Origin of the sequence: Spiroplasma endosymbiont of Polydrusus pterygomalis (assembly GCF_964030825.1) — a bacterium.
GTDB lineage: Bacteria > Bacillota_I > Bacilli_A > Mycoplasmatales > VBWQ01 > Spiroplasma_E.
Genome location: NZ_OZ034964.1, coordinates 634,385 through 749,727, shown reverse-complemented (window position 1 = coordinate 749,727; position 115,343 = coordinate 634,385). Strand labels below are relative to the sequence as shown.

Sequence of the window (115,343 nt, the reverse complement as noted above, 5' to 3'; positions counted from 1 at the left end):
ATTGCCTGGTGATTTAGTTTATTTATCAGCTGGTGATTTAATTCCTGCTGATTTAAAAATTTTATTAAGTAACGATTTATTTATTAATCAATCATCATTAACAGGTGAATCATTACCTGCTGAAAAACATGCTATTAATGATCCTAAATATCAAAACTTATTTGATTTACAAAATATTTGTTTTATGGGAACAAGTGTTGTTGCTGGCAGTGCCATTGCTATTGTTTTAGCAACAGCTACTAATACCTACTTTGCTACTATTGCCGAAACAATAGCTAAACAACGACCATTAAGTAGTTTTTCCAAAGGAATCAAACGTGTTACTTTAATGTTAATTTGTTTTATGTTAGTAATGGTACCAATTGTGTTACTTATTAATGGCCTTTTAAAAAGTGATTGACCAGCAGCATTTATTTTTTCAATCTCGGTTGCTGTTGGTTTAACTCCTGAAATGTTACCAATGATTGTTACTTCTAATCTAGCACGAGGTGCTAGTAAAATGAGTAAACAAAAAGTAGTTGTTAAGCAATTAGCTGCTATTCAAAATTTAGGAGCAATTGATGTTTTGTGTAACGATAAAACTGGTACTTTAACTAATGATAATATTGAAGTAGTAAATTATATAACATTAGATAATAAAACAAATAATGATTTAATTAAATTTATCTATTTAAATAGTTATTTTCAAACAGGAATTAAAAATCCAATCGATAATGCCATTATCAAATTTGGTCAACAAAATCAATTCAAAAATACAAGTAATTATTATCATAAAATTGATGAAATTCCTTTTGACTTTAATCGTCGTAAATTAACAATTGTTTTACAAGACAAATCAAATAATAAAAAATTAATTTGCAAAGGTGCTGTTGAAGAAGTTATTAAGACATGCAATCGCATCCTTTATCAAAATAAAGTAATACCATTAAATCCTGATTTAATAAAAATGATTAATACAAAAATAGCAAAATTAAATGAACAAGGATTACGTGTCTTAGCTGTCTCATATGAAAACACAAATCTTACTAATAAAAAATATAATGAAACAAATGAAACAAATTTAATTTTTCTTGGTTTTGTCACTTTTCTTGATACACCAAAACCAACAGCCACAAAAATGATAAAATTATTAAAAAAACAAGGTGTTGATTTAAAAATATTAACTGGTGACAACGAATTAGTAACAAGAGCAATTTGCAATCGTATTAATTTAAAAATTAATGGTTTAATTTCTGGTGAACAATTAACGGGACTAACTAAATACGAATTAAAAAGAATTGTTGAAAATAATAATATTTTTGTTAAATTAAACCCACTGCAAAAAGCAAAAATTATTAACACCCTAAAAAGTAATGATCATGTTGTTGGTTTTATTGGTGATGGTATTAATGATGCTTTAGTGTTAAGAAATGCTGATGTTGGCATTTCTGTTAATAATGCAACTGATATTGCCAAAGAAGCATCTGATATTATTTTATTAGAAAAATCATTATTAGTTTTAGAAAAAGGAATTACTGAAGGCCGACGTATTTTTGGTAATATTTTAAAATATATTAAAATCACAATTGCTTCTAATTTTGGTAATGTTCTTAGTGTCTTAGTAGCATCAGCTTGATTTACTTTTGCACCAATGTCACCAGTTCAGTTATTATTTCAAAATTTATTATATGATATTTCACAATTTACAATTGCCTTTGATCGGGTTGATAAATCATTTTTATTAAAACCACAACGTTGAAATCCAAAAGGAATGTTACCGTTTGCTTTTATTAATGGACCTGTAAGTAGTATCTTTGATATTTCCACCTTTGCTATCTTAGGATTTGGCTTTGGCATTTTTGCTAATCCATCTGTTGCAAATATTAATATGTTCAACTCCGGATGATTTATTGAAGGTTTATTAACACAAACACTAGTAGTATAAATGTTTAGAACCGAAAAAATTCCTTTTATCCAAAGTCATAGTACTTGACCAGTAAATGTTATGGTAATCGCTATTTGTGCAATTGGTTTAAGTTTACCTTATACTCATCTTGGTCAACAAATGAATATGGTTGGACCACCACCAATTTATATTCCTATTGTCTTTGCCATTATTATTAGTTATTGTATATTAAGTCAGATCTTGAAAATGGGATACATTAAAATATTTAAAAAGTGATTATAAATATTAATAATTTGACAAACTTAAACGTTAATTATCGATATTAAATATCGAAATAAATACTATGATATAATTCTTTTAAACTTAAAATAAGTTTTTAACCTATTTATTTAAAAAATAAATAAATGGGTTTTTCACTTTAAATTTAGAAATAAAGAACAGTTTATTAAAATGCTACTATTAATAATTATTTTTGTAATTTGATATCTATCAGTTTCTCTAATAATTACTGTCATAAAATTTTACCTAACTAGCAACACAAAATATCAAACAAAAATTTATTATCTTAAATTTTTTTATTATTAAAATCATCAATTCCTTTTTTAATAATGTTAAATACTTGTTTTGATAAAATATCAGTTGATAGTTTAATAAATTCACTTGGTTCTATTGGCTGATGGAAAATAAGATGAATATCTTTTTTACCTTTATATTTTTGATCAAAAATTTGATAAGAATTAATAATAGTAACAGGAATAATTGGTACATAAGCTTGATATGCCATTTTTAAAGCCCCTGGTTTAAATTCTTGCATTTGCTGGTGATGACTTCTTGTTCCTTCAGGAAAAATCATCATTGTACGAGGCACTCTAATTAATTCCTTTGCTTCTTGAAAAGCAGTAACAGCTGTTCGTGGATTATTACGATCAATAAATAAAACATCAATTAAAAAAATAAATCTTCGTGCTAAATGATTTTTTTTTAATTCTGCTTTAGCAATAAAACCTAAAGGTGCATGTAAACTATAATCATTTACTGATAATACTAATAACGGATCAAAATTTGACTGATGATTAGCAACCATGACACAACCTTTTCTTTTTGGTCAATTTTCAAGATTATGAACAGTTAACTTCACATTATATAATCATTTAATATAACGGACACGTTTTTTTAATCAAACATATCGCTTTGCTTCAGGAACTAAACTTGGATCTCTTAATACCTTTCTTGTCATAGCACCCGATTTACTATAGGTTTGCAATAAATAAGGTCACGTTAAAATTGCTTTTCAAATATTCACTATTATTTTTCCTTTCTTTGATAGACATTAGCGACAAATTCTGTAAATTCTGTTGTTTTAATTAATTTAAAATCAGAAAAATTACTAATAGGAAACAAAAGATCACCATCATACGATTTCTTAATAACTGACACGTACAAATAATCAGCATAATCTCATGCTTGTTGATAAATGGTAGCACCACCAATAACACAAATATCTGCTTTTTTATTACCTTGATATTGTTTTAAATATGAAATAACATCATTTGTAAAAGTGATATTATTATCATTTTGAAAATGTTGATAACGTTCTTGATGATTAGTAATAACTATATTGTAACGTTTTTTTAATGGTTTGCCAATACTTTCAAATGTTTTTGCCCCCATTAATACATTTTTATTTAAAGTAATACTTTGAAAATATTGCATTTCTGCTTTAATTTTTCAGGGTAATTTATTATTAATACCAATTACTCTCGCTGCAGTCATTGCTCAAACTAAAACCACCATTATACTGCAACTTGACCTTTAATTAATGGATAGGAATCATACTGTTCTAACTTAAAATCTTCAAATTTAAAAGCAAATAAATTAGTAATGTTTGGATTAATAACTAATCTTGGTAGTAACTTTGGTTTTCTAGTTAATTGCTCATTAATTTGTAATAAATGATTACTATAAATATGAGCATCACCTAAAGTATGAACAAACTCTCCTAATTGATAACCACATACCTGAGCTAACATGATTGTTAATAAAGCATAAGAAGCAATATTAAAAGGAACACCTAAAAAAATGTCAGCACTACGTTGATATAATTGACAAGATAATTTTTTATCCTCAGAAACATAAAATTGAATTAAAGTATGACAAGGTGGTAATGCCATATCTTTAATTTCTGCCGGATTTCATGCTGATAAAATATGTCTTCGTGAAAAAGGATTATTTTTTAAATTTATTACTAATTCTTGCAATTGATCAATACCGTTAAAATTACGCCATTGTCTGCCATAAACAGGGCCTAAATCACCAAATTCAAGAGCAAAATGATGATCATTTTTGATCTTGGTAACAAACTCTTCTAAAGTTTCATTTTGATATTTTTTGCTTGCTACAAATTTTTTATAAGGTCATTCATTTCAAATACGAACATTATTTTTAACTAAATATTCAATATTAGTATTACCAGCAATAAATCATAATAATTCATGAACAATTGAAGCAAAATGAACTTTTTTAGTAGTTAATATTGGAAAACCTGCTTGTAAATCAAAACGCATTTGATAACCAAAAGTGGAAATCGTTCCTGTCCCTGTTCGATCAGTTTTTTGATATCCTTTTTTTAAAACATATTGACATAATTCTAAGTATTGTTTCATCTTCATTACCTCTTTCCTAAATTAAAACAATTATATTTTAACAAAAAACATTTTTTATCTTAATTTTAATTTTATTATTTAATATATATTGTAAAATATATTTTACATTTTTTTATTTTTATCATATCAATAATAATCACAGCAATAACATATACTGCTTATATAAGTAAGCATTTTTTATCTTACTTTTTTAATAAAATTTTATTAAAATAAAGTTAAAAAATTAAAAATATTACGAAAAATGCATTAATTATGTTTTATAATTAAATTTATAAATTGTAAAACATAATTTTTAAAATATTTAGAAAAAAAAGGAGTTATTATAATGAGAAAAATTTTCATTTCATACCATCACAAGAGAGAGCAAGAAGAGAAAAATAAGTTAGCACAATTAATTAATAATTATGCTACATTTTTAGATATAAAAGACATGTCGGTAAAAATGGGAGATATTGAACCTAGTTGACCAGATAATGAAATTGCTAAAATTATTAGAGAACAACATTTAAAAGATACTAGTATTACAATTCTTATTTTAGGAACACATACTAAATGTAGAAAACATATTGATTGAGAAATTGAATCCTCATTAAGTAAATATGGTAGTTTAAGCAGAAGAATTAAAATAAATTGCTTAATCATACTTGAAACTAGTGAATTTATTAAAAAAAATAAAAAAGAATTTATTTCTGATAATGATGAAGTTATTAATTATCGTTCTTTAATTACTAAAGCAAATTCTGGAAAAAGAATATATGAAGTTGTAAAAAGTGATTATCCAATTGTTAGTAGTTTTGATGAAGTTTTTTCAAATATAATAAAACTAAAAAAGTTACTTGATGAAAGTGAAATTAAAACTAATAATGAAATTATATTATTTCAATCACTTATTAAAGCTAATGAAATTAATAAACAACAAACATTAGAACATCTAACTATAGTAAAAAATAAATTAAAAAATAAAAATTTATTTGATAAATTTTTAACTACCCTTAATTTAACATTTTTACTTAATTTAACATTTTTACGTAAAAAAGATAATTCAGAAGATTGTCCAAACAAAAATAATGAAAATAAAAATCAATTTTATTATAAAAAAAATAAAAATAATCAACTATTATTTGCAGAAACAAAAATTGAAAAAGCAAATCTAGCAGCAATAGAATCAGAACTGCAAAATCAAAAAATAAAAAAAAGCAAATCAATTCTTAGTCTTTAATTTTAAAAGAAATAAATTAAAAATGAGAACTTTGTTCTCATTTTCATTATAATTTAGTATTCTTCATTAAGGGCATCATTACCCATCTCTATTAATTTTTCAGTTGCCATTAAACCAGTACCAGCTGGAATTAAGTTCCCTAAAATAACATTTTCTTTTAAACCACGCAAATTATCTTGTTTTGATTTAATAACAGCATTCGTTAATACTCTAGTTGTATCTTGGAAAGAAGCAGCTGCCAAAAATGATTCTGATTCCAATGGTGCTTTTTTAATTCCTAAAATAATAGGATGACCAAAAGCAGGTTTTTTACCAGCAACAATAATTTTGGCATTAACATTTTTAAATTCTTTAATATCAACAATGGCACCAGGTAATAATGGTGAATCATTACCCTCAACAACAAAAATACGATTCAACATTTGTTTTATAATAATTTCAATATACTTATCTGAAATTTCAATTCCCTGTAAACGATAAACACGTTGTACTTCTTTTAAAATATATTGTTGAACTTCAATAATTCCTGCTACTTCTAGTAATTGAGTAATATTAATAGCACCTTCAGTTAATTTTTGACCAATTTTAACATTATCACCAACTTTAATTCTGACTTGGGCATTATATTGAGTTTTATATTCTTTATAATCAAGTTTTGATTTTACTGTAATGGTATAAATTCCTTGTTCTTCACGAATATCTGTTACTTTACCATCAAATTCACTAATAATGGCAACAGCACCTTTTGGATTAGTTATATCTAATAGTTCCTTAATTCTTGGTAATCCTTGGGTAATATCACTACCACCAGCAACTCCTCCCGTATGGAAAGTTCTCATCGTTAGTTGCGTTCCTGGTTCACCAATTGATTGTGCAGCAATAATGCCAACTGCTTCACCAATAGCAACAACAGTTCCCGTTGTTAAATTAATACCATAACATTTTTGACAAACACCATAACTTGCTTCACAAGTTAAAACAGAGCGAATATTTATTTTTGAAACTTTTGCTGCTAATATTTCTTCTACTAATTTTTCAGTAATTAATTCATTATTAGCAACAATTATGTTATTATTGCTATCAACAACTTCACCTTGGACAAAACGTCCAAATAAACGATCACGTAATGGTACAATAATATTATTACGTTTTTGATCAACAACATCACTAATCATAAAGCCATTACCAGTATTACAATCTTCTTCAGTAACAATAATATCTTGTGATACATCAACTAATCTTCTCGTTAAATAACCTGAATCAGAAGTTTTCAACGCCATATCAGCCATTCCCTTACGGGCACCATGAGTAGAAATAAAAAATTCTGAAACATTTAATCCTTCACGGAATGAAGATTTAATTGGTAATTCAATAACCTCACCCTTCGGATTATTCATTAATCCACGCATTCCTACTAATTGCGTAAAGTTACTAATATTTGTTCTTGCTCCTGAATCTCACATCATAAAGATCGGATTTTCAATATCTTTTCTTAACAATGTTTCTAATTCAACTTGAATATTATTTTTAATCGCACTTCATTTATTAATAATATGATAATGACGTTCACGATTAGTTAACATTCCCTGCTTATAGAACTTATTAATTGTTTTAACATATTGATCTGCTTCTTTAAATAATTTTGTTTTACCTGAATAAGAAACAACATCACCAGCAGAAATTGTTGTTCCTGAAATTGTTGAAAATTTAAAGCCAAGATTTTTCATTTTATCTAACATTTGTGCTGTTAATTGGGTACCAAAAGTTTTAAAATACTTGTGAATAATATCTGCTAAAGCTTTCTTCTTAAATGGTTCAACAAGAACTCGCTTTTTAATAAATTCACGAAAGTCAACAGCAGAAGTCACCAAATCCTCATTATGAGTCTCAGTTAAATTAATAATATTAGGACGATTAATAAAGGGCATTTTTGGTGAAAATATTTGATTAAAAATAATTTTACCAATCGTAGTAATTAAAAATTTATTTTGATCAGTGGCAGCAAATTTATTTTCACCTAAACTAGCAACCCGAATCCCAATAATAGCATGTAATGAAACTTGTTTTGTATCATAAGCTTTAATTGCCTCATTGACATCTTTAAAAATTGAACCTTGACCTAATTCATCTAACTTTTCAATAGTTAAATAATAATTACCAAGCACCATATCTTGCGTTGGTGTGACAATTGGCTTACCATCTTTTGGACTTAAAATATTTTTTGAACCCAACATTAAACTTCTTGCTTCAGCTACTGCCTCTTGGGTAATTGGTACGTGAACAGCCATTTGGTCACCATCAAAGTCAGCATTAAAAGCAGGAGTTACTAAAGGATGTAAACGAATAGCTTTTCCTTTAACTAGAATTGGTTCAAACGCTTGAATTCCTAAACGGTGCAAAGTTGGCGCACGGTTTAATAAAACAGGACGATCTTTAATTACTTCTTCTAAAATATCTCAAATTCGTTCGTCTTGAATTTCAATTAGTTTTTCAGCAATTTTAATATTTAACGCTAATTCGTGATGAACTAATCTTTGCACAACAAAAGGCTTAAACAAAATAATTGCCATATCACGAGGAATACCACATTGATACATTTTTAATTCGGGACCAACAGCAATAACACTTCGTCCTGAATAATCAACACGTTTACCTAATAAATTTTGACGAAAACGTCCTTGTTTTCCTTTTAATGTTGAAGTTAAAGATTTTAATGGACGTTTATCTCTACCAGTTACTGGACGTGCTTTCCGTTCATTATCAAATAAAGCATCAACTGATTCTTGCAACATTCTTTTTTCATTGTTAATAATTAAGATTGGTGCGCCCATTTGTTTTACTTTTTTTAAACGTTCATTACGAATAATAATTCGACGATATAAATCATTAATTTCTGATGTTGTAAAACGACCACCATCTAATTGAATAATTGGACGAATATCAGGAGGAATGACCGGAATAGCATGTAATACCATCCATTCTGGCTTATTTCCTGATTTTGCAAAAGAATCAATAACATCTAAACGACGTTCTAATTTTCGACGATCAGTTTGTGATTTCTTGTTTGACAATTGTTTTTTAATTGTCAGAAATTCTTTTTCTAAATTAATATTTTTTAATAAATACTCAATAGCAGCAGCACCAATACCAAACTTTGTTCCGGTATGTTTAGTAATAAACTGGGCACATTCATCCATTGAAAATGGACGTGAAGTATCTGATAAGGTATCAGTTAACATTTGAGCACGAGTATAAGCAAAAGAAGAAGGCTCCAATTGTTCCAAAATTTGGGCAAATACTTTACGTAAACGATTACGAGTATCAGCAGAAGATTTAGCATTACCTAAATCCATAATCATTTTTTGTTTTAAACCTTTAGCGGTTCCTGGATCTAAAATAATATAAGAAACAAAATATACCACTTCTTCTAGATCTTTAGCTTTCATATCTAGTGCTAAAGCAATTCGGGAAGGCGAAGCTTTTAACATTCAAATATGAGTAACGGGTTCTTCTAATTCAATATGTCCCAAACGTTCGCGTCGCACAATTGCTTCGGTAATCTCTACTAAACAGCGTTCACAAACTTTACCTTTATTTTTTATTTTTTTATATTTACCACAGGTACATTCATAATTTTTAGTTGGTCCAAAAATTCGCGCATCAAATAATCCATCTTTTTCAGGTTTTAATGACTTATAATTGATTGTTTCTGGCTTGGTAATTTCCCCATGTGATCATGAACGAATTTGATCAGGAGAAGCAAGAGAAATTTTAAGAGCAGTATAATGTTTTGAATTTTTTTGCATTGGCATAATTGGTTACTCCTTTTCTAATCCTCAAGATAACTTTCGACTTCTTCATCGTAAGTTACCACTTTTTGTTCTTGACCTTTTTCGTCAATTAACATAATATTTATTCCTAAACCTTGTAACTCTTTCGTTAACACATTAAATGATTCGGGAATACCAGGCGTTGGAATTTGTTTATTACGGAGGATTGCTTCATAAGTTTTAATTCTACCTTTAATATCATCCGATTTAATAGTTAGAATTTCTTGTAAAGTATGAGCAGCACCATAAGCTTCTAAAGCTCAAACTTCCATTTCTCCAAATCTTTGTCCACCATTTTGCGCTTTACCACCTAATGGTTGTTGTGTGATTAATGAATATGGTCCAACATTACGAGCATGTAATTTATCATCAACCATGTGTGATAGTTTTAGCATATACATAACACCAACTGAAATTTTCTTGGCAAATCTCTCACCACTTAAACCATCATATAATGTTAACTTATCAAAATCATTATATTTTGCTTCTTTCATGATAGCTAATAAGTCTTCGTTTTTGACTCCATCAAAAACAGGGGTTGCTACTTTAATGCCTAAAGTTTTAGCAGCCATCCCTAAATGTAATTCAAGAATTTGACCAATATTCATCCGTGATGGTACCCCTAATGGATTTAACATAATATCAACTGGTGTTCCAACTTCTAAAAATGGCATATCTTCAATTGGTAAAACCTTAGAAATAACACCTTTATTTCCATGTCTTCCCGCCATTTTATCTCCTTCTCGAATTTTACGTTTTTGAACAATAAATACTTTAACTACTTCTTCTACTTCGGAAGGTAAATCAAAACCATCTTCACGTTTATAACGTTTAATACCTTGGACAATACCAGCACCACCATTAGGTACTCGTAACGAATTATCTTTAACATTACGTGATTTTTCACCAAAAATAGCTGCTAATAATTTTTCTTCTGCTGTTGACTGTGTTTGCCCTTTTGGTGTAACTTTACCAACAAGAATATCTCCTTCTTTAACTTCAGTTCCAATTAAAACAATTCCCTCATCATCAAGATAACGTCTTGATTGCTCAGAAGTATTAGGGATTTCACGAGTGATTTCTTCTTTACCTTGCTTTGTTTTACGACATTCTAAATTATACTCTTCAATATGCATTGAAGTATAAACATCATCTTTTACTAAACGTTCACTAATAATAATAGCATCTTCATAGTTATAACCGTGTCAAGTCATAAAAGCAATAATTACATTTTGTCCTAATGCCAGCTCACCATCTTTCATTGATGGTCCATCAGCTAAAATTTGATTAGTTTCAACTATATCACCAACTTTAACTAACGGCACATGAGTTATTGCCGTTCCTTGATTACTACGTTCAAAACGACTTAATTCATAAGTTGTAATTTCATCTTGTGACTTAATAATAATTTCATTAGAATCGACATATTTTACTACTCCTGGTAAATTAGCAACAATAGCTAATCCTGAGTCACGAGCAACTGCATATTCAACACCAGTACCAACAATTGGTGTTTCTGGTTTTAATAAGGGAATTGCTTGACGTTGCATATTAGCACCCATTAACGCACGGTTAGCATCATCATTTTCTAAAAATGGAATACAACTTGTGGCAATTGAAACAATTTGCTTTGGTGAAACATCAATATATTCAACTTCATTTGGTCCAACAATAATATTTTGGCCATTACTACGAGCAATAACATTATTATTTTTAATAATATTATTAGCATCTAATTCAATATTAGCTTGCGCAATAATATAATTTTTTTCTTCACCTGCTGTTAAATATTTAATTTCATTAGTAATTTTACCGGCAACTACTTGACGGTAAGGGGTTTGAATAAAACCATACTCATTAATACGAGCATAAGTAGCTAAATTATTAATTAAACCAATATTAGGTCCTTCTGGAGTTTCAATTGGACAAATTCTTCCATAGTGTGAGTAGTGAACATCACGAACTTCTAAACTAGCACGATCACGTGATAATCCACCAGGACCTAATGCTGTTAGACGTCTTTTATTAGCTAATTCTGCTAATGGATTAGTTTGATCCATAAATTGTGATAATTGTGATAAATTAAAAAACTCACCAATAACAGCTGTTAATGGTTTATTATTAGTAATGTTTGCTGGTTTCATTTTGTCACTATCAGTAGTGGACATTTTTTCTTTAACATTCTTTTCAATCCGTCCCATCCCAATACGGAATTGATTTTGTAATAATTCACCAATGGTACGAATACGACGATTTGCTAAGTGATCAATATCATCACCATTACCAATACCATGAACAAAGTTTAAAATATAAGATAGTGTTGCTAAAATATCGGCAATAGTAATTATTACTTCCTTACATTTAGGATTAATTCCAACAATATTAATAGGTTCATTCAATCTTTCTTTATTATTATAAACTTTAATTAATTGAACATAATGTTTTGGTTGACTATCACTGATTGATGTTTTTATTGGTACTAAGCAAGCACCTGCTTCTAATACTGTTTTTAAAACCGCTAATTTTGATTTATCAATCACTGTTTTTTTTGTTAACACAAGATTGCCAGCAATATCTTTAATATCTTCAGCCAAAGTATAATTTAAAACACGATCAGCAATAGCTAATTTTTGGATTAATTTATATCTTCCTGCTTTTGTTAAATCATATTTTTTTGAATCAAATAATAGTCCAGTTAAAAATTTAGCTGCACCATCAACACTGGCAGTTTCTCCTGCTTTAATTTTTTTATAAATTTCTTGAACTGCTGCTGATCAATTTTGATGTTTATCATATTCATAAGTATTTAATAAAACATCATCTTTACCAATAATAGTAATAACATCTTCTTTAGTTAATCCTAAGGCAGTAAGCAAAGTAGTTACTGCAATCTTACGTGATTTTTCAATTTTAACTTGAATAATATCTTTAATTGCATTTTTATTACGAACTAATTTATTACGTTTAGAATCGGTTTCAAATTCTAATCAAGTTCCACGTGATGGAATTAAATCACCTAAAAATTTATATAATCCAGTTTTTGGATCAATTTCAATTTTAAAGTATGTACCTGGTGAACGAACTAATTGCGAAACAACAACTTTTTCACTTCCATTAATAATAAATGTTCCTTTTTGTGTCATTAATGGAAAATCACCTAAAAATACATCTCCTTCACGAGTTAATGTATAATCAACAATTAAAACATCTTCTTCTCTACTTTTAATAGTAATTTCAATAGTTGAAAATTCACTATTAGCATGAACACTTTTTTCTTCAAAATAATAGATATTATCACTAACTTTTGGTTCACTAATATTTTTAATGCTAAATTGTTCTTTAATTCATCGCATTAAATAATCTAAAATATTATCTTTAGTAGCAATTGTTAAATGACGATTAGTTTCATGAATTGACAAAGATAATTTTGTATAGATTGGTGCCTCATAAGTTTTTGATTCATCTTTTGCTTCTTTTAATGTTCGTCTTGGTTTTCGAAATTCTCAATCAATCAATGATAAAATAATCCGATTATCATTATCAGTTACGGGAAATATTTCACTAAATACTTCTTGGATTCCTGTATCAAGAAATCACTTATAAGTATCACGTTGAATTGAAATCAAATCAGGAAGATCTAAATTTCCTGATACTTTAGTATAGTCACGTCTTTTAGCATAATGACCAAATTGTTTTGTAGTATATGACATTGGTTCATCTCCAATTTTTAAAATTTATTACAATCAAATAGTTTGACTTTTGGTAATTAGTATTAAGTTACTAATTCATTTAATTAAGATTAAGTTTTAAGTTGATAAATTTTATTTAAATAACAAACAGAAAACCAGTATTAATTAAAACTGGTTTTCATATAAATTTTTAATGTTTAAACTACTTAACTTCAACAATGGCACCAGCAGCTTTTAATGTTGCTTCACATTTGGCTGCTTTTGCGGTATCAACATTTTCTAAAACTTTTTGTGGTGATTTTGCTACTGCATCAACTATTTTTTTAGCATCGATTAAAGACATGGTACCACCAACAACTGCTTTAACTGCTTTAATAACCTCAAGTCTTTCTTTTTCTCCTACTTTTTTTAGAATTACTGATACTGTTGATGGTTTTGCTGTTTCTTCTTTAATTGCTACTGGTGCAGAAGCAACGGCGGCAGTTACTCCAAAAGTTGTTTCAATTAATTCAACTAATTCTTTTAATTGAACTGCTGTCATTGTTTTAACATGTTCAATAATTTGTTTATTTGTAATGTTTTCCATTATTTTTTCCTCCATATAGTATTTTTATTTAATAAGTGTTAATTATGCGTTTTCTTTTTGTTGAGCAACTGCTTTAAATGCTAAAGCTAAGTTGCGAACTGGTGCTTGTAAACAAGAAGCTAACATTGAAATTAATTCTAACTTTGATGGTAAAGATGCTATTTTTTGTAACTCAGTTTGATTAATAACTTTTCCTTCAAAAATGCCACCTCTTAATACTAATAATTTATTAATTTTAGCATAATTAGAAAGTATTTTAGTTGTTTCTAAGTCATTTTCAAATCCAAAAATAAAAGCATTTGGACCAACTAAACTATCTTTGAGTAATGAGTATTCTTTTTTTAAAGCACGAGCAACTAAATTATTTTTATAAATAGTAAATGTTGCTCCTTTAAATCTTAGCTCTTTACGTAAAAAACTTATTTCTTCAACATTCATACCTTGATATTGGACAACAATTGTTGTTTTTGCATCATTAATTTGCTTAGCAATTAAATCAATAGTTTTTTGTTTTTCAACCATTGCTGGGCGCATAAGTACACCTCCTTAATTATCTGAAATAACTAGCAATAAGTAGTAAATAAACTCGGAACAAAACCGAGCAAATCACATGCATATCTATTATGATGGAAATTACCTGGGCAACATAATTAAGACAAAAAGTCCGTTGCTGTCTTTGGCTTATTCTAGCTTGTATATTATATGATAAATATATATTAAAATCAAGGAAAATTTAGAAAAAATTAAATAAATAACATTATTTATCAATATCATATTTGTATCAAAAATAATTAATAAATTTAATAATACTTTACATATCTAAAATTTAATAGTAAGTTATTAATTACATAATATTAATATTAAGCAAAGTGACATCATCACACAAAAATAATGACTTCATAATAAAATAAACTTCATTATGAAGCTTATTTATTCAAATTTATAATTGTTATATTTTATTAATATTGTTACTAGTGACACTTTCGCTAGTGCTAGTATTTTTTGAAGAAGAGGCACTATTTATTTCGCTTTTATCTAATTCAAGTTGAGAAAGTTTATTTTTTAATGCTGTTTCAGTTGATTTAAAACCAAGAGCTTTAGCAGTTTTACTTCTTCTTTCCTTTTCATATTTTTTACTTGCTTTATTTCTTATTTCAGCGTTTTTATTATGCAGTTCTATTTCTTCTGCTGTCAATTCTCGACCACTTTTTTCCATAGTATTATTAATAATTCCTTTCTTATTTCTGAATATTTTCTCTATTTTCAAATACTCAATAAAATTATATATTTTTTTATAAAAAAAATATATAAGAATACAGTAAAAAACAAAAAAAATTTTCTTAAAAGAATAACTAAAATTATTTTTAATTATCTATATTGAAAAATATCTTTTTTTTGTATATGCATTTGTTGCAGGCTGTCTATCAAAATCATTAACTTTACTTGCATTAAAACTTTTATCATTAACAGTAGTTATATCATTTTTAATTTTTGAGTTCTTTTCTTCAGTAATTAATTTATTTGCTTTTATATCTTTTCTAACATTTAATAGACTTTTTAAAATAGAAAATTGTGTTGATAATCAAGTTTCAAATTTTTCACTTTTTAAATTTTCTGTTATTTTATCTATATTATTTTTAATATCTAATTCTTCTTTTGTTTTACCAATACTTCTTTTATTAAATATTTTACGTATTCATGAAAAAAGCTTTATTTTCATTAACGCTTCAACTTTTTTAGTTTTGTCAGCTACCAGCGCATTTATTCCTTTATTAACAATTCAACCGAAGATAACACCACAGACAGAAACTAGAGCCTTTTCTCATGCAATTGCTAATAAAAACGGAGCAATCACTGGTGCAACAAGTAAAAACGCAATGCTCAAGAATGTAACTGAAATAAATATTCCTCATTCTGATTTTGAAATTTTACTTTTTTCTGCTTCTAAATTTAAAAGAAATTTTTTAATGGGGATATAAGAAAAATTATCTTTATTATCTTTGATAATTGGCTCAATTATTAAATTATCTTTTTCATAAATATTAATATCTTGATATTTTTTTATTTGTGTTCAAACGTTAGGTTCACCATTTTTATCATTTTCAATATATACTACCTCTTCGGTAATTGATTTATTATTATGAACTAAAGTTGTTATAAAATATAAAAAGTTTTCTTGTAACACAATCTCTTCATATATTTTTGTTACTACTTGATCATTTTTTTGCTTTAATGTTGCTATTTCTTTATCTAATTTTAGTTTCTTTCACATTAATTTTTCTTGTTGGTTTTCACTTAAAGTGTTGTTAATCTTAGTTTCTAAATTTTTACTTGCTATATTTTTTTAATTATCAATAAATGCATATAAAACACTAATAAAAAATTTTAAAGCAATTTTATAATTTTCTTCTTTACTAATATTAATTAGTTATCAATGTTCGTTAGTAAATTAACATTTTTATTCAACTAATTAGTTTGCTAATTTATATTTCATACAAAGTAAAATATGAATAGATTATTTGTAATGATGTAAAATTACATTAAGAAAATTTAGAAGGGGTTATTTATGTGCAAAATTATTGAAAAAGAAAGCTATTGAACAACCGAAAAAATAATAATGGAGTTAAATTATGATGATGTTAATTAATTGATCAGATTTTTCACTAAAAGATTGAATGATAATCGGATTAGTTATTACACTTATCATTTTAATTTTATTGTTTATGTTATTTATTTTTATTTTTAAAAGAAGAAGATTTAAGTTTAAAATAAAAAATATTATAAATGATAATTTAATAAAAATTGGTAAAAATAATTATAAGTTTTCAAGTAGAAATTCCTTTGTTCTTTTTAATGAGATTAAATCATTAATTTTAGATAAGCGCTATAAATATTTTTATAAATTTAAAAAAAGATATAAAGATGGTAATTTAAATAATGAAATTTTTGATGTCGTTAAAAAATATTACTTAAAAAATGAAAAAGAATTAACAAAAAAGCCAAAAATATCCTTTGATTCAAAAAAACATGATAAACCAACTATGACAAATGCTAAGGAAAAAAAAGTTAAATTTGTTTTCAATGATCAAGAAATGACAGTAAAAATTGAAGAAGAAAAATAAAACTACGCAACTGTGTATTTTATTTATTCAGTAAAAAATACTTTAATTAAAAATTAGATTATTAAATTTGTTAAACTATAATTGCAATCTAAAAATTTTTTAGATACTGTTAGTTTGTTAAAGGAAATAAAGTTATAAATAAAAAAATGATAGCAAATGAGAAATAATAAATTTAATATACAATTTAGCAAATAATAATTCTGAAAAATTTAAAAAATTATTGGCTTTTGGATTTGATATTAATATTAGCAAATGATCACATGACAGTTTAACAATCCAATTAACAGACATCTTAGATCAATTTCCAACATTTATTAATTGTCTAAATTGTGAATCAAAAATTTCTGTTATTATAAATGAGAATAAATGATTAGTAATTAAAAATGCAAGTAAATTAACTTTACTAATATAAAATAAATTCACTGATAATGATTTAAAAAAATAAAAATAAAATTCCACAAAAAATAAATTATCCTATTTGTTTTTATCTTTTTACAATAAGCATATAAAGAAGGACATTGTAAAAATATTATAAAATTATAGTAAGAAATTTAGGGGGGGGATAAAATAGGATATGAAAAAATAGTTTTCGAGATAACTAAATTCATTCAAATTAGGCTTGTTTATTTTTTGAATACAAGAGATTTAAAAGAGAGGTTAATATTATGTCTAAAGTTGGAAAGAAAAATAAGATAAGAAAAAAAGAGAAGATTATTGTTGGCTTAATGAGTTCTACAATTTTGGGTGTTGGAGTTACTATGAGCAATGCTAAAACAGAAGAAAAAGTTGAAGAAAATGAGAAAGCGAAGAAAAAGAAAAAACCAACTAAATTAATTGTTAAAGAATGACCAACTATTGATATGAAACGTGATTTAACAACAATCCCTATTACCAAGATTACTAATATTTTGCAAAACATTGAATTTTATGCAATACCAAATGAGCCAGTAAAAAAAGTTTTACAATTTTTGTTATCAACTGAATTACAAAATTTATCATTTGATTTTAATCAAATGTACATAACTGATTTAAATAAAAAAGAGAAGACATTTTATTTAGTCGCTAAAGATGATAGTAAAGACTATATCGGTAAAATACAACTCAGTTACACATAATTCAATAAAATTATATTTAGTCATTGATTTAAATATATAAAAATTTTCTATCTTAAGAATTAGGAACTAAAATTTTTATTTGTAAACTTTTTTCTTTTTTCTTAAAATTTTGTATAATTAATTTATACAAGATTAATATAAGTTTTTAACTCATTGCTTCATTTTAAAGGAAATGAGTTTTTATTTTGAAAGGAATAAAAAATGAAAAAAGAATTAGAAAATTTTAAGTGAGATAATATAAATTGATTTGTTGATAAAGAATTACTTGAGACATCTTGAAGAAAACCTTACTATGAATATGAGAAACATTTTTTATATCATGAGGATGTAAACAAAAATGATTTATTTTGATTTAATAGCAAATTAGTTAATGTGGATGAAAAAGATAAAAAATATGCAACCATCTATAAAGAATGATTACTAAAAAAAGAGCAGAAATTTAGTTTTACTCATGCTGAACAACTTAAACAATTAGAGGATTGCTTTACCTATTTTAAAAATCTATCAATAAAAAGCATTAATTTTAGTTTAAAATGAAAAAGACAAGAAGTTGAGAAATTTGATAACAACATAGATACTATTAGTGCTGATAATGATGATATTAAAGTTAAAACAGAAAAGTTAAATAAAGCAATAACAAATTTGAATGAAGAAATAACAAATTTAGAACAAAAAAAATATGGCAAATTTAAGAATATTTTTTTTAAAATTATAACTTTTGGTTTTTATAATAACAATAAGAAAATAAAAAGAAAAATAAATCAAATTCAAAATTTAAAAGAAAAAAAAGAGAAAGCAAAAGAAAATATTGAAATAGATTTAAATAAATATTCTACAAATCTTGCTAACAATTGCATAAACATTTCTAAACTTAAAAAATCAAAAAAAGAATTTCTTAACGAATATGATAAAAAAATACAATTAAAAAATAATGTTTTGTTTGATTTAGAAAAAATTTTGACATTTATTATAACAGAAAAAGAAAATATAGTTGCAAATAAAATTAATAGAAAAAAATCTAAAGATTCTGGCATTAGTGATTCTTTTAAAGAAGATATTGATGCGTTTGCTTATTTTATTGAAGGAAATTCTATAAATTTACAAAATCAATCTTTAACAAGTAGCATTAAATCAAGTTCGCCAAAAATATAAAAATCAGAAATTATATAGTAATAATCTTTTACTTAATCTTGAAATCAATTTTAAGCCATCAAATTTGCTCATAGACAAACGATTTAAAAGTTTATATGGTTGCTTGTACAGCACAGTTGTATAATATGATGTAGTGAGAATATTAAAGATTAATAGTGTAACACAGCGAAAATGTTTGTTATTAATTACTGAAATTGATATATTAGTAAATAATTACATGATACAAAATTTAGTTAGTACCAATAATAATTTTAAAAAATATTAATAAAGATATAAGTTGTAACACATTAAAATTTTTATTAAAAAACCAAAATTTTAATAAGTTATAATTCACTAATTGAATTATTTATTGTACAATTATCTAGTTACTGGTGTGGCTTTAGTCGGTTGGCATCAGTAACCATTTGTATTTAATTAAAGAATTAAAGTTGTAATTTTAATTAGATATGATAAAATTAAACTATAAAAATTGAATAATAACCATAGGTACAACCGACTAAAATAAGCCTATCTATAAAATATTTTTTTTATTTTTCTTTTAATTTAAGAAAGTTTAAAAGTAAATAAGTTGTAACCTATGCTGGTTACAATTTTTATTTTTAAAACTACTTTGAAAGGAGGATATTTTTATGAAATGTAGTGATTGTTGACGAAAAGCAAGTTGAAATATAAAAATTATGATTTATGGCAATACTTTTTATAAACATATTTGTAATTATCATTTTCTTAAAGATGAAATTTCATCATGGGATATCAACCAAACTGAAAATAAAAAACTAGGTGGTAAAAACAATGCAGTTATCAAATAAAGAACAAAAACTTTTATTAGAATATAAAAATTGATTAAAAGAAAATAACCTAAGTAATAAATGCAATGTTTATTTTAGTGAACAAAATTCAATTTTAGTTTTTCAAGTTTGAAATTTAGAACAACAAATTAGTGAAAGTGTATGATTGAAAGTTGATAATGAAAAATGAAAATATTATATTAAAACTTTAGGTGAAAAATCTCATACTTCTTTTTCATTTAGTAAAATTTTAGCCATTGAAAAGAAATTTGTTTTAAAGCAAAGCGAGTTGGTAATAATTTAATAAAATGTATCATAATTATGTTGATGTATAGTGTTTAAACAAAAATAAAGCATTGAATTTAAGAATATGAATAAAAAATACATTTTATATCCTTAAATATCGCTAAAACAGCATATTTAAGCGTTTTAGCATCATAAATAAGTATGGAGAGAGTAATTATGAAAAAGTTAATAGATCTGTTTGCAATTGCTACAATAGTGGAAACAAGTGCCAGTAGTTTAAAACCGTTATTTACAGATAATGTTGCAAGTCATGGTTTTAAACTAAATAAATTAAAAGCTAGTACAAATCCGTTTTTTAATCAAGTTAATGGTTTAGCTGGACCTAATACTTTTGCATCAAACAGAACACTATGAGCAGTAAAAAATAGGAGTTGAAAGTGGTATTTATAAATTTGATTTAATTGATAACGTATTAGTAATCAGGTTTATTTATAAAGTTGAACAAAACATTGATATTAAATTAGAATATTTAAAAAATATTAATTAGTGTAACCTTTATAGGGTTACAATACGATAGTAATTTTAGTTTATTTTGAGTTTGATATTTCATAGAGTATAACTTCAGTAAAAAATAGTATTTTAAACAATAATTGATTTCTTTGCTTAATTTCATAAATTTTTTGATATGTTTGTATTATTAATAATGATTAGTTCTCTTTTATTTATCATATCAAAAAATTTTCTTAAAGATTTTGAAATTTGAATGTTCTGCATCTTTTTAATTAATTTTTTATTTTTTAAAAATCTTAAATATGATTTTATTACTTCTATTCATAAAAAAATAAATTAACATCAATGTTATGTGTAATTTGATATTCAATATATTTTTTAATATTATTTACACTAATTTTTTTATTATTTAACTTAAGAAGTGTTTTCTGTTATAAATATAAGTTTTAACTGTACAGTCTGAATAATTGTACTCATTTAACCATAATTGATAATTATCAGTATTTCTCATAATTTATTATCCCTTACAAAATTTTATTATTAATTGTAATAACTAATAATAATGTATTATAATTAATTACGACATTAAAATGTCAATTATATGTTGCTGATCTATTACATTTTTAGAAATAAGTTTAAAATTTTCTATAATATTTATTGTTAAATATTTTGTGCTTGTTTCTTTGGAGTTTTTAGTAAAATATTGTTTAGTTTTATAAAACTGATAATAAAGATATTTGTTTAAATATAAGGAACTTTTACTTTGAAGTTCTTTGATATGGCTCAATTTTTCCATTAGAAAAATTAATATGAAAATTGCCAACAGCATTATTCCCTGCTAGGATAATATATTCTCCATCAAAATTTCATGTATTACATTTAGTAGCAACAGGATTGCATGTTCAAAATATATATTTGCCTTTTTTATTTTCGTGGTTTGAATTTTTATTTCCAACATATATAGAAAAGTAATTTTTTAGTAACATAATAGACTCACTTTTGTATCTTAATTAATTAAGATACAAAATTAATTAAAAAATAATTTTAAATTTTAAAAAGAACGTTGGTTTTACTTATGGAATATAAAATTTTAAAAATTGCTAAAATTTATGGAGGTTCTACCCCATCAACTAAATCTTCTATTTTTTGAAAACAAGAAATTCCATTTATTACTCCTAATTTTTTAACAAAAAATTATAATAATTTTATTTATTATTCAGATAGATATATAACTGATTTAAATTATAATTATGCTTATAAAAATGATATCTTTATAACTTGTAGAGCCCCTGTTGGAATTGTTAAAATAAATAAATTAGATAAATGTTATTTTAGTCAAGGAATAAAAAGAATTGTTCCTAATAAGAAAATAGTTAAACATAAATTCCTTTTTTATTGATTTATTAAAAATAAAAAAGTTTTACTAAAATATTCAAATGGTTCTACATATTTAGAAATTTCTAAATATAACTTAGAACAAATCAAAATAAATTTACCTGAATTAATTGTTCAACAGCGCATAATTGACATTATAGAACCTTTTGAAAAGTTAGCAGAAATATATGAAAAATTAATAAAATTAATAAATAACTTATTTTCTTTAATTACAAAACTCTATTCTTTACAGACAAAAGAAAAATTATTATCATATTTTAACTGGGAGCTTAGCGAAGATGTCTATAACTAATATTTTTGTGTAAATATCTCCTTTCCTTTTTAAATCCTTAAATTAAAATAAATGACAAAAGACGAGAATAAAAATCTTGTCTTTTTTTGTAATTGTAAAATTTTAAAATTTTTATTATTAACACGCTTTAAATATCTACTACATGCAGTGACCAAGTAGGAGAAAGTTAATAATTAATAACCTTCTTTAACACTATTATCAACACGTGTTAGGGAACTAAAACAGTGAACTACACCACAGTTGTTAAAAATAGTAGCTAAAACATGTGGACTTGCATGGATAAATAAAAAGTGGAGTGATACCTAATAAATTATACTAACCATTAAATGGTAATTCTTGGGGTGGGAGCGAATTAGTAATTAGTATATATAGACCTGTTGTAGGGACCTATTATATTAATTCTATTTTTTATTTAACCAACCTTGCCACTCCCCTAGTGAGCGAGTGTTGGTTTTATTTTTTATTTTTTTTAAAATTTTTTGGGCGAGAAAATAAATTTAAAACTTGTAAAAAAAATTAAGCGGTGCCGGTTCAATTAAAATATTAATTTGTTAAACGCAAATTAAATAAATATTGAATCGAATGCCTTAATGTTTTTTAAAATTTTACAATTTATTTTTGAGCCCATTTTTCTAAGAAAAATAATATTAATAGTATTAATAAATAAAAAAAACAAAAATATATGCCATTTATGCTAAAAGCAAACAGGGCATATTTAAAGGATAAAATTAATTATGAAAACAAAAAATATTAAAACTCATGAAATAAAGAAAGAAAAATTTATTGATAAAATTTATAATAATAAATTTGCTTTAACTACTATTGTTGTAATATCTACAATAGTTTTAATGATAACTGTTGCTCTTTTAATTGCTGCATTTACTGTATGAAAATAATATTACTAAGAATATTTTAATTCATAATGAAAAAATATTTTTGTTGAACATGTAAACAATATAAATTAGATTATCTATTTTTTAATACTAATGATATTAAAACAAGAAAATATTTTTTAAGAGATAAAAACGGTAAAGCAATTTGTTATGACTGTATTTTAAATATTAGATTAAGTAGGGGATATAAAAAATAATGCAATATGAATTAATTATTGGTATTGACCCAGCAGGAATAGGTAGTAATGGAATTATTATATATTCAAATGAAACTAATAATATTATTTTTAATGAAACATTTAAAGCAGAAACTGTTTTAGAAAGTAAAAATTTGTTTAAAGAATACTTTTTAACGATTAAACAAGAGTTTAATAATAAAAAAATATTAGTTATTGTAGAAAATTTCTTTTTAAGTGCAAAACAATTATTAACTAATCCATTAGCAACTCCTAAAATTATTGGTGCATTAATGGTGTTAGTACAAGATGTTATGAATTGAGATTATTTAGAAAACCATCCAAAAAATAAAAACAAAATAGAAAATTATAAAGGAAATATAAAATTAACAAAACATGAAGAAGATGCATATAAACATATTCAATATTGTTTAAGGAATTTTAAAAATGAAAGATAAATCAAATTATGTGAAATTAACAGTAAAACTGAGTAACACTATTGAAGCAAAACATTATGAAAAAGGTAATAAAGAATTATATTATAGTGTTCGTGGACAATGAAATGGATTAAACTATGTTACTTTAATTTTTAATAACCCAAAATTTTATAAACGATGTATTTTATTAAACAAAAATGATGAAATTATAGTAAGTGGTCAAATCTTTAATACTTTAAATATTCCTAAAAATCGTGCATTTTGTTCAATTAATGTTAAATGATTTAAAAAATGAAAAGAGTAAAAATGAAGAAATGTAAATATTGTAATAAAAGAATTTGATTAAGTAAAAATTGATGTTTGAAATGTTTAGAAAAAATAGTTAATAATTTAACTAAAAATAAGGAGAATAATAATGAATAAAGAAAAATTAATTAACTATATTAAAAAATCACAAAAAGAATATGAGAATACATAAATAGACTTATTATTAGATATTTTAGTTCAAAAAATAAGAAGTGGTGAGTTTGATAATGAATAAAGACCAAAAAATTATTAATGAATATAATAAAAAACGTAATAAAGAGATAACAGAAGAACATTTGAATAATATAAAAAAAATAAGAGAAGAGTTTAAACAAAAAGTAATCAATAAATATAATGAAAAATTAATTATTTGGTTAAATAAACAAATTAGTATTTGTTTATGTGATTCATTAAAAGAAGCAGGTAAACTTACTGCTTATTATAAAGTAATTGAGTTTATAGAAAATGGAGAATTTCATTAATGATTATATTACCTACTTTATTTGGTGATAAAGATGAAATTGAAATATTATCACCATTTCCCAAAGCAATTCATACAAGTAATGATATTAGAGCAATTATTTTAAGACAATATCCTAATGTTAAATCAAAACACATCATTGTTTCTGACCCTGAAAGTGATGTTGCATTAATAGTTGGTGATAATGATGTTTATCAAGGTTGAATTAAAGTAACAATTAAAAAATTAGAAAATTAAAGGAGATTAAAATGCCAAATATAGAAAATCATTCAAATTATACTTTAACTAAATTAATAAGAACGGGAATTAGTCCTATTTGTGCAATGATTGGTACAAGTGCATATTATGGGCAAGTAATAGCAAATCCAATATTAGGAAGTATTAATTCTTTATTATTTGGTAAAAAATTAGGTTTAGATATCTGAAACTTGAACCAAAAACCAACTACTAAAACTAAATTAATTAATAGTAGTAAAAAAATATTATTAGGATTAGGAACAATGGGTTTAGCAAATTATAGTAAATGAACTGAAAATAATATTAATCCTATTATTCCAACAACACCAATTCCAACTACTACAACTACTACGGAAGGACCGCCATGATTATTATTAGATAAACAAGAAAATCAGTCATTAATGGATTGAGATACTTACATTTCATTAAATGCTTATGGTATCACCAATGTTATTAATGGTTTAACTGAATTAATACCTAATAAATTTGCAACGATACGAAAAATAGCAAATATGGCAACTGGTGGTTGTTTAATTAGTAGTGGTGTTGCGATGGGGATTAATAACGATTTTAATAATGCTTATGCAATACCTACTATTATTGCAGGAATAAGTGAAATTATTCATAATTTATTACCTATGGAAACAGTACATAATAATACTGAAATGCAAGAAACTAGTTTTACAAATGAAACAACAAGATTAATTAATGATGATAGATTTACTATTAATAGTGAAACAAGTAGTCAATATGGCAGTCATAATTCTAATGTTTCATTAGATTGAGATGATACAGCTAATAATGCTTTACAACGTAGTAATAGTAATCTTACTTTATAAAAAAATGAAAGGAAAATATGGAAATGCAAGAATTTTTAAAAGCACTTGAAACAATTGGAATAAGTACAGGTATATTAATTTGTCGAGAAATTATTGTTTTATTAAAAAGATTTATTACAACTCCAAAACATGTTAGAGCAAATAATAAAATTATAAAACATCAAAAAAAATTAGCAAAACTTAATGAAAAAATTAATAAAGAAATTAAATAATGGGGTGCTGTAAATGTTAGAAAATGAAAATAATGTTCAACAAGCAACTGAACCTTTAATTAAAAATAATGATTCTTCACAAGAAATAGAAAATAAAGTTAATGAAGCAGAAAATAAGTTAAATAAATTAAATAACGAAATTAAGGAAAAAGAAATAATTAATATATTTAAAAAATATCAAGTTAAAAGTGAATTTTATGATTATTTAAAATTTAAAACTAATAATATAGAAAATTCAAAAATAGAAGAAGCTATTAAAAAAATGATTAAAGAACAACCAGTATTTAAAGAAATAATCAATACAGGTGGTAAACAACAAACAATAATAACAAATCAACCAAGTTCAATAAAAAGTACTTTATTAGATTATAAAAAGAAAAATAATTTATAACAGAAAGGAAATGAAAAAATGTCAGTACCATTTAATCAAAATTTAGATAATACCGAAAAATTAGTAGAAGCACCAGAGTTTATAGAATTTTATAAACAATCAAATTCACCATGAGCAAGTTTTTTTCCTATTGAAATGGTTAATTCTACAAAAATTGAATTTATAGTTAAAAAACCAAAAAATTCAGAAATTAAAGTATTAAAATGAAATGATAAAAGTAAAGGATTAGATGTTAGTTATGCTGAAACTATTAAAATTTTAAAAGAAATTAAACAAGAAGCAGTTGCAGGTGAAATAATTGCTAATGTTGATTTAAACGCTGAAAATGGACAAAATTTATTAAATACAATGCAATATGAAGTTGCTAATGATTTAGCAGATTATTTAGCAAATAATGATACAACTGTAATTGCAAAATATGCAACTAGATTAGATATTACTGATACAACACCAGTAGGCTATTTAAAATCAATGTTATCTGCTTGAAATACTTTATTTCAATTAAGAAATAGTAATAATTGTCAATTTTTTATTACTAATAATTTATATGATAGTTTAGTTTATTTAGCTGATAATAAAGGTTTAATTACTGATAATCAAATAGCACAACAATTAAGATTAAATGGAACAAATTTATATATCAAAGGTGTATTATGTCAAATTGTAATGGATGACTATATGACTTTTACTGATAATAATGAAAATAAAATTATGTCTTTTGTCTTAGCGACCCCAAGAGCAATGAAAAGATATATGTTACAAAATACAGTTGTATATGTGCAAGATATTAATGATGGTAAAGTTGGAAGAAGATATTTAGTTGGTGGAGAAGTAACTGGTGAAGCAATACCTTATATAACAGATGAAGAAAAAACTTCACGTTGAATGTTATGTGGAATTATTAATACTGATAAAATTGATTTAAAAACTAAAATTACAAGTTTAACAACAAATATTACTGCAAATGTTAATAAAAATAATAATGAATTAGATACAGAAATAAAAAGTACTAATGAACTTAAATCATTAAATCCAAATTTAATAAATCCAAATATTAAATATTTTAGTGATGTCCAAGGAAAAACTAATGTAAGTAATCAAAAACAAAAAGTAGGTGATTTGTATATAACTATTACTGCCAATGTTAATGATATAAATTATAAAGGGTCAACAAATCTAATTAAAATAACTCTTAAATAAAGGAAATTAATATCATGCCAATTGGTACAACTAGTACAGCAATACTTTTAAATATCAATAAACCAAAACATACTAGAATAAGTAAACAACAAGAAAATAAAAGTTTTTGATGAGAAATTTTAGAAATGATTGGTGTACAAGTAATAGCAGTAGCACTTGCTCCTTTTACTGGTGGATTAAGTGAAAGTATAGCACTTGGATTAGGTGCAAGTGATTTACTTGCTAGTATTAGTGCTGTTGGTGTAGAGTTTTTAACTGATTTTACTATTAATCAAGTTTATGATTATTTAAAAGGAAATGTAACACCATTAAATACTTTTTTTAATATCTTACCTGCATTTGCTGGACTTAATAAAATTAGTCGTGGTTATCGTACAACTAAATTTATTAAATTAGCACAAAAAACTAAAACATTAGAACAAATTGGTATTAAAGAAGCAAAAAACTTACAAGAAATTATTAGTCAAGTAAGTGGTAAAGAAATTTTAACAGATAAAATTATTGGTAATAAACGTTATTTATTTAATTATAGTTTTGCTCCTAATCGTGAGACAATAATCCAAAATTTAGGTTATGTTGCTGAAAGACAATATAAAAATAATTTTCAAAAATTAGAAGTACAAGAGTTAAAAGATTATTTATTATTACAAAATACATTAATAAAATTAAGTCCACAATTAACTCCAAAGTTTAAGATTAAAGATATTGAAAAAGCAAATAATTTTTTTAAAAAATATAATACTGATTTAAAAGAAGTATTAAAAATGAATCAACATGATTGATTAAATTTAGTTCATACAATACATACAGATAATAGATACGGTAAATCTTTAATTTTAGATTTACAAAAAATTCGTGCTAATGCTATTAAATTTAATTTTAAAAAGAGTTCAATTCATAAGGTTGTTTTAAAAGCAAATAAAATTTTTAAGTATTTTGATATTAGATTTTATTTAAAAAAAGGTTTAAATAAATTTTGAAAAGATACTCCATATTTTGAAAAATTACGAGAAAGTATATATAAATTACAAGAAAAATTTGAAAAGTTAGAAAAACAAGTATTTGAAAAAATTAATAAATTAAAAGAAAAAGCAACAGATTTATTTACTAGTGCAGAAAAGAAAGCAATTAAACATGCACAATTAATCCCATTAAATTCACCTGTATTTATGGGTTGCAAAATTCAACCTTTATCATTAAGTAAATGTGCAATTACTATTTATCATCGTAATCCTAAATATAAACCAATTGTAGTTGTTGATAGTATTCTTAAAGCAGAAACTTTTGTTACCCAAATACATCCATTTCATTGATATAGATGATATAGTGGTTGATACATTGGTTATGGAATTAGTCGTAATAAATGATTAAAAGCAATTGCATTTGCTCCACCAGTTGTTCAACAAGTAATTAGAGATAGTTTTAAAGTTTATAGAGAAATATTTAGAATAGTAAGAACTTACCATAAAGTAGTGAATGTTATTAATAATCCTATTGAAAATATTAATAAATCATTTAAAAGTGTTAGTTTAAAATTTTCAGTTAATACATTATTTGGTACAGGATTATTACATCATTTAGAAAAATTTGTATATAGTCAAGTTGTAGCAAAAGGTAAAAAGAAATTACAAAAAGAAGTTATTCATATAGTGCATAGGAAAACTAAAACAAAAACTAAGCATTATAAAAAAGCATTTTTTAAGGAATGATAAAATATGATTAATAAACTTTGAACTGATGTCAGTTTAGAAAACTATAATAACTGATATCCCTTAACTGGAAAAATTATCGAAACTCCACAACAATATATAAATACATGACCTAATGTTAAGGATTGATTTACAACTTTTGCTATTCGCGCTGAAAATGATATTAATGCTTATCTTGATTTTATTTTATCCAAATTTCCTTTTGATAGTTTTAAAGATGAATTAATTAAAGAAACATTAAGAGATATGGTGTATGTTTGTGTTGAACATTGAGTATTTAATCGTACACCAATTGAGTTTAATGTTGATGCTACTATTCAATTCAATAATGGTACATCATTTAGTGCAAATAGTATTCCTAGTATTAATGTTTGAGATTTAGCCCCAAGTAGAATGAAAATATGAGCAAGATTAACAGAATTAAAACAAATATTTTCAAGTTATAATAATGATAAAATAGATGTTGAAAAAATTGATTTAAAAGCATTTTATACTAGAAATCAAGTTGATGAATTAATTAAAGAACAAAAAGAATTTACATTATCAAAGCAAATGAAATTATATGATGATTTAGTTGATGATAATGAAAATGAAATATATAGGGGTCCTGTTAGTAAGTTTGTTAATAAAGGTTATGTAGCAACTGAATATGATAAAGAAACTGAAACAATGATTTTAGATTGACCTGATGAAATTGGTACATTACCACCAGAAGCATTACAAAATAATCCACAAGTTGGTGATTTTACTCATGCTGCAACTGCTGACTTTTCTGCTAAACAACAAAAAAGAATTACTACCAATGAAAATAATATTAAATTATTAGAAAATAAAGTTGATATTAATAAACAAAATATTGATGATATTAAAAATAATTGATTTAATATTGCAACTAGTCCTTTATGAAAAAAAATGTCTTCTATTATTCCTAGTAATGAATTTGGAAAAATATATTTAGCAATATGGGGTTATAGTTACCAATCCACTACTAATCCAACTGATAATTATATATATAGTAATAAAAAAACTATATTTAGTTTAGGTGGAGAAGTTCAAAGAACAACACAAAAAAGTATTAAATTAGATGAATTAATTGTAAATGATAATGTTAAAATACAATTATTATTTACTCAGGAATGAAATGATATTACTGTAACTTCTAATGATGCTAATTATCAACCTATTTCTGTTGAATTATACCAATATATAGGAAAAGGGACACCAACTGAATTTATAGCAGAACCTAATAATGATAATGATTATTATACAAAACAAGAAACAGATAATTTATTAATTAAAAAACAAAATATCAATGATGATACTTTACAAACGGTTGCTAAACAAATTGTTCCTGCAATTAATGAAAATAAAGTAAATATAGATAAAAAAATGGATGTAGAACAATTTCCATATGCTTTTGCTGTAAATGCTCTTGGTACTAAAAATCCTAATTTAGAAACTACTGATAAAACTATTGTTGGTGCTATTAATGAAATTAAAGCAAATGGTGGGAATATTGATGAAAATAAAATCTTCAATAATAAAGATGATAAAGATAGTACTACAAGATTAGTGAATGAAATTATTAAAACTAATGTTGGTGGAAAAACATTAATTTATAGAAATAATCCTAATGTAACAGATGATAAAGATATACCTGATAAAAAATATGTAGATAATGAAATTATAAAAGTAAAAGATTTAATTAAAAAACTTGTTGTATGAAAAACAATAGGTGAGCGAATTGATGATAGAACTTGAAGTAATTTTTCACCTAGTTTAAATGCTCTTTATCGTGTATTTTTAATTACTGAAACAAGTATACCTTTACAAAATGGTTATAAAGAAGTTATCTTTTTTACATCAGCAAGTGCTATTGGTACAGGTACTTATTGTATTACTTCTAGAAAAATAGGTAATAGTGATGCTACTTTAAATATGATTTATGATAATACAAAATGAACTTTAAAATTAGATGGTGGTGATACTGGGGGAGCAATATATAGATTAGAAGAATTAAAAGCAGAAGATTTATATGAAATTAAAAGTAATACATTAGAAATAAAATCACCAGAAGTAATAGATATTGAAAAACCTATAAAAATTGATTCAAAGACTTTATTAACAAATGAAATTAGAGAAAATGAATGAGAAATAAATTTAAAAGAAAGTCCAACACCAACACCTTATCCAAAATGAAAAGATGTAGCAATATCATTAAGTGGTAATTCTATTTCTTCTTATCAATTAAAATCAAATACATTTTATAAAATATTTTATGATTTGAATCCTTTTAGTACGAGTACATTTGGAAAAACTCCAACACAAACAATAGAAATATTTTGACAACCACAAACATCATCAAATTGAGTATGTTTTCTTCCAAGTTTAAAAAGAATTTCATATATTAATATTGTAAATAATAAATTAATAAGATTAATAACAGATCAAGGTTATTTATGAAAATTACAAGAATTACAGGAATAAGATTATGTTTTTTAAAATTTTCAAAATTATATTAGGTTTAATTGGTTTATTATTATCTTCTGCAACAGCAATTTTAGTTATATTTATTATTGTTAAAATTATATTAAAAATTAATCAAATATTTTAGAAAGGTGGTGAATATTATGATAAGTTTATTTAAAAGAAAAGATAAAAGTAATATTAATGATAATCAAAATGAAAAATTAAAATTTTTAACTAATAAAAATAAAAGTACTCATGCTTCTATTTTAAGTTATTTTGGTTTTAATAATTTTAACCATGAAACTTATTTTACTGATTTTGTAGCAGAAAATAACGCTAATTTATATAATGCTCCATTAGATATTAATAATGAAACTATTAAACAATATTTAATTCAACAAGAATTTTATAGAAAAAATTGAAATTCTATTTTTAAATTAAGTAAATTAGGAATTAGTGGTTATTTAATTTATATTGCGAATGATAATTTATATTTTCAAGTAGTAGACATCCAACAAAGAGTTTATGATATTACTGGTAAATTAATTGAATGTACTATTTTTTATGATAATTATGAACAAAATTCACAAATGGTAAGATTATTTGAAGTTTATACATTAAATAATGAACAAGTAACAATTAATCGTGCAATTTATAGTATTAGTGATAATAAAAAACAATTTCCATTAGATTTTAAAACATATATTAATAATCCTAATTTATTACAAGAACAAACCTTAAATATTAACTATATACCAATAGCAATTATGCGAAATAAAGCAAATGAGTTAGCAGATTGTAATAAAGTAATGGATAAAATTAAAGCATTAGATGTTATTTTTGAACAAATTGTTTTAGACACTATTTTAAACTCACCTAAATTTATTTTTAGTCAAACTTATGGTAATGTTCAATCTTTAATGGAAGAAGCAGTAAAAACATTAGTTACTAAAAACTATATATTTAAAAGTGCTGGTGATAATAATGAACAAAACGAAAGTGTCAATATGACTAGTAGTAATTTTAAAGGCAAGAATTTAACTGATATATACGATTGATTAATAAATGAAATATCTAAACGTTGTGGTTTACATATTCCAAGTCAAAAGAAATCAGCACAACAATCAGTACCTGAAAGTACAGCTGTAAATATTTCAACTATTAATTATATTGAACAAAAATTATGACAATTTAATATTGATATTCTTAAATTTATTAAATTGTTAGTAAATTTAGATAAAGATTTATTAAATAGTCAAACATTTAATATTGATGATGAACAAGAAATTAATAGTTTAACTGTTAAATTAAAATTATTTAATCCCGAAAATAACCAATTAATAGGAGAAAACAATGGAAAACAACAACAACAAACCACAAACGAAGTTTCCACAGAAACAAAAGCAAACTAAACTTAATCAAGCAGATGTAGAAAATGATTATTTAATTGATAATATTCCTTATGACTTTACTAATATGATGCGTGCTACTAATGATCCAGATATTAATAGAGCATATGATGAATTTAAAAAAAGAACAATTTATATCTATGAAATTGAACGTTTATTTAAAAATAATGAAAATAATAGTTTAAAATTTTCAGCAAATACTATTAAAATTGGTTTTATTGATATTGAAAAAGTGTTAAAAACTACTGCTGTTGAAACATCTGATTTTACTATGCAATTAAATCAAAGAGCAAGTACTAATATTAATGATAATACAATTGAATATAGTATGACCGACATTAAAAATTTAATTTTTCAAGAAATAGAATTATTAAACCAATTTAAGTTATATGCTGTATCTATTAATGAACCGTTAACAGAAAATAATATTAATAATTTATATATTATTAATAATTATTCTCAACCTTATCAAAATCCAAAAACTAGAAGTACTAAAAGTATTACTATTATTAAAATTAAAGATTTTAAAACAAGGGATGGTTATCCAATAATTATTAAATTACAAAAACCATTAGATAAAGATACAAAAGTTATTGGTTTAAAAATTAAAGCCCCTAGAAGTATGATTTTTGGCAATATAAAGGTACTTGGTGAAGTTGACAATATGGAAGTATACCCTAAATTATTTGTTAAAGATAAGATAGCATTTCCCTTATTATCAATGCCAATTGAAACTCAACCAAAAGTTAGAATATTACAACAATGATTTAGTGAACAAATATTACCTTGAAATTTAGCAAAACAATTTATAGGACAAGAAAAATCAGTTTTAGATTTAATTGCTATTGGTGGTGGTAAAGAAACAAGAAAAGAAATTTTTAATAATGCAAGAGTTACATATACTAAATTAGGTTATAAAGTTACTCATAGTCCACAATTATGACCATTAAATGAAGAAAAAGAATTAAAAGATAATAAAGTATGGCATTTGCCTTGACTAACTGCTGATTGAGTTTTAAATATTGCTACAACAAATAAATTTGATGATATTGAAATAGAAATAAATGATAAACCCCCAATTGATAGTTTACAAAAAGTATTATTAGATATGCTAACTTATACATATACCTATAATAGAAACTTTGATGGTGCTTCATTAAGTAACATTTTAAAAGAAATGAATGATTTAGATAAAATGCGTGGTAAATTTGAAGGACAAAAACCAGAAGATGTTATTACAAATTTGTTTAAACAATGAGAATTAGATTATCCCAATTACATTAATTTACCACAAGTTAAAATACTTAAACAAATACTTATGATGATATCAAAAAACATTTATTCAACAATGTCAATTAATAATGGTTTTAATGATGATTATAAATTATTGTTGCCTTACTATTTTGAAATAAAATCAAATCCTATACATTCTACACCTGATAAAATTTGAGAATTTAAAGATGCAAAAGTAATATTAAAATCTGAGTATTTTGACTTTACAGATATTAATAATGTTAAATTAAAAAATAATGATATTAGTCAAAATGAATTATTTAAACTAGATGATAATCAATTTAACTGATTATCTATTACAAATGAATTAGAAAGTAATAATATTCCATCACTAATTCCTGTTGATTGAACATTAGCAAATGGTGAATATGGAAAATACTTTACAAGAGCAATTATTGATAAAAATAAAATTGAAAATATTTTAAATTTGTATGGTTCAAATAAATCTCAATTATTTTCTAAATTGGAATTTTATAAAGAAATTTCACAAATTGATAATAATAGTGAATTTGAATTACAAATTGAAAACCCGATTAGTAACTTAAATCGAGTAGAAATTAGTGGCATATTTGGTTCTGGAAATTATGATTTGATTTTAATAACAGATAAACAAGAAATAAAATTAACCAATATTAATTTATTTGATAAATATGATGAAAATATTTCTTATATCAATTTAGAAATTTAATTATCAAAGTATCCATCTGGATAAATACCATCTCATTTTACTGCATCATCAGTTAATTTATTTGATGCTCAGTAAAGAGTAATTTTATGCTTATTACTTACTGGTCTTGCTCAAATAGATGCCCCCCCCCAGTGCGCTTCATAATCATAATCTAAATAATAATTTAGTTCATTTGTTTTATGATGTGCTACTGAACCAACTATTAAGCCAGTTGTTGCTAAAAATAATGCCAAAATTGATATTATTTTATAAAAATTTGTTTTTATTCATGTTTTCATATTAAATTTCTCCTTTCATAATTTGTTTTATTTACATTTTTGGTGAATGTGGTTTATATTCGTTTGCTGTAGATTTTAGATTTTGTAAATTTAGTAAATCACTTTCTATATGTTGAAAACTAGGACTTGAAGTCATATTTTTATCTTTTTCATGTAACTTTCTTTTTAATTCTTCATTTTCATTTTCCAAATCTGTAATTCTTGGTTCTTGAACAACATGTTCAATACTTTTTCATTCCTCTATTTGTTTTTTTAATTCTTTATTTTCGTTATTAACTTCTTCTAATTGTTTTTTCATTTTTTTTGTATCTTTTCAAACATTATCACTTTCTAATAAATTTTTTAAAGTAAAATCACTTTTGTTGGTATTTGAATGTTGATTTTTTTTTAATTGATTTTGTTGTTCATTTAAATATTGTTGAATTACTTCATCTCGTGAATTAATTTTTTCATTTAATTCTTGATTTTTTTTAAATTGATTTTGTTGTTCATTTAAATATTGTTGAATTACTTCATCTCGTGAATTAATTTTTTCATTTAATTCTTCATTTTCTTTTAATAAAAGATTAAATTCTAGATCAAGTCTGCGATTAGCAAAATATTGTTGCTCTTTTAAATCATCAATTTCATATTTTAATTTTTTATTATATTTTTTTGCTGATATTAATTCTTCATTTTCTTTTAATAAAAGATTAAATTCTAGATCAAGTCTGCGATTAGCAAAATATTGTTGCTCTTTTAAATCATCAATTTCATATTTTAATTTTATATTATCTTTTTTTAGTAATTCTAAATTTTTATCATCATTTTCACTATTAATGCTAAGTGGAGAAATTGCATTGATAATTGTTATTGGTTGATTATTAATTGAGTTTTGAGACTGACTAAAATTAATTTCAACACTATTATTTGTTAAATAATATTGATAATGATTATTTTTATAATATAATTTTATTATATCATTTGTATTTTGATTATCAGGTTCAAACTTTTCATTATTTCTAATAATATTACAATTTAAAATGTTACAGATTGCTTCAATTTCAATAGAGCCACATCAATTAGCATCCTTTCTCATTTGTTCTAAAGTTTTTTTTATTTGTGTTTCTTCACTATTGTTAGGATATAATTCTTTATTTTTTTTATTGATATCACTATCTAATAAACTGCTTTTAAATATAGCTTTATTTTCACCACGATTTTTTTCTAAATTTTCTTCAATATAATTACAGATATGTGTGCGAAATAATGAAACTAAATTTTTATTATTTTTAAAATCAAAATTAGAAAAATTAAATATTTTTTCATAATTATCATCACTATCAAAAAGTTTTATATATCTACTTTTAAATTTTTTATTATCTGTTTTTACTGGTTCTAAATATGCAACTATAATTGCTCAAATTAAACAATTTCCATCTCTTGGTACATCATGGACTTTATCATTAATAAATATATTTTTTTCTTTATTCATATTAAATTACTCCTTTTTCCTTAATTTTACTTTTAAATTGTACTATTTTTTATTATTTTTACAAGTATACATTTAAACGCAAAATAATGCCTAAATTAAAGGCGTTTATTTTGTGATACCTATACTATTAATTATATATTACTTGTTTATTATATGGCAAATGTGAAGATACTTTTTTTCACAGTAGCATTATTTTTACCCCTAATTACATTTTTATATGGATATAGTGCATAAAAAAGTGCATCATAAGGATCTTGGTACATATTTTTATCTGGAATGTTAGTTTTGGTTTGATCATATCGTAATTCTTCTAAACATTGAGTAATTTTTGGTAAATCATCTTTGTTTGCATAAAAATTTCCATAACTCATAATATTTCTCATTCAAACTACTCTATTAGTTAATCCTGCTTCTTGATTAAGATTAGAAGCATGTTTAATCGCACTTTGAGTGATAAGAATAATATTATGTTCATCAATTAATTTTTGATTTAATCAATCAATGGCAGTTCTTGCTTTATCATCATAAAAATAAATTGCTTGTTCAAAATTTTCAAAATTATCAATTAATCCTAAAATTTCATTGACATAAGCAGTAATTTTTTCATTTTCATTAATAAAATCATTTGGTGTAACTACTAATTCACAAATAAGATAAGCATCATAATAACCAGTATTATGATATTCTTTAAAACCAACTACCATAAATACAGTATGGTCTTTATGTCCAGTTGCTCAATCAATGCCAACACTATAAAAATCAAATTTATATATATCTTTTTCTTGATTATAAAATTGTTTTAAATCATATTTTTGTCAATATTTTAATGTTTTTTGAAATGGAAAAATTGTTGCATCACTATCTAAAAACTCAAAACCATAAAAAACAGTATTAAATTCATCTGGATTACTTTTTTTCATTTCTATTAATGTTCTTTTTTGAATTTCTGGCAATTTATTTCAAAATGGTTGAATTGTAAATCTTACAATAAATAATCCTAAACCACTAAACATTTCTTTATTTTCATAATAAACTTTACCAACTTTTTTAAGATTATCCATTATTTTATCATTTAAAGGTAAAAATGGTGTACAGTACTTTAAATAAAATGGGTGATATTTATCGTATGGATTACATGTAAAAGTAATAAAAAAACTTTTATAAAAATAGCGAGTAATTAATTTTCCAAAAGTAGTACTATATATATTTTTATCAATAAATGTTCAACTTCATTCTTTAATTGGTTCATTTGATACTTTAATACGATTACTTCTAAACATAGAATTTTGTAAGCGTTCATAGCGATATGTTAATTGCTTTTCTGTCAACGTTTCTTTTTCTTCTGCCATAATTATTTCATCTGTTCGTGAACCTAAAAAACTTGATCCACCTGCTTCTTTTCCAAAAATTTTATTACCATTTGCATAACCAATAAAATCAATTTGTTGATTATTAGGAAAGATAATACATCCACCATCCTTAGTAATTTTTCATTTAATACCATGGGGATTATTAGGTAATAAATTAATATCATATTTATCTAGTAAAACTTGGCAAACATTCATTAAAGCACCAATAGTTGTTTCACTATGGGTATTTTCATATCGTCTTACTTCTTGAACACTACTATCACTAAAATTACAACATATAAATAAATCAAATGCTAAACAATTTCAAGTTTTTCTTGTTCCCCGTGCTGTTGGTATAAAACGATAAAAACAATTAGTAGTAAAATATTCTGCTCATTCATCACCAACAAATGCTTTAAAAATATCTCAACTAAAACCATAATTATTATCACTAAAATTAAGGTCATATTTTTTATTTAATTGTGCATAACTATTAATGAACGGCATATTTTCTCCTTAGTTAACATATATAAGTTAAAATTAAATTATTTTAAAAGAAAGGAAGATTAAAAATGATAAAATTACCATTTCCTAATTATTTTGATTGAGACAAACACGATTTTAATCAAGATGAATTAAATTTAAAACAAACACAAGAATTATTTAAACAAATAGATGATAAATTATGAAATGAATGTGATAAATCTATATATAAACCATGTAAATTTAGAAAAAGAAAATTAAAAACAAAAAAAGGCCTATTAAATTATAAGCGACGTATCTGTACATATTATAACAAAAAAACACAAAAAACTGAACATGTATCATTACTAGATAATTATCTTGGTGTTAAAAAATATAGTAAACTTGCACCAAATGTTATTAAACAAATTTTAAAATATTTTGCTGATGATAAAAAGTATCGCGATGTTTGTGATACTTTTATTGAAGATTTAATAAGTACTAGTACAGTTTGTAGAACATATCAAAAATTTGAATTACCAAAAGTTAATATCCCTAAAATAATATTACAACCAAATCAAACTTTATATATAAATATTGATGATGGGCATAGAAAATTTAAGTTTAATGAAAAACACAATACTAAGAATTGTAAAAAATGTTCTATGAGATTATTAATATTTTGTACTGGTAAAAAGAAAAATGGCAAATTAATTAATAAAAGAGCTGTATGTAAAATAAGAGTATCAAAAACAGAAATTGGTGCAGAAAAAACAGCTAAATTAATTGAAACATATGGTAATTTATATTTTGAAAACTTTGACCAAGCAAATTTAATAGTTTGTGGCGATAGTGCAAAATGAATTAAAAAAACTGCTACAATTTTAAATGCTAAATTTATTTTAGATAAATTCCATGCTTTTCATGTTTTATTTCTTGGAATAATGGCTGGAAGAAGAAAAAATAAAATTGCACAATTACATTATAAATATGCACAAAATTTATTTTCCAAAGGTGAGTATTATGAATTAATTGATTTTTTAAACTCATTAAAATATCAAAAATTAAAAGTTGGTTATTTTATTAATGCAAAAGATGGCGTGTTAAATCAAGCATTAGTTGAAAATATTGGTTGTTTTACTGAAACTAATATTAGGCAAATTTTAAAGCATATGATTGGAAGTAGAACCTATAATATTGATATGTATTCAAAAATGGTTAATTTTAAATGCTATCAAATAAATACAGCATTATAGTTTTATAAAATAAAAGATAAAATAAAAATAACTAATAATAAAATAAAACTTATTAAATTTAATAAGAATTTTTGAATTATAAAAATAAGTATTATTGTTGACTTATGTTTTACAAATGGTAAGATTAGTATACAATTGCATATAAAGTCTAAATTATTCTCGTCTAACTTTATAATTTAAAGACAATTAATGAATATTATAGACAACATCGTTATGTTCCCTAACTGGGAGCTTAGCGAAGATGTCTATAACTAATATTTTTGTGTAAATATCTCCTTTCCTTTTTAAATCCTTAAATTAAAATAAATGACAAAAGACGAGAATAAAAATCTTGTCTTTTTTTGTAATTGTAAAATTTTAAAATTTTTATTATTAACACGCTTTAAATATCTACTACATGCAGTGACCAAGTAGGAGAAAGTTAATAATTAATAACCTTCTTTAACACTATTATCAACACGTGTTAGGGAACTAAAACAGTGAACTACACCACAGTTGTTAAAAATAGTAGCTAAAACATGTGGACTTGCATGGATAAATAAAAAGTGGAGTGATACCTAATAAATTATACTAACCATTAAATGGTAATTCTTGGGGTGGGAGCGAATTAGTAATTAGTATATATAGACCTGTTGTAGGGACCTATTATATTAATTCTATTTTTTATTTAACCAACCTTGCCACTCCCCTAGTGAGCGAGTGTTGGTTTTATTTTTTATTTTTTTTAAAATTTTTTGGGCGAGAAAATAAATTTAAAACTTGTAAAAAAAATTAAGCGGTGCCGGTTCAATTAAAATATTAATTTGTTAAACGCAAATTAAATAAATATTGAATCGAATGCCTTAATGTTTTTTAAAATTTTACAATTTATTTTTGAGCCCATTTTTCTAAGAAAAATAATATTAATAGTATTAATAAATAAAAAAAACAAAAATATATGCCATTTATGCTAAAAGCAAACAGGGCATATTTAAAGGATAAAATTAATTATGAAAACAAAAAATATTAAAACTCATGAAATAAAGAAAGAAAAATTTATTGATAAAATTTATAATAATAAATTTGCTTTAACTACTATTGTTGTAATATCTACAATAGTTTTAATGATAACTGTTGCTCTTTTAATTGCTGCATTTACTGTATGAAAATAATATTACTAAGAATATTTTAATTCATAATGAAAAAATATTTTTGTTGAACATGTAAACAATATAAATTAGATTATCTATTTTTTAATACTAATGATATTAAAACAAGAAAATATTTTTTAAGAGATAAAAACGGTAAAGCAATTTGTTATGACTGTATTTTAAATATTAGATTAAGTAGGGGATATAAAAAATAATGCAATATGAATTAATTATTGGTATTGACCCAGCAGGAATAGGTAGTAATGGAATTATTATATATTCAAATGAAACTAATAATATTATTTTTAATGAAACATTTAAAGCAGAAACTGTTTTAGAAAGTAAAAATTTGTTTAAAGAATACTTTTTAACGATTAAACAAGAGTTTAATAATAAAAAAATATTAGTTATTGTAGAAAATTTCTTTTTAAGTGCAAAACAATTATTAACTAATCCATTAGCAACTCCTAAAATTATTGGTGCATTAATGGTGTTAGTACAAGATGTTATGAATTGAGATTATTTAGAAAACCATCCAAAAAATAAAAACAAAATAGAAAATTATAAAGGAAATATAAAATTAACAAAACATGAAGAAGATGCATATAAACATATTCAATATTGTTTAAGGAATTTTAAAAATGAAAGATAAATCAAATTATGTGAAATTAACAGTAAAACTGAGTAACACTATTGAAGCAAAACATTATGAAAAAGGTAATAAAGAATTATATTATAGTGTTCGTGGACAATGAAATGGATTAAACTATGTTACTTTAATTTTTAATAACCCAAAATTTTATAAACGATGTATTTTATTAAACAAAAATGATGAAATTATAGTAAGTGGTCAAATCTTTAATACTTTAAATATTCCTAAAAATCGTGCATTTTGTTCAATTAATGTTAAATGATTTAAAAAATGAAAAGAGTAAAAATGAAGAAATGTAAATATTGTAATAAAAGAATTTGATTAAGTAAAAATTGATGTTTGAAATGTTTAGAAAAAATAGTTAATAATTTAACTAAAAATAAGGAGAATAATAATGAATAAAGAAAAATTAATTAACTATATTAAAAAATCACAAAAAGAATATGAGAATACATAAATAGACTTATTATTAGATATTTTAGTTCAAAAAATAAGAAGTGGTGAGTTTGATAATGAATAAAGACCAAAAAATTATTAATGAATATAATAAAAAACGTAATAAAGAGATAACAGAAGAACATTTGAATAATATAAAAAAAATAAGAGAAGAGTTTAAACAAAAAGTAATCAATAAATATAATGAAAAATTAATTATTTGGTTAAATAAACAAATTAGTATTTGTTTATGTGATTCATTAAAAGAAGCAGGTAAACTTACTGCTTATTATAAAGTAATTGAGTTTATAGAAAATGGAGAATTTCATTAATGATTATATTACCTACTTTATTTGGTGATAAAGATGAAATTGAAATATTATCACCATTTCCCAAAGCAATTCATACAAGTAATGATATTAGAGCAATTATTTTAAGACAATATCCTAATGTTAAATCAAAACACATCATTGTTTCTGACCCTGAAAGTGATGTTGCATTAATAGTTGGTGATAATGATGTTTATCAAGGTTGAATTAAAGTAACAATTAAAAAATTAGAAAATTAAAGGAGATTAAAATGCCAAATATAGAAAATCATTCAAATTATACTTTAACTAAATTAATAAGAACGGGAATTAGTCCTATTTGTGCAATGATTGGTACAAGTGCATATTATGGGCAAGTAATAGCAAATCCAATATTAGGAAGTATTAATTCTTTATTATTTGGTAAAAAATTAGGTTTAGATATCTGAAACTTGAACCAAAAACCAACTACTAAAACTAAATTAATTAATAGTAGTAAAAAAATATTATTAGGATTAGGAACAATGGGTTTAGCAAATTATAGTAAATGAACTGAAAATAATATTAATCCTATTATTCCAACAACACCAATTCCAACTACTACAACTACTACGGAAGGACCGCCATGATTATTATTAGATAAACAAGAAAATCAGTCATTAATGGATTGAGATACTTACATTTCATTAAATGCTTATGGTATCACCAATGTTATTAATGGTTTAACTGAATTAATACCTAATAAATTTGCAACGATACGAAAAATAGCAAATATGGCAACTGGTGGTTGTTTAATTAGTAGTGGTGTTGCGATGGGGATTAATAACGATTTTAATAATGCTTATGCAATACCTACTATTATTGCAGGAATAAGTGAAATTATTCATAATTTATTACCTATGGAAACAGTACATAATAATACTGAAATGCAAGAAACTAGTTTTACAAATGAAACAACAAGATTAATTAATGATGATAGATTTACTATTAATAGTGAAACAAGTAGTCAATATGGCAGTCATAATTCTAATGTTTCATTAGATTGAGATGATACAGCTAATAATGCTTTACAACGTAGTAATAGTAATCTTACTTTATAAAAAAATGAAAGGAAAATATGGAAATGCAAGAATTTTTAAAAGCACTTGAAACAATTGGAATAAGTACAGGTATATTAATTTGTCGAGAAATTATTGTTTTATTAAAAAGATTTATTACAACTCCAAAACATGTTAGAGCAAATAATAAAATTATAAAACATCAAAAAAAATTAGCAAAACTTAATGAAAAAATTAATAAAGAAATTAAATAATGGGGTGCTGTAAATGTTAGAAAATGAAAATAATGTTCAACAAGCAACTGAACCTTTAATTAAAAATAATGATTCTTCACAAGAAATAGAAAATAAAGTTAATGAAGCAGAAAATAAGTTAAATAAATTAAATAACGAAATTAAGGAAAAAGAAATAATTAATATATTTAAAAAATATCAAGTTAAAAGTGAATTTTATGATTATTTAAAATTTAAAACTAATAATATAGAAAATTCAAAAATAGAAGAAGCTATTAAAAAAATGATTAAAGAACAACCAGTATTTAAAGAAATAATCAATACAGGTGGTAAACAACAAACAATAATAACAAATCAACCAAGTTCAATAAAAAGTACTTTATTAGATTATAAAAAGAAAAATAATTTATAACAGAAAGGAAATGAAAAAATGTCAGTACCATTTAATCAAAATTTAGATAATACCGAAAAATTAGTAGAAGCACCAGAGTTTATAGAATTTTATAAACAATCAAATTCACCATGAGCAAGTTTTTTTCCTATTGAAATGGTTAATTCTACAAAAATTGAATTTATAGTTAAAAAACCAAAAAATTCAGAAATTAAAGTATTAAAATGAAATGATAAAAGTAAAGGATTAGATGTTAGTTATGCTGAAACTATTAAAATTTTAAAAGAAATTAAACAAGAAGCAGTTGCAGGTGAAATAATTGCTAATGTTGATTTAAACGCTGAAAATGGACAAAATTTATTAAATACAATGCAATATGAAGTTGCTAATGATTTAGCAGATTATTTAGCAAATAATGATACAACTGTAATTGCAAAATATGCAACTAGATTAGATATTACTGATACAACACCAGTAGGCTATTTAAAATCAATGTTATCTGCTTGAAATACTTTATTTCAATTAAGAAATAGTAATAATTGTCAATTTTTTATTACTAATAATTTATATGATAGTTTAGTTTATTTAGCTGATAATAAAGGTTTAATTACTGATAATCAAATAGCACAACAATTAAGATTAAATGGAACAAATTTATATATCAAAGGTGTATTATGTCAAATTGTAATGGATGACTATATGACTTTTACTGATAATAATGAAAATAAAATTATGTCTTTTGTCTTAGCGACCCCAAGAGCAATGAAAAGATATATGTTACAAAATACAGTTGTATATGTGCAAGATATTAATGATGGTAAAGTTGGAAGAAGATATTTAGTTGGTGGAGAAGTAACTGGTGAAGCAATACCTTATATAACAGATGAAGAAAAAACTTCACGTTGAATGTTATGTGGAATTATTAATACTGATAAAATTGATTTAAAAACTAAAATTACAAGTTTAACAACAAATATTACTGCAAATGTTAATAAAAATAATAATGAATTAGATACAGAAATAAAAAGTACTAATGAACTTAAATCATTAAATCCAAATTTAATAAATCCAAATATTAAATATTTTAGTGATGTCCAAGGAAAAACTAATGTAAGTAATCAAAAACAAAAAGTAGGTGATTTGTATATAACTATTACTGCCAATGTTAATGATATAAATTATAAAGGGTCAACAAATCTAATTAAAATAACTCTTAAATAAAGGAAATTAATATCATGCCAATTGGTACAACTAGTACAGCAATACTTTTAAATATCAATAAACCAAAACATACTAGAATAAGTAAACAACAAGAAAATAAAAGTTTTTGATGAGAAATTTTAGAAATGATTGGTGTACAAGTAATAGCAGTAGCACTTGCTCCTTTTACTGGTGGATTAAGTGAAAGTATAGCACTTGGATTAGGTGCAAGTGATTTACTTGCTAGTATTAGTGCTGTTGGTGTAGAGTTTTTAACTGATTTTACTATTAATCAAGTTTATGATTATTTAAAAGGAAATGTAACACCATTAAATACTTTTTTTAATATCTTACCTGCATTTGCTGGACTTAATAAAATTAGTCGTGGTTATCGTACAACTAAATTTATTAAATTAGCACAAAAAACTAAAACATTAGAACAAATTGGTATTAAAGAAGCAAAAAACTTACAAGAAATTATTAGTCAAGTAAGTGGTAAAGAAATTTTAACAGATAAAATTATTGGTAATAAACGTTATTTATTTAATTATAGTTTTGCTCCTAATCGTGAGACAATAATCCAAAATTTAGGTTATGTTGCTGAAAGACAATATAAAAATAATTTTCAAAAATTAGAAGTACAAGAGTTAAAAGATTATTTATTATTACAAAATACATTAATAAAATTAAGTCCACAATTAACTCCAAAGTTTAAGATTAAAGATATTGAAAAAGCAAATAATTTTTTTAAAAAATATAATACTGATTTAAAAGAAGTATTAAAAATGAATCAACATGATTGATTAAATTTAGTTCATACAATACATACAGATAATAGATACGGTAAATCTTTAATTTTAGATTTACAAAAAATTCGTGCTAATGCTATTAAATTTAATTTTAAAAAGAGTTCAATTCATAAGGTTGTTTTAAAAGCAAATAAAATTTTTAAGTATTTTGATATTAGATTTTATTTAAAAAAAGGTTTAAATAAATTTTGAAAAGATACTCCATATTTTGAAAAATTACGAGAAAGTATATATAAATTACAAGAAAAATTTGAAAAGTTAGAAAAACAAGTATTTGAAAAAATTAATAAATTAAAAGAAAAAGCAACAGATTTATTTACTAGTGCAGAAAAGAAAGCAATTAAACATGCACAATTAATCCCATTAAATTCACCTGTATTTATGGGTTGCAAAATTCAACCTTTATCATTAAGTAAATGTGCAATTACTATTTATCATCGTAATCCTAAATATAAACCAATTGTAGTTGTTGATAGTATTCTTAAAGCAGAAACTTTTGTTACCCAAATACATCCATTTCATTGATATAGATGATATAGTGGTTGATACATTGGTTATGGAATTAGTCGTAATAAATGATTAAAAGCAATTGCATTTGCTCCACCAGTTGTTCAACAAGTAATTAGAGATAGTTTTAAAGTTTATAGAGAAATATTTAGAATAGTAAGAACTTACCATAAAGTAGTGAATGTTATTAATAATCCTATTGAAAATATTAATAAATCATTTAAAAGTGTTAGTTTAAAATTTTCAGTTAATACATTATTTGGTACAGGATTATTACATCATTTAGAAAAATTTGTATATAGTCAAGTTGTAGCAAAAGGTAAAAAGAAATTACAAAAAGAAGTTATTCATATAGTGCATAGGAAAACTAAAACAAAAACTAAGCATTATAAAAAAGCATTTTTTAAGGAATGATAAAATATGATTAATAAACTTTGAACTGATGTCAGTTTAGAAAACTATAATAACTGATATCCCTTAACTGGAAAAATTATCGAAACTCCACAACAATATATAAATACATGACCTAATGTTAAGGATTGATTTACAACTTTTGCTATTCGCGCTGAAAATGATATTAATGCTTATCTTGATTTTATTTTATCCAAATTTCCTTTTGATAGTTTTAAAGATGAATTAATTAAAGAAACATTAAGAGATATGGTGTATGTTTGTGTTGAACATTGAGTATTTAATCGTACACCAATTGAGTTTAATGTTGATGCTACTATTCAATTCAATAATGGTACATCATTTAGTGCAAATAGTATTCCTAGTATTAATGTTTGAGATTTAGCCCCAAGTAGAATGAAAATATGAGCAAGATTAACAGAATTAAAACAAATATTTTCAAGTTATAATAATGATAAAATAGATGTTGAAAAAATTGATTTAAAAGCATTTTATACTAGAAATCAAGTTGATGAATTAATTAAAGAACAAAAAGAATTTACATTATCAAAGCAAATGAAATTATATGATGATTTAGTTGATGATAATGAAAATGAAATATATAGGGGTCCTGTTAGTAAGTTTGTTAATAAAGGTTATGTAGCAACTGAATATGATAAAGAAACTGAAACAATGATTTTAGATTGACCTGATGAAATTGGTACATTACCACCAGAAGCATTACAAAATAATCCACAAGTTGGTGATTTTACTCATGCTGCAACTGCTGACTTTTCTGCTAAACAACAAAAAAGAATTACTACCAATGAAAATAATATTAAATTATTAGAAAATAAAGTTGATATTAATAAACAAAATATTGATGATATTAAAAATAATTGATTTAATATTGCAACTAGTCCTTTATGAAAAAAAATGTCTTCTATTATTCCTAGTAATGAATTTGGAAAAATATATTTAGCAATATGGGGTTATAGTTACCAATCCACTACTAATCCAACTGATAATTATATATATAGTAATAAAAAAACTATATTTAGTTTAGGTGGAGAAGTTCAAAGAACAACACAAAAAAGTATTAAATTAGATGAATTAATTGTAAATGATAATGTTAAAATACAATTATTATTTACTCAGGAATGAAATGATATTACTGTAACTTCTAATGATGCTAATTATCAACCTATTTCTGTTGAATTATACCAATATATAGGAAAAGGGACACCAACTGAATTTATAGCAGAACCTAATAATGATAATGATTATTATACAAAACAAGAAACAGATAATTTATTAATTAAAAAACAAAATATCAATGATGATACTTTACAAACGGTTGCTAAACAAATTGTTCCTGCAATTAATGAAAATAAAGTAAATATAGATAAAAAAATGGATGTAGAACAATTTCCATATGCTTTTGCTGTAAATGCTCTTGGTACTAAAAATCCTAATTTAGAAACTACTGATAAAACTATTGTTGGTGCTATTAATGAAATTAAAGCAAATGGTGGGAATATTGATGAAAATAAAATCTTCAATAATAAAGATGATAAAGATAGTACTACAAGATTAGTGAATGAAATTATTAAAACTAATGTTGGTGGAAAAACATTAATTTATAGAAATAATCCTAATGTAACAGATGATAAAGATATACCTGATAAAAAATATGTAGATAATGAAATTATAAAAGTAAAAGATTTAATTAAAAAACTTGTTGTATGAAAAACAATAGGTGAGCGAATTGATGATAGAACTTGAAGTAATTTTTCACCTAGTTTAAATGCTCTTTATCGTGTATTTTTAATTACTGAAACAAGTATACCTTTACAAAATGGTTATAAAGAAGTTATCTTTTTTACATCAGCAAGTGCTATTGGTACAGGTACTTATTGTATTACTTCTAGAAAAATAGGTAATAGTGATGCTACTTTAAATATGATTTATGATAATACAAAATGAACTTTAAAATTAGATGGTGGTGATACTGGGGGAGCAATATATAGATTAGAAGAATTAAAAGCAGAAGATTTATATGAAATTAAAAGTAATACATTAGAAATAAAATCACCAGAAGTAATAGATATTGAAAAACCTATAAAAATTGATTCAAAGACTTTATTAACAAATGAAATTAGAGAAAATGAATGAGAAATAAATTTAAAAGAAAGTCCAACACCAACACCTTATCCAAAATGAAAAGATGTAGCAATATCATTAAGTGGTAATTCTATTTCTTCTTATCAATTAAAATCAAATACATTTTATAAAATATTTTATGATTTGAATCCTTTTAGTACGAGTACATTTGGAAAAACTCCAACACAAACAATAGAAATATTTTGACAACCACAAACATCATCAAATTGAGTATGTTTTCTTCCAAGTTTAAAAAGAATTTCATATATTAATATTGTAAATAATAAATTAATAAGATTAATAACAGATCAAGGTTATTTATGAAAATTACAAGAATTACAGGAATAAGATTATGTTTTTTAAAATTTTCAAAATTATATTAGGTTTAATTGGTTTATTATTATCTTCTGCAACAGCAATTTTAGTTATATTTATTATTGTTAAAATTATATTAAAAATTAATCAAATATTTTAGAAAGGTGGTGAATATTATGATAAGTTTATTTAAAAGAAAAGATAAAAGTAATATTAATGATAATCAAAATGAAAAATTAAAATTTTTAACTAATAAAAATAAAAGTACTCATGCTTCTATTTTAAGTTATTTTGGTTTTAATAATTTTAACCATGAAACTTATTTTACTGATTTTGTAGCAGAAAATAACGCTAATTTATATAATGCTCCATTAGATATTAATAATGAAACTATTAAACAATATTTAATTCAACAAGAATTTTATAGAAAAAATTGAAATTCTATTTTTAAATTAAGTAAATTAGGAATTAGTGGTTATTTAATTTATATTGCGAATGATAATTTATATTTTCAAGTAGTAGACATCCAACAAAGAGTTTATGATATTACTGGTAAATTAATTGAATGTACTATTTTTTATGATAATTATGAACAAAATTCACAAATGGTAAGATTATTTGAAGTTTATACATTAAATAATGAACAAGTAACAATTAATCGTGCAATTTATAGTATTAGTGATAATAAAAAACAATTTCCATTAGATTTTAAAACATATATTAATAATCCTAATTTATTACAAGAACAAACCTTAAATATTAACTATATACCAATAGCAATTATGCGAAATAAAGCAAATGAGTTAGCAGATTGTAATAAAGTAATGGATAAAATTAAAGCATTAGATGTTATTTTTGAACAAATTGTTTTAGACACTATTTTAAACTCACCTAAATTTATTTTTAGTCAAACTTATGGTAATGTTCAATCTTTAATGGAAGAAGCAGTAAAAACATTAGTTACTAAAAACTATATATTTAAAAGTGCTGGTGATAATAATGAACAAAACGAAAGTGTCAATATGACTAGTAGTAATTTTAAAGGCAAGAATTTAACTGATATATACGATTGATTAATAAATGAAATATCTAAACGTTGTGGTTTACATATTCCAAGTCAAAAGAAATCAGCACAACAATCAGTACCTGAAAGTACAGCTGTAAATATTTCAACTATTAATTATATTGAACAAAAATTATGACAATTTAATATTGATATTCTTAAATTTATTAAATTGTTAGTAAATTTAGATAAAGATTTATTAAATAGTCAAACATTTAATATTGATGATGAACAAGAAATTAATAGTTTAACTGTTAAATTAAAATTATTTAATCCCGAAAATAACCAATTAATAGGAGAAAACAATGGAAAACAACAACAACAAACCACAAACGAAGTTTCCACAGAAACAAAAGCAAACTAAACTTAATCAAGCAGATGTAGAAAATGATTATTTAATTGATAATATTCCTTATGACTTTACTAATATGATGCGTGCTACTAATGATCCAGATATTAATAGAGCATATGATGAATTTAAAAAAAGAACAATTTATATCTATGAAATTGAACGTTTATTTAAAAATAATGAAAATAATAGTTTAAAATTTTCAGCAAATACTATTAAAATTGGTTTTATTGATATTGAAAAAGTGTTAAAAACTACTGCTGTTGAAACATCTGATTTTACTATGCAATTAAATCAAAGAGCAAGTACTAATATTAATGATAATACAATTGAATATAGTATGACCGACATTAAAAATTTAATTTTTCAAGAAATAGAATTATTAAACCAATTTAAGTTATATGCTGTATCTATTAATGAACCGTTAACAGAAAATAATATTAATAATTTATATATTATTAATAATTATTCTCAACCTTATCAAAATCCAAAAACTAGAAGTACTAAAAGTATTACTATTATTAAAATTAAAGATTTTAAAACAAGGGATGGTTATCCAATAATTATTAAATTACAAAAACCATTAGATAAAGATACAAAAGTTATTGGTTTAAAAATTAAAGCCCCTAGAAGTATGATTTTTGGCAATATAAAGGTACTTGGTGAAGTTGACAATATGGAAGTATACCCTAAATTATTTGTTAAAGATAAGATAGCATTTCCCTTATTATCAATGCCAATTGAAACTCAACCAAAAGTTAGAATATTACAACAATGATTTAGTGAACAAATATTACCTTGAAATTTAGCAAAACAATTTATAGGACAAGAAAAATCAGTTTTAGATTTAATTGCTATTGGTGGTGGTAAAGAAACAAGAAAAGAAATTTTTAATAATGCAAGAGTTACATATACTAAATTAGGTTATAAAGTTACTCATAGTCCACAATTATGACCATTAAATGAAGAAAAAGAATTAAAAGATAATAAAGTATGGCATTTGCCTTGACTAACTGCTGATTGAGTTTTAAATATTGCTACAACAAATAAATTTGATGATATTGAAATAGAAATAAATGATAAACCCCCAATTGATAGTTTACAAAAAGTATTATTAGATATGCTAACTTATACATATACCTATAATAGAAACTTTGATGGTGCTTCATTAAGTAACATTTTAAAAGAAATGAATGATTTAGATAAAATGCGTGGTAAATTTGAAGGACAAAAACCAGAAGATGTTATTACAAATTTGTTTAAACAATGAGAATTAGATTATCCCAATTACATTAATTTACCACAAGTTAAAATACTTAAACAAATACTTATGATGATATCAAAAAACATTTATTCAACAATGTCAATTAATAATGGTTTTAATGATGATTATAAATTATTGTTGCCTTACTATTTTGAAATAAAATCAAATCCTATACATTCTACACCTGATAAAATTTGAGAATTTAAAGATGCAAAAGTAATATTAAAATCTGAGTATTTTGACTTTACAGATATTAATAATGTTAAATTAAAAAATAATGATATTAGTCAAAATGAATTATTTAAACTAGATGATAATCAATTTAACTGATTATCTATTACAAATGAATTAGAAAGTAATAATATTCCATCACTAATTCCTGTTGATTGAACATTAGCAAATGGTGAATATGGAAAATACTTTACAAGAGCAATTATTGATAAAAATAAAATTGAAAATATTTTAAATTTGTATGGTTCAAATAAATCTCAATTATTTTCTAAATTGGAATTTTATAAAGAAATTTCACAAATTGATAATAATAGTGAATTTGAATTACAAATTGAAAACCCGATTAGTAACTTAAATCGAGTAGAAATTAGTGGCATATTTGGTTCTGGAAATTATGATTTGATTTTAATAACAGATAAACAAGAAATAAAATTAACCAATATTAATTTATTTGATAAATATGATGAAAATATTTCTTATATCAATTTAGAAATTTAATTATCAAAGTATCCATCTGGATAAATACCATCTCATTTTACTGCATCATCAGTTAATTTATTTGATGCTCAGTAAAGAGTAATTTTATGCTTATTACTTACTGGTCTTGCTCAAATAGATGCCCCCCCCCAGTGCGCTTCATAATCATAATCTAAATAATAATTTAGTTCATTTGTTTTATGATGTGCTACTGAACCAACTATTAAGCCAGTTGTTGCTAAAAATAATGCCAAAATTGATATTATTTTATAAAAATTTGTTTTTATTCATGTTTTCATATTAAATTTCTCCTTTCATAATTTGTTTTATTTACATTTTTGGTGAATGTGGTTTATATTCGTTTGCTGTAGATTTTAGATTTTGTAAATTTAGTAAATCACTTTCTATATGTTGAAAACTAGGACTTGAAGTCATATTTTTATCTTTTTCATGTAACTTTCTTTTTAATTCTTCATTTTCATTTTCCAAATCTGTAATTCTTGGTTCTTGAACAACATGTTCAATACTTTTTCATTCCTCTATTTGTTTTTTTAATTCTTTATTTTCGTTATTAACTTCTTCTAATTGTTTTTTCATTTTTTTTGTATCTTTTCAAACATTATCACTTTCTAATAAATTTTTTAAAGTAAAATCACTTTTGTTGGTATTTGAATGTTGATTTTTTTTTAATTGATTTTGTTGTTCATTTAAATATTGTTGAATTACTTCATCTCGTGAATTAATTTTTTCATTTAATTCTTGATTTTTTTTAAATTGATTTTGTTGTTCATTTAAATATTGTTGAATTACTTCATCTCGTGAATTAATTTTTTCATTTAATTCTTCATTTTCTTTTAATAAAAGATTAAATTCTAGATCAAGTCTGCGATTAGCAAAATATTGTTGCTCTTTTAAATCATCAATTTCATATTTTAATTTTTTATTATATTTTTTTGCTGATATTAATTCTTCATTTTCTTTTAATAAAAGATTAAATTCTAGATCAAGTCTGCGATTAGCAAAATATTGTTGCTCTTTTAAATCATCAATTTCATATTTTAATTTTATATTATCTTTTTTTAGTAATTCTAAATTTTTATCATCATTTTCACTATTAATGCTAAGTGGAGAAATTGCATTGATAATTGTTATTGGTTGATTATTAATTGAGTTTTGAGACTGACTAAAATTAATTTCAACACTATTATTTGTTAAATAATATTGATAATGATTATTTTTATAATATAATTTTATTATATCATTTGTATTTTGATTATCAGGTTCAAACTTTTCATTATTTCTAATAATATTACAATTTAAAATGTTACAGATTGCTTCAATTTCAATAGAGCCACATCAATTAGCATCCTTTCTCATTTGTTCTAAAGTTTTTTTTATTTGTGTTTCTTCACTATTGTTAGGATATAATTCTTTATTTTTTTTATTGATATCACTATCTAATAAACTGCTTTTAAATATAGCTTTATTTTCACCACGATTTTTTTCTAAATTTTCTTCAATATAATTACAGATATGTGTGCGAAATAATGAAACTAAATTTTTATTATTTTTAAAATCAAAATTAGAAAAATTAAATATTTTTTCATAATTATCATCACTATCAAAAAGTTTTATATATCTACTTTTAAATTTTTTATTATCTGTTTTTACTGGTTCTAAATATGCAACTATAATTGCTCAAATTAAACAATTTCCATCTCTTGGTACATCATGGACTTTATCATTAATAAATATATTTTTTTCTTTATTCATATTAAATTACTCCTTTTTCCTTAATTTTACTTTTAAATTGTACTATTTTTTATTATTTTTACAAGTATACATTTAAACGCAAAATAATGCCTAAATTAAAGGCGTTTATTTTGTGATACCTATACTATTAATTATATATTACTTGTTTATTATATGGCAAATGTGAAGATACTTTTTTTCACAGTAGCATTATTTTTACCCCTAATTACATTTTTATATGGATATAGTGCATAAAAAAGTGCATCATAAGGATCTTGGTACATATTTTTATCTGGAATGTTAGTTTTGGTTTGATCATATCGTAATTCTTCTAAACATTGAGTAATTTTTGGTAAATCATCTTTGTTTGCATAAAAATTTCCATAACTCATAATATTTCTCATTCAAACTACTCTATTAGTTAATCCTGCTTCTTGATTAAGATTAGAAGCATGTTTAATCGCACTTTGAGTGATAAGAATAATATTATGTTCATCAATTAATTTTTGATTTAATCAATCAATGGCAGTTCTTGCTTTATCATCATAAAAATAAATTGCTTGTTCAAAATTTTCAAAATTATCAATTAATCCTAAAATTTCATTGACATAAGCAGTAATTTTTTCATTTTCATTAATAAAATCATTTGGTGTAACTACTAATTCACAAATAAGATAAGCATCATAATAACCAGTATTATGATATTCTTTAAAACCAACTACCATAAATACAGTATGGTCTTTATGTCCAGTTGCTCAATCAATGCCAACACTATAAAAATCAAATTTATATATATCTTTTTCTTGATTATAAAATTGTTTTAAATCATATTTTTGTCAATATTTTAATGTTTTTTGAAATGGAAAAATTGTTGCATCACTATCTAAAAACTCAAAACCATAAAAAACAGTATTAAATTCATCTGGATTACTTTTTTTCATTTCTATTAATGTTCTTTTTTGAATTTCTGGCAATTTATTTCAAAATGGTTGAATTGTAAATCTTACAATAAATAATCCTAAACCACTAAACATTTCTTTATTTTCATAATAAACTTTACCAACTTTTTTAAGATTATCCATTATTTTATCATTTAAAGGTAAAAATGGTGTACAGTACTTTAAATAAAATGGGTGATATTTATCGTATGGATTACATGTAAAAGTAATAAAAAAACTTTTATAAAAATAGCGAGTAATTAATTTTCCAAAAGTAGTACTATATATATTTTTATCAATAAATGTTCAACTTCATTCTTTAATTGGTTCATTTGATACTTTAATACGATTACTTCTAAACATAGAATTTTGTAAGCGTTCATAGCGATATGTTAATTGCTTTTCTGTCAACGTTTCTTTTTCTTCTGCCATAATTATTTCATCTGTTCGTGAACCTAAAAAACTTGATCCACCTGCTTCTTTTCCAAAAATTTTATTACCATTTGCATAACCAATAAAATCAATTTGTTGATTATTAGGAAAGATAATACATCCACCATCCTTAGTAATTTTTCATTTAATACCATGGGGATTATTAGGTAATAAATTAATATCATATTTATCTAGTAAAACTTGGCAAACATTCATTAAAGCACCAATAGTTGTTTCACTATGGGTATTTTCATATCGTCTTACTTCTTGAACACTACTATCACTAAAATTACAACATATAAATAAATCAAATGCTAAACAATTTCAAGTTTTTCTTGTTCCCCGTGCTGTTGGTATAAAACGATAAAAACAATTAGTAGTAAAATATTCTGCTCATTCATCACCAACAAATGCTTTAAAAATATCTCAACTAAAACCATAATTATTATCACTAAAATTAAGGTCATATTTTTTATTTAATTGTGCATAACTATTAATGAACGGCATATTTTCTCCTTAGTTAACATATATAAGTTAAAATTAAATTATTTTAAAAGAAAGGAAGATTAAAAATGATAAAATTACCATTTCCTAATTATTTTGATTGAGACAAACACGATTTTAATCAAGATGAATTAAATTTAAAACAAACACAAGAATTATTTAAACAAATAGATGATAAATTATGAAATGAATGTGATAAATCTATATATAAACCATGTAAATTTAGAAAAAGAAAATTAAAAACAAAAAAAGGCCTATTAAATTATAAGCGACGTATCTGTACATATTATAACAAAAAAACACAAAAAACTGAACATGTATCATTACTAGATAATTATCTTGGTGTTAAAAAATATAGTAAACTTGCACCAAATGTTATTAAACAAATTTTAAAATATTTTGCTGATGATAAAAAGTATCGCGATGTTTGTGATACTTTTATTGAAGATTTAATAAGTACTAGTACAGTTTGTAGAACATATCAAAAATTTGAATTACCAAAAGTTAATATCCCTAAAATAATATTACAACCAAATCAAACTTTATATATAAATATTGATGATGGGCATAGAAAATTTAAGTTTAATGAAAAACACAATACTAAGAATTGTAAAAAATGTTCTATGAGATTATTAATATTTTGTACTGGTAAAAAGAAAAATGGCAAATTAATTAATAAAAGAGCTGTATGTAAAATAAGAGTATCAAAAACAGAAATTGGTGCAGAAAAAACAGCTAAATTAATTGAAACATATGGTAATTTATATTTTGAAAACTTTGACCAAGCAAATTTAATAGTTTGTGGCGATAGTGCAAAATGAATTAAAAAAACTGCTACAATTTTAAATGCTAAATTTATTTTAGATAAATTCCATGCTTTTCATGTTTTATTTCTTGGAATAATGGCTGGAAGAAGAAAAAATAAAATTGCACAATTACATTATAAATATGCACAAAATTTATTTTCCAAAGGTGAGTATTATGAATTAATTGATTTTTTAAACTCATTAAAATATCAAAAATTAAAAGTTGGTTATTTTATTAATGCAAAAGATGGCGTGTTAAATCAAGCATTAGTTGAAAATATTGGTTGTTTTACTGAAACTAATATTAGGCAAATTTTAAAGCATATGATTGGAAGTAGAACCTATAATATTGATATGTATTCAAAAATGGTTAATTTTAAATGCTATCAAATAAATACAGCATTATAGTTTTATAAAATAAAAGATAAAATAAAAATAACTAATAATAAAATAAAACTTATTAAATTTAATAAGAATTTTTGAATTATAAAAATAAGTATTATTGTTGACTTATGTTTTACAAATGGTAAGATTAGTATACAATTGCATATAAAGTCTAAATTATTCTCGTCTAACTTTATAATTTAAAGACAATTAATGAATATTATAGACAACATCGTTATGTTCCCTTTTAACTTTATAAAAGGTACAGAAATATCAAGTTCAAAACGAACTAAAAATATTGAAAATAAATTAGTAAAATATATTAGAGTAGGAGATTTAACTTTTAATAGTGAAAGACAATCTTTATATTGTACTAAAGATAATAATTGATTTTGTGATTATCAAGACATTTTATTAGCTACCGATGGTGATCCTGGTAGAATTATGACTGGTTTGAATGGAGTTTTTTCAAATTCAATTAGAAAAGTTATTCCTAAAACTACTAATCAACATTTATCAATAGCATTATTAAATTTACTTAATCCAATCAATAAAGAAATATTTAATGCATATACAACAGGAACTACTATTAAACATGGAGGTAATAATGCTATAAAAAATTTAAAATATTTTGAATATGATAAACATATTAAGATATTAGTTAAATCTTTATATGAAAATTTAACAACTTTGCAAAATAATTTAACAAAAGTCATTTTTATTAAAAAGCTTTTAATTAATAAATTAATAGAATAACTAATATTTTCTTTAATGTATTAGTTATTTTTTATATAATTATGTTATCTTTATACACTATAAGTATAGTAGGAGGATTTTAATGAAAAATCATTACAAATTCATTTTGGAAAACAATTAATAACATTATTAAATAAGATTGAAATAACAATTATTCAGACAAATACTTTAATAACAAATTTAATAAATAAACTAATAAATTAGAAGTTAAGAGGGAATGTATTTTATTTAAAATATAATTATTATTTAACATATCATTCGAGGCATGATATAAACTTGATGGATTATTAAGACATATTTTTGATGATACCATAAGTTCGGTTTTAAATGTTGATTTTACTAGTGGTTTAGAACAAATTTTAACATTATGAGTATTTTTAAAAGCAGTTGGCTTTTTAGTCGGTTAGGAGTTTTATTATTAATAATACTTTATCCGTTTTTAATAACTAGCAAAAATATAAAGATATTACAACGGGTAGGTAGTTATATTATTGCAGCTCCACCACGTACTGGTAAATCTGCGCTTGCTTGTTGTTTAGCACAAAAACATGTAAGTCCGATTCCTATTAAAGTTCGTCATGAATATAATTATCGTTGTTCTTATGATGATGTGTTTAAATTTAACCAATTACAATAGTAATTATGCTTTTGAAGAAAACGATATGCTTGTTTTTGATGAATTAGGTTTAAAAATTAATAGTAATGATTTATCACTTGAATTTAAAGCAACACAAGAAAGTTTAGGTATGTTTTGTAAGTTAATAGGTCATAATTTTAATGGAATTATGTATATGATTGAACAACACCCCGATAGAATACTAAAACAAGCAGGTGCTAATAAAGTGGAATATATTGTGCAAGTAAAGAGCATGCGTATTTTATTATTTTTAGTTAAGTTTAAACTTAATATTTATCCTAATGTTGATGATTATAATAAAGTTATCTTATCGCAAAGACAAATGAAGCCAATAATTAATGTGATGGCTTACCACCGAGTTATAGTAATGAAATTATGATTTTTAGTTTATGATTTCCACGGTCTTATTTACAACGATATAATAGTCGTGCCTTAAATTATATTCATTCGTTAAAGAGTGAATTAAGTAGTAGTGTTAAAAAATATGCACAATCACAAGATTTAGAATTTTCAGTAACTGATATTAGAGCAGTAGGATTAAATAAGTTGGATAATATATTACAAATTGAAAAGAAAGAAAAATAAAGTTAAAATAATATTAAAAAATATTGTAATTAATTTCCAATTATGATAAAAAATATCTATAAACTTGATATTTAATATTTAGTTTTAACTCATTTACTTTTTTAAAAAAGTAAATGAGTTTTTTAAAATTTCATACAAAGAAAAATAAAAAGGAGAATAGTATGAAAAAAATAATAATTCACAATAAACAATTAAAAAATATTGTAAATGATGATTGACAAAAAAATATTATTGAATTAGCAACTTATAAAACTTTATTAAAAGAGAGTATTAATTATGAAAAAAAATTAATTCAAGATATACAATTTCTTACTGTTTTAAAAGATGAATTAAATATAAATAGTATGTTAAATATTGAATTACTAAACATTTATGATGAAATTATAAAAAAATGTTGAAAAGTAACATATTTTGGATATGGTGGCATTGGTTATGAACGCTATTTTGATAGAAAATTAAAATGAAAGATAATAAATAACTATAATAAAGATATTAAATTTTCAAATCAAAAACAAAAATAACAAATTATTAATAATAATTTTAAATCTAATAATAAAAAAAGAGAATATGAAAATTGAAAAGAAGATTATTTTAAAAGTATTAGTGAAAAAATAACGAAAAATAATATAGAAGAAGGAATGGATGCTTTAGAATTTTTTAAAAATGAAATAAATTCAAATGATTTTCAAAATTCACAACCTTCAACAAGTTGATATAAACCAAATTCACCAACAAGATAAATAAAAAATGGTTATAGTTCCAGCAGATTCGCTGGAACTATAAATTTGGTGAGCCACGTAGTGATAAGGGACGAATTCCTATATATTTTAATTAAAAAGAGGAACCAAAAAAGGTTAGTCTATTAAATAAAGAAAATGATAAAATTACTATAATTAACAAATAAAAATTTTGGAGAATTAATTGAATTTTAAGTTAATGAATTTATTGAAAATCAAAATATTAAAATTTAAATTATATTTTAAGTTATAATTATATTTTTTGTTATAATAATATAAATTAATAAGGGGGTATTAAGATGAGAAAAATACTAGGTTTATGGGGAGCAATGGTTTTATCTACAACATTAAGTACTAGTGTTACTGCATGTGGTTCTACAAATCCAAAACCATCACTAAGTCCTATTGCAAAAGTAGATTTAAAAACTAAAATTACAGCTTTAAAGACTAATCATATTATTAAAATTGATCCAAGTCAAACATATCAAATGTTAGATTCTAAAATTATGATTGCAGAACAAATAAGTGATTTAACTCCACATTTACAAAATCCAACTATTAAGTATTTTAGTGATGACCAAGCAAAAATTGATATAACTAATCAAAAACAAAAAGCAGGTGACTTGTATGTAGTTATTACTGCTGATATTAATGATGCTAATTATCAGGGTTCAACTAATCCTTTAAAAATTTCACTATAATATAGTGCTTATTATATATTTAGCTATAATTTTTTGCAATTAAAGTTACGTTTTATGTAAAGGAACCTAGATGGTTCTTTTTTATTTTTTCAATTTACAAAATATAATTTGTGTCATAAATTATATCAATTTAAAATAAATCTTGTACTGTTTGCTTTGATTTACAATTATAGCAATTTTCTTTTGCTATTTTTATTATCTTTTTGCAGTCATTTAAAACTCCTTAGTGGACATTCTTTTTTTATAAATGGCATTATCTCTATGTCAATACTTATATTTTTTTGAATGATTAATTTTAGAAGTTCTAACTTTAGCTACAATTCATAAAATTCCATCAATCTCAATAAATAAAGTTGTTTTTTTACCATTATTTAATTCAAACATATAATATTTTTTATTTTGTTTATTTCAAATAAATGATAAAATTTTGTAAATGATATGATCAACCACATAAGTTACACCTTTGAAGAAAAATAATAAAATTATTAAACTAAACATTAAATCTGTTAAATAATGTGTTCTTGAAAGAATTTGCATGAATCCCATCATTACAACATTTGCTATAAAAAATCCAAATACTAACCATTTTCATCAAATAATTTTTTGTTTACGTTTTTCATTCATAAAATATAGTAAAAATCCATAAACAGGCATTGATGCTGAATTCATATGACCAGATGGGAATGTTTTATCACTTCAGTAATGAGTCCCTTCTCCTTTTTTACCTAATAAGAAATCTCAGTATTCAGATTTAAAGCCTTGAATTTGTCATCAGTCTAAATATTGTGCATTAACTATGTTAGTCGGTTTATTTGTTCAATTGTTAGGTAAGTTATCAATAACATATTGATAGTCAACATGAACTCAATATGGTCTACCAAAAAAAGTTTTTAAAATTGGATCAAAAGTGACTCCAAAAAAAGCAAACACTACAAATATTTTTAACGCATCAATTCAATAATTATGAGTTAACAAATCATCTCTTTTTGAAAATTTAGTTCTTAAGTATCAAGCAATAGCACACATTAGTATAACTTCAATACTAAGTTGAATAGTCATTACTACAATTGTGTTTGTACCCTCAAGTCCAAATCAATAATTTCTTCCTCTACCACCAAAAGCTTCAAATGTTGATTGATAATAAATCATTTTACTAATAATTAATATAAATAAAATTATAAATAAAACATAAACTAAAACTATGATAATTTCTAAAAATTTAAATTTTGATTTATATTTTATATTTAGACTTTCTAATAAAATTCCACTCCCTGCAAACATAAAGGGAACTGTCATGGTATAAGCTAGTTTATCTCAAAATAAACTTAATCAACTTATAACTCCATTATCATTTAAATCACCAATAGCTTTTGCTATTTGTTTATCTCAAATACTTCCTGATATAAAAAGTATAATAACAACAGTTAACGCAACAATCTTCAATATTTTAAAAACAAATTTAGACTTATTATTTTTATTAATAAATGCAGAACCATCAACATAGAAGTTTTCTTTTATCATTAACCAATCGCTCCTTTTGTTTATATGTTTTTAAATCGCTTATATTTACTGTTTTTAGCTATGTTTTGATTTTAATTACCAAATCCACTATTATTGTCTAGAAGTATTTATATTTGTTTATCGTTTAAAGCTTGATATTTATTAGCATTTTCTTTTGTATAATTTGTATTACTTTCACCATTTGTTTTGTTTCTTTGATTGCAATTAAATTCATAATTTTCAATTTTATTACCAATTTTATTCTTTTTATAACTAACAATAATATTCGTCTTTTCATTGATTTCTTGAATAGCGCTTTTAATTGTGTATCTTTCAGCATCAGCACGATTAAATTTACCGTTTTGAACATAAGTATCAATTGATAAACCTAGTAATTCTTTTAATTCTTTGGTTGTTATATCTCTTTGATTTTCTTTTTTATTTTCATCACTCCAACTACATAATCATTTATATAATGTTAAAGAATGTTTTAATTTTAAAACACGATCCAAATTAATCTTTGTATAATCGCGAATTAATTGTTCAATAAAAGGCATAATCATGCTACTTAATTTAACTTCAAAATAAAGTTTTTTCGATTTTCAATATGATGCACTTCTGACTACTCCAATTAATTCTCCACCATCCTTTATTTTAGATTATTTGCTCTATTAAAGCATAAACCAGCTTAGTTTACGATATCATGGATATTTATCTTTACTTTCTAATTCTAATTTATTAAAAAAATTTAATTTATTTAAATATTGTGTCATTTTTTCCATAAGGTTTAATTTTACTAAAAATCAAATATAAAACTTGTTCTTCTTGAAGTGTGAATTTACTAGTAATTCTTGCTAATTCATTTACATAATATACAGTCAAGTTACCATACTAATTTTTTCTTTTAATACTCACAAATAACCTCCAATTTTATAATAATTAAATTTTAACATAAATAATATTTTATGTTAAAGGTAAAATTGTTAGAGTTGATAATATAACTATTAATCAAATTAAAAAAGTAATATTTAAAGAAAAAATAAAAAAACTTAATAAATTACTAAGTTTTTTAAACTTCTTAACTTTAAAGATAAAGTTAAAATATTTAGTTTCAGTTAAAACTAATTTTACAGACTTCTAGTTAGGTAGGTAGACTAACTAGACATATCACTGTTTGTGATATTATAATTATATTTATATAACAAATTATATTAGTATAATTTTATATATTTTTTTATTTATTATAAACTAATTTTATTAGCTTATATTATTTATATAATTAATTATATTTGTGATATCTTTTTAATTATATAAAGGTAAAGGAGTAAGATAATAGTACCAAAAATAAGTAGTAAGTTAAGTGATTTTAGTAATTTAAATCAAATTAAAAACTAGATACTAAAGAAGCTATCAATAGTTTAACTAGTTTTAAAGGTTTAGTTGATTTAAAAAATACTTTAAATCAAATATGTCGACAAGAAAATAGAGATGTACCACCAATAAAAATTATTTTTAATAATATTAAAGATAATGAAAATACAAGTTTTATTTTTAATTGATTGAAAGTTGAAACTTTAGATAAATTTTTATCTAATAATATTATTAAGAATAGTGTGACATTTCTATTAAAACAGAAAATGACTTAGATAGTATTTGCAATAGTAAATACTATTTGACATCAAAAACAAACATATGAAGAGTTAATAAAAGAAATTATATAGGGGTCTATTATGAATCAAAATAAAATTTCAAATTTAGTTAAAAATATGAACAACAAAAACAAATTAATGAACTAACTAATTGAAATAAAGATTTACAAGAAGCAAACTTAAATTTAAAAATGCAACTTGATTTATTAAAGTTAAAAGCTAAAAATCGTAATCATGGATAGATTCATTTTAAAATAAATATATGAAAAACTAATTTTTAAATCATGTATAATTATATTAAGAAAATTTAGGAGGTAAAAAAGATATGTTGAGGAAATTACTAAGTATTTTAGGAGCAATGATTTTAATTGGAACAACAAGTACTAGCGTTGTTGCATGTGATGGTGGTGAAAATCCAACTCCTCCCACTCCAGATACAAGAACTGATATTGAAAATGAAATCACTAGTCCAATTGCTTTAGGACAATTATCTGCAAATACGAAAGCAGATTTCTTAGCAAAATTACAAACAGCATTAGCACGAATTCCAAATTTAAATACTTATAACACCTAGTGATTATGATGTTTATAAGGCAGGAACTACAACTGCTATACAAGATAGTAATATTACTTCAGGAACTTCTTTAAATATTAAAATTGTTGCTAAAGGTAATAAATTTAAAGGTAATAAAGACAATATTACAACTAACTATACTCAAAAAGATACAAGAACTGATTTAAGCACAATTACTAAATTAACTGGATTGAATATAACTGCTAACTCAACTGCCATTAATGATGAGTTATGAACTCAAATTTTAGATGCTAATGAATTTAAAAATTTAAGTTACAGTTCATATGAAACATTTATGTACAAAACCAATGACCTAAATGATACTACTGATATTAAACAATTAAAACAAGAAAAAGGAGATATTTATATCATTTTTCAAGTAAGCACAAACGAGGGAATTACTTGTTTTGGCGATACACCTAGGTTAAAAGTTACTTTAAAATAAAATTAATAGTTATTGTTGTTCATATTTTTAACTAAAATACTTTGAAGATAAAATTCACTAATTGATATATTTATTGTAGAATTATCTAGTTGCTAGTGTGGCCTTTGAACAGGTGGCATCGGTAACGATTTTTTTATTTTGTAAGATAGTACAGACATTTTGGACTATTTTCCATCTAATAAAAGTTTATCAAAATAATCCATAGGAGTCATTAATCGTAATGATTTATGTGGTTTAGAATTGTTATAATATTCTTGAAAAGAATTCACTAATTTTTGAAATAAACTAAAATCACTATTTAAATATGGTTTTATTTCAAATAAATTACTTCAATTTCTGTGAAATCTTTCAATCTTACCATTACTCTGTGGTGATCTAAACGGTGTAGTTTCATGAACTATACCTTTTTATTACAAAAATTTGTAAATCAACGATTCCTTTGTGGTTTTCCACAAGATGTATTAGTATATTGACTACCATTATCAGTTCTAATTCTTTTAATTTTAATTCCCAATTTTTCATAAAAATTTAAAGCATTTTTAGTAGCATTTACAATATCTCTGGTTTGTGCTTGTTCAGATGGATAACAATAAGTAATTCGAGTCTTTTCATCAATAAAATCAATAATATATCATCTTTTACTTCCTGTTATATAATCTGATACTACTTTAATATCAGTTTGCAATAATCCAGTTTCTTTTACTTCATATCTCAAATGTTTTTTCTTAATAGTTTTTTGTGAATAAAAACCAAAACGTTTTAATCAACGATATATAGTTTTAATCGAGGGTTTTGGCAAAAAATTAAACCTAATATCATCAATATGTCTTATTAAATAACAAAATTGAAAAGCACCTATACCAAACTCTTCTTTATACTGAACAAAATAATTTATAAATTTTTCTGATAATTCCAAATTATAGAAATATTTAATATTTTTAGGTTTTGTTGATTTAAATAATAATTCTTCAAAAGGTTTATGTTTGTAGAAAATATCATAAAAACGTTTAGCTCAATAATAAAAAGTTTACTTTGGTATATGTAATTGAGAAATTATTTCTTTACAAGTATTTTTATTTTTAAAAATAAAACAAAATTTTCTAAATTTACGATAATAAATATTAACTTTGTTAATATTTTTATCATTTTTATACTTTTCTACAAACTTGTTAAATTTATAATCAAATTTAGTAAAATCAGCACTATTAATTAAATATTTCATTTTAAACTACACCTCTCAACTAATAATATAAAGTTATAAAAACTTTTATTAGTCCAAAAAGTGTGTCTAATCTACAATTTTATAAGTTAAACAAATTTGATTATTCAAGAAAAATATAATAAAATTAAAAAATAATTAAAAAAAGGAAATAAAAATGATTAGTCTATTAAATGAAGAAAATGATAAAATCGGAATGATTTTAGTTATCAAGATTATTAATGAAAAAATATATTCTTTTTTCTATGAAAAGAAAAATGAGAATAAGATTAATAATCTTAATATTAATGGTGCATGAGGCTCTGGAAAATCTACAATTGTGAATAATTTAGAAAATTTTTACAAAAAAACATATGGTGAAAAAGATAAAATAGAATGAATTGTTTTAAATTTATGAGAATATGAAACTATTGTAAACCCTTATTTTAAATTAATTAATGATATTCTAAACAAAATTTTAGATAATGATGAAATAATTTCCAAAAAATTAAATAAAAATTATAAAATAGAAAAATCTGTTAGCACTTCTTGAACAATACCTTTTTTGAAAATATTTGGAGCAGAAATAAAATTTAATGCCAAAATGTTACAAAATGATAAAAATGATTTAAATAAATTAATAAAGGAAACAGTTGCAAAAATTAATAATTTTTTGAATGAAAATAACAAAAAGATAATTATTATATTTGATGAAATTGACAGATGTATACCTGACAATCAAATTAAATTTTTGAGTTATATTAAAAATATTTTTTTAGAAATTTCAAATATTTTTTTTTATTTCTAGTAAAAAAAACTTAATTAATCGCCATTTAAATAAGCCACTAGAAAACTATAAAGAAACTGAAGTTGAAAATTATACTGATAAACTTTTTGAAATGAAAATTGATTTGCAATATTTATTTTTTGCAGAAAATTATAATTTTGGTTCAAATCGATACATAGCACAATTTTTAACTCAAGTCTCAGAAACTAATCTAAGACAAATAAACAAAATAACGAAGTTATTATTATCAAAAACTATTAAAATAATTGAAAATATTGTTTTTATGGAAAATTCATCTCAAGAAGTAATATTTTTAATAGAACTCATTATATTTTATTGTTATTATCTAAAATTTAAATATCCTAATTATTTTGAAAAAGTCATTCAATTAACTGATGATAGATTATTAAATTCTAATTATATGTTACTAATTAAATCAGAAATCATAAGTAAATACTATGATATAAAATCATTAGAACCAAGTTCATTAAAGAAACTTGCTTTAAATGTAAATATTAATCCATCAACAATTCCAAAAAATATTAGTTCACCATTTATAAATAAAGTTATTTTTGGAATAAATCATAATAAAACATTTGATATTAAATTGTATTCTTTGCTATTACCATTTTTTGGTTATTTTGTTTCAAAAAAGGAACCAAATATTTTTTTTAGAGCAAATAGTAAAAATTACGAACACGAACCTACAGAGTATGCTCTTGATTTAAAAAATCAAGCATTGGAAAAACATGCGAGCACTTTTTTTGAAATTTTTTTCACAATTTACGACAAAAATAAAAATGAAATTTCAAAAACTCTTGACGATAAAAAGATCAATGAAATTATTAAAAATTCAATTTTTGATTATTAAATTATTTAAAATATTTATAATAATTTGATGTTATAATCAAGTTGAAAACTTAAAAATAAAGTGCAATAGCAGTACTGGTAATACTCTACTATTGCCAGCAGGTTCAAGTTCGTATTTTCACAACCTGCAAAGTAATTATATAAAGAATTAAAAAAAGAAATTGCACCCATGTTTTACCACCTATGACTTGCTATAAAGAATTAGTTGAAAAATTTAAACAAAAAAACTAAAAAAAATGAAAATATCCAATATTAATGAATGAAATATTAAAAGCTAGATATAATAAAGTTAAGGTTCTGATTACTAAGGTTATTCAAAAAAGTAAATTTAATAATCTTGATATTATAATTGGTGGTGAACCTTAAATAAAAGTAGCACCTTAATTAATAATGTTATTTAGAAATAAAGATAGATATTTAATTAGTGATGCAATTTATAGTACAAATAAAGATGTTTTAGATGCATATAAATTATGTGTTAATTGATTATCCACTAACAATCCAAGCATTAGCATTAAATTTTTTAATTTTATTTGATTTAGTTATTATTCCGATAAATAGTGATTTAGGGAGTTTTCAAGATTTAGTTGATTTAAAAAATACTTTAAATCAAATATATCGACAAGAAAATAAAAAAGTACTATCAATAAAAATTATTTTTAATAATATTAAAATAAAATTTACAACACAAATGACAGCTACTAAAATATCTAGTTTTGTTAGAAAATATATTAATGAAGAATATCAAAAAGTATTAATAACAAAAAAAATAAAGCAGCAAAAATATTTAAATTTAAGGAGAAAATCAGTATTATGAAAAGATTAATTACTATATTTGGAATCACAAGTTTAATTGGAACAGCTAGCATAAGTGCTGTTAATTCTTATATCAATGAAAAAACATTTTCTACATCTACGCAAAAAAATAATTTTAATAATGAAAACAATTTTATTGAAATTAAACAAATTAAAGAAAATATTTCAAATATAAATTTGTATAAAAATTATAAAGGTGAAATATTATATACTACATGAACTGGTGATGGTTATGGTAGAATTTATCAAATCAATAATAATTCTAAAAATGATCAACTGCTTGCCAAATTAAATGGTGAAATTTTAAGTTTAATAGTTGACAAAAATGGAATAATATACGCCAGTACAACAGGCACAGGAACAGGTTATGGTTTTTTATATCAAGTTTATAAAAATAGTTTTACTAAAATTTCTGAAATAAATAAAATCGTTTTAAGTTTAGCAACTGATAAAGATGGCAATGTTTATGCAGGTGGTGATAATGGTTCTATTTATAAAAAACAGTATAACCAAAAAGACTTTAAATTAATAATGCCATCTTCTGGTGAAGTTTATAGTTTAACAGTTGATAGTAATAATAATGTTTATGCAGGTATTGCTTATCATAATGACATTAGAAATAGTAAAATTTTTAAAAGTACTGATGGAATAAATTTTTATGAAATTCAAAATATGATAAACAATGAAATTAGGAATTTAAATAGTGATAAAGATGGCAATATTTATGCTAGTTTTCTAAATGGTAATGTTTATCAATATTCATTTAAAAAAGAAAAATTTATTAAAATAATTGAAATTAACGATAAAATTCAAAATTTAATAATTGATAAAGAAAGTAACGTTTATATAATAACTTGAAAAGGTAAATTATACTATAAAGTTTTTAATGAAAATAAAATAAATATTTTTAATATTATTGGTGAAATTTATAGTTTAACAATCGATGATAATAATAATATTTATGCAATTATTGCTAATGACCAAACTTTCAACATTATAAAAATAAAAAACAATTAAAAAGAATTAGAAAAAGTATTTTTAGTTGATTGGAAACTGAAACTTTAGATAAATTTTTATCTAATAACATTATTAAGAATAGTGATGTTTTTATTAAAACTGAAAATGACTTAGATAGTATTTGTGATAATCAATATTATTGATGTTAAAACAGTCAGATGAAGAACTTATTACTACAAAAATATTCTAAAATTATAACAAGAAATTTAAGGGGGTAAAAATATGAAAAATTTAATAAAAATTATAAGCGCTATAAGTTTAATTGGAACAGCAAGTACAAGTGTTATTGCTTGTGAAAATAAAATTAATACTATACAAAAAATAAATAATGTTATTAAAAATAAATTATTAGGTGATATTAATATTGGAATATTAACAATTCCTACTCCACAAAAAATTAAATTTGTTTTAAAAAAACAAAATCCCAATTTGGACATAGATGCTATTGCAATTACCAATATTACTAATGAAAATTGCAATGTAACTGGTGATAATAAAAGTTATATTGGAACTATTAATGTTAATTATTCATGTTCAACAACAAATAAAATTAATTTTAAATTAGATGAATTGCCTAAAAATTTAACAATTACCAATAACATGAATGGCTTACAACTATTAGATGCAATTAGAAGTGCTATCGTTAGTTTAGCTAATAAGGGTTATATTAGTAATGAAGAACTAAAAAGTGATCAAACTTTATTATGATCAGCATGAATTAGTAATGATGATCCATGAAATTATGAACAAATTTGAAGCACCACCAATTTAGAGCAATATAATAATGGTAACATTATCATTAAGATTAATATTAAAACTGATAATTTATATTTTAATCAAATAATAAATTGAGAAGAAATTAAAATTAATATTAAAACTGATTTCAATATATTAGCAGATAATATAAGAACTATTGATAATATTAAAATTAATGATATTAATTCTTTTGTTGAAAAATTAGTTATTTCATTTAGAACACAAAGAGAATTTAATAACTTAAAAAAAGATGACATTGATTTATTTAAAAAAGATAGCACTATTATTTTAGATAAAAATGATATTGTTGCTAATGCTAACCTAGAAATTACTGTTGAAGCAAAAAAACTAGTTCCCTATTTATAGGGAGTAAAAATGTTACAGTAAATTTGATTGTAAATAAAATTGATTTAAAAACTAAAATTACTACTTTAACAACTGATATTACTGCTGATTTATATGAACCATATCAAAAATTAATTCCAATAATAGATAATGCACCTGAAATTAAAAATTTATTGCCACAATTGTATGTTGTTAATATTGGTTTTTTTAAAGATGCAAAAGCTATGAATATATTAGATATCGATGATTCTCAAAAACCAGGTAATATCTACATCATTATCAGTGCAAGTGATAATGATCCCAACTATCAAGGAGATACAAATATTATAATGTTAACCTTAAAATAGAGGGTTTCTAGTAATCTGTTGTAAAGTAATGAAATTGCTTTATAGGTTTTGGTAGAAAAATAGTTTTTTTCTTTCTTTTGAAAAAGAAATTGGATATGCTCTATTAATAAAGTTCTTTTTATAAAATAAATAATCACTAATTATAAAGATATTTTTTTCATTTTATAAATAAAAACACTCAAATTTGAGTGTTTTTATTATTTTTTTTTAAAAAGCGAATTTGTTGGCAAGCATTAAAGTTCAGTCGCTACTAAAATAAGCAATTTTTTTTAACTCTTTAATATTAATTTCTTCTTTTTTTCAGTTTTTTTTAATATTAATTAAATTTATGATTGATAATGGAATAGTTACAATACAAATCATCATAACAATTGATGTATATATTGCTCATAGCATAAATCATTTTTCGGTTTTAATCATTTGTGATGTTTCTTTGATTGCTATAACATCATTTTTCTTTTTCTGTTTTTTCATTAGTAATAAAATGCTAATAATTCCCAAAGGATTTAATCCTAAAAAATACAAAAATAATCATAAAAATCGATACTTTTGTTGTTGAATTTCATTACTATTAACTACAAAAATACTCAAACTATATGAAATAAAACATGATTGAAAAATAAAAATAATAAATCAATAAAAACCTTTATTAACAGTTCAATTATTTACTAATACTAGAATTAAAAGAATTAAAAAACTTAAAAATGCTATGCTATTGCCAAAAGATAAACAAACATTTACTTTCATTATATTTTTTCAAGATGGATCATTTTTAAAATATTTTCATAGATTTTTGAACATAAAATCAACTCTATCTAATTGCTGCCGTATCCAAGAGGTATAACAGGAGCAGCTACATGAAATGCAACCCAAGAGCCTTTACCATAATCGTAAGCTCTTAATCCTGCAATATTAGCTGTAACTCAGCCAGCAATTAAAAGCGCTACTGGTCCTAAATAAGGGGCAACTTCTATGATTTGTTCAGCAATTTCTGTAATTGTTGTTCCACCCTCAGTAATTGATGCAATAGTATTAGAACTAAAATGTAATCTGCAATATCCAAATCAATATATATATGTTTCAAATCAAATTCCATCAATGTTAAGATTTTTAAATAGTAGAATATTAAAATGTGCTTTTCCTTGTTCATCAAAAATTATAATTTTGTTTTTATAATATCAATTTAATACTTGTAAATATTCATCACTAGTAATAATTTGATAAATTTTTAAATCTCACATTTTTTGATTTAATTTTGTTTTATCAAAAGTTACTAAATAATTTTTTAAACCAATAGCACTTAGTAAATTTTCTTTTAATTCTTGTATTTCTTGCACAGTTTTAGTTTTAAAATATTTTTCTATATATTTAAAATTTTCTGGTGTTGGTGTTCAGTCTTGTAAATTGTTTTTATGATTAATCTTAGTATTTGCTACCGTTAAAGTCCTAATTTGTGGTGATGTTCCTAACAGTATGGTTAATACAAAACCAGTTGCCATAATTTTTTTCATAATATTATCCCCCTTTTCTTTTTTTTAAAAAAATCTAAAATCTTATTTTTATATTACAACTTTTTTAAAAAGTAGTGTCAAATATAATTTTTTTATTATTTTAAAAAAAAGTTGAAATAATAATGAATATTTTCCAAATATTTTATAAAAAGCAAAAATTACTAATCAATGTATAGTGGGTTTTGAATGACATCAAAATAATAATAAAAGAATTGATGATACAATATTTGGTTCTTATAAAAATCATAAAAACAAACTGAAATAGGAACAAAAGATTTAAAAGTCTTACTTGGAGTATCAAAAGAAGCTTATATGCAAATATAAAATTTTTGATAAAAATAAAATTAAAAAAGTATTTTGAAAAAAAGAATTTTACATTAATTATATTTTTAATATTTTTTGTTTTGGTATTTTTTTACCTTTATTTATTAAATTTTTCTATGTTCGCAACTTAAATCATTAGCAAAAGAATAATGGTCTTTTTTATTATTCGCCCCTTTATAACAAAATCAAACTAAAAAATTTCAGGGTGTAAATAAAAATACATCATTCAATGATTTTTTAATGAAATATTTTCATTAAAATTTATTAATATAAATAGCTAATTTTTTCCGAATAGCTAAAGAAATATCTAAATCAAAATTTATATAAATTTTGTTGTATTTTTTCAAAAGTTTGTTCATTTAAATTATTAAAACATTTAATTTCATTAACTCATTTATTAATAAAGTTTTTCATATTATATCCATTTTTTATAACATTTAAATAACTATTTTTAGAAAAAATTCAATAATTTTTGGTTATTTTTTTCCAATTTAGTTATATCTCTAGCAATCGTAAGTATTACCTACGATTTCTATTTTGTTTACGTTCATTTTCAGTTAAGAATTTTTTACGCATTCGAATATTTTGTGGTGTTACTTCCACTAATTCATCACTGGCAATAAATTCTAAAGATTCTTCTAAACTAAAAATAACTGGGGGTGTCAATCTAACTGCTTCATCATTACCTGAACTTCTAGTATTTGTTAATTGTTTAGCTTTACAAGGATTAACATCTAAATCTTTATCACGATTACTTAGACCAATAATCATTCCTTCATATACTTTAGTTTGTGGTTTAACAAACAAAGTACCACGTTCTTCTAAAGAATTTAAAGCATAAGGTAATGTTGTTCCCGTAATCATACTTACTAAGACACCATTTCGATTATTACCAATTTCACCTTTTAATGGTTCATATGTTAGGAAACTACGAACCATAACACCTGTTCCACGAGTAATATTAATGTATTGTCGTCCAAAACCAATTAAACCACGGGTTGGAATATGAAAAACAATTTTATCACGAATATTGTCAGAATCCATATTTGTCATAATACCTTTTCTTAAATTTAAATTATTAATAACAGTACTACTATATTCAGTAGGATGATTTAAAATAATTTCTTCTACTGGTTCAGTAGTATGTCCTTTTTCATCTGTTTTAAATACTACTTCTGGTTTAGAAATACCTAATTCAAAGCCTTCACGACGCATATTTTCAATTAAGACAGATAAATGTAATTCACCACGACCAAAAACTTTAAAACCATCTGCATTACTACCAGACAATTGTGCAATTTTTAAACCAACATTAGTTTCTAATTCTCTTGTTAGTCGTTCTTTAATTTTATTACTAGTAACTAGTTTTCCTTCTGTTCCACAAAATGGTGAGTTATTAACAAGAAAGTTCATTGACATTGTTGGTGCTTGGATAGTAATTGGTTCCATTGGGATAACATTATCTTTATCACAAATAGTATTACCAATTGTGATATGTTCAATCCCAGCGACACAAACAATATCACCAGTAACAGCAGTTTTAACAGCTACTCGTTTTAATCCTTGATAAACAAACAAATATTTAATTTTTGCTTTTCTTTTTAAATCATAATCATCAACAATAATTACTTCTTGGCCTTCAGTAATAGTACCTTGAAATAATCGACCAATGCCAATTCTACCAATAAAACTATCATAATCTAAGGAACTAATTTGCATTTGCAATGGTTTATTAAAATTTACCAATTTAGAAATTTTAGCATGCTTAATAATTGTTTGAAATAATGGTTCTAAATTATTACTTGGTTGATCCAATTCATATTGCGCAATACCTTGTTTAGTAATACCATAAAGTGTTGGAAAATCTAATTGTTCATCATTAGCATTCAATTCCATGAATAGTTCTAATACTTCATCTTTTACTTCTTCAATTCTTTGATCTTTTTTGTCAATTTTATTAATCATTAAAATTGGATTTAAGTTGTGTTCTAATGATTTTTGCAGTACAAAACGCGTTTGTGGCATTGGTCCTTCAACACTATCAACTAATAAAATAACACAATCTACCGTTTTCATAATTCTTTCAACTTCAGATGAAAAATCAGCATGACCAGGAGTATCAATAATATTAATTTTAGTATTACCATGCATAATTGAACAGTTTTTAGAGTAAATAGTAATTCCTCGTTGTCGCTCTTGATCGTTACTATCCATGATTTGATTAACAATCACTTGATTTTGATGAAAAATATTTGATTGCTTTAATAAAGCATCAACTAATGTTGATTTACCAACATCAACATGGGCAATTACTGCAATATTAATAATTTTTTGATCAACAGAAACTTTTTCTTGTTTAGACATTATTTATTCTCCATTATATTCTTAAATTTTGACATTATATAAATTATACGCAATATTTTAAAATTTAGTAAAATAATTAAATTATTTTTTTTAATTATTTTAATTTTTTTATTATATATGATATTTATTTTAAATAATATAAAGTAAAAACTCTTTTGCCATTAAGAAAAGAGCTAAAAATTTTAAATATTTTTATATTAATAAATAAGATAGTGGCAACACAAATAATTTAAATAATAAAGAGTTAGTCAATAATTAAAATTGACTAAATTTTATATTATTACTTGCCTTTATCTCTTAGAAATAGTATCTGAATTTCTTTCTTCATTAGTAGCATTTAGATAATCATTTCTTGGTAATTGTTCATTTACTAAATGTCTTTTGATATCATGAAAGTTACTTCCTTCACTGCTACTATTTTGATTGAATATATTTTTTGGAAGAAAAATCTCTTGTAACTATTTTTTCTATTTATTAAGATCTTGTTGATAGTTTGCAATATTATTACTTTGCTGTATATTATTTTTGATTTCTAATGACAAGAGTTGCTTTTGGTTTGCTAATGATAAATCTAATAGCTCTTCTTGTAATGGTTGTTGGTTATTTAATAACCAACTTATTAACTGTTGTTTTTTAATAAATAAATCTATTTTATTGAGTTTTACAGATAATTTTTCTATTGTTATTTTATTTTGATTAATAATAACATTAAGTCTTTTTATTTTATTAAACATTTTATTATACTTATTACTATTTATTTTTCTTTATTTTTGATAATCTTCAAATTGTAAAAAATATCATTGCTGTTTTAGTAAGTTAGTTTTCATATTGTTAATTGTTTTAACTATTTCATTTGTTTTAAAATCTATAAGCAAATAATGTACTACTAATTTTTAAATTTTTATCCATTAACTGTTATATTTTTTTTCTTTTCTTGTTATTTTGCATGATCTAATATCAAAATACTAATAAATTTATTTATTATTTAAATTTTAATAATTTTATCAAATATTTTTAATGTTCAAAATTATGATATTATGTTTTGCAATTTTTATTTAAAATATAACATTATTAGTCAATATAAACTAAAATAAAATATTTTTTATTATTTAATAATAATAATTAAAAACTGATAAAATCAAATTACAAATTTATTTTGGAGGTAACAATAATGGCAAATAAAATATTAGTAATTCGTTCTTCAATGATAAAAAAAGAACTATCATATTCTGAAAGTTTAATTTCACGTTTTGTTAAATATTATCGTGAGTTTTATCCAGAAGATACAATTATTGAATTAGACTTAAATCAAATCGCAATGGCAAGTATTACTATTACACAAAAAAATTTTTCTTCATATTTCAATGAAAAAGATTCTGATTACTATATTAATCAACTAAAAAGTGTTAATAAAGTTATCTTTACAACACCAATGACTAATTTTAATGTTACAAGCATGACAAAAAATTATTTAGATCATATCTTAGTTGCTGGTAAAACTTTTGATTATAAATACACCAAACTTGGAGAAGCAAGAGGATTATTACCACATTTAAAAATTCAAATTTTAGCAACCCAGGGCGCACCATATGGATGATATTTATGAGGTAATCATGCAACATATTTAAAAGGAACATGAGAATTTGTTGGTGCTAAAGTAACCGAACCGATTCTTATTTGTGGTACTAAAGTACAAGAACTTCATGAAAATGATGCTAATTTAGTTATTGGAACAAAAGTACTAGCAAAAGGTGGTGGCTTACCAACATTGGGTCCAGAAAAAACAATGGATAAATTTGATCAATATATTAAAGTAGCAGCAAAAAAATTGGGAGCTTAGCGAAGATGTCTATAACTAATATTTTTGTGTAAATATCTCCTTTCCTTTTTAAATCCTTAAATTAAAATAAATGACAAAAGACGAGAATAAAAATCTTGTCTTTTTTTGTAATTGTAAAATTTTAAAATTTTTATTATTAACACGCTTTAAATATCTACTACATGCAGTGACCAAGTAGGAGAAAGTTAATAATTAATAAATAACCGTCTTTAACGCTATTATCAACACGTGTTAGGGAACTAAAAAAGTGAACTACAACACAGTTGTTTAAAATAGTAGCTAAAACATGTGGACTTTGCATGAATAAATAAAAAGTGGATGATGCCTAATAAAATATACTAACCAGTAATGGTAATTCTTGGGGTGGGAGCGAATTAGTAATTAGTATATATAGACCTGTTGTAGGGACCTATTATGTTAATTCTATTTTTTATTTAACCAACCTTGCCACTCCCCTAGTGAGCGAGTGTTGGTTTTATTTTTTATTTTTTTAAATTTATTTTTGAGCCCATTTTTCTAAGAAAAATAATATTAATAGTATTAATAAATAAAAAAAACAAAAATATATGCCATTTATGCTAAAAGCAAACAGGGCATATTTAAAGGATAAAATTAATTATGAAAACAAAAAATATTAAAACTCATGAAATAAAGAAAGAAAAATTTATTGATAAAATTTATAATAATAAATTTGCTTTAACTACTATTGTTATAATATCTACAATAGTTTTAATGATAACTGTTGCTTTTTTAATTACTGCATTTACTGTATGAAAATAATATTACTAAGAATATTTTAATTCATAATGAAAAAATATTTTTGTTGAACATGTAAACAATATAAATTAGATTATCTATTTTTTAATACTAATGATATTAAAACAAGAAAATATTTTTTAAGAGATAAAAACGGTAAAGCAATTTGTTATGACTGTATTTTAAATATTAGATTAAGTAGGGGATATAAAAAATAATGCAATATGAATTAATTATTGGTATTGACCCAGCAGGAATAGGTAGTAATGGAATTATTATATATTCAAATGAAACTAATAATATTATTTTTAATGAAACATTTAAAGCAGAAACTGTTTTAGAAAGTAAAAATTTGTTTAAAGAATACTTTTTAACAATTAAACAAGAGTTTAATAATAAAAAAATATTAGTTATTGTAGAAAATTTCTTTTTAAGTGCAAAACAATTATTAACTAATCCATTAGCAACTCCTAAAATTATTGGTGCATTAATGGTGTTAGTACAAGATGTTATGAATTGAGATTATTTAGAAAACCATCCAAAAAATAAAAACAAAATAGAAAATTATAAAGGAAATATAAAATTAACAAAACATGAAGAAGATGCATATAAACACATTCAATATTGTTTAAGGAATTTTAAAAATGAAAGATAAATCAAATTATGTGAAATTAACAGTAAAACTGAGTAACACTATTGAAGCAAAACATTATGAAAAAGGTAATAAAGAATTATATTATAGTGTTCGTGGACAATGAAATGGATTAAACTATGTTACTTTAATTTTTAATAACCCAAAATTTTATAAACGATGTATTTTATTAAACAAAAATGATGAAATTATAGTAAGTGGTCAAATCTTTAATACTTTAAATATTCCTAAAAATCGTGCATTTTGTTCAATTAATGTTAAATGATTTAAAAAATGAAGAAATGTAAATATTGTAATAAAAGAATTTGATTAAGTAAAAATTGATGTTTGAAATGTTTAGAAAAAAATAGTTAATAATTTAACTAAAAATAAGGAGAATAATAATGAATAAAGAAAAATTAATTAACTATATTAAAAAATCACAAAAAGAATATGAGAATACAGAAATAGACTTATTATTAGATATTTTAGTTCAAAAAATAAGAAGTGGTGAGTTTGATAATGAATAAAGACCAAAAAATTATTAATGAATATAATAAAAAACGTAATAAAGAGATAACAGAAGAACATTTGAATAATATAAAAAAAATAAGAGAAGAGTTTAAACAAAAAGTAATCAATAAATATAATGAAAAATTAATTATTTGGTTAAATAAACAAATTAGTATTTGTTTATGTGATTCATTAAAAGAAGCAGGTAAACTTACTGCTTATTATAAAGTAATTGAGTTTATAGAAAATGGAGAATTTCATTAATGATTATATTACCTACTTTATTTGGTGATAAAGATGAAATTGAAATATTATCACCATTTCCCAAAGCAATTCATACAAGTAATGATATTAGAGCAATTATTTTAAGACAATATCCTAATGTTAAATCAAAACACATCATTGTTTCTGACCCTGAAAGTGATGTTGCATTAATAGTTGGTGATAATGATGTTTATCAAGGTTGAATTAAAGTAACAATTAAAAAATTAGAAAATTAAAGGAGATTAAAATGCCAAATATAGAAAATCATTCAAATTATACTTTAACTAAATTAATAAGAACGGGAATTAGTCCTATTTGTGCAATGATTGGTACAAGTGCATATTATGGGCAAGTAATAGCAAATCCAATATTAGGAAGTATTAATTCTTTATTATTTGGTAAAAAATTAGGTTTAGATATCTGAAACTTGAACCAAAAACCAACTACTAAAACTAAATTAATTAATAGTAGTAAAAAAATATTATTAGGATTAGGAACAATGGGTTTAGCAAATTATAGTAAATGAACTGAAAATAATATTAATCCTATTATTCCAACAACACCAATTCCAACTACTACGGAAGGACCGCCATGATTATTATTAGATAAACAAGAAAATCAGTCATTAATTGATTGAGATACTTATATTTCATTAAATGCTTATGGTATCGCCAATGTTATTAATGGTTTAACTGAGTTAATACCTAATAAATTTGCAATGATACAAAAAATAGCAAATATGGCAACTGGTGGTTGTTTAATTAGTAGTGGTGTTGCGATGGGGATTAATAATGATTTTAATAATGCTTATGCAATACCTACTATTATTGCAGGAATAAGTGAAATTATTCATAATTTATTACCTATGGAAACAAATCATAGTATAGAAATGCAAGAAACTTCCTTTACAAATGAAACAACAAGATTAATTAATGATGATAGATTTACTATTAATAGTGAAACAAGTAGTCAATATGGCAGTCATAATTCTAATGTTTCATTAGATTGAGATGATACAGCTAATAATGCTTTACAACGTAGTAATAGTAATCTTACTTTATAAAAAAATGAAAGGAAAATATGGAAATGCAAGAATTTTTAAAAGCACTTGAAACAATTGGAATAAGTACAGGTATATTAATTTGTCGAGAAATTATTGTTTTATTAAAAAGATTTATTACAACTCCAAAACATGTTAGAGCAAATAATAAAATTATAAAACATCAAAAAAAATTAGCAAAACTTAATGAAAAAATTAATAAAGAAATTAAATAATGGGGTACTGTAAATGTTAGAAAATGAAAATAATGTTCAACAAGCAACTGAACCTTTAATTAAAAATAATGATTCTTCACAAGAAATAGAAAATAAAGTTAATGAAGCAGAAAATAAGTTAAATAAATTAAATAACGAAATTAAGGAAAAAGAAATAATTAATATATTTAAAAAATATCAAGTTAAAAGTGAATTTTATGATTATTTAAAATTTAAAACTAATAATATAGAAAATTCAAAAATAGAAGAAGCTATTAAAAAAATGATTAAAGAACAACCAGTATTTAAAGAAATAATAAATACAGGTGGTAAACAACAAACAATAATAACAAATCAACCAAGTTCAATAAAAAGTACTTTATTGGATTATAAAAAGAAAAATAATTTATAACAGAAAGGAAATGAAAAAATGTCAGTACCATTCAATCAAAATTTAGATAATACCGAAAAATTAGTAGAAGCACCAGAGTTTATAGAATTTTATAAACAATCAAATTCACCATGAGCAAGTTTTTTTCCTATTGAAATGGTTAATTCTACAAAAATTGAATTTATAGTTAAAAAACCAAAAAATTCAGAAATTAAAGTATTAAAATGAAATGATAAAAGTAAAGGATTAGATGTTAGTTATGCTGAAACTATTAAAATTTTAAAAGAAATTAAACAAGAAGCAGTTGCAGGTGAAATAATTGCTAATGTTGATTTAAACGCTGAAAATGGACAAAATTTATTAAATACAATGCAATATGAAGTAGCAAATGATTTAGCAGATTATTTAGCAAATAATGATACAACTGTAATTGCAAAATATGCAACTAGATTAGATATTACTGATACAACACCAGTAGGCTATTTAAAATCAATGTTATCTGCTTGAAATACTTTATTTCAATTAAGAAATAGTAATAATTGTCAATTTTTTATTACTAATAATTTATATGATAGTTTAGTTTATTTAGCTGATAATAAAGGTTTAATTACTGATAATCAAATAGCACAACAATTAAGATTAAATGGAACAAATTTATATATCAAAGGTGTATTATGTCAAATTGTAATGGATGACTATATGACTTTTACTGATAATAATGAAACTAAAATTATGTCTTTTGTCTTAGCAACACCAAGAGCAATGAAAAGATATATGTTACAAAATACAGTTGTATATGTACAAGACATAAATGATGGTAAAGTTGGAAGAAGATATTTAGTTGGTGGAGAATTAACTGGTGAAGCAATACCTTATATAACAGATGAAGAAAAAACTTCACGTTGAATGTTATGTGGAATTATTAATACTGATAAAATTGATTTAAAAACTAAAATTACAAGTTTAACAACAAATATTACTGCAAATGTTAATAAAAATAATAATGAATTAGATACAGAAATAAAAAGTACTAATGAACTTAAATCATTAAATCCAAATTTAATAAATCCAAATATTAAATATTTTAGTGATGTCCAAGGAAAAACTAATGTAAGTAATCAAAAACAAAAAGTAGGTGACTTGTATATAACTATTACTGCCAATGTTAATGATATAAATTATAAAGGGTCAACAAATCCAATTAAAATAACTCTTAAATAAAGGAAATTAATATCATGCCAATTGGTACAACTAGTACAGCAATACTTTTAAATATCAATAAACCAAAACATACTAGAATAAGTAAACAACAAGAAAATAAAAGTTTTTGATGAGAAATTTTAGAAATGATTGGTGTACAAGTAATAGCAGTAGCACTTGCTCCTTTTACTGGTGGATTAAGTGAAAGTATAGCACTTGGATTAGGTGCAAGTGATTTACTTGCTAGTATTAGTGCTGTTGGTGTAGAGTTTTTAACTGATTTTACTATTAATCAAGTTTATGATTATTTAAAAGGAAATGTAACACCATTAAATACTTTTTTTAATATCTTACCTGCATTTGCTGGACTTAATAAAATTAGTCGTGGTTATCGTACAACTAAATTTATTAAATTAGCACAAAAAACTAAAACATTAGAACAAATTGGTATTAAAGAAGCAAAAAACTTACAAGAAATTATTAGTCAAGTAAGTGGTAAAGAAATTTTAACAGATAAAATTATTGGTAATAAACGTTATTTATTTAATTATAGTTTTGCTCCTAATCGTGAGACAATAATCCAAAATTTAGGTTATGTTGCTGAAAGACAATATAAAAATAATTTTCAAAAATTAGAAGTACAAGAGTTAAAAGATTATTTATTATTACAAAATACATTAATAAAATTAAGTCCACAATTAACTCCAAAGTTTAAAATTAAAGATATTGAAAAAGCAAATAATTTTTTTAAAAAATATAATACTGATTTAAAAGAAGTATTAAAAATGAATCAACATGATTGATTAAATTTAGTTCATACAATACATACAGATAATAGATATGGTAAATCTTTAATTTTAGATTTACAAAAAATTCGTGCTAATGCTATTAAATTTAATTTTAAAAAGAGTTCAATTCATAAGGTTGTTTTAAAAGCAAATAAAATTTTTAAGTATTTTGATATTAGATTTTATTTAAAAAAAGGTTTAAATAAATTTTGAAAAGATACTCCATATTTTGAAAAATTACGAGAAAGTATATATAAATTACAAGAAAAATTTGAAAAGTTAGAAAAACAAGTATTTGAAAAAATTAATAAATTAAAAGAAAAAGCAACAGATTTATTTACTAGTGCAGAAAAGAAAGCAATTAAACATGCACAATTAATCCCATTAAATTCACCTGTATTTATGGGTTGCAAAATTCAACCTTTATCATTAAGTAAATGTGCAATTACTATTTATCATCGTAATCCTAAATATAAACCAATTATAGTTATTGATAGTATTCTTAAAGCAGAAACTTTTATCACTCAAATACATCCATTCCATTGATATCGCTGATATAGTGGTTGATACATTGGTTATGGAGTTAGTCGTAATAAATGATTAAAAGCAATTGCATTTGCTCCACCAGTTGTTCAACAAGTAATTAGAGATAGTTTTAAAGTTTATAGAGAAATATTTAGAATAGTAAGAACTTACCATAAAGTAGTTAATGTTATTAATAATCCTATTGAAAATATTAATAAATCATTTAAAAGTGTTGGTTTAAAATTTTCAGTTAATACATTATTTGGTACAGGATTATTACATCATTTAGAAAAATTTGTATATAGTCAAGTTGTAGCAAAAGGTAAAAAGAAATTACAAAAAGAAGTTATTCATATAGTGCATAGGAAAACTAAAACAAAAACTAAGCATTATAAAAAAGCATTTTTTAAGGAATGATAAATTATGATTAATAAACTTTGAACTGATGTCAGTTTAGAAAACTATAATAACTGATATCCATTAACTGGAAAAATTATAGAAACACCACAACAATATATAAATACATGACCTAATGTTAAGGATTGATTTACAACTTTTGCTATTCGTGCTCAAAATGATATTAATGCTTATCTTAATTTTATTTTATCTAAATTTCCTTTTGATAGTTTTAAAGATGAATTAATTAAAGAAACATTAAGAGATATGGTTTATGTTTGTGTTGAACATTGAGTATTTAATCGTACACCAATTGAGTTTAATGTTGATGCTACTATTCAATTTAATAATGGTACATCATTTAGTGCAAATAGTATTCCTAGTATTAATGTTTGAGATTTAGCACCTAGTAGAATGAAAATATGAGCAAGATTAACAGAATTAAAACAAATATTTTCAAGTTATAATAATGATGAAATAGATATTGAAAAAATTGATTTAAAAGCATTCTATACTAGAAATCAAGTTGATGAATTAATTAAAGAACAAAAAGCATTTACATTATCAAAGCAAATGAAATTATATGATGATTTAGTTGATGATAATGAAAATGAAATATATAGGGGTCCTGTTAGTAAGTTTGTTAATAAAGGTTATGTAGCAACTGAATATGATAAAGAAACTGAAACAATGATTTTAGATTGACCTGATGAAATTGGTACATTACCACCAGAAGCATTACAAAATAATCCACAAGTTGGTGATTTTACTCATGCTGCAACTGCTGACTTTTCTGCTAAACAACAAAAAAGAATTACTACCAATGAAAATAATATTAAATTATTAGAAAATAAAGTTGATATTAATAAACAAAATATTGATGATATTAAAAATAATTGATTTAATATTGCAACTAGTCCTTTATGAAAAAAAATGTCTTCTATTATTCCTAGTAATGAATTTGGAAAAATATATTTAGCAATATGGGGTTATAGTTACCAATCCACTACTAATCCAACTGATAATTATATATATAGTAATAAAAAAACTATATTTAGTTTAGGTGGAGAAGTTCAAAGAACAACACAAAAAAGTATTAAATTAGATGAATTAATTGTAAATGATAATGTTAAAATACAATTATTATTTACTCAGGAATGAAATGATATTACTGTAACTTCTAATGATGCTAATTATCAACCTATTTCTGTTGAATTATACCAATATATAGGAAAAGGGACACCAACTGAATTTATAGCAGAAGATAGTACAGAACATGATTATTATACAAAACAAGAAACTAATGAATTATTAGATAAAAAACAAAATATAAATGACGATAATTTACAAACAGTTGCTAAACAAATTGTTCCTGCAATTAATGAAAATAAAGTAAATATAGATAAAAAAATGGATGTAGAACAATTTCCATATGCTTTTGCTGTAAATGCTCTTGGTACTGAAAATCCTAATTTAGAAACTACTGATAAAACTATTGTTGGTGCTATTAATGAAATTAAAACAAATGGTGGTAATATTGATGAAAATAGAATCTTCAATAATAAAGATGATAAAGATAGTACTACAAGATTAGTTAATGAAATTATTAAAACAAATGTTGGTGGTAAAACTTTAATTTATAGAAATAATCCTAATGTAACAGATGATAAAGATATTCCAGATAAAAAATATGTTGATGATGAAATTATAAAAATAAAAGATTTAATTAAAAAACTTGTTGTATGAAAAACAATAGGTGAAAGAGTTGATGATAGAACTTGAAGTAATTTTTCACCTAGTTTAAATGCTCTTTATCGTGTATTTTTAATTACTGAAACAAGTGTACCATTACAAAATGGTTATAAAGAAGTTATCTTTTTTACATCAGCACAAGCAATTGGAACTGGTACAAGAAGAATTACTACAAGAAAAATTAGTAATAGTGATGCTACATTAAATATGATTTATGATAATACAAAATGAACATTAAAATTAGATGGTGGAGATACTGGGGGAGCAATATATAGATTAGAAGAATTAAAAGCAGAAGATTTATATGAAATAAAAAGTAATACATTAGATATAAAAGTACCAGAAATAGTAGATATAGAAAAACCTATAAAAATTGATTCAAAAACCTTATTAACAAAAGAAATTAGAGAAAATGAATGAGAAATAAATTTAAAAGAAAGTCCAACACCAATACCTTATCCAAAATGAAAAGATGTAGCAATATCATTAAGTGGTAATTCTATTTCTTCTTATCAATTAAAATCAAATACATTTTATAAAATATTTTATGATTTGAATCCTTTTAGTACGAGTACATTTGGCAAAACTCCAACACAAACAATAGAAATATTTTGACAACCACAAACATCATCAAATTGAGTATGTTTTCTTCCAAGTTTAAAAAGAATTTCATATATTAATATTGTAAATAATAAATTAATAAAATTAATAACTGATCAAGGTTATTTATGAAAATTACAAGAATTACAGGAATAAGATTATGTTTTTTAAAATTTTAAAAATTATTTTAGGTTTAATTGGTTTATTATTATCATCAGCAACAGCAATTTTAGTTATATTTATTATTGTCAAAATTATGTTAAAAATTAATCAAATATTTTAGAAAGGTGGTGAATATTATGATAAGTTTATTTAAAAGAAAAGATAAAAGTAATATTAATGATAATCAAAATGAAAAATTAAAATTTTTAACTAATAAAAATAAAAGTACTCATGCTTCAATTTTAAATTATTTTGGTTTTAATAATTTTAACCATGAAACTTATTTTACTGATTTTGTAGCAGAAAATAATGCGAATTTATATAATGCTCCACTAGATATTAATAATGAAACTATTAAAAAATATTTAATTCAACAAGAATTTTATAGAAAAAATTGAAATTCTATTTTTAAATTAAGTAAATTAGGAATTAGTGGTTATTTAATTTTTATTGCTAATGATGACTTATATTTTCAAGTCGTTGATATACAACAAAGAGTTTATGATATTACTGGTAAATTAATTCAATGTACTATTTTTTATGATAATTATGAACAAAATACACAAATGGTAAGATTATTTGAAGTTTATACATTAAATAATGAACAAGTAACTATTAATCGTACAATTTATAGTATTAGTGATAATAAAAAACAATTTCCATTAGATTTTAAATCATACATTAATAATCCTAATTTATCACAAGAGCAAACATTAAATATTAATTATATACCAATAGCAATTATGCGAAATAAAGCAAATGAGTTAGCAGATTGTAATAAAGTAATGGATAAAATTAAAGCATTAGATGTTATTTTTGAACAAATTGTATTAGATACTATTTTAAACTCACCAAAATTTATTTTTAGTCAAACTTATGGTAATGTTCAATCTTTAATGGAAGAAGCAGTAAGAACATTAGTTACTAAAAACTATATATTTAAAAGTGCTGGTGATAATAATGAACAAAACGAAAGTGTCAATATGACTAGTAGTAATTTTAAAGGTAAAAATTTAACTGATATATATGATTGATTAGTTAATGAAATATCTAAACGTTGCGGTATTCATATACCAAGTCAAAAGAAATCTGCACAACAATCAGTACCCGAAAGTACAGCAGTTAATATTTCAACTATTAATTATATTGAGCAAAAATTATGACAATTTAATATTGATATTCTTAAATTTATCCAATTATTAGTAAGTATAGATAAAGATTTATTAACTAGTAAAACATTTAATATTGATGATGAACAAGATATTAATAATTTAACAGTTAAATTAAAATTATTTAATCCCGAAAATAACCAATTAATAGGAGATAACAATGGAAAACAACAACAAACCACAAACGAAGTTTCCACAGAAACAAAAGCAAACTAAACTTAATCAAGCAGATGTAGAAAATGATTATTTAATTGATAATATTCCTTATGATTTTACTAATATGATGCGTGCTACTAGTGACCTAGATATTAATAGAGCATATGATGAATTTAAAAAAAGAACAATTTATATTTATGAAATTGAACGTTTATTTAAAAATAATGAAAATAATAGTTTAAAATTTTCAGCAAATACTATTAAAATTGGTTTTATTGATATTGAAAAAGTGTTAAAAACTACTGCTGTTGAAACATCTGATTTTACTATGCAATTAAATCAAAGAGCAAGTACTAATATTAATGATAATACAATTGAATATAGTATGACTGATATTAAGAATTTAATTTTTCAAGAAATAGAATTATTAAATCAATTTAAGTTATATGCTGTATCTATTAATGAACCTTTAACCGAAAATAATATTAATAATTTATATATTATTAATAATTATTCACAACCTTATCAAAATCCAAAAACAAGAAGTACTAAAAGTATTACTATTATTAAAATTAAAGATTTTAAAACTCGTGATGGTTATCCAATTATTATTAAATTACAAAAACCATTAGATAAAGATATAAAAGTTAAGGGTTTAAAAATTAAAGCCCCTAGAAGCATGATTTTTGGCAATATAAAGGTACTTGGTGAAGTTGATAATATGCAAGTATACCCTAAATTATTTGTTAAAGATAAGATAGCATTTCCATTATTATCAATGCCTATTGAAACGCAACCAAAAGTTAGAATATTACAACAATGATTTAGTGAACAAATATTACCTTGAAATTTAGCAAAGCAATTTATAGGACAAGAAAAATCAGTTTTAGATTTAATTGCTATTGGTGGTGGAACTGAAACAAGAAAAGAAATTATTAATAATGCAAGAGTTACATATACTAAATTAGGTTATAAAGTTACTAAGAGTCCACAATTATGACCATTAAATGAAGAAAAAGAATTAAAAGATAATGAAGTATGGCATTTGCCTTGAACAACAGCTGATTGAGTTTTAAATATTGCTACAACAAATAAATTTGATGATGTTGAACTTGAAATAAATGATAAGCCACTAGTTGATAGTTTACAAAAAGTATTATTAGATATGTTAACTTATACATATAGTTATAATAGAAACTTTGATGGTGCAGAATATAATAATGGTAATCCATCAAATGAAATAGCCAAATTACGTCAAAAATTCGAAGGACAAAAACCAGATGATGTAATTACTAATTTATTTAAACAATGAGAACTAGATTATCCAAATTATATTAATTTACCACAAGTTCAAATATTAAAACAAATAGTTATCATGTTATCAAAAAATATTTATTCCACAATGTCAATTAATAAAGGTTTAAATGATGATTATAAATTATTATTACCATATTATTTCGAATTAAAATCAAATCCTATACATTCTACACCAGATAAAGTTTGAGAATTTAAAGATGTAAAAGTAATATTAAAATCTGAATATTTTGATTTTGCAGATATAAATAATATTAAATTAAAAAATGATGATATTAGTCAAAACGAATTATTTAAACTTGATGATAATCAATTTAACTGATTATCTATTACAAACGAATTAGAAAGTAATAATATACCTTCATTAATTCCTGCTGATTGAACACTTGGTAATGGTGAATATGGAAAATACTTTACAAGAGCAGTTATTAACAAAACTAAGATTGAAAATGCATTAAATTTATATGGTTCAAATAAATCTCAATTGTTTTCTAAATTAGAATTTTATAAAGAAATTTTACAAATTGATAATAATAGCGAATTTGAATTACAAATTGAAAATCCGATTAATAATTTAAATCGGATTGAAATTAGCGGAGTATTTGGTGCTGGTCATTATGATTTAATTTTAGTAACTAATAAACAAGAAATAAATTTAAAAAACATTAATTTATTTGATAAATATAATGAGAACACTTCATATATAAATTTAGAAATTTAGTTTATTGATTAAAATATCAATTAGGATATTTACCATCTCAGACAATATCACCTGTATGTATTGGCTTATTACCAAAATATAATATAAATTTATCACTACTAGTAAACTTATTTAATCAAATAGTCGTATCACCATATACTCTTTCACCGTTTGGTTTTAAAAAATATTTGGCCCTACCAACATTATGGGTAAGCACCCCCCCATGATTAAACCTATTGTTCCAGTTGTAGCACCAATTAGTGCTAATGCTAATGTTATTTTACTTAAATTTGTTTTTATTCATGTTTTCATAATAAATTTCTCCTTTTTATTTTTTCTTAATTTTTCACAAGTTTTTAATCATTTTGGTAATAATTCATGCTCTAAATTAATTGCATGATTTTCACAAAGAAAAAGACTAATTGTTGTTGATTTTAATTCTAATAATATAATATTTGTTCATTTTTTATTACAATTTTTATTTTGGCAAATAACGTTCATTTTGTAAAATCTCTTTTAAAGATTTTAATTTATTCATAACTTTTAATTCTTTTTCTTTATTCATCATAATTTACTCCTTATTTCTTAACATCTTATTGTTTAATTGTACTTATTTTTTATTATTTTTACAAGTATACTTTTAAACGCAAAATAACGCCTAAATTAAAGGCGTTTATTTTGTGAGACCTATACTATTAATTATATTGCACTTATTTATTATATGGCAAATGTGAAGATGCTTTTTTTCACAGTAGCATTATTTTTACCCCTAATTACATTTTTATATGGATATAGTGCATAAAACAGAGCATCATAAGGGTCTTGATACATAGTTTTATCAGGAATGTTAGTTTTTGTTTGGTCATATCTTAACTCTTCTAAACATTGAGTAGTTTTTGGTAAATCATCTTTATTAGCATAAAAATTGCCGTAACTCATAATATTACGCATTCAAACTACTCTATTAGTTAATCCTGCTTCTTGATTAAGATTTGAAGCATGCTTAATTGCACTTTGGGTGATAAGAATAGTATTATGTTCATCTATTAATTTTTGATTTAATCAATCAATAGCTGTTCTTGCTTTATCATCATAAAAATAAACTGTTTGTTCAAAATTTTCAAAATTATCAATTAACCCTAAAATTTCATTGGCATAAGCATTAATTTTTTCATTTTCATTAATAAAATCATTTGGTGTAACTACTAATTCACAAATAATATGAGCATCATAATAACCAGTATTATGATATTCTTTAAATCCAACTATTATAAATACAGTATGGTCTTTATGACCAGTTGCTCAATCAATACCAGCACTATAAAAATCAAATTTATACAGACCTTTTTCTTCATTATAAAATTGTTTTAAATCATATGTTTGTCAATATTTTAATGTTTTTTGAAATGGAAAAATTGTTGCATCACTATCTAAAAATTCAAAACCATAAAAAACAGTATTAAATTCATCAGGATTACTTTTTTTCATTTCTAATAATGTTCTTTTTTGAATTTCTGGTAATTTACTTCAAAAAGGTTGAATAGTAAATCTTAAAATAAATAAACCTAAACCACTAAACATTTCTTTATTTTCATAATAAATTTTACCAATTTTTTTAAGATTATCCATAGTTTTATCATTTAATGGTAAAAATGGTGTACAATATTTTAAATAAAATGGGTGGTATTTATCATAAGGATTACATGTAAAAGTGATGAAAAAACTTTTATAAAAATAGCGAGTAATTGATTTTCCAAAAGTAGCACTATATATATTTTTATCAATAAATGTTCAACTTCATTCTTTAATTGGTTCATTTGATACTTTAATACGATTACTTCTAAACATAGAATTTTGTAAGCGTTCATATCTATATGTTAATTGTTTTTCTGTTAATGTTTCTTTTTCTTCTGCCATAATAATTTCATCAGTACGTGAACCTAAAAAACTTGACCCACCTGCTTCTTTTCCAAAAATTTTATTACCATTTGCATAACCAATAAAGTCAATTTGTTGATTATTAGGAAAAATAATACAACCACCATCCTTAGTAATTTTTCATTTAATACCATGGAGATTATTAGGTAATAAATTAATATCATATTTATCTAGTAAAACTTGACAAACATTCATTAAAGCTCCAATAGTTGTTTCACTATGGGTATTTTCATATCGCCTTACTTCTTGGACACTACTATCACTAAAATTACAACATATAAATAAATCAAAGGCTAAACAATTTCAAGTTTTTCTTGTTCCACGTGCTGTTGGTATAAAACGATAAAAACAATTAGTAGTAAAATATTCTGCTCATTCATCACCAGCAAAATTTTTAAAAATATCTCAGCTAAAACCATAATTAGTATCACTAAAATTAAGGTCATATTTTTTATTTAATTGTGCATAACTACTAATGAATGGCATATTTACTCCTTAGTTAATATATAAGTTAAAATTTAATTATTAATAAATTTAGAAAGGAAACAAAGAATGTTATTATTTCAAAATCATTTTAAATGAGAACAACATTATTTTAATCAAGATGAATTAAATTTAAAACAAACACAAGAATTTTTTAAACAAATAGATGATAAATTATGAAATGAATGTGATAAATCTATATATAAACCATGTAAATTTAGAAAAAGAAAATTAAAAACAAAAAAAGGCCTATTAATTTATAAGCGACGTATTTATACATATTATAACAAAAAAACACAAAAAATTGAGCATATATCATTATTAGATGTATATCTTGGTGTTAAAAAGTATAGTAAATTAGCACCAGATGTTATTAAAAAAATTTTAAAATATTTTACTGATGGAAAAAGATATCAAGATATTTGTGATACTTTTATAGAAAATTTAATAAGTATTAGTACTGTTTGTAGAACATTACAAAAATTTAAAATACCAAAAACTAATATTTCTAAAATTAAATTAGAGCCAAACCAAACTTTATATATAAATATTGATGATGGACATAGAAAATTTAAGTTTAATGATAACCATAATAGTAAAAATTGTAAAAAATGTTCTATGAGATTATTAATATTTTGTACTGGTAAAAAGAAAAATGGCAAATTAATTAATAAAAGAGTTGCATGTAAAATAAGATTATCAAAAACAAAAATTGGTGCATATAAAACTGCACAATTGATTCAAAAATATGGTAAATTATACTATGAAAATTTTGAACAAGCAAATTTAATAATTTGTGGTGATAGTGCAAAATGAATTAGAAAAACTGCTGAAATTTTAAATGCTAAATTTATTTTAGATAAATTCCATGCTTTTCATGTTTTATTTCTTGGAATTATGGCAGGAAGAAGAAAAAATAAAATTGCACAATTACATTATAAATATGCACAAAATTTATTTTCAAAAGGTCAATATTATGAATTAATTGATTTTTTAAACTCATTAAAATATCAAAAATTAAAAATTGGTTATTTTATTAATGCTAAAAATGGAATACTCAATCAAGCATTAGTTGAAAATATTGGTTGTTTTACTGAAACGAATATTAAACAAATTTTAAAACATATGATTGGAAATAGAACCTATAATATTGATATGTATTCAAAAATGGTTAATTTTAAATGCTATCAAATAAATACAGAAATACAGTTATTATAAAAAAATCCCTAATTAAAGGGATTTACCTAAGAGACCACGTACTTAACATACGCTTAGTAATCAAAGGGTATACGGTTTATCTTAAAGGACTTTAATTTATTATAACATACTTAAAAACTTATTAAAAATTATTTTAATAAGAATTTTTGAATTATAAAACTAAGCATTATTGTTGACTTATGTTTTACAAGTGTTAAGATTAATATACAATTGCATATAAAGTCTAAATTATTCTCGTCTAACTTTATAATTTAAAGACAAATAATGAATATTATAGACAACATCGTTATGCTCCCAAAAAATTTAATTAAATTAATAAATAAATCCCTTATTATAAATAAGGGATTTATTTATATTTGCTATTTTATCCTAAATCTTCATCTTTGGTTAAAATTTCACGATTAGGATTTTGTTCTTCTAATAATTGTTTATAAACGGTATCACGATATTTTACACAACCATCAATAACATTATCTAAAGGATTTTGTGCAACTCGCACTTCAAAAAGATCTCCTTCATATCTTTGACGCATTGGTTTTGTCCCTGATTTATCAGATTTAACATCAATGAAATATTCTTTAGATAATTCTTCTTGAATAAATTTATCTACTTTTTTAATATAAGCGCCACCACCACAAATTGTGATCCCTTTACCTTTTTTCTTTAGATCACTAATACTACCAGGAGCTTTGTCACCAACAGTTCTTAATACTCTACGAATCGCAGGAATGATATGTTCTCTAAATTCAACAGTCATTACATTTTCACGAATTTCTGCAGGTGTGATTTCAATAGTTTTAGAAATTGACATTGTTTCTCCTGGTTGAGAATCTAATCGAGGTAATGAAAAGCCTGAAACAGTGTACGGTTTTTCATCTTGATATTTCATAAGTGAACCAATATTTTTAATGACATCCTCAGCTTCTTTTGTGCCAAGTTTTAACGCATGTTTTTTAACCATATATTCTTGAATTTTCTGTGTTAAATAATCACCAGCACAATATGTTGTATATGAATATAAAATTGAATCATTACTAATAATAGCAATATCAGTGCTGCCACCACCAATATCAACACACATAATAGCAGTTCCAAAAATATCTTGCCCTGAACCAAATGCTGCCATTTTAACTTCTTCTTGAACAAAACCACGAAGTGCTCCCAAATGTTGAACAATATTTTCTAAAGCTTCTTTTTGCACTGAACTAATTTCACTTGGTGTTGCCATTAAGACAACTAAGTTATAATTTTTTTCATCTTTTTCGTTTTTTTTAATCTCCAGTCGAAAATCTTGAAAAACTTTAATAAGAATACGTTGTAAAGCATCTGGATCAGCAATATTACCATCACGGACAGGACGTTTAATAATAATATTTTCATTTGTTTTATCAATTAATGCTTTAGCATCTTCACCATAAAGAATAATATTTTTTTCATAGTCTTCAGCTAAATATGTTGGAGCATCATAGCGAAGTCCAATATTAATATGTCTTGCTTTAAAATTTTCAGTTCCAATATCCAATGCTAATCATTGGTAATCAGTAATTGATTTAAGTTTGTTATTTTTCTGGTTTAAATTTTCTTTTTTTGTCTTAAACATGTCTCTTATTTTCCCTTTCTTTAAATCCTTAAACTTTTTCTAAATTTATTCTACATGATTTTATAAAAAAGTTGTTAATATTCATTTTTAGTAAAAAATAATATTTAAAAATTGATAATTGTCTTGATTAATATGTTTTATTTAAAAATATATTTTAATTATGTAAAAAAATTTCTAGTTTTTTTAAAAAAAAGGAGATAAAATAATTATTAGAAAGGAAGGTAAAGTTGAAAATAACTAATATTTTATTAAAAGATTTACATATTATTTTTGTTTGAATGTTAAAGATCAAAAAAACAGCAAAAATCAGCAACAGGTTTTGAAGATGAAAGCTAATTATACATGATATAATTAAAACAATTAAGACCTGTAATTTTAATATTATGTAGTAATAATGGTGTTTAATTGAAAAGCAGTAGATGGACAATTAGCAAACATTGATATTACTTTAATAATTTCTGAAATACAAGCAGAAATTTACAACTTGCAACTACTGCGCAAGAAATAATATTACTATTAATGATGAAACAGTTAAGTAGTTTTCAAAAAATAAAATATTAGCAAAAATAACTAAAAAAATGTTATAAATATTTATGACAACAATATAAATAAACAAACTAGGCTATCAAAGTATATATTTACTAACAAAACAAGAAACAAAAACACATTACTGATAATTTAACTATTATTTTAATAAAAGTTCATTCCTATTATAGAAATTATCTATATTAGGATTTTTATTAAATTAAAATTTTAAAAAAGGAAGATTAAAAGATTATCGATAAAAAATAAGAAGAACTAACAGAAAATGAAATTAAACAATTTAAATGCTAAAAAAATATAAAAGAAATGAAAAGCAGTGTTCAAGATCGATTAATTTCATTCGATATAACTATCAATACTTCAAATAATGTTAATAATGATAATGATTTTTGTGAGAGTACCATCAAGGAAACTAAACTTTAGAAATGACTACAAATAAACCGTTCATTTTTAATAAAAATATGGAAATGTCAAAATAGATCATATCTGCTAATAGCTAACAATAATCCTATAGAAAATTTTTTCTCACATTTACTAATGATTTAGGAAATGGTTTTCAAACATTTGCTCATAACTTTAAAGTTACTTTTAAAAATTTTGGTGATAATATAATAAAATTCTTTGATAATATTAGTAATAATTTTCAGTCATTGTTAGTGGCATCTATTCATTTTTGTTAGGAATTGAAATTTTTATTAAAATTCTACCTTATGCAGTTGCTGGAGTAATTGATTCAATAATCCATTTAAAATTTATAAAGCCAGAAAGGCAATGTTAAATAATAAAAGAATAAACCAAATATATAAAATTTTCAAAAAAACAAAAAATAAATAATGATATTAAAATCATTAATTTTGACAAGTTAAAAGCAATAGTAAATCAAGAAAAATAACAATTGGTATCATTACCACTTAGCAAAAAAAAGTTATGTAAATTATAAACAAAATCATAATTTAAAATAAAAAATAAATGCACCATCTGTTAATTGTAAAATTAAAAATTTTATTTTAAAATAGAGGTGTATTTTTATGTCAAAATAAAAGAAAAATATAAATTTTACTTAACTTCACTAAAATAATCATCCATTTTAAAATAATCAATACTATGATCAAAAGTTGAAGAATAAATAATTTTAAAATTTAAAGAAATACGGTGTTCTTTGTTTAAAGTATCAATTTTATTATTTAATTTTTGCTTAATTCTTTTAATATTTCTAATATTACGATCAGTTTCTCTTCTAATATTAAATACAAAAAAACATTTAATTTTATCAAAAGTGATTTCATGTTGTGTATCAATATTATGTTGAAAACAAGTAAAAGTATCAGTAAATTTTTTTGATAAATCATTAACAATATCTTCATGAAAATGTTTTTGAATTTTAAATTCAATAAATAAAAATTCATTTCGTTTATTATAACTAATAGCGTCTATTGATTTAACACCACGTGAATGACTACAACATAAAAGTTTAAGATTATCACCATCAATTGCATATTCTTCTGAATCAGAAGAATAAGATTTAGAAGCAGTACTATAAGATAATAAGCGAAATGTTTTTTTATTTTTCTTATAAATAAATATTAAATTATTTTTTAATGTCTCATTTAAATTCATACTCATCCAACTCCCTATATGGATAACTTAAAGCTTCATTAATGTGATCTAAACTATTCTTTTCAATTATACAAGAATTAAAATTTTTATCTTTATTAATAAAATTGTACTTAAAATTTAAATTTTTAAAATCACGACTTGCTAGGGAAGTTATTGTTTCAAGAATATAAGGACTATGTGTTGAAATGATCAGTTTAAAATTAATAATACGAGCGATATTTAATAATAATTTGGTAAATAAATATTGTCACTCTGGATGAATATAAGCTTCAGGTTCATCAATAATTACTAAAGTACCTTCTTTAAAACAATCATTTTTTATCGTTTCTTTAAATGATTCAATAATTTTTAAACCACGTGATGAGTTAGCAAGCTTAATAGTAATTCCATTTTTAGTTAAACTACCATTTTCAAAGTTAATTTTATTGTCATTACCAAAATAGTTAACAAGCTCTTTATTAATTTTTTCTTTAATTAGTACTGACTTCAAATTACTATATTGCACAATATTTTTTTCAAAATTAATTTTATTTTTAAAATCATCTAAATAATGACACTTTTTAAATTTAAAAATATTATTTAATGATAATTTTAGTTTTTCACTTTCTAGCATATATGCTGCTTGTTTTTTGCTAATACTTTCTTCAATCATTAAGTTTAAAATTTGATCAGTATCACTAATATAAGTAGCATCAACTATGGGATTTTCAATAATATTTTCCAAATAATTAAACTCATGCTCTAAAGAAAATTTATTATTTTTATTAATATTAAGTGTTAAAGTTTTTTCATTGTCTAAACTAAGTTTTAAATAACTATCTTTATCATTATATTTTTTATTTTTTAAATTTTCACCATGAAAATTTTCACTAAGAATATTAGCCATTAAATATGAAATGATATCAGTATTTTTATTATTAAATAATTGTAAAGTTTGTAAAACATCATTATTAATAATGTTAATTGTATATTTGATAATTTTAATTTTGTAACTGTCTTTATTAGTATCTAATTCAATACGTTGTAATATTTTAGTAATTAAATCATCATTTTTTTTAATAATTGATGATAATCTGTTAATAATTTAATTCAAAAACTATTAAATTTTTCACTTTTATCATTAAAATTTGTTATTCATCTTTCGATAAACATTTTATTATTAAAATTAAGATCATAATAAATAGTTTCAATTTCTTTAAATAAAGTACTTTCTTTTTCATTACTATTGAAATTTGTTTCAAGAAAATTACTGCCAGTACTTTCAATTTGTGTAAAAATATTTTCAACAAAGTTAAAAAAATTTTTAATTATTTCTGATTCAATATCATTAGTTGCAATTTTTACCATGGCAAAAACTAATCTGCTCAAATAACTTTTGCCTGTATCATTAACGCCAGCAATAATGGTAATATCACCAATGTTTAAAGTAGTATTACTAAAAGGGCCAATGTTTTTTATTTTTAATTTCATTTATATCACCTATTATCATTTTTAAACTTAAACATATAAATATAATAACATTTAACAATATTGAAATGTAGAAAAATAATAATAGTAAAATCATATGCTATTAGTAAAAAAATAATTAATAAATTGATAATAATGTTTTTATTTTATTTAATCAATCAATGGTGATAATCAATATAATCCTCTAGTTTTTAAAAATCATATTGTTTAAGCAGATAAAATAATGTCACTATTTGATTTTAGCAAACCACATTATCAAGTGGTTGCACATCATTATATTTTACTTTTAACAAAATCATTAATGAAAAATAATATACCAATAACATTAGAAAATATTATTAAATACTTTTCATTATCAGAACTTGGAATGATCATTGCTAGCAATGATCAAGAAAATTTAGAGTTATTTTCAAGTTTTAAATTAAATGATATTAAAGAACTTTACTATGGATTAAGTATTTATAATAATGACCAAATAAAAAAGTATTGCTATCGAAAATGACTTAACAGAAATTATTAAAAATCATAAAGTTATTTTGTTTTCTTTAAATTCATTATCATACCCCAAGCTTGCAAAATAATATTGGTAAGTTATTAATTCAAGATTTAGAAGAATTTACTTCTATAAACCAAAACTACGAAATCAACAAATTAATCTTCTATTAGCTGAATTTAATGTTTTTGCTACTGACACCATTATTAATTTAATTAACAAAAGTCAAAGTTTTAACTATCAATGTTTTTTTATGTTTTCAAGTAATAGACGAAATTTATCAACAGATAAGAAAAAAGTTTTAAATACCATTTTTGGAAATATTGACAATATTATTGCTCATAAAGTAATTGATGTTGAAAGTCCTGAGTATATAGTAAAAGTTTTTGCTACAAGAACAGTTGAACAAATTACTAAACAATATGATACCAAAAATAAAAAAAGTTCAAAAGGTTCAATTCGTAAAGTTGAAGAATATATTGCTTATTCTAATGATCTAAAAAATTTGAAAGTTTGACAAGCTGTAAAATTTTATTACCTAGTTCAAATCAATATGTAGATATAATTGAAATAAAAAAGTTTGATGAACAAAGATAAAAATTAATTATTTTAATATCACTATTTATTAATAAATAATAATTGAATATTATCTCTTGTAACTACTTTTTTTCCACCGCTTAAAGGATTTATCAACCTTTAACCAACACCCACCACTCTTTGTCATAAGATTACGTTAGAAGAGAGTAGTCAGATGTTACAGTGGGGAAAGAAATAAAAAGACTTTTTCTTTTTAAAAAGAAAAAGTCCACGTTTGAAAAAGGCTTCCCAAAAAGAAAATTATTGCAAAAATTATCACATTAGCCATTAAGGAATTGAAAATCATGGAACAATTAAAAATTTTAGAAATCCTCAACGATTGATGATTTCTAAACACCTATCAAATTTCATTTTTATTAAATAAAAATAAAAATACTACAATAAGTTTATTAAAATCTTTAACAGTTAAAAAGTTAATTACAATTGATAAATTAACTACTAAAATATTTACCCACTTTCAAGTTTAGAAAATTAAAAATTGGGACAAGATAATAAATCAATTACAGCGAACTTATTCATCAAGATTTACTCATCAAATGACTAGTACAACAAAATGACATAGTATCCTATCAAACTGAAAAAAATTAAAAGCAAAAGGTCATTTGATAAAAGATGTTTAAGGAAATAGCAAAAATAAACAAGGATATCCTGATTTACTAGTTGATTATGAAAACAAAGATATAATCATTGAACTTGAAAGAACTAGAAAAACCATCAAACGATTTGAGGACAAACTTGATGGTTTAAAACAATATTTAAAACAAAATATTCATATCATATGACTTGTTATCAATCAAAATATGAAAAAACTTGTTGATAAACAAATTAAAGCATACAACTGAAAATTAGAACAACATCACATCGAAATATTTAATGGTTAATTTTATCCATAATTACGTATTTTTTAACTTAAAATTTTTCAATAACTTTCATCTAAAATTACTTTAAAGTAATTTTAATTTTTGATGTTTCTCCATATCAATTAGGTTCTAAACTTGATGCGTTAATTACTATTCAAAAATTCCCTTTTCTTTGATTTTCCAGTCTTAAATTATTATTGCTAGTTGGAGAATCATAAAATGCTATTACTGAATATAAACCATTTATTTTTATTTTATTTTTGAATTCGTCTGCCTTATTATTAATCTCATCTTCGATTTCTCAAAATTTTTTAGACGAATCAGCAATTAAATTTAAACCAGTTAATTGTTGAATGTCACTTAATTTATATTGCTTTAATGATATTTTAATAGGGTTTGTTGCACCTTGATAATTTGGATCATTATCATTTGCAGTTATAACTACGTACAAATATCCGGATTTCTGAGCTTTGTTAGTAACTTCAGTTTGGGCTTGGGGGTCACTAAAGTATTTAATAGTTGGATTTACTAAATTTGGTTGTAATCAGTTAGTTAAATCACTCAAAATTATTGAATTAAGTTCTTGATTTGTTTTATTTGCATCAAAAAGAACATCAGTTGATAAAGTTTCAACTTTATTGTTTAAATCATTTTTTTGTGATTTTGATTGACCAGCAGGTGCATTTCTTGGTGTTACTCCAGATGGATTTGGTGTGGATTTTGGTTTATTTTTTTTGTTTTCTTCTGTTTCGGTAGTAGTTATAATACCAGCAGTAACACCACCAATTAAAGCTGCAGAACCAACTATTCCAGCAACTATTGTTGCTTTTTTCTTTTTTTTCTTTTTGTTTATCAGACATAAATTTCTCCTTTTCTAAATCTTTAAATTTCTTCTAAATTAATTTTACATGATTTCTGCAATAAGTTTTTTATATGTTTGTTTTTGACATTAGTATGCAGGATTAGTTGAAATTGTATCAATTTTATAGGGGCTTTGCCCCTTGCTACTTCGTGGTACACCCTAACGGGGGATAAAACCCCACACTGCCAACCAAACCAAAGGTTCTGGTTGGCAGTGACTAATAATATAAGGTCATAACTATTCAAAACTAAAACATCGCTAAAAACAGCAAATATAAGCGGTTTAAATATAATATTTTTTTATTATTTTTGTGTTAATACTTTGATTTTTTCCATGCTTTTTTATAAAATCTTTTATTATTTTATTTTCAACAACTTTTGTTACTGATCTAGTTGTTTACATTTTTCCCAAAAAAATATCAAATTTCAGGTTTTTCAAAAAATAAACATAAACATTAATTTTTCGATCAATTTTTAACAATGATTGAAGTATAAAATAATTTGTAATATGAAGTTGTACCCGATATTCTATACTCAACTTTTTCACAACTATATGATTGTATCCTTGATTTTATATTTCCAATAAATTATTCAATTTTTAATATTCTACTATTTCTTTAGATTGTATAGGTATTAAATCACATAAATGAATAAAGTTTTCGTTATCTTCAAAAACACTATCCAAAATTTCATTTTTTAAATCTAATGCAGTTAATAGTTGTATATTTTTATTTTTTATTTTATTATTCACAACTTAACTCCTAATATTTAATAAATAAATTTTAACATAAACTAAATTAAAAGTTATTTATTAATACTTAACTCACTCCTTGATTTTGGTGTAACTCACTCTATAAATGAATATATTGAATATATAATGAATATAAATATGTGTTTATACTATTAGATAATTGGATTGTGAAAAAACATAAAAAAATAACTATCTAGTTATTTTTTATACTATATATAGAAAATTAAAAGTGATTAATTATTTATTAATCACTCTCATAAACTCCATAATAGGAATTAGAAATATAAACTTTATTTTTTTGAGCTGTGATTATTGTATCATTACCCATGGACAATTGATTATTAATCATATGAATATTTTTATCATTTGCTAACATTTGATAAACACTTTTTGCATTATCAATGGCATAAATATTATTATTCTTATCCAAAGTAAGATTATAGAAATTTCCTTTTTTTATTCTTGTAATTTCAACAAAATTTGTTTCTCCTGCTAAACATTTATAAACAATTCCACTCGTATTTCTCTCCGAATCAGATATTGTTATCCCTATATAAATATTATTATTACTGTCTAATGCTAAGTTGCTACTCGCAGTATTATTAATACTATTAATTTTTTGAAAAATATTTTTTCCTGCTAAACATTTATAAATTTCAGTATTTTGAGCAAAAATCATACTTGAAAGAAAAATATTATTATTTTTATCAATTACAATTGATGAAATTGGTCTTTGAATATTTGTTACTTCAATAAAAGTATTTTTTCCTGCTAAACATTTATATAATGTACCAATATTAGAATCATAAATATTATTATCATTAGAACCAATATAAATATTATTATTCTTATCCAAAGTAAAAACAACAATATCATTTTTCATTTTTACAATTTGATTGAAAGTATTTTCTCTTGCTAAACATTTATAAATTTCTTTATTAAAGATAAAGAAAATATTATCGTCATTGTCAATTCTAATATAAGTTTCACTAAATGCATCAATTTCAATATTTTTTATTGTTGCAAACTTCTTAAATTCATTTTCTCCTGCTAAACATTTATAAATATTTCCTTTTTTATCACTAGTATAAAGATGATCTTTGCTATCTATTGCTAAGGAAGTTGCTTCTTTTATTCCATTCATTAACTTAAACTTAACAGTATTTATTGTTGGTATAGGGACATTACTATTATTACATGCAACAATATTAGTACTTGTTGTTATAGTTAAAACTGTCATTGTAAAAATGCTTAATAATTTTCTCATCATTTTAATATCCTCAATCTTTCAATTTTTAATTAATAAAGTTATTATAAAATACTTTTAATTATTAAGTATAAATTATTATAGATAAGATAACATTTAAAAAATAATTAATAAACTATTTATTATTTTGTGATAAATTGTGTTACTTGATTGTTCTTATTTTCATAAAATAAATTATTTTAAAAATAAATATGGCACCAATAATACCATTAACAGTTTTTATAGCATTACCAATAATAACAGATTACTAATAGTAATAGTAGTAATCCTAAAAAAATAAAAGATATATTAAAAAAAGGAGATGCAAATAATGAAAAAAATATAAATTAATTCCAAATCATAAGATATCACTCCTTTATTTTAAGATGTAATTAAGCATCGCTGAAAATGTTACACCTTAATATATTTTGAAGATATTAATAAGTTAGTAGGTAATAAAAATATGAAAAAGAATATTTTTCTTAATAAAAAATATTTAGTTAAATGAACAATAAATGGTTCGGTCTTTCTTGCTCGATCACCTTTTAATGGACAAGCTGAAATTTGGTAAACTAAATATCCAAGTATCAACTATCCAAATATCTTGGTTACTTTGCAACAGGAATTGATTTTAATCAAGAATATCAAGAAATTATTTATGGTGAACACGGAATAGAAAGCATTAATATCATTTCTAGAAAAAAACTATTTGAACGATTTAACTATTTACAAACTAGTAACTCAATTCAATATTTACAAATGACAATGTAAACTAAGAAACATCTTAATGATCTAATCAAAAAAACAGTTACTAATTACTAATCAAACTTTCTCACGAGTAAATACTAAAATTACTCATTGTCAAAATACTTACTATGGATATTGTCAAGACTGCAAAGAAGATAAAACTAAACTTTGCAACGAAAAATTAATTTTTCAAAACATTAAATGAGTTAGTAATGTAAGCTGACATTGATATTTTAGTTATTCATAAAAACATAAAGTTATTCATTTGAGTAATTATTGATCATAATAGTGTTGTTATTGGTAATACTAAAAATTAGGAACAGAAAATTATGAATAGTTTTATTATTAATATTTCAAAGAAACAATTATATAAATTTAATTTAAATGCTTTAATTACTATTTATGACAGAAAATATTAAAAAATTAAAACAAATAGTATTGTTTCTTTATGCAAACCTAAAAGAACTGAACATAATTTTAATTCAGATTCAAAATATTTTTATTGTTGAAATTGTGCTTATCAAACATGAAATATTAACAAAAAAACCAACTAAAGATTGCATACCTTTAGTTATTTGTACAATTGGAAGCTGTTAAAAAAGTAAACAAAAATGAAAGAGTTAAAATTTCATTATATTAAAGCCAATAATTATTTTCTCAATAAAAACCACTAATGGCGTTTAAATTTAAAAAGATTAATTCTAAAATTATATAAAGTTAATCCTTAATTTTTAAATGAATACTATTAATTATTTTTACAAGTCATTGATATTTAAAATGATCTAAAGTTCCTAAATAACTATCTTTGTTAGTATTTTTCCCTAATGGTTGTTTATTAAAAACAACACAATTAAATCCAATAATATCTTTATTCTTAAATTCAGTTTTTAATAGTTTGAATTTTAAATCATTAGTAATTTCAAATCAATTTTCAATACCCGAAGTTTTTTGATTAATTTCTTTGTTAGTAATTATTTCTTTTCAATTTTTATTGTTAATATCAATTGGAAAACTGCGATTAATAAATTTAATAATAAAAAAACATTCAGGTAAACCAAAAATTAAATCAGCATAATATTCTGGATTAACACTTATATTTTTAATATTTTGAATGGGACAATAATGAATATTAAGTTTAATGTCAATTTCTTTATAAAGATTTTTTAAAGTATTAATTAAATCGTTAATATCATTCTCAACTTTTTCATTTTTAGCTTTAAAAGCTTTAATCTTGCCAATTTTTGTTCTTTGTTTCATGAAAATATACCTCGCTTTATTTATAAAAATTATATCAAATTAATAATTTATTAAACTAACTATTTTAGTTTAGAAAGGAGTAAAAATGATTAAAATTATCATCAATGATTATATTAAGACATGGCCAAATTTATTTAGAACTTGCCCTGTTCACAATGATACTAAGTGTTCATTAAATGTTATTCTACAAAAAAATTTTAAATGCTTTACTTGTGGTGTTGGTGGCAATGCCATTAAGTTTATTAGTAAAATTGAAAATATTGATAATAAAAAAGCAAAAAGTATTTTATTTGAAAAATATAATTTTAAAGTTTTAAAACGATTAAAGACTATTAAACCAAACGTTAATCAACAATTACCGAATCAATTATTTGCAAATAATCAAGAAATAGCTGCTTTTTATCACTATTAACTTGCTATTTTAAATAATAACATTGGTCAAGAGTATTTACAACAACGAAACATTTTGTAAACTGAAATTTGTTAATTTTAATTAGGTGATGATGATGCTAATAATGAATTGCTAAACTTTTTAACAATGAAAGAGGATACTCATAATTAATTATTGCCATCAAGGGTAATTAAAAAAAATTTTAATAATCAATTTGTTGATGTTTATCAAAATCGGATTGTATTTCCTATTAAAAATATTCTTGATCAAATAACTAGTTTCTCAGCTCGTTCATTATGACCTTAAGACTGTTGTTAATTGAAGTAGCATAAAATTGCAATTCAAGAATTTAATTTTAGTGATTTTACTATTGAGCAATTAAAAGCATAAATCTTAAAAAGATGTTACTCAAACCTTTGATTTTTATAAGATCAGTTTAACTTAGGAAAATGATTATAGAATCAAACCTTTAGATGATGCAATCTTAAAACAATTTTTAACAAGTAAAACTCGAGTTAATTTAAATATTACTATTTTTGTTCAAGACAAGTCACTAAAATGTATTAATGAAACAACATTACAACTAATTAATAATGCTAGAGTTCCACCCCCCCACCTGTTCCTCCTACTCTTCCAACCCTAACCCTAGTGGGGTTTTAGTACAACATGAATTATCTCAGTATTATTTGGTTTAATTTTTATTATTACAGGAGTTACTTATTTAAGACATCATTGTAAGAAAAAGGGAATTATGGTTTAAAACGAAGTACCAGCATCAAAAAATAAAATAAAGTTCATATTTGTTTGTTTTTAATTTTTATAAAATATAATTTTATTAAGAATATTAATTTAATAATTTATGGGAGTGATGCCGGATTAGCAATATTAACAGTAGTGGTTCTAGCACTTGTTCTAATATTAACAGTTGCAACACTACTATTAATTGCGTAATAATATTGTTGAGAAATAGGCAATTATGATCAAGGCAATGGTGTCATTATTAAACTTATTGGTGAAACGGTTCTGCAAATAATTGTTGGTGTTAGGTTACAACAAATATATAATGAAAAATAAAATTACTTTTAAAAAAGTAATTTTATTTTTCATTTTAATTGTAACAAAACGAAGATGATGATAACTTTCTGTTTTTTTTATTTTCAATAATTTCTTCATCTTCTAATTTCCGTTTTGTTTGTTTATTATTTACCAAACAATAACTTGTACTTGCTTCACTGTCAATTGTTGATAATCATGTTTGGATTTGATTAAATTTACTTATCTTTGCTGCTGTTCAGTTTTCTTCATTATCATCTAGTATCGCATCTAAGTATACTTGAAAAATTGCTTTTTCATCATCAGATAAATTTTGATCACTTTGATATGGTTTAAAATTATTGCTGGCATTTACTCGTTGTTCTAAAACTTTTTTTGTAACTCATTAAAATTAGGAAAGTCAGGAAGTTGTTTAATAGTTATTATAATTTCTGGATTAACATATGATAAATCATCTAACATATCATCGATTTCTTTTTTTACTTCATCATCAAAAAGATAGTTTTTATTTTTAAATGGATTGTTATCTAATTTATTAGCATTAGTTAATACACTATTAACCAAATAACTAGTAACTGCTTTTAAATTATATCTAATAGCTAACGTTCATCAAGTTAATTGTTCACTAGTTATATAGCTATTATAATCGCATTCATTTTTTTAAAAAAATCAATAATCATCATTTCAGTTTCATTTTGCTTTGTTAGTAAATTTTTAAATCAATCAATTATGATATCTTCAAATTTAAATGGTTTTTCATTATTTTTATTTTTAATATCAAAATCAATATTTAAATCATCATTTTCATGTCTTGATAATAATGTCCTTATAATTTTTTTATTATTGCTACTAATTGCTCTATGTAATATTGTGTTATTAAACTCATCAATAGTGGCATTAATGTCAAAATTTTTATTATTTTCTATTATTTCTAACATCTCAAAGTTATTATTTAAGATTGCTATTTCATAAGGAGTATGGCCATTACTACCTACTTGATAAAAATTAGATTTTTTATTGATAGCAAAATTAATTCTAAAATCAGTTTTGCTACCAGATTTAGCAATAATATGTAACAGATTTTGATTATTATTATTAATATAATTAATATTAAAATTAGTATTTTTTTCAAAATCAGAAACTAATTCACGAATTTCATTAGCTGTCGGGTATGAATCAACTTTATTAATTTCTTGGATTAACAATTTACAAAATGGAGTTTCATTTTCTAAATTTACTAAATTAGGATTAACATGCGAATTATTGATTAATTGTTTTGCTATCTTCTTAAATTCTCCGGCAAATCTTCAATCTACAATACATTGTTTGAAAACTGCTAAATGTAAAGGTGAATTTCCTCCAATATCTTGTTGATTTAAAAACTTTTCATCATTTTTTTTATAGTTTATTAATCAATTAATAAGTTTTATTTTATTGGTTGTAAAATTTATTAATTGAGTGGAAGTATTTCAGACTTCGCCCTGAAAATCATATTTATATTCATCTTCATTTGCTATTTCTGAATCTAAAAATAATAAAAAACTATTATGAAGTGCATTTCTATTATTACTATCTAAATTATCAATTGCTTCCTTACTAATGCTTTGATTATTAATCATATTTTCGATAACAGAAAAACTAATTATTCCATTTTGCAATTGTTCAATAAGATGATTTAAGGTTGTCATATTTTTCTTTCTTCCTCTCCATAATATAAAATTCCTGTTACCTTTAAACAAAGTAACAGCAATAAAAAACTTTTTTTAGTTTTAGAAATATTTTCTATGATAATTTACCGAAAAATTCAATAAAGTTACTTTAAAAAGTAAATTTTAATTTATAATCATCGTTTATTAACCTTAATATATAACATTTTTAATAATTGACTAGCAATAAAATAAACAACAACAACAACTGCTAAATAACCATAAAAAATCAAGGGAATTAGTGCAAAACCAATAGTATGTCCTAATTGGGTATATGGTATACTAATACCAATAATAGTAATAATAATTGTTGTTAAAAATAGTTGTATTGATGGCATACTTTGAATAAAAGGTATCTTCGCAGTTCGTAATAATTGCACAATTAATGTTTGTGAGGTAACTCCCAAAATAAATCAACCAGTGTGGAATAATGATTCTTGATAGGCAATATCATTACCATTAGCATAATTAGCAAAAATATGTAAACCATATCCTAAAAATAAAAAGGTAGTTATATCAAAGACAGAACTTAATGGTCCATTTCAGAAAGCAAAAGGTAAAATACTTTTTGCATTTCATTTTTGTGGTTTTTTAATAAAATCTTCATCAACTCTATCTCATGGAATTGCTAATTGTGAAATATCATATAATAAATTTTGTAATAAAATTTGAATTGCCATCATTGGTAAAAATGGTAATCAAATTGAAGCAATTAAAATACTTAACGAATTACCAAAGTTAGAAGAAATAGTAATTTTAATATATTTTAAAATATTACCAAAAGTATTTCTACCACTAATTACCCCTTGTTCTAAAACATCTAAATCTTTTTCTAATAAAATAATATCGGATGCTTCTTTAGCAATATCAGTAGCACTATTGACAGATATCCCAACATCAGCATGATGTAAGGCCACAGCATCATTAATGCCATCTCCTAAAAAGCCAACAGTATGACCATTTAGTTTTAAAATATCAATAATTCGTGATTTTTGTAACGGATCCATTTTTGCAAAAATTGTTGTTTTATCAACTAATGTCTGTAAATATTGATCATCCATATCTTCAATATCAGTACCTAATAACGGTGTTCCTGGATCTAATCCTACTTTTTTACAAATTGCTTTAGTAACAATTTCATTATCACCAGTTAAAATTTTAACATCAATACCATGTTGCTTAAGCGTTGTTATTGCTTTAATGGCACTAGGTTTCGGCACATCTAAGAAACCAATATATCCTAATAAAATTAAATTAGCTTCATCTTCAATTTTAAAAACTGTTTTATCACTGTTAAACTTTTGATAACCAATGGCAATTACTCGCAAACCATCATTGTTTAGTTCAGTACTTAGTTTTAAAACATTATCTTTAATTTTATCAGTTAAATTAATTACTTTATCGCCAATATCAACTTTAGTACAAATTTTTAATATTTCTTCTACTGCTCCTTTGCAAATTAAAGTATTATTAATTTTATCTTTGGCAACTACGATTGACATTCTTCTTCTAATAAAGTCAAAAGGAATTTCATCAATTTTACGATAAGGAATCTCAACTATTTTATTATGATGTGCTTTAATATGTTGAACAATTGTTTTATCAATATTATTTTTTAAACCAGTTTGCATTGAACTATTTAGATATGCCATTTCTAAAACTTTGCTTGATTCAGTACCTTCTGGATCTAAATGTTTAACTAATTCAATTCTATCTTCAGTTAAAGTGCCAGTTTTATCAGTACATAAAATATTCATTGCCCCAAAACTTTGAATACTCGTTAGATTTTTAACAATTACCTTTTTACGTGATAATCTAATGGCACCTTTGGCAAGATTGGCACTAACAATCATTGGTAACATTTCAGGAGTAATACCAACAGCAACCGAAATTGAAAATATTAATGCTGTTAAAATATCATTTTTAGTAATGACATTAACAATAAAAATTAATGGTACCATGACACACATAAAACCAATAAGAATGTAAGAAACTTTTTTAATACCTTTACTAAAACTAGTAACGGGACGCTTACTAGTAACAGCACTAGCAATTGAACCAAAATAAGTATTAACGCCTGAAGCCATAACAATTGCAATTGCCCCACCTGAAACAATACTTGTACCCATAAAACATATGTTTTCTAATTCTAGGATGCTACTTTTTTTATTATCATCTTTGGTATTAATAGCATGTTTTTCAACGGGAAATGTTTCACCAGTTAGTGCTGACTGATTAATAAATAAGTCAGTTGAAACTAAAATCCGAACATCAGCAGGAATCATATCACCAGAAGACAAAAAAATAATATCACCAGGTACTAAATTTTCAATTAAAACTTCTTTGGTAAAATTGGCAACACTATTTAAAGCACCAAAATCAATTTTTTGATTTTTATTAGTAAAACGAAAAACACTGGCTGTTGTTTCAATTAACTGTCGTAATTTTTCTGAAGATTTATAGGAACGATAATCTTGGAAAAAAGATATAAAAACACTCAAGATTATCATTACTAAAACGATAATAGCACTATATAAATCAACATTTTTATCACTACCAGTTTCAATAATACTATAACTAATAAAATTATAGATAACTATTATCATTAAAATAATAATAAAAGGATTAAAAATATTTTGCATTAATTTTTTGTACCAGACAAATCGTTTATGAGCGAAAATATTTTTCCCATATTTCTTAAGTCTGTCTTCTACTTCATCTTTTTGTAATCCATAAATACTACTATCTAACTGCTGAATAATTTCCTCTTTTGACAACTGCGAATATTGTTTAAACATGGTTGTTGTTTTTTGTTCTGCATGCTTTTTTGTAAAAAATTGCATCATCAACCAACCTTTCTTCAAACTTATAATTTAATTGTATACTAAAATCAAAAGAACTTTATTTTAGTGAATAAAGTTCTTAAAACTACCAAATATTTAAGAATAATATTCTTCTATTTTCAATAAATAATTTGTATTATTTTAAATACAAATTATTTATATCAAAATTAGCATTAAACATCAATGATTTAACAAAACAGAAACTGAGTATTTTTTGTATAATTATTTTAAATTATCATAATAATTTTCAAAATAATCAATATACTTTTTTTCTTCATTATTATTAGAAATTTTTGAGTCTTTTAACTTGATTTTAAATGTATTTTGATATTTATTTCAATTTTCTATAAATTTTAAAAAAAAATAAATAAAATTTACATAAGTAATCTCATTTATTGCATGAGTATATTTTTTATTTTCATATGGAAAAACATAGATAATTTTACCTTTATATTTAATTAATACTACTTTTTTTGTAATTTTTAATGACTTCTTAAAATTAATTTTTTTATTATTAAAATATTTAATATTTAATTCTGCTATTTTAATAAATGGTTTTAGAGAAATAATAACTTTTTTATTTAATTTTATTTTATTTTTTTCAATATAAAAGAATAATATATTATAAAAATTAAAATATTCTTTTTTATCTTCTTTATCATCTTTATCAATTAAAGTTCAAAATAAAATTAATGAATTATGGGAAAATTCATTAAATATTAATTTTATTTTTTTGATTTTTCTCATTTTATTTTTTCTTCCTTTATACTGTCTTCTGAATTTAATAAAGTTAAGTTAAATCATTCATCTTTATAATCATGAAAAAATGAATTATTATAATCAATCTCTTTATATAAATTAAATTTTTTATTAATAAATTTTCAAAGAGGATCATCTAATAAACTATTATCATTTTTGAAAAAATAGAAATCAATTTTTTGTAATCTTAATATTATATTCATAGCATTTTTAAAATATTTAGAATTAATATCATACATTGTTAATTGAACTCGTAATAAGTTCCGGAATAATATTTTTAAAGCAATAGGAAAATTAAAATAAATACTATATTTTAAATGATTATATAAATGATATTTATTAATATCATTTTCAATATTTTTTTTAAGATATTCAAATATTTTATTTGTTCAATACGGTAAAGCATTTTGGTTTTTTAATTCATCAGAATTTAATATTTCCATTGTTACTTCTTCTACTAAAAAATCACTTATTTCATCAAATTGTTTAAATTTAATTGATTTTATATCATTAAATATAATTTTTATTTTTGATTTTTCTATCAATAATTTTAATTGAGTTATTCAATACATTCGATTATTAATTTTTATTTTAGTATTTAATTCTATATATTTATTTAACTCTTGTAATAAAGTAGTCATAGAAATAATTGTCTTATTAAAAATAAATTTTTGAATATTAAAATTGTCTAATTGTAACATTATTTTAATATTCTCTATACTTTCCATAGTAAATTTTTCAATTGCAAATAATGCTTGATTAGTTGTATATGTATGTAATGTCTTGAAAACATTTTTATTAAAAATTTTTTTTAAAATTTTTTTATCATTACAAATTTTATGATAACGAAAAAATAAACCAGGGTTTATATAAATATTTTTTATAACATATTTTTTTGCTGTTTTTTTATTATTACATTCTATTTGTTTTTTATTTTTTAAAATTACTAAATCTATATTTGTACTAAGAAAATTTGATAAAAAAATTAATCAAGTAAGATCAATTTCTCAATTTTTTATTTTTGTAAGTTTTACATGAAGTTTTGTTAAAAATGACATTCCATAATAAGATAAGTTACCAAATAAAATAATATTTTTTTTAATGCGAATTTTAGTGAAAATATCCTTTAATGTTTCAATATCACATAGTGAATAATAGTTTATTAATTTATCCATTATTATTTCTTCCATAATATTTTGTTCTTGATAAAATTGCATATCATTATTTTTAAGATATTTTATGTTTATGGTTAATATATTTTTTTAAAAAAAATGAAATCTTTCATATAAAAACAATCCATTAGAAAAAATATTAATTACAAAAAAATATAATTTAATACCTAAGATTACTTTAAAATTTCCTATTTCTTGAAAATGAATCTCTTTTTCTGGAAAACTTGAAATTATAAAATCTATTTTCTTTTTATATTTATTTATTTTTCTTTTACTTAATTTATTTTTCAAAATATCTTTTTTTATCATATTTAAAAATTTATCTATTTGTTTTAAATAATAAATTGCATAATTAAATTTTGTAAATATTTGATAACCATTAAAAAATATAAATAAATAATATATTATTGTGAATATCACGAAAATTATAATTATTGGTTGGTAATAAACTTGAAAAATGCAAAATATTAATTGCATTATATGTATAATTAACATATAAGCAACTACGGTAAATTTTATTTCATTAAAAAATTTTAGTTTTATTACATTAAAGTATGATAAAGGAATATTATCTTTTACATTTCCAACAAGTAATGGAATAAAAGCACCAAAAAAAATTGAAATAATTGTAACATCACAAGCTATAAACCCTATAAAAACATTTTGTCATGAATCTAAAATATTAGTATGAATTTCTCTTTTTATAAATTCTATTAAAAAAAATAATATCAATAACAATAAACCTATAATAATTAAAAATATTATTAATCTTTTTTTTCTTAAAAAAATAAAAAAACTTTTAATAAATCATGTCATTTATTAGACTACTCCTTATTTTCTTACATAATTCTTAAATTTATATTTATAATAGTAAATATTTTTAAATGACATAGTTTATAAATTAATGTTAATTTACTTCATAGTTTTTATTAATTAAAATTTGGTTTTTTTGTAAATAAAATATTATGAAAATTAAATTTTCTTAAATCAGCACTTGAAATTTTAATAAATCTTATATTTTCAATTAAAACCATAATATTTTCTACTAATATAATCCATATCACTTCTAATACCTCTAACTAATTAAAAAAGAACATCTTGTACTTTGTTTTAAAAGAATATGTGTTTAAACCTTTGAATACTAATTTCTTATTTCCCTTTTAAGCGAATCCATACTAATATAATTCTTATATTACCATTAACAATAATTTCTTCAACTAATCCAGTAGTGGCTTTTTTATCTTTTTTAAGATACTATCTTTAGTTTAAAAATAACTAATTCAAAGCCTTCATGACACATATTTTAAATACAAATTATTTATATCAAAATTAACATTAAACATCAATGATTTAACAAAACAGAAACTGAGTATTTGAAAGTTATGAAAAGTTAAACTAACAAATATATAAAATAAATTATTTTTAGTAACAAATATGATTAGCAATTAGTAACACAGCAAGGCAATACAATAAATTAATGAAAGGGAAACTAAAAGCTATGAGCAAAATATTAACATTACTTACTATCAGTAGTACTTGCTCAATAACGAGTGGTAATTTAGCAATTGCT

Annotated in this window: 116 protein-coding genes, 2 pseudogenes and 1 other annotated feature (1 of these 119 cut by a window edge); of the genes and pseudogenes, 77 read left to right on the top strand and 41 right to left on the bottom strand. The window is 22.9% G+C overall.

Going from position 1 to position 115,343, the window contains the following annotated elements; all coding sequences use genetic code 4:
• A pseudogene (gene mgtA / locus ACQH25_RS03730) lies at positions 1-2,167 on the top strand (magnesium-translocating P-type ATPase); it begins 545 nt to the left of the window's first position.
• A gap of 283 nt (positions 2,168-2,450) precedes the next feature.
• Here the strand turns inward: mgtA (ACQH25_RS03730) and ACQH25_RS03725 are convergent.
• Genes ACQH25_RS03725 through thyA form a run of 3 tightly spaced genes read right to left on the bottom strand, consistent with a single transcriptional unit; the run spans position 2,451 to position 4,548 of the window.
• Positions 2,451-3,188, bottom strand: a complete 738-nt coding sequence (locus tag ACQH25_RS03725) for a lysophospholipid acyltransferase family protein (RefSeq protein WP_425380749.1) — start codon at positions 3,186-3,188, stop codon at positions 2,451-2,453.
• A gap of 2 nt (positions 3,189-3,190) precedes the next feature.
• Complete coding sequence (locus tag ACQH25_RS03720; protein ID WP_425380748.1) at positions 3,191-3,679, bottom strand: dihydrofolate reductase; 489 nt, start codon at positions 3,677-3,679, stop codon at positions 3,191-3,193.
• Complete coding sequence (thyA, locus tag ACQH25_RS03715; protein ID WP_425381847.1) at positions 3,679-4,548, bottom strand: thymidylate synthase; 870 nt, start codon at positions 4,546-4,548, stop codon at positions 3,679-3,681. The genes ACQH25_RS03720 and thyA overlap by 1 nt, the downstream gene beginning before the upstream one ends.
• A gap of 325 nt (positions 4,549-4,873) precedes the next feature.
• Here thyA and ACQH25_RS03710 point away from each other — a divergent pair, with 325 nt between their 5' ends.
• Entirely contained in the window at positions 4,874-5,767 is an 894-nt protein-coding gene (locus tag ACQH25_RS03710; protein WP_425380747.1) for a TIR domain-containing protein, read from the top strand.
• 53 nt (positions 5,768-5,820) lie between these two features.
• Here the strand turns inward: ACQH25_RS03710 and rpoC are convergent, their stop codons facing one another.
• The 6 genes and pseudogenes from rpoC to ACQH25_RS03680 form a co-directional block, all read right to left on the bottom strand.
• Positions 5,821-9,573, bottom strand: coding sequence for a DNA-directed RNA polymerase subunit beta' (gene rpoC / locus ACQH25_RS03705; protein WP_425381846.1), 3,753 nt, complete (start codon positions 9,571-9,573; stop codon positions 5,821-5,823).
• A gap of 35 nt (positions 9,574-9,608) precedes the next feature.
• Positions 9,609-13,307: pseudogene (locus tag ACQH25_RS03700) on the bottom strand (DNA-directed RNA polymerase subunit beta); the annotation flags it as partial.
• Between the two features lie 181 nt (positions 13,308-13,488).
• Entirely contained in the window at positions 13,489-13,872 is a 384-nt protein-coding gene (locus ACQH25_RS03695; RefSeq protein WP_425380746.1) for a ribosomal protein L7/L12, read from the bottom strand.
• Positions 13,873-13,914: 42 nt separating this feature from the next.
• Entirely contained in the window at positions 13,915-14,406 is a 492-nt protein-coding gene (rplJ, locus tag ACQH25_RS03690; RefSeq protein WP_425380745.1) for a 50S ribosomal protein L10, read from the bottom strand.
• A gap of 36 nt (positions 14,407-14,442) precedes the next feature.
• Positions 14,443-14,570 (bottom strand) — a sequence feature (ribosomal protein L10 leader region).
• 251 nt (positions 14,571-14,821) lie between these two features.
• Positions 14,822-15,088, bottom strand: coding sequence for a hypothetical protein (locus ACQH25_RS03685; RefSeq protein ID WP_425380744.1), 267 nt, complete (start codon positions 15,086-15,088; stop codon positions 14,822-14,824).
• A gap of 156 nt (positions 15,089-15,244) precedes the next feature.
• Entirely contained in the window at positions 15,245-16,144 is a 900-nt protein-coding gene (locus ACQH25_RS03680) for a hypothetical protein (protein WP_425380743.1), read from the bottom strand.
• A gap of 358 nt (positions 16,145-16,502) precedes the next feature.
• Between ACQH25_RS03680 and ACQH25_RS03675 the strand changes: the two genes are divergently transcribed.
• The 7 genes from ACQH25_RS03675 (at position 16,503) to ACQH25_RS03645 (ending at position 20,745) form a co-directional block, all read left to right on the top strand.
• A complete protein-coding gene (locus ACQH25_RS03675) occupies positions 16,503-16,994 on the top strand; it encodes a hypothetical protein (RefSeq protein ID WP_425380742.1) in 492 nt (163 codons plus the stop codon).
• A gap of 220 nt (positions 16,995-17,214) precedes the next feature.
• The gene (locus ACQH25_RS03670; protein WP_425380741.1) at positions 17,215-17,406 is read left to right on the top strand and encodes a hypothetical protein; all 192 of its coding nucleotides are present in this window, start codon (positions 17,215-17,217) and stop codon (positions 17,404-17,406) included.
• Between the two features lie 253 nt (positions 17,407-17,659).
• Positions 17,660-18,109 (top strand): hypothetical protein, encoded by a 450-nt coding sequence (locus tag ACQH25_RS03665; protein ID WP_425380740.1) that lies wholly within the window; start codon positions 17,660-17,662, stop codon positions 18,107-18,109.
• Positions 18,110-18,310: 201 nt separating this feature from the next.
• Positions 18,311-19,261 carry a hypothetical protein gene (locus tag ACQH25_RS03660; RefSeq protein ID WP_425380739.1) on the top strand — a complete coding sequence of 317 codons (951 nt, stop codon included), beginning with the start codon at positions 18,311-18,313 and terminating at the stop codon, positions 19,259-19,261.
• Positions 19,262-19,890: 629 nt separating this feature from the next.
• Positions 19,891-20,070 (top strand): hypothetical protein, encoded by a 180-nt coding sequence (locus ACQH25_RS03655; RefSeq protein WP_425380738.1) that lies wholly within the window; start codon positions 19,891-19,893, stop codon positions 20,068-20,070.
• Positions 20,054-20,353, top strand: coding sequence for a hypothetical protein (locus ACQH25_RS03650; RefSeq protein ID WP_425380737.1), 300 nt, complete (start codon positions 20,054-20,056; stop codon positions 20,351-20,353). Before ACQH25_RS03655 ends, ACQH25_RS03650 begins: the two co-directional genes overlap by 17 nt.
• 158 nt (positions 20,354-20,511) lie before the next feature.
• Positions 20,512-20,745, top strand: coding sequence for a hypothetical protein (locus tag ACQH25_RS03645; protein ID WP_425380736.1), 234 nt, complete (start codon positions 20,512-20,514; stop codon positions 20,743-20,745).
• A gap of 818 nt (positions 20,746-21,563) precedes the next feature.
• Here the strand turns inward: ACQH25_RS03645 and ACQH25_RS03640 are convergent.
• A complete protein-coding gene (locus ACQH25_RS03640; RefSeq protein WP_425380735.1) occupies positions 21,564-21,791 on the bottom strand; it encodes a hypothetical protein in 228 nt (75 codons plus the stop codon).
• 89 nt (positions 21,792-21,880) lie between these two features.
• Here ACQH25_RS03640 and ACQH25_RS03635 point away from each other — a divergent pair, with 89 nt between their 5' ends.
• The 15 genes from ACQH25_RS03635 to ACQH25_RS03565 all read left to right on the top strand — a co-directional run bounded on the left by ACQH25_RS03635 (position 21,881) and on the right by ACQH25_RS03565 (position 35,232).
• Complete coding sequence (locus ACQH25_RS03635; RefSeq protein WP_425380734.1) at positions 21,881-22,492, top strand: restriction endonuclease subunit S; 612 nt, start codon at positions 21,881-21,883, stop codon at positions 22,490-22,492.
• A gap of 734 nt (positions 22,493-23,226) precedes the next feature.
• On the top strand, positions 23,227-23,388 hold the full coding sequence (locus ACQH25_RS03630; RefSeq protein ID WP_425380732.1) for a hypothetical protein: 162 nt from the start codon (positions 23,227-23,229) through the stop codon (positions 23,386-23,388).
• Between the two features lie 193 nt (positions 23,389-23,581).
• A complete protein-coding gene (locus ACQH25_RS03625; RefSeq protein ID WP_425380731.1) occupies positions 23,582-24,019 on the top strand; it encodes a hypothetical protein in 438 nt (145 codons plus the stop codon).
• Complete coding sequence (locus ACQH25_RS03620; protein WP_425380730.1) at positions 24,009-24,302, top strand: hypothetical protein; 294 nt, start codon at positions 24,009-24,011, stop codon at positions 24,300-24,302. Before ACQH25_RS03625 ends, ACQH25_RS03620 begins: the two co-directional genes overlap by 11 nt.
• 229 nt (positions 24,303-24,531) lie before the next feature.
• Entirely contained in the window at positions 24,532-24,786 is a 255-nt protein-coding gene (locus ACQH25_RS03615; RefSeq protein WP_425380729.1) for a hypothetical protein, read from the top strand.
• Positions 24,786-25,022, top strand: a complete 237-nt coding sequence (locus ACQH25_RS03610) for a hypothetical protein (RefSeq protein WP_425380728.1) — start codon at positions 24,786-24,788, stop codon at positions 25,020-25,022. Before ACQH25_RS03615 ends, ACQH25_RS03610 begins: the two co-directional genes overlap by 1 nt.
• Before the next feature lie 11 nt (positions 25,023-25,033).
• A complete protein-coding gene (locus ACQH25_RS03605; protein ID WP_425380727.1) occupies positions 25,034-25,861 on the top strand; it encodes a hypothetical protein in 828 nt (275 codons plus the stop codon).
• Between the two features lie 17 nt (positions 25,862-25,878).
• The gene (locus ACQH25_RS03600) at positions 25,879-26,073 is read left to right on the top strand and encodes a hypothetical protein (protein WP_425380726.1); all 195 of its coding nucleotides are present in this window, start codon (positions 25,879-25,881) and stop codon (positions 26,071-26,073) included.
• 13 nt (positions 26,074-26,086) lie between these two features.
• On the top strand, positions 26,087-26,464 hold the full coding sequence (locus tag ACQH25_RS03595; RefSeq protein WP_425380725.1) for a hypothetical protein: 378 nt from the start codon (positions 26,087-26,089) through the stop codon (positions 26,462-26,464).
• Positions 26,465-26,482: 18 nt separating this feature from the next.
• Complete coding sequence (locus ACQH25_RS03590; protein WP_425380724.1) at positions 26,483-27,664, top strand: hypothetical protein; 1,182 nt, start codon at positions 26,483-26,485, stop codon at positions 27,662-27,664.
• A 14-nt stretch (positions 27,665-27,678) separates the two neighbouring features.
• Positions 27,679-29,376, top strand: a complete 1,698-nt coding sequence (locus ACQH25_RS03585; protein ID WP_425380723.1) for a hypothetical protein — start codon at positions 27,679-27,681, stop codon at positions 29,374-29,376.
• Positions 29,377-29,379: 3 nt separating this feature from the next.
• On the top strand, positions 29,380-31,860 hold the full coding sequence (locus tag ACQH25_RS03580) for a hypothetical protein (RefSeq protein ID WP_425380722.1): 2,481 nt from the start codon (positions 29,380-29,382) through the stop codon (positions 31,858-31,860).
• 4 nt (positions 31,861-31,864) lie between these two features.
• Positions 31,865-31,987, top strand: coding sequence for a hypothetical protein (locus ACQH25_RS03575; RefSeq protein ID WP_425380721.1), 123 nt, complete (start codon positions 31,865-31,867; stop codon positions 31,985-31,987).
• Between the two features lie 16 nt (positions 31,988-32,003).
• Positions 32,004-33,254 carry a hypothetical protein gene (locus ACQH25_RS03570; protein WP_425380720.1) on the top strand — a complete coding sequence of 417 codons (1,251 nt, stop codon included), beginning with the start codon at positions 32,004-32,006 and terminating at the stop codon, positions 33,252-33,254.
• Positions 33,196-35,232 (top strand): hypothetical protein, encoded by a 2,037-nt coding sequence (locus ACQH25_RS03565; protein WP_425380719.1) that lies wholly within the window; start codon positions 33,196-33,198, stop codon positions 35,230-35,232. The genes ACQH25_RS03570 and ACQH25_RS03565 overlap by 59 nt, the downstream gene beginning before the upstream one ends.
• Here the strand turns inward: ACQH25_RS03565 and ACQH25_RS03560 are convergent.
• The 3 genes from ACQH25_RS03560 to ACQH25_RS03550 form a co-directional block, all read right to left on the bottom strand.
• Complete coding sequence (locus tag ACQH25_RS03560; RefSeq protein WP_425380718.1) at positions 35,229-35,510, bottom strand: hypothetical protein; 282 nt, start codon at positions 35,508-35,510, stop codon at positions 35,229-35,231. The genes ACQH25_RS03565 and ACQH25_RS03560 overlap by 4 nt on opposite strands.
• A 31-nt stretch (positions 35,511-35,541) precedes the next feature.
• Positions 35,542-36,984, bottom strand: a complete 1,443-nt coding sequence (locus ACQH25_RS03555; protein ID WP_425380717.1) for a hypothetical protein — start codon at positions 36,982-36,984, stop codon at positions 35,542-35,544.
• Positions 36,985-37,133: 149 nt separating this feature from the next.
• Positions 37,134-38,840 (bottom strand): hypothetical protein, encoded by a 1,707-nt coding sequence (locus tag ACQH25_RS03550; RefSeq protein WP_425380716.1) that lies wholly within the window; start codon positions 38,838-38,840, stop codon positions 37,134-37,136.
• Between the two features lie 65 nt (positions 38,841-38,905).
• Here ACQH25_RS03550 and ACQH25_RS03545 point away from each other — a divergent pair, with 65 nt between their 5' ends.
• The 15 genes from ACQH25_RS03545 (at position 38,906) to ACQH25_RS03475 (ending at position 53,046) form a co-directional block, all read left to right on the top strand.
• Positions 38,906-40,051 carry an Mbov_0401 family ICE element transposase-like protein gene (locus ACQH25_RS03545; protein WP_425380733.1) on the top strand — a complete coding sequence of 382 codons (1,146 nt, stop codon included), beginning with the start codon at positions 38,906-38,908 and terminating at the stop codon, positions 40,049-40,051.
• Positions 40,052-41,040: 989 nt separating this feature from the next.
• On the top strand, positions 41,041-41,202 hold the full coding sequence (locus tag ACQH25_RS03540) for a hypothetical protein (protein WP_425380732.1): 162 nt from the start codon (positions 41,041-41,043) through the stop codon (positions 41,200-41,202).
• 193 nt (positions 41,203-41,395) lie between these two features.
• On the top strand, positions 41,396-41,833 hold the full coding sequence (locus ACQH25_RS03535) for a hypothetical protein (RefSeq protein ID WP_425380731.1): 438 nt from the start codon (positions 41,396-41,398) through the stop codon (positions 41,831-41,833).
• Positions 41,823-42,116, top strand: coding sequence for a hypothetical protein (locus ACQH25_RS03530; protein WP_425380730.1), 294 nt, complete (start codon positions 41,823-41,825; stop codon positions 42,114-42,116). Before ACQH25_RS03535 ends, ACQH25_RS03530 begins: the two co-directional genes overlap by 11 nt.
• Positions 42,117-42,345: 229 nt before the next feature.
• A complete protein-coding gene (locus tag ACQH25_RS03525) occupies positions 42,346-42,600 on the top strand; it encodes a hypothetical protein (protein WP_425380729.1) in 255 nt (84 codons plus the stop codon).
• Positions 42,600-42,836 carry a hypothetical protein gene (locus ACQH25_RS03520; RefSeq protein ID WP_425380728.1) on the top strand — a complete coding sequence of 79 codons (237 nt, stop codon included), beginning with the start codon at positions 42,600-42,602 and terminating at the stop codon, positions 42,834-42,836. The genes ACQH25_RS03525 and ACQH25_RS03520 overlap by 1 nt, the downstream gene beginning before the upstream one ends.
• A gap of 11 nt (positions 42,837-42,847) precedes the next feature.
• Entirely contained in the window at positions 42,848-43,675 is an 828-nt protein-coding gene (locus tag ACQH25_RS03515) for a hypothetical protein (protein ID WP_425380727.1), read from the top strand.
• Positions 43,676-43,692: 17 nt separating this feature from the next.
• Positions 43,693-43,887, top strand: coding sequence for a hypothetical protein (locus tag ACQH25_RS03510; RefSeq protein WP_425380726.1), 195 nt, complete (start codon positions 43,693-43,695; stop codon positions 43,885-43,887).
• A gap of 13 nt (positions 43,888-43,900) precedes the next feature.
• The gene (locus ACQH25_RS03505) at positions 43,901-44,278 is read left to right on the top strand and encodes a hypothetical protein (RefSeq protein WP_425380725.1); all 378 of its coding nucleotides are present in this window, start codon (positions 43,901-43,903) and stop codon (positions 44,276-44,278) included.
• Between the two features lie 18 nt (positions 44,279-44,296).
• A complete protein-coding gene (locus ACQH25_RS03500; RefSeq protein WP_425380724.1) occupies positions 44,297-45,478 on the top strand; it encodes a hypothetical protein in 1,182 nt (393 codons plus the stop codon).
• Between the two features lie 14 nt (positions 45,479-45,492).
• Positions 45,493-47,190, top strand: a complete 1,698-nt coding sequence (locus ACQH25_RS03495; RefSeq protein ID WP_425380723.1) for a hypothetical protein — start codon at positions 45,493-45,495, stop codon at positions 47,188-47,190.
• A 3-nt stretch (positions 47,191-47,193) separates the two neighbouring features.
• Complete coding sequence (locus ACQH25_RS03490) at positions 47,194-49,674, top strand: hypothetical protein (protein WP_425380722.1); 2,481 nt, start codon at positions 47,194-47,196, stop codon at positions 49,672-49,674.
• 4 nt (positions 49,675-49,678) lie between these two features.
• Positions 49,679-49,801 carry a hypothetical protein gene (locus ACQH25_RS03485; RefSeq protein WP_425380721.1) on the top strand — a complete coding sequence of 41 codons (123 nt, stop codon included), beginning with the start codon at positions 49,679-49,681 and terminating at the stop codon, positions 49,799-49,801.
• Between the two features lie 16 nt (positions 49,802-49,817).
• Positions 49,818-51,068 (top strand): hypothetical protein, encoded by a 1,251-nt coding sequence (locus ACQH25_RS03480; RefSeq protein WP_425380720.1) that lies wholly within the window; start codon positions 49,818-49,820, stop codon positions 51,066-51,068.
• Positions 51,010-53,046: a hypothetical protein gene (locus ACQH25_RS03475; protein WP_425380719.1), complete on the top strand. Its 2,037-nt coding sequence runs from the start codon at positions 51,010-51,012 to the stop codon at positions 53,044-53,046. Before ACQH25_RS03480 ends, ACQH25_RS03475 begins: the two co-directional genes overlap by 59 nt.
• Here the strand turns inward: ACQH25_RS03475 and ACQH25_RS03470 are convergent.
• The 3 genes from ACQH25_RS03470 to ACQH25_RS03460 form a co-directional block, all read right to left on the bottom strand.
• Positions 53,043-53,324, bottom strand: a complete 282-nt coding sequence (locus tag ACQH25_RS03470) for a hypothetical protein (protein ID WP_425380718.1) — start codon at positions 53,322-53,324, stop codon at positions 53,043-53,045. The genes ACQH25_RS03475 and ACQH25_RS03470 overlap by 4 nt on opposite strands.
• A 31-nt stretch (positions 53,325-53,355) precedes the next feature.
• Positions 53,356-54,798, bottom strand: coding sequence for a hypothetical protein (locus ACQH25_RS03465; protein WP_425380717.1), 1,443 nt, complete (start codon positions 54,796-54,798; stop codon positions 53,356-53,358).
• Between the two features lie 149 nt (positions 54,799-54,947).
• Positions 54,948-56,654, bottom strand: coding sequence for a hypothetical protein (locus ACQH25_RS03460; protein ID WP_425380716.1), 1,707 nt, complete (start codon positions 56,652-56,654; stop codon positions 54,948-54,950).
• A 65-nt stretch (positions 56,655-56,719) separates the two neighbouring features.
• On the opposite strand from ACQH25_RS03460, the gene ACQH25_RS03455 reads away from it, so the two are divergent.
• The 7 genes from ACQH25_RS03455 to ACQH25_RS03425 all read left to right on the top strand — a co-directional run bounded on the left by ACQH25_RS03455 (position 56,720) and on the right by ACQH25_RS03425 (position 61,257).
• Entirely contained in the window at positions 56,720-57,865 is a 1,146-nt protein-coding gene (locus ACQH25_RS03455; protein ID WP_425380733.1) for an Mbov_0401 family ICE element transposase-like protein, read from the top strand.
• Positions 57,866-58,054: 189 nt separating this feature from the next.
• Positions 58,055-58,597 (top strand): hypothetical protein, encoded by a 543-nt coding sequence (locus ACQH25_RS03450; protein ID WP_425381826.1) that lies wholly within the window; start codon positions 58,055-58,057, stop codon positions 58,595-58,597.
• 367 nt (positions 58,598-58,964) lie between these two features.
• Positions 58,965-59,234 carry a hypothetical protein gene (locus ACQH25_RS03445; RefSeq protein ID WP_425381825.1) on the top strand — a complete coding sequence of 90 codons (270 nt, stop codon included), beginning with the start codon at positions 58,965-58,967 and terminating at the stop codon, positions 59,232-59,234.
• A complete protein-coding gene (locus ACQH25_RS03440) occupies positions 59,203-59,670 on the top strand; it encodes a hypothetical protein (protein WP_425381824.1) in 468 nt (155 codons plus the stop codon). Before ACQH25_RS03445 ends, ACQH25_RS03440 begins: the two co-directional genes overlap by 32 nt.
• Positions 59,610-59,819, top strand: coding sequence for a hypothetical protein (locus ACQH25_RS03435; RefSeq protein WP_425381823.1), 210 nt, complete (start codon positions 59,610-59,612; stop codon positions 59,817-59,819). Before ACQH25_RS03440 ends, ACQH25_RS03435 begins: the two co-directional genes overlap by 61 nt.
• A 161-nt stretch (positions 59,820-59,980) precedes the next feature.
• Complete coding sequence (locus ACQH25_RS03430; RefSeq protein WP_425381822.1) at positions 59,981-60,340, top strand: hypothetical protein; 360 nt, start codon at positions 59,981-59,983, stop codon at positions 60,338-60,340.
• 515 nt (positions 60,341-60,855) lie between these two features.
• Complete coding sequence (locus ACQH25_RS03425; RefSeq protein WP_425381821.1) at positions 60,856-61,257, top strand: hypothetical protein; 402 nt, start codon at positions 60,856-60,858, stop codon at positions 61,255-61,257.
• Between the two features lie 213 nt (positions 61,258-61,470).
• Here the strand turns inward: ACQH25_RS03425 and ACQH25_RS03420 are convergent, their stop codons facing one another.
• Both ACQH25_RS03420 and ACQH25_RS03415 read right to left on the bottom strand, forming a co-directional pair.
• Positions 61,471-62,778: a phosphatase PAP2 family protein gene (locus ACQH25_RS03420; RefSeq protein ID WP_425381820.1), complete on the bottom strand. Its 1,308-nt coding sequence runs from the start codon at positions 62,776-62,778 to the stop codon at positions 61,471-61,473.
• 107 nt (positions 62,779-62,885) lie between these two features.
• Positions 62,886-63,314 (bottom strand): replication initiation protein, encoded by a 429-nt coding sequence (locus ACQH25_RS03415; RefSeq protein WP_425381819.1) that lies wholly within the window; start codon positions 63,312-63,314, stop codon positions 62,886-62,888.
• A gap of 1,417 nt (positions 63,315-64,731) precedes the next feature.
• Between ACQH25_RS03415 and ACQH25_RS03410 the strand changes: the two genes are divergently transcribed.
• Complete coding sequence (locus ACQH25_RS03410; RefSeq protein WP_425381818.1) at positions 64,732-64,980, top strand: lipoprotein; 249 nt, start codon at positions 64,732-64,734, stop codon at positions 64,978-64,980.
• Positions 64,981-65,170: 190 nt separating this feature from the next.
• Positions 65,171-65,425: a hypothetical protein gene (locus ACQH25_RS03405; RefSeq protein WP_425381817.1), complete on the top strand. Its 255-nt coding sequence runs from the start codon at positions 65,171-65,173 to the stop codon at positions 65,423-65,425.
• A gap of 164 nt (positions 65,426-65,589) precedes the next feature.
• On the opposite strand, the gene ACQH25_RS03400 is transcribed toward ACQH25_RS03405, so the two are convergent.
• The 3 genes from ACQH25_RS03400 to ACQH25_RS03390 form a co-directional block, all read right to left on the bottom strand.
• The gene (locus tag ACQH25_RS03400) at positions 65,590-65,778 is read right to left on the bottom strand and encodes an integrase core domain-containing protein (RefSeq protein WP_425381845.1); all 189 of its coding nucleotides are present in this window, start codon (positions 65,776-65,778) and stop codon (positions 65,590-65,592) included.
• Positions 65,779-65,822: 44 nt separating this feature from the next.
• Positions 65,823-66,341 (bottom strand): DDE-type integrase/transposase/recombinase, encoded by a 519-nt coding sequence (locus ACQH25_RS03395; RefSeq protein ID WP_425381816.1) that lies wholly within the window; start codon positions 66,339-66,341, stop codon positions 65,823-65,825.
• Between the two features lie 111 nt (positions 66,342-66,452).
• Complete coding sequence (locus ACQH25_RS03390) at positions 66,453-66,647, bottom strand: hypothetical protein (RefSeq protein WP_425380828.1); 195 nt, start codon at positions 66,645-66,647, stop codon at positions 66,453-66,455.
• A gap of 154 nt (positions 66,648-66,801) precedes the next feature.
• Here ACQH25_RS03390 and ACQH25_RS03385 point away from each other — a divergent pair, with 154 nt between their 5' ends.
• From ACQH25_RS03385 to ACQH25_RS03360, 6 genes are all read left to right on the top strand, one after another.
• Positions 66,802-67,431 (top strand): P-loop NTPase fold protein, encoded by a 630-nt coding sequence (locus ACQH25_RS03385; protein ID WP_425381815.1) that lies wholly within the window; start codon positions 66,802-66,804, stop codon positions 67,429-67,431.
• 91 nt (positions 67,432-67,522) lie between these two features.
• Entirely contained in the window at positions 67,523-68,281 is a 759-nt protein-coding gene (locus ACQH25_RS03380) for a hypothetical protein (RefSeq protein ID WP_425381814.1), read from the top strand.
• Between the two features lie 459 nt (positions 68,282-68,740).
• Entirely contained in the window at positions 68,741-69,106 is a 366-nt protein-coding gene (locus ACQH25_RS03375; RefSeq protein WP_425381813.1) for a hypothetical protein, read from the top strand.
• Positions 69,094-70,113, top strand: a complete 1,020-nt coding sequence (locus tag ACQH25_RS03370) for a hypothetical protein (protein WP_425381812.1) — start codon at positions 69,094-69,096, stop codon at positions 70,111-70,113. The genes ACQH25_RS03375 and ACQH25_RS03370 overlap by 13 nt, the downstream gene beginning before the upstream one ends.
• A gap of 222 nt (positions 70,114-70,335) precedes the next feature.
• On the top strand, positions 70,336-71,235 hold the full coding sequence (locus ACQH25_RS03365) for a hypothetical protein (protein WP_425381811.1): 900 nt from the start codon (positions 70,336-70,338) through the stop codon (positions 71,233-71,235).
• Positions 71,236-71,258: 23 nt separating this feature from the next.
• The gene (locus tag ACQH25_RS03360; protein ID WP_425381810.1) at positions 71,259-71,561 is read left to right on the top strand and encodes a hypothetical protein; all 303 of its coding nucleotides are present in this window, start codon (positions 71,259-71,261) and stop codon (positions 71,559-71,561) included.
• Positions 71,562-71,768: 207 nt separating this feature from the next.
• Here the strand turns inward: ACQH25_RS03360 and ACQH25_RS03355 are convergent, their stop codons facing one another.
• The 4 genes from ACQH25_RS03355 to ACQH25_RS03340 form a co-directional block, all read right to left on the bottom strand.
• Positions 71,769-72,362, bottom strand: a complete 594-nt coding sequence (locus ACQH25_RS03355; RefSeq protein ID WP_425381809.1) for a hypothetical protein — start codon at positions 72,360-72,362, stop codon at positions 71,769-71,771.
• Positions 72,363-72,376: 14 nt separating this feature from the next.
• Positions 72,377-73,072 carry a hypothetical protein gene (locus tag ACQH25_RS03350; RefSeq protein ID WP_425381808.1) on the bottom strand — a complete coding sequence of 232 codons (696 nt, stop codon included), beginning with the start codon at positions 73,070-73,072 and terminating at the stop codon, positions 72,377-72,379.
• 843 nt (positions 73,073-73,915) lie between these two features.
• Entirely contained in the window at positions 73,916-75,760 is a 1,845-nt protein-coding gene (gene typA, locus ACQH25_RS03345) for a translational GTPase TypA (protein ID WP_425381807.1), read from the bottom strand.
• Between the two features lie 467 nt (positions 75,761-76,227).
• Positions 76,228-76,494 (bottom strand): hypothetical protein, encoded by a 267-nt coding sequence (locus ACQH25_RS03340; protein WP_425381806.1) that lies wholly within the window; start codon positions 76,492-76,494, stop codon positions 76,228-76,230.
• 437 nt (positions 76,495-76,931) lie between these two features.
• Between ACQH25_RS03340 and ACQH25_RS03335 the strand changes: the two genes are divergently transcribed.
• The 16 genes from ACQH25_RS03335 to ACQH25_RS03260 all read left to right on the top strand — a co-directional run bounded on the left by ACQH25_RS03335 (position 76,932) and on the right by ACQH25_RS03260 (position 90,192).
• Positions 76,932-77,600, top strand: coding sequence for an FMN-dependent NADH-azoreductase (locus tag ACQH25_RS03335; protein ID WP_425381805.1), 669 nt, complete (start codon positions 76,932-76,934; stop codon positions 77,598-77,600).
• Positions 77,601-78,218: 618 nt separating this feature from the next.
• Positions 78,219-78,380 (top strand): hypothetical protein, encoded by a 162-nt coding sequence (locus tag ACQH25_RS03330; protein ID WP_425380799.1) that lies wholly within the window; start codon positions 78,219-78,221, stop codon positions 78,378-78,380.
• A 193-nt stretch (positions 78,381-78,573) separates the two neighbouring features.
• Positions 78,574-79,011, top strand: coding sequence for a hypothetical protein (locus ACQH25_RS03325; RefSeq protein ID WP_425380731.1), 438 nt, complete (start codon positions 78,574-78,576; stop codon positions 79,009-79,011).
• On the top strand, positions 79,001-79,321 hold the full coding sequence (locus ACQH25_RS03320; protein ID WP_425381804.1) for a hypothetical protein: 321 nt from the start codon (positions 79,001-79,003) through the stop codon (positions 79,319-79,321). The genes ACQH25_RS03325 and ACQH25_RS03320 overlap by 11 nt, the downstream gene beginning before the upstream one ends.
• Before the next feature lie 70 nt (positions 79,322-79,391).
• On the top strand, positions 79,392-79,517 hold the full coding sequence (locus ACQH25_RS03315; RefSeq protein WP_425381803.1) for a hypothetical protein: 126 nt from the start codon (positions 79,392-79,394) through the stop codon (positions 79,515-79,517).
• Positions 79,510-79,764, top strand: coding sequence for a hypothetical protein (locus ACQH25_RS03310; RefSeq protein ID WP_425380729.1), 255 nt, complete (start codon positions 79,510-79,512; stop codon positions 79,762-79,764). Before ACQH25_RS03315 ends, ACQH25_RS03310 begins: the two co-directional genes overlap by 8 nt.
• The gene (locus tag ACQH25_RS03305) at positions 79,764-80,000 is read left to right on the top strand and encodes a hypothetical protein (protein WP_425380728.1); all 237 of its coding nucleotides are present in this window, start codon (positions 79,764-79,766) and stop codon (positions 79,998-80,000) included. The genes ACQH25_RS03310 and ACQH25_RS03305 overlap by 1 nt, the downstream gene beginning before the upstream one ends.
• A gap of 11 nt (positions 80,001-80,011) precedes the next feature.
• On the top strand, positions 80,012-80,827 hold the full coding sequence (locus ACQH25_RS03300; protein ID WP_425381001.1) for a hypothetical protein: 816 nt from the start codon (positions 80,012-80,014) through the stop codon (positions 80,825-80,827).
• Positions 80,828-80,844: 17 nt separating this feature from the next.
• Positions 80,845-81,039 (top strand): hypothetical protein, encoded by a 195-nt coding sequence (locus ACQH25_RS03295; protein WP_425380726.1) that lies wholly within the window; start codon positions 80,845-80,847, stop codon positions 81,037-81,039.
• Positions 81,040-81,052: 13 nt separating this feature from the next.
• On the top strand, positions 81,053-81,430 hold the full coding sequence (locus ACQH25_RS03290) for a hypothetical protein (protein ID WP_425380725.1): 378 nt from the start codon (positions 81,053-81,055) through the stop codon (positions 81,428-81,430).
• Between the two features lie 18 nt (positions 81,431-81,448).
• The gene (locus tag ACQH25_RS03285) at positions 81,449-82,630 is read left to right on the top strand and encodes a hypothetical protein (protein WP_425381002.1); all 1,182 of its coding nucleotides are present in this window, start codon (positions 81,449-81,451) and stop codon (positions 82,628-82,630) included.
• A gap of 14 nt (positions 82,631-82,644) precedes the next feature.
• Positions 82,645-84,342, top strand: coding sequence for a hypothetical protein (locus tag ACQH25_RS03280; protein WP_425380802.1), 1,698 nt, complete (start codon positions 82,645-82,647; stop codon positions 84,340-84,342).
• 3 nt (positions 84,343-84,345) lie between these two features.
• Entirely contained in the window at positions 84,346-86,826 is a 2,481-nt protein-coding gene (locus tag ACQH25_RS03275) for a hypothetical protein (RefSeq protein WP_425380803.1), read from the top strand.
• Between the two features lie 4 nt (positions 86,827-86,830).
• The gene (locus ACQH25_RS03270; protein ID WP_425380804.1) at positions 86,831-86,953 is read left to right on the top strand and encodes a hypothetical protein; all 123 of its coding nucleotides are present in this window, start codon (positions 86,831-86,833) and stop codon (positions 86,951-86,953) included.
• A gap of 16 nt (positions 86,954-86,969) precedes the next feature.
• A complete protein-coding gene (locus tag ACQH25_RS03265; protein ID WP_425380805.1) occupies positions 86,970-88,217 on the top strand; it encodes a hypothetical protein in 1,248 nt (415 codons plus the stop codon).
• Positions 88,162-90,192, top strand: a complete 2,031-nt coding sequence (locus ACQH25_RS03260) for a hypothetical protein (protein WP_425381802.1) — start codon at positions 88,162-88,164, stop codon at positions 90,190-90,192. Before ACQH25_RS03265 ends, ACQH25_RS03260 begins: the two co-directional genes overlap by 56 nt.
• 1 nt (position 90,193) lies before the next feature.
• Here the strand turns inward: ACQH25_RS03260 and ACQH25_RS03255 are convergent, their stop codons facing one another.
• The 3 genes from ACQH25_RS03255 to ACQH25_RS03245 all read right to left on the bottom strand — a co-directional run bounded on the left by ACQH25_RS03255 (position 90,194) and on the right by ACQH25_RS03245 (position 92,595).
• Positions 90,194-90,388: a hypothetical protein gene (locus tag ACQH25_RS03255; protein WP_425381801.1), complete on the bottom strand. Its 195-nt coding sequence runs from the start codon at positions 90,386-90,388 to the stop codon at positions 90,194-90,196.
• Positions 90,349-90,672 carry a hypothetical protein gene (locus tag ACQH25_RS03250; RefSeq protein ID WP_425381800.1) on the bottom strand — a complete coding sequence of 108 codons (324 nt, stop codon included), beginning with the start codon at positions 90,670-90,672 and terminating at the stop codon, positions 90,349-90,351. The genes ACQH25_RS03255 and ACQH25_RS03250 overlap by 40 nt, the downstream gene beginning before the upstream one ends.
• 216 nt (positions 90,673-90,888) lie before the next feature.
• Complete coding sequence (locus ACQH25_RS03245; RefSeq protein WP_425380808.1) at positions 90,889-92,595, bottom strand: hypothetical protein; 1,707 nt, start codon at positions 92,593-92,595, stop codon at positions 90,889-90,891.
• A 66-nt stretch (positions 92,596-92,661) separates the two neighbouring features.
• On the opposite strand from ACQH25_RS03245, the gene ACQH25_RS03240 reads away from it, so the two are divergent.
• Positions 92,662-93,810 (top strand): Mbov_0401 family ICE element transposase-like protein, encoded by a 1,149-nt coding sequence (locus ACQH25_RS03240; protein WP_425381799.1) that lies wholly within the window; start codon positions 92,662-92,664, stop codon positions 93,808-93,810.
• Between the two features lie 364 nt (positions 93,811-94,174).
• Here the strand turns inward: ACQH25_RS03240 and ACQH25_RS03235 are convergent, their stop codons facing one another.
• From ACQH25_RS03235 to ACQH25_RS03220, 4 genes are all read right to left on the bottom strand, one after another.
• The gene (locus ACQH25_RS03235; protein WP_425381798.1) at positions 94,175-95,410 is read right to left on the bottom strand and encodes a rod shape-determining protein; all 1,236 of its coding nucleotides are present in this window, start codon (positions 95,408-95,410) and stop codon (positions 94,175-94,177) included.
• 1,599 nt (positions 95,411-97,009) lie between these two features.
• Positions 97,010-97,570, bottom strand: a complete 561-nt coding sequence (locus ACQH25_RS03230; protein WP_425381797.1) for a hypothetical protein — start codon at positions 97,568-97,570, stop codon at positions 97,010-97,012.
• Positions 97,542-98,456, bottom strand: coding sequence for an AAA family ATPase (locus tag ACQH25_RS03225; protein ID WP_425381796.1), 915 nt, complete (start codon positions 98,454-98,456; stop codon positions 97,542-97,544). The genes ACQH25_RS03230 and ACQH25_RS03225 overlap by 29 nt, the downstream gene beginning before the upstream one ends.
• Positions 98,457-98,608: 152 nt before the next feature.
• A complete protein-coding gene (locus ACQH25_RS03220) occupies positions 98,609-99,040 on the bottom strand; it encodes a hypothetical protein (RefSeq protein ID WP_425381795.1) in 432 nt (143 codons plus the stop codon).
• 220 nt (positions 99,041-99,260) lie between these two features.
• Here ACQH25_RS03220 and ACQH25_RS03215 point away from each other — a divergent pair, with 220 nt between their 5' ends.
• The 3 genes from ACQH25_RS03215 (at position 99,261) to ACQH25_RS03205 (ending at position 100,594) form a co-directional block, all read left to right on the top strand.
• The gene (locus ACQH25_RS03215; RefSeq protein ID WP_425381794.1) at positions 99,261-99,557 is read left to right on the top strand and encodes a hypothetical protein; all 297 of its coding nucleotides are present in this window, start codon (positions 99,261-99,263) and stop codon (positions 99,555-99,557) included.
• 226 nt (positions 99,558-99,783) lie between these two features.
• Positions 99,784-100,089, top strand: a complete 306-nt coding sequence (locus tag ACQH25_RS03210) for a hypothetical protein (protein ID WP_425381793.1) — start codon at positions 99,784-99,786, stop codon at positions 100,087-100,089.
• Between the two features lie 322 nt (positions 100,090-100,411).
• Positions 100,412-100,594: a hypothetical protein gene (locus tag ACQH25_RS03205; protein ID WP_425381792.1), complete on the top strand. Its 183-nt coding sequence runs from the start codon at positions 100,412-100,414 to the stop codon at positions 100,592-100,594.
• A 472-nt stretch (positions 100,595-101,066) separates the two neighbouring features.
• On the opposite strand, the gene ACQH25_RS03200 is transcribed toward ACQH25_RS03205, so the two are convergent.
• Positions 101,067-101,438 carry a hypothetical protein gene (locus ACQH25_RS03200; RefSeq protein ID WP_425381791.1) on the bottom strand — a complete coding sequence of 124 codons (372 nt, stop codon included), beginning with the start codon at positions 101,436-101,438 and terminating at the stop codon, positions 101,067-101,069.
• A 19-nt stretch (positions 101,439-101,457) separates the two neighbouring features.
• Here ACQH25_RS03200 and ACQH25_RS03195 point away from each other — a divergent pair, with 19 nt between their 5' ends.
• Positions 101,458-101,865 carry a hypothetical protein gene (locus ACQH25_RS03195; protein WP_425381790.1) on the top strand — a complete coding sequence of 136 codons (408 nt, stop codon included), beginning with the start codon at positions 101,458-101,460 and terminating at the stop codon, positions 101,863-101,865.
• A 581-nt stretch (positions 101,866-102,446) separates the two neighbouring features.
• On the opposite strand, the gene ACQH25_RS03190 is transcribed toward ACQH25_RS03195, so the two are convergent.
• From ACQH25_RS03190 to ACQH25_RS03180, 3 genes are all read right to left on the bottom strand, one after another.
• The gene (locus tag ACQH25_RS03190; RefSeq protein WP_425381789.1) at positions 102,447-102,599 is read right to left on the bottom strand and encodes a hypothetical protein; all 153 of its coding nucleotides are present in this window, start codon (positions 102,597-102,599) and stop codon (positions 102,447-102,449) included.
• Between the two features lie 244 nt (positions 102,600-102,843).
• Positions 102,844-103,869 (bottom strand): lipoprotein, encoded by a 1,026-nt coding sequence (locus ACQH25_RS03185; protein WP_425381788.1) that lies wholly within the window; start codon positions 103,867-103,869, stop codon positions 102,844-102,846.
• 1,440 nt (positions 103,870-105,309) lie between these two features.
• Positions 105,310-105,849: a hypothetical protein gene (locus tag ACQH25_RS03180; RefSeq protein WP_425381787.1), complete on the bottom strand. Its 540-nt coding sequence runs from the start codon at positions 105,847-105,849 to the stop codon at positions 105,310-105,312.
• Between the two features lie 85 nt (positions 105,850-105,934).
• Between ACQH25_RS03180 and ACQH25_RS03175 the strand changes: the two genes are divergently transcribed.
• Together ACQH25_RS03175 and ACQH25_RS03170 are read left to right on the top strand one after the other, a co-directional pair.
• Positions 105,935-106,261 (top strand): CHC2 zinc finger domain-containing protein, encoded by a 327-nt coding sequence (locus ACQH25_RS03175; RefSeq protein ID WP_425381786.1) that lies wholly within the window; start codon positions 105,935-105,937, stop codon positions 106,259-106,261.
• A gap of 153 nt (positions 106,262-106,414) precedes the next feature.
• Positions 106,415-106,546, top strand: a complete 132-nt coding sequence (locus ACQH25_RS03170; protein WP_425381785.1) for a hypothetical protein — start codon at positions 106,415-106,417, stop codon at positions 106,544-106,546.
• 1,110 nt (positions 106,547-107,656) lie between these two features.
• On the opposite strand, the gene ACQH25_RS03165 is transcribed toward ACQH25_RS03170, so the two are convergent.
• The 5 genes from ACQH25_RS03165 to ACQH25_RS03145 all read right to left on the bottom strand — a co-directional run bounded on the left by ACQH25_RS03165 (position 107,657) and on the right by ACQH25_RS03145 (position 113,776).
• The gene (locus tag ACQH25_RS03165) at positions 107,657-107,857 is read right to left on the bottom strand and encodes a hypothetical protein (RefSeq protein ID WP_425381784.1); all 201 of its coding nucleotides are present in this window, start codon (positions 107,855-107,857) and stop codon (positions 107,657-107,659) included.
• Between the two features lie 65 nt (positions 107,858-107,922).
• Positions 107,923-108,981 (bottom strand): ankyrin repeat domain-containing protein, encoded by a 1,059-nt coding sequence (locus ACQH25_RS03160; RefSeq protein ID WP_425381783.1) that lies wholly within the window; start codon positions 108,979-108,981, stop codon positions 107,923-107,925.
• Between the two features lie 149 nt (positions 108,982-109,130).
• Positions 109,131-111,842, bottom strand: coding sequence for a magnesium-translocating P-type ATPase (gene mgtA, locus ACQH25_RS03155; RefSeq protein WP_425381782.1), 2,712 nt, complete (start codon positions 111,840-111,842; stop codon positions 109,131-109,133).
• A gap of 222 nt (positions 111,843-112,064) precedes the next feature.
• Entirely contained in the window at positions 112,065-112,589 is a 525-nt protein-coding gene (locus ACQH25_RS03150; RefSeq protein WP_425381781.1) for a hypothetical protein, read from the bottom strand.
• A complete protein-coding gene (locus tag ACQH25_RS03145; RefSeq protein ID WP_425381780.1) occupies positions 112,568-113,776 on the bottom strand; it encodes a hypothetical protein in 1,209 nt (402 codons plus the stop codon). The genes ACQH25_RS03150 and ACQH25_RS03145 overlap by 22 nt, the downstream gene beginning before the upstream one ends.
• Positions 113,777-115,343 lie beyond the last annotated feature (1,567 nt).